The organism is Sphaerisporangium sp. NPDC049457, from assembly GCF_055586705.1.
In genome coordinates this window covers 82,992-198,334 of the sequence record NZ_JBVJHR010000005.1, presented here as the reverse complement: position 1 = coordinate 198,334, position 115,343 = coordinate 82,992, and the positions used below count along the sequence as shown (strand labels likewise).

95 protein-coding genes, 1 pseudogene and 1 riboswitch (1 of these 97 only partly in view) are annotated in these 115,343 nt (G+C 71.8%); of the genes and pseudogenes, 60 read left to right on the top strand and 36 right to left on the bottom strand.

Translation table 11 applies throughout. The annotated features are described in order from the left end of the window. Positions 1–506, top strand: the end of a protein-coding gene (locus ACZ6QO_RS10170) for a Kelch repeat-containing protein (RefSeq protein WP_465849443.1). Its footprint begins 628 nt before the window's first position; only the last 506 of its 1,134 coding nucleotides appear in the window; its start codon lies beyond the left edge, outside the window; its stop codon occupies positions 504–506. Between the two features lie 240 nt (positions 507–746). On the opposite strand, the gene ACZ6QO_RS10165 is transcribed toward ACZ6QO_RS10170, so the two are convergent. Together ACZ6QO_RS10165 and ACZ6QO_RS10160 are read right to left on the bottom strand one after the other, a co-directional pair. Then, the gene (locus ACZ6QO_RS10165; RefSeq protein WP_465849441.1) at positions 747–1,226 is read right to left on the bottom strand and encodes an AAA family ATPase; all 480 of its coding nucleotides are present in this window, start codon (positions 1,224–1,226) and stop codon (positions 747–749) included. Beyond that, a complete protein-coding gene (locus tag ACZ6QO_RS10160) occupies positions 1,223–1,528 on the bottom strand; it encodes a hypothetical protein (protein WP_465849440.1) in 306 nt (101 codons plus the stop codon). The genes ACZ6QO_RS10165 and ACZ6QO_RS10160 overlap by 4 nt, the downstream gene beginning before the upstream one ends. A 21-nt stretch (positions 1,529–1,549) precedes the next feature. On the opposite strand from ACZ6QO_RS10160, the gene ACZ6QO_RS10155 reads away from it, so the two are divergent. The 13 genes and pseudogenes from ACZ6QO_RS10155 (at position 1,550) to ACZ6QO_RS10095 (ending at position 16,947) form a co-directional block, all read left to right on the top strand. After that, the gene (locus ACZ6QO_RS10155) at positions 1,550–1,903 is read left to right on the top strand and encodes a hypothetical protein (RefSeq protein ID WP_465849438.1); all 354 of its coding nucleotides are present in this window, start codon (positions 1,550–1,552) and stop codon (positions 1,901–1,903) included. A gap of 365 nt (positions 1,904–2,268) precedes the next feature. Next, positions 2,269–2,625: a PadR family transcriptional regulator gene (locus tag ACZ6QO_RS10150; RefSeq protein WP_465849436.1), complete on the top strand. Its 357-nt coding sequence runs from the start codon at positions 2,269–2,271 to the stop codon at positions 2,623–2,625. Further along, positions 2,622–3,794 carry a hypothetical protein gene (locus ACZ6QO_RS10145; protein WP_465849435.1) on the top strand — a complete coding sequence of 391 codons (1,173 nt, stop codon included), beginning with the start codon at positions 2,622–2,624 and terminating at the stop codon, positions 3,792–3,794. Before ACZ6QO_RS10150 ends, ACZ6QO_RS10145 begins: the two co-directional genes overlap by 4 nt. A gap of 272 nt (positions 3,795–4,066) precedes the next feature. Further along, positions 4,067–5,839, top strand: a complete 1,773-nt coding sequence (locus ACZ6QO_RS10140; protein ID WP_465849433.1) for a carbamoyltransferase family protein — start codon at positions 4,067–4,069, stop codon at positions 5,837–5,839. Continuing rightward, entirely contained in the window at positions 5,836–6,819 is a 984-nt protein-coding gene (locus ACZ6QO_RS10135) for a glycosyltransferase family 2 protein (RefSeq protein ID WP_465849432.1), read from the top strand. Before ACZ6QO_RS10140 ends, ACZ6QO_RS10135 begins: the two co-directional genes overlap by 4 nt. 101 nt (positions 6,820–6,920) lie before the next feature. Further along, a pseudogene (locus ACZ6QO_RS10130) lies at positions 6,921–7,994 on the top strand (glycosyltransferase family 9 protein); the annotation flags it as partial. Positions 7,995–8,176: 182 nt separating this feature from the next. Next, entirely contained in the window at positions 8,177–9,397 is a 1,221-nt protein-coding gene (locus ACZ6QO_RS10125) for a glycosyltransferase (protein WP_465849430.1), read from the top strand. Positions 9,398–9,402: 5 nt separating this feature from the next. Further along, positions 9,403–10,176: a D-sedoheptulose-7-phosphate isomerase gene (locus ACZ6QO_RS10120; protein ID WP_465849428.1), complete on the top strand. Its 774-nt coding sequence runs from the start codon at positions 9,403–9,405 to the stop codon at positions 10,174–10,176. Continuing rightward, positions 10,173–11,546, top strand: coding sequence for a D-glycero-beta-D-manno-heptose 1-phosphate adenylyltransferase (gene rfaE2, locus ACZ6QO_RS10115; RefSeq protein ID WP_465849427.1), 1,374 nt, complete (start codon positions 10,173–10,175; stop codon positions 11,544–11,546). Before ACZ6QO_RS10120 ends, rfaE2 begins: the two co-directional genes overlap by 4 nt. Positions 11,547–11,641: 95 nt before the next feature. After that, positions 11,642–12,322 carry an SDR family oxidoreductase gene (locus tag ACZ6QO_RS10110; protein ID WP_465849425.1) on the top strand — a complete coding sequence of 227 codons (681 nt, stop codon included), beginning with the start codon at positions 11,642–11,644 and terminating at the stop codon, positions 12,320–12,322. Then, positions 12,313–13,359 (top strand): glycosyltransferase family 9 protein, encoded by a 1,047-nt coding sequence (locus tag ACZ6QO_RS10105; RefSeq protein WP_465849423.1) that lies wholly within the window; start codon positions 12,313–12,315, stop codon positions 13,357–13,359. The genes ACZ6QO_RS10110 and ACZ6QO_RS10105 overlap by 10 nt, the downstream gene beginning before the upstream one ends. Then, positions 13,356–14,321, top strand: a complete 966-nt coding sequence (locus ACZ6QO_RS10100; protein ID WP_465849421.1) for a UDP-glucuronic acid decarboxylase family protein — start codon at positions 13,356–13,358, stop codon at positions 14,319–14,321. Before ACZ6QO_RS10105 ends, ACZ6QO_RS10100 begins: the two co-directional genes overlap by 4 nt. A gap of 310 nt (positions 14,322–14,631) precedes the next feature. Next, on the top strand, positions 14,632–16,947 hold the full coding sequence (locus ACZ6QO_RS10095; RefSeq protein ID WP_465849419.1) for a rhamnogalacturonan lyase family protein: 2,316 nt from the start codon (positions 14,632–14,634) through the stop codon (positions 16,945–16,947). Positions 16,948–17,049: 102 nt separating this feature from the next. On the opposite strand, the gene ACZ6QO_RS10090 is transcribed toward ACZ6QO_RS10095, so the two are convergent. After that, positions 17,050–17,538, bottom strand: coding sequence for an NUDIX domain-containing protein (locus tag ACZ6QO_RS10090; RefSeq protein ID WP_465849418.1), 489 nt, complete (start codon positions 17,536–17,538; stop codon positions 17,050–17,052). Positions 17,539–17,722: 184 nt separating this feature from the next. Between ACZ6QO_RS10090 and ACZ6QO_RS10085 the strand changes: the two genes are divergently transcribed. Beyond that, the gene (locus tag ACZ6QO_RS10085) at positions 17,723–20,002 is read left to right on the top strand and encodes an MMPL family transporter (protein ID WP_465849416.1); all 2,280 of its coding nucleotides are present in this window, start codon (positions 17,723–17,725) and stop codon (positions 20,000–20,002) included. Positions 20,003–20,018: 16 nt separating this feature from the next. Here the strand turns inward: ACZ6QO_RS10085 and ACZ6QO_RS10080 are convergent, their stop codons facing one another. Continuing rightward, positions 20,019–20,837, bottom strand: a complete 819-nt coding sequence (locus ACZ6QO_RS10080) for an MBL fold metallo-hydrolase (protein ID WP_465849414.1) — start codon at positions 20,835–20,837, stop codon at positions 20,019–20,021. Between the two features lie 545 nt (positions 20,838–21,382). Between ACZ6QO_RS10080 and rho the strand changes: the two genes are divergently transcribed. Beyond that, positions 21,383–22,609 (top strand): transcription termination factor Rho, encoded by a 1,227-nt coding sequence (rho, locus tag ACZ6QO_RS10075; protein WP_465849412.1) that lies wholly within the window; start codon positions 21,383–21,385, stop codon positions 22,607–22,609. A gap of 10 nt (positions 22,610–22,619) precedes the next feature. On the opposite strand, the gene ACZ6QO_RS10070 is transcribed toward rho, so the two are convergent. Further along, positions 22,620–23,255, bottom strand: a complete 636-nt coding sequence (locus tag ACZ6QO_RS10070; protein WP_465849411.1) for an NAD(P)-dependent oxidoreductase — start codon at positions 23,253–23,255, stop codon at positions 22,620–22,622. 105 nt (positions 23,256–23,360) lie between these two features. Between ACZ6QO_RS10070 and ACZ6QO_RS10065 the strand changes: the two genes are divergently transcribed. The 3 genes from ACZ6QO_RS10065 to ACZ6QO_RS10055 all read left to right on the top strand — a co-directional run bounded on the left by ACZ6QO_RS10065 (position 23,361) and on the right by ACZ6QO_RS10055 (position 27,445). Further along, positions 23,361–23,975, top strand: coding sequence for a TetR/AcrR family transcriptional regulator (locus ACZ6QO_RS10065; RefSeq protein WP_465849409.1), 615 nt, complete (start codon positions 23,361–23,363; stop codon positions 23,973–23,975). A 180-nt stretch (positions 23,976–24,155) separates the two neighbouring features. Further along, complete coding sequence (locus ACZ6QO_RS10060) at positions 24,156–25,355, top strand: thiolase family protein (protein WP_465849407.1); 1,200 nt, start codon at positions 24,156–24,158, stop codon at positions 25,353–25,355. Further along, on the top strand, positions 25,352–27,445 hold the full coding sequence (locus ACZ6QO_RS10055; RefSeq protein WP_465849405.1) for a 3-hydroxyacyl-CoA dehydrogenase NAD-binding domain-containing protein: 2,094 nt from the start codon (positions 25,352–25,354) through the stop codon (positions 27,443–27,445). Before ACZ6QO_RS10060 ends, ACZ6QO_RS10055 begins: the two co-directional genes overlap by 4 nt. Positions 27,446–27,467: 22 nt before the next feature. On the opposite strand, the gene ACZ6QO_RS10050 is transcribed toward ACZ6QO_RS10055, so the two are convergent. Next, positions 27,468–28,664 carry an FAD-dependent monooxygenase gene (locus ACZ6QO_RS10050; RefSeq protein WP_465849403.1) on the bottom strand — a complete coding sequence of 399 codons (1,197 nt, stop codon included), beginning with the start codon at positions 28,662–28,664 and terminating at the stop codon, positions 27,468–27,470. 289 nt (positions 28,665–28,953) lie between these two features. On the opposite strand from ACZ6QO_RS10050, the gene ACZ6QO_RS10045 reads away from it, so the two are divergent. From ACZ6QO_RS10045 to ACZ6QO_RS10035, 3 genes are all read left to right on the top strand, one after another. Then, positions 28,954–29,910, top strand: a complete 957-nt coding sequence (locus ACZ6QO_RS10045) for a TetR/AcrR family transcriptional regulator C-terminal domain-containing protein (protein ID WP_465849401.1) — start codon at positions 28,954–28,956, stop codon at positions 29,908–29,910. A 72-nt stretch (positions 29,911–29,982) separates the two neighbouring features. Next, positions 29,983–30,912, top strand: a complete 930-nt coding sequence (locus ACZ6QO_RS10040; RefSeq protein ID WP_465849400.1) for a putative RNA methyltransferase — start codon at positions 29,983–29,985, stop codon at positions 30,910–30,912. A gap of 116 nt (positions 30,913–31,028) precedes the next feature. Next, positions 31,029–32,816 (top strand): S9 family peptidase, encoded by a 1,788-nt coding sequence (locus tag ACZ6QO_RS10035; RefSeq protein ID WP_465849399.1) that lies wholly within the window; start codon positions 31,029–31,031, stop codon positions 32,814–32,816. Positions 32,817–32,905: 89 nt separating this feature from the next. Here ACZ6QO_RS10035 and ACZ6QO_RS10030 read toward each other — a convergent pair whose 3' ends face one another. Beyond that, entirely contained in the window at positions 32,906–34,468 is a 1,563-nt protein-coding gene (locus ACZ6QO_RS10030; RefSeq protein WP_465849397.1) for a PP2C family protein-serine/threonine phosphatase, read from the bottom strand. A 121-nt stretch (positions 34,469–34,589) separates the two neighbouring features. Between ACZ6QO_RS10030 and ACZ6QO_RS10025 the strand changes: the two genes are divergently transcribed. Together ACZ6QO_RS10025 and ACZ6QO_RS10020 are read left to right on the top strand one after the other, a co-directional pair. After that, complete coding sequence (locus ACZ6QO_RS10025) at positions 34,590–38,774, top strand: HAMP domain-containing protein (protein WP_465849396.1); 4,185 nt, start codon at positions 34,590–34,592, stop codon at positions 38,772–38,774. Beyond that, positions 38,774–39,400 (top strand): response regulator, encoded by a 627-nt coding sequence (locus ACZ6QO_RS10020; protein WP_465849394.1) that lies wholly within the window; start codon positions 38,774–38,776, stop codon positions 39,398–39,400. The genes ACZ6QO_RS10025 and ACZ6QO_RS10020 overlap by 1 nt, the downstream gene beginning before the upstream one ends. 50 nt (positions 39,401–39,450) lie before the next feature. Here ACZ6QO_RS10020 and ACZ6QO_RS10015 read toward each other — a convergent pair whose 3' ends face one another. Further along, positions 39,451–42,153, bottom strand: a complete 2,703-nt coding sequence (locus ACZ6QO_RS10015) for an NYN domain-containing protein (RefSeq protein ID WP_465849393.1) — start codon at positions 42,151–42,153, stop codon at positions 39,451–39,453. Positions 42,154–42,387: 234 nt separating this feature from the next. On the opposite strand from ACZ6QO_RS10015, the gene pyrE reads away from it, so the two are divergent. Beyond that, positions 42,388–42,924, top strand: coding sequence for an orotate phosphoribosyltransferase (pyrE, locus tag ACZ6QO_RS10010; RefSeq protein WP_465849391.1), 537 nt, complete (start codon positions 42,388–42,390; stop codon positions 42,922–42,924). A 42-nt stretch (positions 42,925–42,966) separates the two neighbouring features. Here pyrE and ACZ6QO_RS10005 read toward each other — a convergent pair whose 3' ends face one another. Further along, the gene (locus ACZ6QO_RS10005; protein ID WP_465849389.1) at positions 42,967–43,452 is read right to left on the bottom strand and encodes a hypothetical protein; all 486 of its coding nucleotides are present in this window, start codon (positions 43,450–43,452) and stop codon (positions 42,967–42,969) included. Positions 43,453–43,626: 174 nt separating this feature from the next. Then, positions 43,627–44,340 carry a DedA family protein gene (locus ACZ6QO_RS10000; protein WP_465849387.1) on the bottom strand — a complete coding sequence of 238 codons (714 nt, stop codon included), beginning with the start codon at positions 44,338–44,340 and terminating at the stop codon, positions 43,627–43,629. Positions 44,341–44,605: 265 nt separating this feature from the next. Between ACZ6QO_RS10000 and fbaA the strand changes: the two genes are divergently transcribed. The 11 genes from fbaA (at position 44,606) to ACZ6QO_RS09945 (ending at position 59,866) form a co-directional block, all read left to right on the top strand. Beyond that, a complete protein-coding gene (fbaA, locus tag ACZ6QO_RS09995) occupies positions 44,606–45,628 on the top strand; it encodes a class II fructose-bisphosphate aldolase (RefSeq protein WP_465849386.1) in 1,023 nt (340 codons plus the stop codon). A gap of 218 nt (positions 45,629–45,846) precedes the next feature. Further along, complete coding sequence (locus tag ACZ6QO_RS09990) at positions 45,847–47,421, top strand: asparagine synthase-related protein (RefSeq protein ID WP_465849384.1); 1,575 nt, start codon at positions 45,847–45,849, stop codon at positions 47,419–47,421. 50 nt (positions 47,422–47,471) lie between these two features. Beyond that, positions 47,472–48,773: a class I SAM-dependent methyltransferase gene (locus ACZ6QO_RS09985; RefSeq protein ID WP_465849382.1), complete on the top strand. Its 1,302-nt coding sequence runs from the start codon at positions 47,472–47,474 to the stop codon at positions 48,771–48,773. Positions 48,774–48,816: 43 nt separating this feature from the next. Next, complete coding sequence (locus ACZ6QO_RS09980; protein WP_465849381.1) at positions 48,817–50,745, top strand: glycosyltransferase; 1,929 nt, start codon at positions 48,817–48,819, stop codon at positions 50,743–50,745. After that, entirely contained in the window at positions 50,742–52,439 is a 1,698-nt protein-coding gene (locus tag ACZ6QO_RS09975) for a glycosyltransferase family 2 protein (protein WP_465849379.1), read from the top strand. Before ACZ6QO_RS09980 ends, ACZ6QO_RS09975 begins: the two co-directional genes overlap by 4 nt. A 188-nt stretch (positions 52,440–52,627) precedes the next feature. After that, a complete protein-coding gene (locus tag ACZ6QO_RS09970; protein WP_465849378.1) occupies positions 52,628–53,047 on the top strand; it encodes a DUF3151 domain-containing protein in 420 nt (139 codons plus the stop codon). A 113-nt stretch (positions 53,048–53,160) separates the two neighbouring features. After that, positions 53,161–54,444, top strand: a complete 1,284-nt coding sequence (locus ACZ6QO_RS09965; RefSeq protein WP_465849377.1) for an adenylosuccinate synthase — start codon at positions 53,161–53,163, stop codon at positions 54,442–54,444. 125 nt (positions 54,445–54,569) lie between these two features. Beyond that, entirely contained in the window at positions 54,570–55,490 is a 921-nt protein-coding gene (locus ACZ6QO_RS09960; RefSeq protein ID WP_465849375.1) for a glycerophosphodiester phosphodiesterase family protein, read from the top strand. A 142-nt stretch (positions 55,491–55,632) separates the two neighbouring features. After that, positions 55,633–56,463 carry a hypothetical protein gene (locus ACZ6QO_RS09955; RefSeq protein ID WP_465849374.1) on the top strand — a complete coding sequence of 277 codons (831 nt, stop codon included), beginning with the start codon at positions 55,633–55,635 and terminating at the stop codon, positions 56,461–56,463. Positions 56,464–56,646: 183 nt separating this feature from the next. Further along, positions 56,647–57,801 carry a helix-turn-helix domain-containing protein gene (locus ACZ6QO_RS09950; RefSeq protein WP_465849372.1) on the top strand — a complete coding sequence of 385 codons (1,155 nt, stop codon included), beginning with the start codon at positions 56,647–56,649 and terminating at the stop codon, positions 57,799–57,801. Between the two features lie 106 nt (positions 57,802–57,907). Further along, positions 57,908–59,866, top strand: coding sequence for an ATP-binding protein (locus ACZ6QO_RS09945; RefSeq protein WP_465849371.1), 1,959 nt, complete (start codon positions 57,908–57,910; stop codon positions 59,864–59,866). Between the two features lie 46 nt (positions 59,867–59,912). Here the strand turns inward: ACZ6QO_RS09945 and ACZ6QO_RS09940 are convergent, their stop codons facing one another. Next, positions 59,913–60,167 (bottom strand): hypothetical protein, encoded by a 255-nt coding sequence (locus ACZ6QO_RS09940; RefSeq protein ID WP_465849369.1) that lies wholly within the window; start codon positions 60,165–60,167, stop codon positions 59,913–59,915. A gap of 231 nt (positions 60,168–60,398) precedes the next feature. Then, positions 60,399–60,510, top strand: a riboswitch (TPP riboswitch). Here ACZ6QO_RS09940 and tenA point away from each other — a divergent pair. Further along, positions 60,502–61,197, top strand: coding sequence for a thiaminase II (tenA, locus tag ACZ6QO_RS09935; RefSeq protein WP_465849368.1), 696 nt, complete (start codon positions 60,502–60,504; stop codon positions 61,195–61,197). Its footprint overlaps the riboswitch before it by 9 nt. A 46-nt stretch (positions 61,198–61,243) precedes the next feature. Here tenA and corA read toward each other — a convergent pair whose 3' ends face one another. Then, positions 61,244–62,377, bottom strand: a complete 1,134-nt coding sequence (gene corA / locus ACZ6QO_RS09930; protein ID WP_465849367.1) for a magnesium/cobalt transporter CorA — start codon at positions 62,375–62,377, stop codon at positions 61,244–61,246. Positions 62,378–62,794: 417 nt separating this feature from the next. Between corA and purD the strand changes: the two genes are divergently transcribed. The 5 genes from purD to ACZ6QO_RS09905 all read left to right on the top strand — a co-directional run bounded on the left by purD (position 62,795) and on the right by ACZ6QO_RS09905 (position 69,748). After that, entirely contained in the window at positions 62,795–64,027 is a 1,233-nt protein-coding gene (gene purD / locus ACZ6QO_RS09925) for a phosphoribosylamine--glycine ligase (RefSeq protein WP_465849366.1), read from the top strand. 102 nt (positions 64,028–64,129) lie between these two features. After that, complete coding sequence (locus ACZ6QO_RS09920) at positions 64,130–65,389, top strand: hypothetical protein (RefSeq protein ID WP_465849364.1); 1,260 nt, start codon at positions 64,130–64,132, stop codon at positions 65,387–65,389. A 140-nt stretch (positions 65,390–65,529) separates the two neighbouring features. Continuing rightward, a complete protein-coding gene (gene murA / locus ACZ6QO_RS09915) occupies positions 65,530–66,801 on the top strand; it encodes a UDP-N-acetylglucosamine 1-carboxyvinyltransferase (RefSeq protein WP_465849362.1) in 1,272 nt (423 codons plus the stop codon). Positions 66,802–67,225: 424 nt separating this feature from the next. Then, positions 67,226–68,473 (top strand): transcriptional regulator, encoded by a 1,248-nt coding sequence (locus ACZ6QO_RS09910; RefSeq protein ID WP_465849690.1) that lies wholly within the window; start codon positions 67,226–67,228, stop codon positions 68,471–68,473. 336 nt (positions 68,474–68,809) lie between these two features. Next, on the top strand, positions 68,810–69,748 hold the full coding sequence (locus ACZ6QO_RS09905; protein ID WP_465849361.1) for an EamA family transporter: 939 nt from the start codon (positions 68,810–68,812) through the stop codon (positions 69,746–69,748). A gap of 19 nt (positions 69,749–69,767) precedes the next feature. Here the strand turns inward: ACZ6QO_RS09905 and hisC are convergent, their stop codons facing one another. Further along, complete coding sequence (hisC, locus tag ACZ6QO_RS09900) at positions 69,768–70,829, bottom strand: histidinol-phosphate transaminase (RefSeq protein ID WP_465849360.1); 1,062 nt, start codon at positions 70,827–70,829, stop codon at positions 69,768–69,770. Positions 70,830–70,892: 63 nt separating this feature from the next. Then, positions 70,893–71,552: an NUDIX hydrolase gene (locus tag ACZ6QO_RS09895; RefSeq protein ID WP_465849358.1), complete on the bottom strand. Its 660-nt coding sequence runs from the start codon at positions 71,550–71,552 to the stop codon at positions 70,893–70,895. A 61-nt stretch (positions 71,553–71,613) separates the two neighbouring features. Here ACZ6QO_RS09895 and ACZ6QO_RS09890 point away from each other — a divergent pair, with 61 nt between their 5' ends. Further along, the gene (locus ACZ6QO_RS09890; protein WP_465849357.1) at positions 71,614–71,742 is read left to right on the top strand and encodes a hypothetical protein; all 129 of its coding nucleotides are present in this window, start codon (positions 71,614–71,616) and stop codon (positions 71,740–71,742) included. Here ACZ6QO_RS09890 and ACZ6QO_RS09885 read toward each other — a convergent pair. The 4 genes from ACZ6QO_RS09885 to ACZ6QO_RS09870 form a co-directional block, all read right to left on the bottom strand. Next, positions 71,721–73,529, bottom strand: coding sequence for a DUF4434 domain-containing protein (locus ACZ6QO_RS09885; protein ID WP_465849355.1), 1,809 nt, complete (start codon positions 73,527–73,529; stop codon positions 71,721–71,723). The two genes, ACZ6QO_RS09890 and ACZ6QO_RS09885, sit on opposite strands and share 22 nt — an antisense overlap. 117 nt (positions 73,530–73,646) lie before the next feature. Beyond that, positions 73,647–74,735, bottom strand: coding sequence for a glycosyltransferase (locus tag ACZ6QO_RS09880; RefSeq protein WP_465849353.1), 1,089 nt, complete (start codon positions 74,733–74,735; stop codon positions 73,647–73,649). A gap of 18 nt (positions 74,736–74,753) precedes the next feature. Further along, complete coding sequence (locus ACZ6QO_RS09875) at positions 74,754–76,019, bottom strand: nucleotide sugar dehydrogenase (protein ID WP_465849351.1); 1,266 nt, start codon at positions 76,017–76,019, stop codon at positions 74,754–74,756. 129 nt (positions 76,020–76,148) lie between these two features. Then, positions 76,149–77,810, bottom strand: coding sequence for a glycosyltransferase family 4 protein (locus tag ACZ6QO_RS09870; protein ID WP_465849349.1), 1,662 nt, complete (start codon positions 77,808–77,810; stop codon positions 76,149–76,151). Between the two features lie 76 nt (positions 77,811–77,886). Here ACZ6QO_RS09870 and wecB point away from each other — a divergent pair, with 76 nt between their 5' ends. Together wecB and ACZ6QO_RS09860 are read left to right on the top strand one after the other, a co-directional pair. Next, on the top strand, positions 77,887–79,020 hold the full coding sequence (gene wecB, locus ACZ6QO_RS09865; RefSeq protein ID WP_465849347.1) for a non-hydrolyzing UDP-N-acetylglucosamine 2-epimerase: 1,134 nt from the start codon (positions 77,887–77,889) through the stop codon (positions 79,018–79,020). Positions 79,021–79,143: 123 nt separating this feature from the next. After that, the gene (locus tag ACZ6QO_RS09860; RefSeq protein WP_465849345.1) at positions 79,144–81,219 is read left to right on the top strand and encodes a glycosyltransferase family protein; all 2,076 of its coding nucleotides are present in this window, start codon (positions 79,144–79,146) and stop codon (positions 81,217–81,219) included. A gap of 49 nt (positions 81,220–81,268) precedes the next feature. Here the strand turns inward: ACZ6QO_RS09860 and ACZ6QO_RS09855 are convergent, their stop codons facing one another. After that, complete coding sequence (locus tag ACZ6QO_RS09855) at positions 81,269–81,865, bottom strand: TetR/AcrR family transcriptional regulator (RefSeq protein WP_465849343.1); 597 nt, start codon at positions 81,863–81,865, stop codon at positions 81,269–81,271. 99 nt (positions 81,866–81,964) lie between these two features. On the opposite strand from ACZ6QO_RS09855, the gene ACZ6QO_RS09850 reads away from it, so the two are divergent. The 5 genes from ACZ6QO_RS09850 (at position 81,965) to ACZ6QO_RS09830 (ending at position 86,033) form a co-directional block, all read left to right on the top strand. Continuing rightward, entirely contained in the window at positions 81,965–82,375 is a 411-nt protein-coding gene (locus ACZ6QO_RS09850; protein WP_465849341.1) for a nuclear transport factor 2 family protein, read from the top strand. A 355-nt stretch (positions 82,376–82,730) separates the two neighbouring features. Next, on the top strand, positions 82,731–83,411 hold the full coding sequence (locus tag ACZ6QO_RS09845) for a sulfotransferase family protein (protein WP_465849339.1): 681 nt from the start codon (positions 82,731–82,733) through the stop codon (positions 83,409–83,411). Between the two features lie 212 nt (positions 83,412–83,623). After that, entirely contained in the window at positions 83,624–85,147 is a 1,524-nt protein-coding gene (locus ACZ6QO_RS09840; RefSeq protein WP_465849337.1) for an MDR family MFS transporter, read from the top strand. 83 nt (positions 85,148–85,230) lie between these two features. Next, positions 85,231–85,674, top strand: coding sequence for a hypothetical protein (locus ACZ6QO_RS09835; protein ID WP_465849335.1), 444 nt, complete (start codon positions 85,231–85,233; stop codon positions 85,672–85,674). Beyond that, complete coding sequence (locus ACZ6QO_RS09830; protein ID WP_465849333.1) at positions 85,671–86,033, top strand: DUF5615 family PIN-like protein; 363 nt, start codon at positions 85,671–85,673, stop codon at positions 86,031–86,033. Before ACZ6QO_RS09835 ends, ACZ6QO_RS09830 begins: the two co-directional genes overlap by 4 nt. A 33-nt stretch (positions 86,034–86,066) precedes the next feature. Here ACZ6QO_RS09830 and ACZ6QO_RS09825 read toward each other — a convergent pair whose 3' ends face one another. Next, a complete protein-coding gene (locus tag ACZ6QO_RS09825) occupies positions 86,067–87,191 on the bottom strand; it encodes a hypothetical protein (RefSeq protein WP_465849331.1) in 1,125 nt (374 codons plus the stop codon). A 207-nt stretch (positions 87,192–87,398) separates the two neighbouring features. Between ACZ6QO_RS09825 and ACZ6QO_RS09820 the strand changes: the two genes are divergently transcribed. Together ACZ6QO_RS09820 and ACZ6QO_RS09815 are read left to right on the top strand one after the other, a co-directional pair. Beyond that, on the top strand, positions 87,399–87,797 hold the full coding sequence (locus ACZ6QO_RS09820) for a VOC family protein (protein ID WP_465849330.1): 399 nt from the start codon (positions 87,399–87,401) through the stop codon (positions 87,795–87,797). A 236-nt stretch (positions 87,798–88,033) separates the two neighbouring features. Further along, a complete protein-coding gene (locus ACZ6QO_RS09815; protein WP_465849328.1) occupies positions 88,034–88,156 on the top strand; it encodes a hypothetical protein in 123 nt (40 codons plus the stop codon). A gap of 145 nt (positions 88,157–88,301) precedes the next feature. On the opposite strand, the gene ACZ6QO_RS09810 is transcribed toward ACZ6QO_RS09815, so the two are convergent. Beyond that, positions 88,302–88,769: an ATP-binding protein gene (locus ACZ6QO_RS09810; RefSeq protein WP_465849326.1), complete on the bottom strand. Its 468-nt coding sequence runs from the start codon at positions 88,767–88,769 to the stop codon at positions 88,302–88,304. 422 nt (positions 88,770–89,191) lie between these two features. Between ACZ6QO_RS09810 and ACZ6QO_RS09805 the strand changes: the two genes are divergently transcribed. Beyond that, positions 89,192–90,004, top strand: coding sequence for a helix-turn-helix domain-containing protein (locus ACZ6QO_RS09805; protein ID WP_465849324.1), 813 nt, complete (start codon positions 89,192–89,194; stop codon positions 90,002–90,004). A 19-nt stretch (positions 90,005–90,023) separates the two neighbouring features. Continuing rightward, complete coding sequence (locus tag ACZ6QO_RS09800) at positions 90,024–90,221, top strand: DUF397 domain-containing protein (protein WP_465849322.1); 198 nt, start codon at positions 90,024–90,026, stop codon at positions 90,219–90,221. A 28-nt stretch (positions 90,222–90,249) separates the two neighbouring features. Here ACZ6QO_RS09800 and ACZ6QO_RS09795 read toward each other — a convergent pair whose 3' ends face one another. Together ACZ6QO_RS09795 and ACZ6QO_RS09790 are read right to left on the bottom strand one after the other, a co-directional pair. Then, positions 90,250–90,618: a group I truncated hemoglobin gene (locus ACZ6QO_RS09795; protein WP_465849321.1), complete on the bottom strand. Its 369-nt coding sequence runs from the start codon at positions 90,616–90,618 to the stop codon at positions 90,250–90,252. Between the two features lie 229 nt (positions 90,619–90,847). Beyond that, positions 90,848–91,663, bottom strand: a complete 816-nt coding sequence (locus ACZ6QO_RS09790) for an SAM-dependent methyltransferase (protein ID WP_465849320.1) — start codon at positions 91,661–91,663, stop codon at positions 90,848–90,850. A gap of 141 nt (positions 91,664–91,804) precedes the next feature. Between ACZ6QO_RS09790 and ACZ6QO_RS09785 the strand changes: the two genes are divergently transcribed. Together ACZ6QO_RS09785 and ACZ6QO_RS09780 are read left to right on the top strand one after the other, a co-directional pair. Then, the gene (locus ACZ6QO_RS09785) at positions 91,805–92,746 is read left to right on the top strand and encodes a DUF5996 family protein (RefSeq protein WP_465849318.1); all 942 of its coding nucleotides are present in this window, start codon (positions 91,805–91,807) and stop codon (positions 92,744–92,746) included. A 569-nt stretch (positions 92,747–93,315) separates the two neighbouring features. Continuing rightward, entirely contained in the window at positions 93,316–94,914 is a 1,599-nt protein-coding gene (locus ACZ6QO_RS09780; RefSeq protein WP_465849316.1) for an ImmA/IrrE family metallo-endopeptidase, read from the top strand. A 175-nt stretch (positions 94,915–95,089) separates the two neighbouring features. On the opposite strand, the gene ACZ6QO_RS09775 is transcribed toward ACZ6QO_RS09780, so the two are convergent. Both ACZ6QO_RS09775 and ACZ6QO_RS09770 read right to left on the bottom strand, forming a co-directional pair. Further along, on the bottom strand, positions 95,090–95,536 hold the full coding sequence (locus tag ACZ6QO_RS09775; protein WP_465849314.1) for a phospholipase: 447 nt from the start codon (positions 95,534–95,536) through the stop codon (positions 95,090–95,092). Positions 95,537–95,955: 419 nt separating this feature from the next. Next, on the bottom strand, positions 95,956–96,339 hold the full coding sequence (locus ACZ6QO_RS09770; protein WP_465849313.1) for a MerR family transcriptional regulator: 384 nt from the start codon (positions 96,337–96,339) through the stop codon (positions 95,956–95,958). A 592-nt stretch (positions 96,340–96,931) separates the two neighbouring features. On the opposite strand from ACZ6QO_RS09770, the gene ACZ6QO_RS09765 reads away from it, so the two are divergent. Continuing rightward, on the top strand, positions 96,932–98,083 hold the full coding sequence (locus ACZ6QO_RS09765; RefSeq protein WP_465849311.1) for an NAD(P)/FAD-dependent oxidoreductase: 1,152 nt from the start codon (positions 96,932–96,934) through the stop codon (positions 98,081–98,083). Between the two features lie 97 nt (positions 98,084–98,180). Here the strand turns inward: ACZ6QO_RS09765 and ACZ6QO_RS09760 are convergent, their stop codons facing one another. Further along, on the bottom strand, positions 98,181–98,888 hold the full coding sequence (locus ACZ6QO_RS09760; RefSeq protein WP_465849309.1) for a helix-turn-helix domain-containing protein: 708 nt from the start codon (positions 98,886–98,888) through the stop codon (positions 98,181–98,183). 259 nt (positions 98,889–99,147) lie between these two features. On the opposite strand from ACZ6QO_RS09760, the gene ACZ6QO_RS09755 reads away from it, so the two are divergent. Next, a complete protein-coding gene (locus ACZ6QO_RS09755; protein WP_465849307.1) occupies positions 99,148–100,524 on the top strand; it encodes an MFS transporter in 1,377 nt (458 codons plus the stop codon). Here ACZ6QO_RS09755 and nrfD read toward each other — a convergent pair. The 5 genes from nrfD to ACZ6QO_RS09730 all read right to left on the bottom strand — a co-directional run bounded on the left by nrfD (position 100,521) and on the right by ACZ6QO_RS09730 (position 107,132). Next, positions 100,521–101,594, bottom strand: a complete 1,074-nt coding sequence (gene nrfD, locus ACZ6QO_RS09750) for an NrfD/PsrC family molybdoenzyme membrane anchor subunit (protein WP_465849306.1) — start codon at positions 101,592–101,594, stop codon at positions 100,521–100,523. The genes ACZ6QO_RS09755 and nrfD overlap by 4 nt on opposite strands. A 35-nt stretch (positions 101,595–101,629) precedes the next feature. Next, on the bottom strand, positions 101,630–102,448 hold the full coding sequence (locus ACZ6QO_RS09745) for a 4Fe-4S dicluster domain-containing protein (protein WP_465849688.1): 819 nt from the start codon (positions 102,446–102,448) through the stop codon (positions 101,630–101,632). A 77-nt stretch (positions 102,449–102,525) separates the two neighbouring features. Next, on the bottom strand, positions 102,526–105,753 hold the full coding sequence (gene fdh, locus ACZ6QO_RS09740; RefSeq protein WP_465849304.1) for a formate dehydrogenase: 3,228 nt from the start codon (positions 105,751–105,753) through the stop codon (positions 102,526–102,528). Positions 105,754–105,861: 108 nt separating this feature from the next. Further along, positions 105,862–106,629: an isocitrate lyase/PEP mutase family protein gene (locus ACZ6QO_RS09735; RefSeq protein ID WP_465849302.1), complete on the bottom strand. Its 768-nt coding sequence runs from the start codon at positions 106,627–106,629 to the stop codon at positions 105,862–105,864. Positions 106,630–106,634: 5 nt separating this feature from the next. Further along, positions 106,635–107,132 carry a carboxymuconolactone decarboxylase family protein gene (locus tag ACZ6QO_RS09730; protein ID WP_465849300.1) on the bottom strand — a complete coding sequence of 166 codons (498 nt, stop codon included), beginning with the start codon at positions 107,130–107,132 and terminating at the stop codon, positions 106,635–106,637. Between the two features lie 47 nt (positions 107,133–107,179). On the opposite strand from ACZ6QO_RS09730, the gene pdxR reads away from it, so the two are divergent. Next, positions 107,180–108,670, top strand: a complete 1,491-nt coding sequence (pdxR, locus tag ACZ6QO_RS09725; protein WP_465849298.1) for a MocR-like pyridoxine biosynthesis transcription factor PdxR — start codon at positions 107,180–107,182, stop codon at positions 108,668–108,670. Here the strand turns inward: pdxR and ACZ6QO_RS09720 are convergent. The 3 genes from ACZ6QO_RS09720 to ACZ6QO_RS09710 form a co-directional block, all read right to left on the bottom strand. Beyond that, positions 108,616–108,936 carry a DUF952 domain-containing protein gene (locus tag ACZ6QO_RS09720; RefSeq protein ID WP_465849296.1) on the bottom strand — a complete coding sequence of 107 codons (321 nt, stop codon included), beginning with the start codon at positions 108,934–108,936 and terminating at the stop codon, positions 108,616–108,618. The two genes, pdxR and ACZ6QO_RS09720, sit on opposite strands and share 55 nt — an antisense overlap. A gap of 180 nt (positions 108,937–109,116) precedes the next feature. After that, the gene (locus tag ACZ6QO_RS09715; protein WP_465849295.1) at positions 109,117–110,631 is read right to left on the bottom strand and encodes an SPFH domain-containing protein; all 1,515 of its coding nucleotides are present in this window, start codon (positions 110,629–110,631) and stop codon (positions 109,117–109,119) included. A gap of 32 nt (positions 110,632–110,663) precedes the next feature. Beyond that, positions 110,664–110,873, bottom strand: a complete 210-nt coding sequence (locus ACZ6QO_RS09710) for a hypothetical protein (protein ID WP_465849293.1) — start codon at positions 110,871–110,873, stop codon at positions 110,664–110,666. Between the two features lie 292 nt (positions 110,874–111,165). Here ACZ6QO_RS09710 and ACZ6QO_RS09705 point away from each other — a divergent pair, with 292 nt between their 5' ends. Continuing rightward, the gene (locus tag ACZ6QO_RS09705) at positions 111,166–113,202 is read left to right on the top strand and encodes an NAD(P)-binding protein (RefSeq protein WP_465849291.1); all 2,037 of its coding nucleotides are present in this window, start codon (positions 111,166–111,168) and stop codon (positions 113,200–113,202) included. Here ACZ6QO_RS09705 and ACZ6QO_RS09700 read toward each other — a convergent pair. Together ACZ6QO_RS09700 and ACZ6QO_RS09695 are read right to left on the bottom strand one after the other, a co-directional pair. Beyond that, on the bottom strand, positions 113,194–114,321 hold the full coding sequence (locus ACZ6QO_RS09700; RefSeq protein WP_465849290.1) for an acyltransferase family protein: 1,128 nt from the start codon (positions 114,319–114,321) through the stop codon (positions 113,194–113,196). The two genes, ACZ6QO_RS09705 and ACZ6QO_RS09700, sit on opposite strands and share 9 nt — an antisense overlap. Positions 114,322–114,494: 173 nt before the next feature. After that, complete coding sequence (locus ACZ6QO_RS09695; RefSeq protein WP_465849288.1) at positions 114,495–115,319, bottom strand: SDR family NAD(P)-dependent oxidoreductase; 825 nt, start codon at positions 115,317–115,319, stop codon at positions 114,495–114,497. Positions 115,320–115,343: the final 24 nt, after the last annotated feature.

Here is a 115,343-nt window from a genome sequence, read left to right as displayed (position 1 = left end):
ACAGCGCAGGAGTCATTGCGCTCACCTTCGACCCGTCCAGCAATGTACTGACGACGCAACGACTGGACCGCGGCCTGGCTCGCCTCGAACGGGCAACGAAGCTGCCACTGGACTCAAGCGTGGATTCTGCGGGACTGCTGTGGGGTGAGACTGGATTGGTAGGAGTCTTCAGCGAAGGCAGCCAAAGCCGAATAGTCGAGCTGGGAGACGGCACTCGATGGCGCGAGGTGGGCCGTTTTTCTTCCCGCGTCTTCCGGTCGAAAGCCGAGTTGCATGGGGATCGGCCACCAAACCGTATATGGATGGCGAGTGGCCGCATCTGGTCGGCATCGTCGGCCGGTGTCGCAGTCTACGACCCTCGTGTAGCCCGATTGCGATCTGCGTCAAGGGCGGTCGCGTTCGCAGGCGGCTGCCCTGCCGAGATGACGCCGGTGATCGCCGGAAACCAGTTGCTCATGTGGGGGGACGCGGCTGCGACGGATTCGTTGGCAACGATGACGCGATAGGTGCGGCTGTGCAACTGCCGACACTCTGACCACCAGACCGAAGAACGACCGAACCCGGCTCCACCCCCATTCGAGGTCTCCTCACCCGCCGTGCCTGACGGGACTCCAGACCTGCCGCCACAACGATGACCGGTCCGGCAGTCGTCATCAGTTGGACGCGGACCCGTATCGCACGCTCTCGACCAGTCGCCAGACGCTCGTCGAAGGATTCTTCAGCGGATCATCGTCATCGGGTGAAGCTTACGCGCCCGGAGCCGCGGCAAAGAGATCGTCATTGACGATCGGGACAGCACCATAACGCCCGGCGAGGTATCTCCGCGCCCGGTTCTCGTCCGGGCGGGGCTTGAACTCCGACAAGGAGGACAATTCGGTCTCGCCGTATTCATTCTTTTCCGTGAACCAGATCTGGTCCCGGCGGAGTACCTCTTCACCCTGGATACGGCCGAGCAGCGTCGCGTCATGGCTGGTGAAGATCAGTTGAGCATCGCGAGGATTGGTGGACGGGTCACTGAACAAATGGATGAGCTGCGCCGACAGATAAGGGTGCAGACTCGAGTCCAGCTCGTCCACGATGAGGGGAAGTCCCCGGTCCAATGCCCGGAAGACGGGTATGCCGATCTCGTAGAGAGCGCGCGTCCCGAGAGACTGGTCCTCAAGCGTCAGGGTGAACGCGCCCGTCTCACCTCTGTGCCTGAAGACCAGATACTTGCGAGGTTTCACGAGGTACCGGCCGTCCACGCCAAGTCTGCGACCCGTTTCGCCACCTCCGCGTCCGACTCCGTGATCACCTCGGCCGTCTCGATGCCCGTGTCCGCGGCCCGCAGGAGTGCCGTAAGTCGTTCGATATAGCCCCGACGATCAAGGGCCGCCACGGTCAGCCCGGCGCCATGCGAGGAGCGTCCCGTCGCGGGCCCTCTGTCCAGTACGCCGGCGAACCAGTCATAGACCGGCCGAACCAGTCTTTGCTTCGACCGGGCCGCCACGGACAGGAACAGAACGTTCGACTCCGTGATCTCCTCCACCTGTCGCATGGAATCCGGAGAATGATCGCCGTAGGAGTACACGTCCTCAGTGCGGTGAAAGATCGTATGTTTCGCTTTTGCGGAAAGCTGTACATCCACTCTTCGACCACCTGCTCGTCGTCCACAGAGAAGCCGTACGTGTGCCTGACTCCTCAGATCGGCGGCCAGGCGTTCATCCCCGAACAGCAGGTCACCGATGCCTGGCTGTGCCGCCGTGTCGATGTGACCCCACAGGGCTGGGCGACCGGCCACAACGGTTCCTGGCAGCGGCGGTCGGCCGATGAGGCGTGCCACCACTCGGTGGCGGTTGTGCGCGGTTTCTCCGAAGAACGGCAGGGCAGGCAGGCTGCGCCCATAAATGACAATTCGTGTTGAATTTCTTGACTCACGATGTCATGCGACACATCATCCATGTGTCCTGTCCCCGAACAGGAGGGAACCGCATGAGCGAGCCAGAGGACGAGGCCGTGCAGGTCGTCGAGATCAGAATCCGGCTTCTGGATCGGCTTGAGACCGCCGCGGTCGGCGGGTCCACCGGCGACTGAGGCCACGGGACCGGCGGGTCCGCGCCGACCCGCCGGCTCGACGATCAGGTGAGGGCCATGAGGATCGATCGAGGAGAGGCATGAGAAGCGTGGACGGTCTCCGCCGTACCGGGGCTGACGCGTCCGGCCGGGGACGGGGTGGCCGGATCCGGACGGCCTCTTGCCGGATAAATCTATATAGATAGAGTTACGCGGGTGACCCGAGCCAGGCGTCCTTCCCCCCAGACGATCGCGGTGCTCACCGCGCTCGCCGCCGCGCCGTCCGAGTGGCGTTACGGCTACGAGCTCGGACGGCAGGTCGGCATCAAGGCCGGCTCTCTCTACCCCATCCTCATGCGGCTGTCCGACCGGGGCATGCTGGAGACCGCGTGGGAGCCCGACCCGCCCGCGGGCCGCCCGCCCCGGCACCTCTACCGGCTCACCGGCCCAGGTCTGGAGATGGCCACGGCCGAGGCCGAGAGGGCGGCTCATGCCAAGGCTGCCGCCGAGACGGCGGCCGGGGCCGGGGAGTCCGCGGGCCGCGTCCAGGGCGAGCCGCGGAGCGCGTGGTGAACGGCCGGCCTCCGCGTGACGCGGCGTGGCGGTTCCTCGCCCTTGCGGTGTGGCTGCTGCCCCCGGGCCGGCGCGACTGGGGCGCGGCCATGCGCGCCGAACTCCAGCAGATCGACGGCGGGGCCGCGCGCCTGGGCTTCGCGCTCGGCTGCCTCAGGGCGGCGCTCGTCCAGCCCGCGGCGCTGCGCGCCCTCGCCCACCTGGCCGGCACGGCCGCCGCGGTGGGCGCGGTGCTGGCGTCCGGCATCGTCTACCCCGGCGCCCGCGTCCTGGTCGTCGCGCTGACTCTGGTCCTCGCCGCGCTGGCCTGGGCGGGCGGCAGGCCGGGCGTGTTCGGGCCGGTGGCGGGCTCGCTGACGGCGCGGGTGATACGGACCGCCGGCTACACCGTGGCGGGGGCGTATCTGCTGGTCGCCGTCATGGACTCCCGGGGTCCGCAGTACCTGCGGCCCGACTTCCACGTCCCGCTCGGCATGATGATGCTGGTGCTGTACACCGTCGTGATGCTCGCGGCCACCGCCCGCGGGTCGGCCGCGCGACCGGCGGCGCTGGCGTACGGGACGGCGGCGGGCCTGGTGGCCGGCGCCGCGTGCTTCCTGCTCATCCCCTTCGAACGCGTCCTGCCTCCGCTGGCCGACGTCCTGCCGGGGCGCGGATCGTGGCCGCTGGCGGCGCTCGTGGGCGCGTTCGCGGCGGCGGTGTTCGCGGTCGCCCGGCGCACGCGCGACACCGGTCAGGTGTTCATGACCGTGCTGTGCGCGGGCGCCGTCGGCTGCGCGGTCGTGTCCGTCCTCGGCGACGCGGCGTGGCTGCTGTTCCCCGACCGGATGCCGGGCATCGTCCCGCTCAACGCGGGGCCCGCGCCGATGCGGCAGGCGCTGAGCCGCATGGAGGCCGGGGACGAGTACGTGGCGGCCATCGTGTGGGGCAGCCTGCTCGCCGCCGTGCTCGCGACGATGCTCCGGCCGGTCGTGCGGACGCTGACGGCCGCGCTGCGCACGCTGACGTTCGCCGGCGCCGCGCTCACCAGCTTGGCCGCGACCGCCGGAGAGCAGTCGCTCGCCGTCCTCGCGGCCCTGACGGCCATCGTCCTCGGCGTCGTCACCTTGACGACCGCGCCGCGCGGCGAAGGCGGACGCGAGCCGGCGCCTGTGGACCGGCGCGGATGATCGGCGGGGCCCGCCGGCCGTCGCCGGAGCCTCGTCGAGGGTGATCAGCCGAGTCGTTTAACGTTCTCCCCGAGCCGCCGGAGTGATCAGTGCGACGGCCTCCGGCGGCGGTCGCGATGGCGGTCGTCCGCGGCGACAAAAGCCCGATTTCCGCTACACATAGTGACAAAGTTCAAGATTCACACCTTTCTACCTCGACGTATGCGCAAAGCGGCGTTTGGGAACCGCTTCGCTCGGTAACCAGACCACCGCGGCCCTACGGAGGTATGCCGATGCGGTTTCTGGGGATCAACGCCATATTCCATGATCCGGCGGCGGCCTTGGTCGTGGACGGAGAGGTCGTCGCGGCCGCCGAGGAAGAACGGTTCAGCCGCCGCAAGCATGGCAAGCGCCCGGTGCCCTTCTCGGCCTGGGAGCTCCCCGAGCGGGCCGCCGCGTGGTGCCTGCGGCAGGCCGGGCTCCGGCCCGAGGACCTCGACGGCGTCGCCTACTCCTACGACCCCGAGCTGGTGCGCCTTGACCAGCAGTCGCCCACCGGCTTCGGCATCGGCGTCGCCCGCGCGGCCGACGACGGCTCCGGGCTCGGCGGGGCGGGCGAACTCGGCCCCGGGCTCGCCGGCGGCGCGGCCGAGCTCCGCGACCCGAAGGCGGAGGTGTGCTGGGAAGGGTTGCGCACGACCTACGCGCGCCGCGCGCCCGCGTTCCTGGCCACCGCGCTGCCCGGGCTGGACACCGCGCAGGTGCGGTTCGTCCCGCATCATGTCGCGCACGCCGCCTCGGCCGGTCTGGCGGCCCCGTTCCGCGACTCGGCGGTGCTGGTGTGCGACGGCCGCGGCGAGGCCGTGTCGCACCTGGCCGGCCACTACCGGGACGGCGACCTGACCGTGCTGGCCGCCCAGCAGCTCCCCCACTCGCTCGGGCTGATGTACGAGGAGGTCACCGAGCACCTCGGCTTCCTGCGCTCCTGCGACGAGTACAAGGTCATGGCCATGGCCTCCTACGGCGAGCCCCGCCACCTCGGCGAGCTGCGCGAACGCATCTACGCCACCGGCGACGGCGGCTTCCGCGTCGAGCCGATCGACTGGAACCAGTACGCCAAGGCGCTCACCCGTCGCGACCTCGCGGCTGGCGCGGGCTGGACGGCCGACCACGCCGACCTGGCGGCCAGCGTCCAGGCCCGCCTGGAGGAGGTGCTGCTGGACCTCGCCGGATGGCTGCACGGGCGCACCGGCGAGCGGCGGCTGACCATGGCCGGCGGCGTGGCGCTCAACTGCGTCGCCAACACCCGCCTGCTGGCCGAAGGCCCCTTCGACGACATCTGGGTGCAGCCCGCCGCCGGAGACGCCGGCACCGCGCTCGGCGGCGCGCTGTACCTGGCGCACCTGCACGGCGAGCCCGCCGCGCCGATGCCCGGCGCCGACCTCGGCCGCGGATGGACCGACGAGGAGCTGGCCGCCTGGCTGACCTCGGCGGGCGTGCCGTACCGGCGGCCAGCCGACCTGGCGGACGCGGTCGCCGCCGAGCTGGCCGCCGACCGCGTCGTGGCCTGGTTCCAGGGCCGGTCGGAGTACGGCCCCCGCGCCCTCGGCCGCCGATCACTGTTCGCCCACCCCGGACGACCCGCCAACACCGAACGCCTCAACGCCGTCAAAGGCCGCGAGCAGTTCCGCCCCATCGCCCCCATGGTCCTCGCCGACCGCGCCTGCGAGATCTTCACCCGCGGCCCCATGACCAGCCCTTACATGCTCTTCGTCCACGACGTACGCCCCGAATGGCGCGACCGCATCCCCGCCGTCGTCCACGTCGACGGCACCGCGCGCGTCCAGACCGTGGACCGCGGCGCCGAACCGCTGCTCGCGGGCCTGCTGGAGGCGTTCGATGCCCGCACGGGGCTGCCGGTCGTCGTCAACACCAGCCTGAACACCGCCGGGCGTCCCATGGTGGACGACCCGCGCGACGCCCTGGAGTGCTTCGGCTCGGCCCCGGTCGACCTGCTGGCCATCGGGCCCTACCTGGTGCGCCGCGGGGAGGTGTTCAGCTCATGATCACAGTCGTCATCCCGACCATCGGCCGGCGCAGCCTGCGGCAGGTGCTCGACGCGCTCGACGCCGACCTGCCCACCATCGTGGTGGACGACCGGCCGCGGTTCTGCCCGGCGCTCAAGGTGCCCGGCCACGTCGAGGTGCTGCGGACCGGAGGACGGGGCCCCGCCGCCGCCAGGAACGCCGGTTGGCGGGCCGCCCGCACCCCGTGGATCGCCTTCCTGGACGACGACGTGGTGCCGCGGCCCGGCTGGCGCGAAGCGCTCGTCGCCGACCTGGCCGACCTCCCCGAGGACGTCGCGGGCTCGCAGGGACGCCTGCGCGTGGACCTGCCGGCCGGGCGGCGGCCCACCGACGCCGAGCGGAACACCGCCGCCCTCGCCGGCGCCGACTGGACGACGGCCGACATGGCGTACCGCAGGTTTGCGCTCGAGCGCGTCGGCGGCTTCGACGAGCGCTTCCCGCACGCCTACCGCGAGGACGCCGACATCGCGCTGCGGCTGCTCAAGGCCGGATACGGGCTGGCCAAGGGACGGCGCGTCACCCTGCACCCCGTGCGGGACGACGGGTTCTGGACCAGCGTCCGCGCCCAGCGGGGCAACGCCGACGACGCGCTGATGCGGCGGCTGCACGGGCCGGGGTGGCGCGCCGTCGTCGACGACGTCCCCGGCCGGCTGCCCCTGCACGCGCTCACCACCGCCCTCGGCCTGTTGTCGTGCGCCCTGCTGGCCACCGTGGGCGGGTCGCCGGGCCGGGCGCGCGGGCACGGGGCGCGCCCCGGTTCCAGGGTGCGCCGCCTGCCCGCGCTCGGCACCGCCGCCGGGCTGGCGTGGTTCGCGCTGACCGCCGAGTTCGCCTGGGCCAGGCTCGCCCCGGGCCCGCGTACCCCCGAGGAGGTGCTCCGCATGGCCGTGACCAGTGTGATCATCCCGCCGGCCGCCTGCGCGCACCGTCTGCGGGGAGAACTGCGGGTGCGCCGGTGACCGGCCCCGGAGCCGCCGCGCGGCGTCCCGATGGCCGGAGGCGTGCCACCGACGCAGAGGCCGCGGCGGAACGATACGCCGCGAACAGCATGACGGCGGCGATGAGGCACGCCGCGAACGGTGAGGAGGCGGAGCGTCGCGTCGCGGGCGGTACGGCGGAGGCGCGGCCCGGCACCGTCCTGGCCGTCCGGCTGGACAACGCCGGTGACGTCCTGCTGGCCGGCCCCGCGATCCGCGCGATCGCCGCGTCCGCCCGTGAGGTCGTGCTGCTCACCGGGCCGAACGGCGGCGCCGCGGCCCAGTTGCTGCCCGGGGTGCACCGGGTGCTGGAATGGCGGGCCCCGTGGATCGACCCCGACCCGCTGCCGGTGAGCCGCACGCACGTGGAACGGCTCACCTCGCTGGTGGAGAAGACCGCCCCGGAGCTGGCCGTCGTGTTCACCTCCTTCCACCAGTCGTCGCTGCCGCTGGCGCTGCTCCTGCGCCTGGCGGGCGTCCCGCGCATCGCCGCGATCAGCGAGGACTACCCCGGGTCCCTGCTGGACGTCCGGCACATCGTGGACGAGACCGTGGACGTGCCCGAGGCCGAGCGCATGCTCGGCCTGGCCCGCGCCGCCGGGTTCGAGCCGCCTCCCGGCGACGACGGCGCGCTGGCGGTGCGCCGCCCGCTGCCGTCGGTGGACCAGTTCACCGGCCCGCCGGGCTATGTGGTCGTCCATCCCGGGACGTCGGCGCCCGCGCGGGCGTGGCCCGCGGAGCACCACGCGAGGACCGTGCGCGACCTGGTCCTGTCCGGTGTGCGGGTGGTGGTGACCGGCGACCCGGACGAGCAGGCGCTCACCGCCCAGGTCGCCGGCGCGTACGGCTGCGACCTCGGCGGCGTGACCACCTTCCCCGAGCTGGCCGCCGTGCTCGCGGGGGCGTCGGTGGCCGTCGTGGCCAACACCGGTCCCGCGCACCTGGCGGCGGCCGTCGGCACCCCGGTGGTGAGCCTGTTCGCTCCTGTCGTGCCCGCCGCGCGCTGGGCGCCGTACCGCGTGCCGGTCGTCCTGCTCGGCGACCAGCAGGCGCCGTGCCGGGGCAGCCGGGCGCGCGTGTGCCCGGTGGCCGGGCATCCGTGCCTGTCGTCGGTGACCAGCGAGGAGGTCGTCAGCACGGTGCTCGCCCTGGTCGCCGCCCAGGGGGACGGCGCCGGACGAACCGGCATGGGACGGGACGGCGCGGGCGTGGCGGATCCCCGCGTGGAGGGTCCCGGCGCGGAGGGTCCCGGCGTGGACGGTTCGGGCGTGGACGGTTCGGGCGTGGACGGTCCGGGCGTGGACGGTTCGGGCGCGAGCGGCGTCCGGGAGGGGGCGCGATGAGGATCGCCCTGGTGTCCGAGCACGCCAACCCGCTCGCCGCCGTGGGCGGGGTCGACGCGGGCGGGCAGAACGTCCACGTCGCCGGGCTGGCCGCCGCCCTGGCGGCCCTCGGGCACGACGTCACCGTCTACACGCGGCGCGCGGCCGTCGACGAGCCGCCCGTGGTCGCGATGGCGCCCGGCGTGACGGTCGAGCACGTGCCCGCCGGGCCGCCCGAGCCGCTGCCCAAGGACGAACTGCTGCCGCACATGCCCGCCTTCGCCGCCCACCTCGCGCGGCGCTGGCGGGCCGCGCGGCCCGACGTCGCGCACGCGCACTTCTGGATGAGCGGCCTGGCGACGCTGACGGCGGCCGAGGAGCTGCGCGTACCGGTCGTCCAGACCTTCCACGCGCTCGGCACGGTGAAGCAGCGCTGGCAGGGCGCGGCCGACACCAGCCCGCCCGACCGCCTCGCCGCCGAGCGCGACATCGGCCGGCGCGCCGCCGCCGTCATCGCCACCTGCACCGACGAGGTCAAGGAGCTCGCGGCGATGGACGTGCCCGTCGAGCGGGTCACGGTGGTCCCCTGCGGCGTCGACCTGGACCTGTTCCACCCCGGCGTCCCCGTACCCACCCACGCGGCGGACGGCGGCCGTCCGCTGCCGGACGGGGCCGCGCGGATCCTCAGCATCGGCAGGCTCGTCCCCCGCAAGGGCGTCGAGACGGTCATCGAGGCGCTGGCGCACGTGCCCGGCGCGCACCTGACGATCGCGGGCGGCGACCCGGGCGACGAGGAGTTCACGCGGCTGAGCAGGCTCGCCGCGGCGTCCGGGCTGGCGGACCGGGTCAGGCTGGTCGGCAGCGTCGCGCGCGCGGACGTCCCCGCCCTGATGAGGTCGGCGCAGGCGGTCGTCACCGTGCCCTGGTACGAGCCGTTCGGCATGGTGCCGGTGGAGGCCATGGCCTGCGGCGTCCCCGTGGTCGCCTCCGCCGTCGGCGGCCACCTGGACACGGTCTCCGGATGCGGCCCGCTCGTGCCGCCGCGCCGGCCCCGGACGCTGGCGAGAGTGCTCCGCGACCTGCTGGCCAGGCCGGACCTGCGGGCCTCGCTGGCCGCCGCGGGCCTGCGCCGCGCCCGGTCCAGGTACGGCTGGCCGAGGGTGGCGGCCGGCACCGAGTCGGTGTACCGCAGCCTGACCGGCGACCGCACGGGCCGGCTCACCGCGACGGGAGGTTGACGGTCATGCACCCGCACTTCGCACGGCTGAGCGCCGCACTGTACGCGGTGGACGCCGACACCCCGAGGATCCACGCGTGGGGCCGCGCGCTGGCCGCGGTACTCGGGGGCGGCGGCAGGCTGCTGGCCTGCGGCAACGGCGGATCCGCGGCCGAGGCGCAACATCTGACGGCCGAGCTGGTCGGCCGTTTCCGCACCGACCGGCGCCCGTACGCGGCGATCCCGCTGCACGCCGACACCTCCTCCACCACGGCGATCGCCAACGACTTCGGCGCCGCGGAGATGTACGCACGCCAGGTGCGCGCGCACGGGCGGCGGGGGGACGTCCTGCTCTGCCTGTCGACCAGCGGGAACAGCGAGAACGTCCTGGCCGCGGCCGAGGCGGCGCGCGCGGGCGGGCTCGTCACCTGGGCGCTGACCGGGCGCGCCCCGAACCCGCTGGCCGCGCGCTGCGACGAGGCGGTGGCGGTGCCCTCGCAGGACTGCGCGACCGTCCAGGAGGTCCATCTGGCGGTGATCCACCTGCTCTGCGACGCCTTCGACGGATCCCTGCGGGACGCCCACCGCGACGCCTTCGGCGGATCCCTCCTGGACGCCTACGACGCCGCGGCGCGCGACAGAGCATTTCGCCCGGGTCACGACGGACATGACAGATATGACGGTCGGGCCACGCAGGCCGGCCGGGCGGAACTCGACCGTGTGGACGGGCACGACGGGGGCAACGGACGCCACCGGCGAGGCCAGGACGTCCGCGGACCGCGTGAGGGGGGACCGGGATGAGGGGAGGGCCTGTCGTCGTCGTCGGCGACTCGCTGCTCGACGTGGACATCGAGGGCGACGCGGACCGGCTCTGCCCGGACGCGCCGGTCCCGGTGGTCCGCGGGCGCACCGAGCACCGCCGTCCCGGAGGGGCGGGCCTCGCCGCGCTGCTGGCCGCCCGCGAGGGCGCCGAGGTGGTGCTGATCACGGCGCTCGGCGAGGACCTCTCCGGCGAGCGGCTGCGCGCCCTGCTGTCGGGGTTCGCCGAGGTCGTGCGGCTGCCGCTGCGCGGCACGACCTCGCGCAAGACGCGCGTCCGGGCCCGCGGCCAGACGTTGCTGCGCGTCGACACCGGGGACGGACGCGCCTGGCGCGGCCCCGACGGCGACCGCGCGGCCCGCGCGCTGCGCGCCGCGGGGGCGGTGCTGGTGTCCGACTACGGGCGCGGCGCCGCCGACACCGTGCGCGACCTGCTCAACCGGCGCACCGCTCCGCTGGTCTGGGACCCGCATCCGGCCGGCTTCCCGCCGGTGCCGGGGTGCGCGCTGGTCACGCCGAGCGAGGCCGAGGCCGCCGCCCTGTACGGGCGGCCGTGCACGGGCGTCGAGCAGGCCGCCCGCCACCTGGTGCGTGAGCTGCACGCCGAGGCGGTCGCCGTCACCCGGGGCGTCGACGGCGCCGTGCTGTGCACCCGCGCCGGCCGGACGCTCCGGCTGCCGCCCCCCATGCCGGTCAACGGCTGCGACACGTGCGGGGCCGGCGACCGGTTCGCCGCCGCGGCGGCGCTGGCGCTGCGGGACGGGGCCTCGGTGCAGGACGCGGTGGCGGTGGCGGTCACGGAGGCGACGCGCTTCGTCGCCGCGGGCGGCGCCGCCACCATCCGCCTGCACGAGCCGCCGCGCACCGGCGGCCCGCGCACCGCGCTGGACGACCGGCCCCGCACCGCGGTGGAGCTGGCGGACACGGTGCGCACGACGGGCGGGCGGCTGATCGCCACCGGCGGCTGCTTCGACCTGCTGCACGCGGGCCACGTGAGCCTGCTGCGGCAGGCCAGGGCGCTCGGCGACGCGCTGATCGTCTGCGTCAACTCCGACGAGTCCGTCCGCCGCCTCAAAGGGCCCGGCCGCCCGGTCGTCGCCGAGCGCGACCGGGTGGAGATCCTGCGGGCCCTCGGCTGCGTCGACGCCGTCGTGGTGTTCGAGCAGGACACCCCGTGCCTGCTCATCGACCGGCTGCGGCCGGACGTGTGGGTGAAGGGCGGCGACTACACCGGCCAGGAGCTCCCCGAGGCCGAGGCGGTGCGGCGGGCCGGCGGCGAGGTCGTCGTCCTGCCCACGGTCCCCGGCCATTCCACCACCGGGCTCATCGCCGCCGCCCAGGAGGTGGTGTAGAGCCCTCCCCCCATGCCCCCCTTGCAGGGAAAGCGCCCCCCTTCACGGCAACTCACGGCAACTCACGGCAACTCACGGAACGAGGAGCATCGAGCATGGTGGGGAACATCCTGATCACCGGCGGGGCGTCGGGTCTGGGGAAGGCCACGGCCGGCGCGGTCGCCAAGGCGGGCGGGCGGCCGCTGGTGATCGACGTCGACGTGCCCGAGGACGGCGTGGACCATGTCCTGGCCGACGTCGCCGACCGCGAACAGGTGGCGGCGGCCGTCGAGGAGCTGGCCGGACGGGCCGGCGGCCTCGACGGAGTGGTGACGGCCGCCGGCGTCGACCGGTGCGGTCCGCTGGCGGAGGTGCCCGCCGCCGAGTGGGAGCGGGTCGTCGGCGTCAACCTGCTCGGCACCGCCTCGGTGGTGCGCGCCGCCCTGCCGCACCTGGTGCGCTCGGCCGGCCGCGTCGTCACCTGCGCCTCGACGCTGGGCCTGCGGGCGGTGGGCGACGCGACGGCGTACTGCGCGGCCAAGGCCGGCGTCGTCGGCTTCACCCGGGCGCTGGCCGCCGAACTCGCCGGCCAGGTGGGCGTCACGCTGCTGGTGCCGGGCGGCATGCGCACGCGCTTCTTCGACGGCAGGCAGGAGCGGTACCGGCCGGGCCCGGACGCCCGGCTGAACCAGCCCGAGGACGTGGCGGCGGCCATCGTGTTCGCCCTCGGCCAGCCGCCCGGATGCGAGATCCGCGAGCTCGTCGTCTGCCCGTCCACGGAGCCGTCATGGCCATGAACCCCACGGCGCGGCCGGCGGCGCCCCGCGGGGAGCCGATGGTGCGCCGGCGTCCGCTGCTCCGCGGCAGGCCGGCGCCGCGTGGCAGGACCGTGCTGCGCGGGCAGCCCGTGCTGCTGGTGCTGCGGGCGCTGGGGCTCGGCGACCTGCTGACCGCCGTTCCCGCCCTGCGGGGGCTGCGCCGGGCCTACCCCGGCCACCGCCTCGTGCTGGCGGCGCCCGCCGCCCTGGACGGCCTGGTCCCGCTCATCGGCGCCGTCGACGAGACGCTCGACGTGACCGGGCCCGGCCCGGTGCCGGTCGACCGTCCGGACGTCGCGGTGAACCTGCACGGGCGCGGGCCGCAGAGCACCGCCGCGCTGTCTCGCACCGGCCCCGGGCTGCTGCTCACGCACGCGCACCTGGAATTCCCCTGTCTTACCGGCCCGCCTTGGCGGCAGAGCATGCACGAGGTGGACAGATGGTGCGAGTTCCTGCGGTGGTACGGCATGCCCGCCGACCCGGCCGACCTCCGGCTGGACCCGGCCGCCCTCCGGCCCGGCCCGGCCGGCCGCCGACTCGTGGTGGTGCATCCGGGGGCGGCGTCGCCGGCGCGCCGCTGGCCGGCGGAGCGGTTCGCCGAGGTGGCCGCGGCGCTCGAACGCGCCGGCCATCGCGTGGTCGTCACCGGGAGCGCCGCCGAGCGTTCCCTCGCCGTCCGCGTCGGCACGCTGGCCGGTCTGCCGGCCGAGCGCGTCGTCGCGGGCCGCACGGACCTGCGCGGCCTGGCGCGGCTGGTCGCCGGGGCGCGCCTGGTGGTCTGCGGGGACACCGGCGCCGCGCATCTGGCCACGGCCTTCGCGACGCCGTCGGTGGTGCTGTTCGGCCCGGTGGCTCCCGCGCAGTGGGGACCGCCGCCGACCGGCCGCCATGTCGCCCTGTGGGCCGGACGGCACGGCGACCCGCACGGAAGCCGGACCGATCCCGGCCTGATGGAGATCGGCGTCGAGGCCGTGCTCGACGCCGCCGTGGACCTTCTGGGAGTGAGCGCGCGATGAGAGCACACCGGGTCGTCGTGACCGGGGGCGCGGGGTTCCTCGGCTCCCACCTGTGCGAGCGGCTGCTGGCCGAGGGCGCCACCGTGATCTGCATGGACAACTTCCTCACCGGCTCGCCCGCCAACGTGGAGCACCTGATCGGCCGGTCGAGGTTCCGGCTGGTCGAGTGCGACCTGACGGGGTTCGTCCACGTGCCGGGCGATGTGGACCTGGTGCTGCACTTCGCCTCGGCGGCCTCCCCGACCGACTACCTGCGCCATCCGATCGCCACGCTCAAGGTCGGCAGCCTCGGCACCCTGCACGCGCTCGGACTGGCCCGCGAGAAGGGCGCCCGGTTCGTGCTGGCGTCCACCAGCGAGGTGTACGGCGACCCGCTGGAGCACCCGCAGCGCGAGACGTACTGGGGCAACGTCAACCCGGTCGGCCCGCGCAGCGTGTACGACGAGGCCAAGCGGTTCGCCGAGTCGCTGACCACGGCCTACCGGCAGTCCCACGGCGTCGACACCGCCATCGTGCGCATCTTCAACACCTACGGCCCGCGCATGCGCCCCTACGACGGGCGCGCCATCCCGACGTTCGTCCGCCAGGCCCTGTGCGGCGAGCCGATCACCGTGGCCGGGGACGGCGGCCAGACGCGGTCGATCTGCTACGTGGACGACACCGTGGAGGGCGTCCTCGCGCTGGCGGACGGCGACTTCGCCGGACCGGTCAACATCGGCAACCCCTCAGAGCTGTCCATGCTGGAGCTGGCCACGACGATCAGGCACCTGGCGGGCTCCTCCTCGCCGATCACGTTCGTCGACCGGCCGGTGGACGACCCCGCCGTGCGACGGCCGGACACCTCCCTCGCCGAGGCGAGGCTCGGCTGGCGTCCGCGGATAGACGCCATCACCGGTCTGCGCCGCACCATCGCCTGGTTCGAGCGCGAACTGCTGGAGGCCACCAGCCGCCCGGCGTCCTGAACGCCGGATCCGGCCCCGTCCGGGCGCGCCGGGTGAGGCGTCCCGTCGTGTGGAAGTTTCAACTCGCCCGGCCCGCGGACCGGTGCCGCCGGAGCGGAAAGACGCAGGTGGGCACGGCCGCCCGCGCCGGGCTTTTGAGTGCCGCGCCGGCGCCCGGTGAGCGGCCGTGGCGCGGCCCGTCCGGCTCGGCCTAGGTTGCGAAGAATCAGTCGCGACGGAAGGTCAGGCCTCGCGGGTATGTCGCGCGCCGCCCATCGAATCGTTTTAACCCCCGGTTCGGTGCCCGGCGCTCCGCACGAAGAGGAGAGTCATGCGCTACATCGCGAGATCGCCGGTCCGCCGGCTGGTGATCCTGGCGGCGGCGGCCGCCGCCACGGTGGCGACGACCGGGACGGCGACGACCGTCGCGGCCCACGCCGCCGCCGGCTGCCGGGTGGACTACGCGGTCAGCACCCAGTGGTCGGGAGGTTTCTCCGCGAACGTGACCGTGACCAATCTCGGTGACGCGATCAACGGCTGGCGGCTGGCGTGGAGCTTCACCGCGGGCCAGCAGATCGTCCAGGCGTGGAACACCACGGCGACCCAGAGCGGCGCCCAGGTGAGCGCCGCCGACGCCGGCTACAACGCCGCGCTGGCCACGGGCGCGAGCACCTCCTTCGGCTTCAACGGCTCGTGGAACAACTCCAGCAACCCGGTCCCGGAGTCGTTCACCCTCAACGGCGTGACCTGCACGGGAACGACCGATCCGACGCCGACGCCGACCCCCACGCCCACGCCCACCCCAAGCGTGACGCCCACTCCCACGCCCACCCCGACGCCCACTCCCACCCCGACACCCACGCCTACCCCGACGCCCACGCCGACGCCGACGCCCGCGAACGCGCGCCAGGCGGAGCGGCTGAACCGGGGCCTGGTGAGCGCGCGGTCCGGCAGCGGCAACCTGGTGTCCTGGCGGATGTTCGGCAACGACCCCTCCGACATCGCCTTCAACCTCTACCGGGGCTCCACCAAGCTGAACTCCTCGCCGATCACCGGGTCCACCAACTACCTGGACAGCGGCGCCGCGGCCGACGCGAGCTACACCGTGCGGCCGGTCATCGGCGGCGCCGAGCAGGCCGCCTCGGAGAGCTCGCTGCGCTTCACCGGCGGCGCCTACCTCGACGTGCCGATCCAGCCGCCGTCCGGCGGCACCACCCCCGACGGGGTCTCCTACAGCTACACCGCCAACGACGCCAGCGTCGGCGACCTCGACGGCGACGGCCAGTACGAGTTCGTCCTGAAGTGGGACCCGACCAACGCCAAGGACAATTCCCAGTCCGGCTACACCGGCAACGTCTTCGTGGAGGCCTACCGGCTGAACGGCACCCGGCTGTGGCGCATCGACCTCGGCCGCAACATCCGGGCCGGGGCGCACTACACGCAGTTCCAGGTGTACGACTACGACGGCGACGGCAAGGCCGAGGTGGCCATGAAGACCGCCGACGCGACCCGGGACGGCGCCGGTGTCGTCATCGGCAACTCCGGCGCCGACTACCGCAACTCCTCGGGGTACGTGCTGTCGGGGCCCGAGTACCTGACGATGTTCAACGGGCAGACCGGCAGGGCCATGTCGACGGTGAACTACGACCCGCCGCGCGGCACGGTGTCCAACTGGGGTGACTCCTACGGCAACCGGGTGGACCGGTTCCTGGCCGGGACCGCGTATCTGGACGGCACCCGGCCGAGCCTGATCATGTCGCGCGGCTACTACACGCGTACGGTGATCGCGGCGTGGGACTTCCGCAACGGCTCGCTGACCAAGCGGTGGACCTTCGATTCCAACTCCTCGGGGTCGCAGTACACCGGCCAGGGCAACCACAACCTGTCCATCGCCGACGCGGACGGCGACGGCAGGGACGAGATCATCTTCGGCGCGATGGCGATCAACGACAACGGCTCCCCGATGTGGAACACCGGCAACGGCCACGGCGACGCCCTGCACGTCGGCGACCTCGACCCGTCCCGCGCCGGCCTGGAGGTCTTCAAGGTCGACGAGGATTCCAGCAAGCCCAGCTCGTGGATGGCGGACGCGCGCACCGGCCAGGTGCTGTGGACGACGCCGGCGAACGGCGACAACGGGCGCGGCGTGTCCGGCGACATCTGGTCCGGCAGCCCCGGCGCCGAGTCGTGGTCGTCCAGGGCCGACGGGCTGCGCAACACCAGGGGCGCCAACGTGGGCGCCAAGCCCTCCTCGATGAACTTCCTCGCCTGGTGGGACGCCGACCCGGTGCGCGAACTGCTCGACCAGACGCAGGTCGACAAGTACGGCCCCAATGGCTCGACGCGGCTGCTCACCGCCTCGGGCGTGCACTCCAACAACGGCACCAAGGCGACGCCCTCGCTGTCGGCGGACCTGTTCGGCGACTGGCGCGAGGAGATCGTCTGGCCGACCAGCGACGACCGCGCCCTGCGCGTCTACGCGACGACCACGGTGACCGACCGGCGCATCTTCACCCTGATGCACGACATCCAGTACCGCGAGGCCATCGCCTGGCAGAACACCGCCTACAACCAGCCCCCGCACCCGAGCTTCTTCATCGGGAACGGCATGTCGACCCCGTCCGCCCCCGTCATCTACACCCGGTGACCCGGATCCGCACCCGGTGACCCGGCCGGCCGCGTGGCTTGCCGTCCACGCGGCCGCTCACCGGGCGGCGCCGCCCGAGCCGGCCCGGGACCTCGTCGCGGGTCAGCGGGCGAACTCGGGGGAGCCTCCAGTGAGGTAGAACGACGTGCCGCGCCGCCTGGCCTCCATGGCGGCGCGCATGCGGCGGACGAGGTAGGCGGGCATCAACGCCTTCGCCTCGTCCTCGTCGAAGAAGCCGCACGCGTCCAGCTCCTCCTCCTGCAGGACGAGGCGGTCGGCGCCCGGAAGCCCGCCGCAGTCGAACAGGAAGTGCACCAGGGGCAGCGGCCGGTCGCCGAACGGCGGCACCCAGTGCACGCCGAGCAGCCCGCCGACCGGCACCGACAGCCCGAGCTCCTCGGCCAGTTCGCGGGCGCACGCCTGGTCGGGGGTCTCGCCTTCGTCCACGTGGCCGCCCGGCCAGAGCCAGTGGTCGCGGTAGTTGGGCTTGACGAGCAGCACCCTGCCCGCCGGGTCGGTGATGAAGGCGCCGGCGCCCAGGAGCGTCTTGTTGAGCCCGGCGTAGAACTCGTCCGGCGGAAGCACGACCATGGCTTCGACCGTATCGCCGTGCCCGTTCCGCCGTCCCCTAGGGGGCTCCCCGTAGACCTGGAGAGGGACGGGCGCCGCCCGGCCTACCCCCTGCGGGGTACCTCTCATATGCGTTGCACGGCCGATGTGACCGCCTTTCCCGGCTTCTACCTTCAAGGGAAAACAAAGCTGGGGGAGACATCGCATGAGACGCCGGAGGAATCTGGCCGCCTCGGTGGGCGGCTGGAGCGCGCGTCACCGCTGGGCGGCGATCCTGATCTGGGTCGCCTTCGTGGCGGTCGCGACCGTGGCCGGGAACGCGGTCGGCACGGAGAAGATGAAGGACTACGAAAGCGCGAACGGCGATTCCCGGGAGGCCGGCCGGATTCTCGACGGCGCCGCTTTCAAGGACGTCGCGGGCGAGGTCGTCCTGATCCAGTCCAAGGACGGCGCGCTCACCGTGGACGACCCGAGGTTCCGCGCCGCGGTCACCGGAGTCAAGGACGCGGTGACCGCGACCGGCCGGGTCGAGAACGTCCGCACCCCGTACGACGCGCACCCGTCCCCGGTCACCCAGGACCGGCGCACCACGCTCGTGCAGTTCGACATGAAGGGCGACGGCGCGACCGCGGACGAGCGCGTGCAGCCGGTGCTGGACGCCGTCGCGGGCGTGCAGGCGCGGTTCTCCGAACTGCGCGTGGAGGAGGCCGGCGGGGCGAGCGCGGGCAAGCTGATCGGCGAGGCGATCGACCAGGACTTCGTGCGGGCCGAGCAGCTGTCGCTGCCGATCACCCTCGGCATCCTGCTGGCGGCGTTCGGCGCGCTGCTCGCCGCGTTGATCCCGCTGGCGCTGGCGATGACCGCGATCGTGGCGGCGACCGGCCTGCTGGGCTTCACCAGCCAGTTGCTGCACGTGGACGAGGCCACCCCGAACCTCATGCTGCTCATCGGCCTCGCGGTCGGCGTCGACTACTCGCTGTTCTACATCCGCAGGGAGCGGGAGGAGCGGGCGAAGGGCCGCGGCGAGCGGCGCGCCATCGAGATCGCGGCGGCCACGTCGGGACGCGCGGTACTCATCTCCGGCATCACGGTCATCGTCGCCATGGCGGGCATGTTCCTGACCGGCAACGGGGTGTTCATGGGCTTCGCCGAGGGCACGATCCTGGTCGTCCTCACCGCGATGATCGGCTCGCTGACGGTGCTTCCCGCGCTGCTGTCGCTGATCGGCGACAAGATCGACGCGCGGGTGATCCACGGCACCGCGCGCGTGCTGTCGCGAGGACGGCTCACCTGGAAGCGCAGACTCGGCGGTCGCGAGGGGCACGGCCGATTCTGGAACGCGGTCCTCACCCCCGTCCTGCGCCACCCGCTGGTCTCGGTCGTCGTCGCGGGCGGCCTGCTGCTGGCGCTGGCCACGCCGGCGTTCACGCTGCGCACCGGCTCGCAGACCATCGACGACCTGCAGGGCGACTACGCGATCGCCGAGACGTTCAAGCGGATCGACAAGGCCTTCCCCGGCGGCAACGACCCGGCCGTCGTCGTCCTCAACGCGGCGGACGTCACCACGCCGGCCGTCACCGCGGCGATCGACGACTTCAAGCGGCGCGCGTTCGCCACCGGCCAGGCCAACGAGCCGTTCGGCGTCGACGTCAACCCGGACAAGACGGTGGCCCGGATCTCCATCGGCCTGAAGGGCGAGGGCGCGGCGGCGGAACGCGCCGTGCGCACACTGCGGCAGGACGTCGTGCCGGCGACGCTCGCGAGGGTCGGCGAGGCACACGTCACCGGCAGCGCCGCCGGCTCGATGGACTTCAACGAGCAGCTCTCCCGCACCATCCCGCTGGTGTTCGGGTTCGTGCTGCTGCTGGCGTTCCTGCTGCTGCTCACCTCGTTCCGCTCACTGGTGGTCGCGGTCAAGGCGATCGTGCTCAACCTGCTGTCGGTGGCGGCGGCCTACGGCGTGCTCGTCCTTGTGTTCCAGCGGGGGTACGGCGAGGGCCTGCTGGGCTTCACCTCGACCGGGTACATCACCGACTGGCTGCCGCTGTTCCTGTTCGTGATCCTGTTCGGCCTGTCGATGGACTACCACGTGTTCATCCTGAGCAGGATCCGCGAGGCGTTCGACCGGGGCATGCGCACCGAGGACGCCGTCGCGTTCGGCATCCGGTCCACGGCGGGCGTGGTGACCAGCGCGGCGCTCATCATGGTGGCCGTCTTCGCGACGTTCGCGACCCTGTCGCTGCTGACGTTCATGCAGATGGGCGTCGGGCTGGCGGCGGCGATCCTGATCGACGCGACCATCGTCAGGGCGGTGCTGCTGCCCGCGACGATGAAGCTGCTCGGCGACTGGAACTGGTACCTGCCGCGCTGGCTCGGCTGGCTGCCGCAGCTCTCGCACGGCGACGACGACGATGACGACGATGACGACGATGACGACGACATCGACGCGGCGCGGCGGCGGCCGGTCCCCGTACCGGTCGGCTGACCGGCGGGGGCCACCGTCACGCGGTGGCCCCCGCCCCCTGCCGAGGCGGGTCACCCTCGCCGGGCGGGAGCCGGGTGAAGGGCTCGGGGAAGTGCGCGGTGCCGATGAGGCCGCCGCCGGCCCGGCATCCGCGCAGCACCCGCTCTCTGGTCGCGATCGCCCGCACCGGGTCGTCGTCGTGGACGTAGCCGATGGACGGGTCGGCCAGCTGCGCCGGGTGCAGGATCACGTCGCCGGTCAGCGTCAGCGGCCCGATCTCGACCACCTGGTGGCCGGGCGTGTGGCCGGGAGCCGGAAGCACCCGTACGCCCGAGGCCACCTCGGCCTCCCCGTCCACGGCGTCCACCAGCCCCGTCAGCGGGCGCAGCACCCGCTCGAGTATGGCGCTCGGGCCGGCGCCCTCGATCCAGTCGACCTCGGCGCGCTGGACGACGTGCCGGGCGTCGGGGAAGGTGGCCACCCCGTCGGTGACCGCGCCGGACGCGTGGTCGCTGTGCAGGTGCGTGAGCACGACGGTGCCGACGTCCGCCGGCGCCACGCCCACGGCGGCGAGCTCGTCCACCAGCCGGCCCGGCACCGGCGCCCAGCTCGCCGCGGGCGAGTCGCGTCCGCCCAGCCCCGCGTCCACCAGGATCACCCGGCCGGCGCGCGGGCGGAGCAGGTAGCAGCGGAAGTGCAGGACCCACTCGTCGCCGTCCAGCGCCGCGCGGTGCTCGGGCGACCCGCCGGTGAAGAACTCGCCCGGCCGATGCCGCAGGTCACCGCCCATCGGGCCCACCGCGTCGAGGAGCGGGACGACCTCCACCCCGGCGAACATCATCGGCTCGTACGCCATCGCGCTCCCCTGCACTGGACACCTGCCCCTAGCTTGGCACGCCCGCCGGCGTGAGACCCGTCCGTCGTCCTGCCCGTCGCCCGCCGGGCGGACGCGGCGGCAGGGATGAGGCGGGGGCTTGCGCCCGAGCCGGACGCCGATGCTATGGTGAAAGTGGCTCTATAGGTGGGATGTCACCATTCCCCGCCGTTGTAAGCCGTTCATCTCTTTGTCGCCGCCCTGTTCAGGGCAGGCAGCTCGCGCCGATCGCCTGACGCGGCCTCACCCGTCGCCGTCCGCCAACGCCGACGACGATGCCACGGCCTCCACCGAACGCGGGCGAACCCTCAGCACGGCACATCGCCGTACGCGGTGCTCGCACATCGCCGTGCGGGCGGTGCCCGGCGCACCGCCGTTCGCGGCGCTCGGCGCATCGCCGTACGCGCCGTGCGGCGCTGCGGGCCAGAGCACGTCGGGGTTTCCGCCCCGCCTCTTGCCGCGATCTCTCCGGCGCCCTCTCCCACTCACCGCCCACCTGACACGCATCTCATCAGCGAGGAATCACCATGACAGCGACCATCGAAGCCCCGGCGCCCGTGGCGGCGCCCACGAGAAGAACCCGCCGGCGTCAGACCGGCACCCCGGACGCCGCCGGCACCACCAGCAGTGCCAGCGCCACCGGACAGGCCGGCCGGTCCGGCGGCGGCGCCGTCGGGACCGTCACCGAGATCAGGGGGTTGCTCGACGTCCGGGACAAGGCGGCCTTCATCCGGACCGGCGGCCACCTCCCGGGCGACGACGACGTCCGCCTCCCTCTGGCGCAGGTCGGGGAGCTCGGCCTGCGCCCCGGCGACCTGCTGGTGGCGCGGACGCGCGGGCCGCGGGACCGGAACGTCGAGATCGTCTCCGTCGACGGCGAGCGGCCAGGACTCCCCCGGCCGCGCTTCGCCGCCATGACGCCGGTCCACCCGCATGAGCGCCTCGTCCTTGCGACCGGCTCGCCGGCCACCCGGCTGGTGGACCTGTTGGCCCCCGTCGGCAAGGGACAGCGCGGCCTGATCGTCGCGCCGCCGAAGGCCGGCAAGACCATGGTGCTCAAGGCCGTCGCCGACGCGGTCGCCCGTGAGCACCCCGGCGTCCACCTGATGGTGGTCCTCGTCGGCGAGCGTCCCGAGGAGGTCACCGACTTCCGCGAGTCCGTGCGCGCCGAGGTGATCGCCTCGACGTTCGACCGGCCGGAACGCGACCACGCGTCGCTCGCCGAGCTGGCGATCGAGCGCGCCAAGCGGCTCGTCGAACGCGGGACCGACGTGGTGGTCCTGCTCGACTCGCTCACCCGGCTCGGCAGGGCCTACAACGTCATCGCGCCGAACGGCGGCAAGACGCTCACCGGCGGGGTGGACGCGCAGGCCGTCCACCTGCCCAAGCGCCTGTTCGGCGCCGCCCGTGCCACCCGTGAGGGCCCGTCGCTGACGATCCTCGCGACCGCGCTGGCCGAGACCGGCTCACGGATGGACGACTTCTTCTACGAGGAGTTCAAGGGAACGGGGAACATGGAACTGCGGCTGAGCCGGACGCTCGCCGAGCAGCGCATGTTCCCGGCCGTCGACGTGGCCGCCTCCGGCACCCGGCGCGAGGAGCTGCTACTGGCGTCCGACGAGCGCGAGGCCGTGTGGAAGCTGCGGCGCGTGCTTTCGAGCCTCGACCGCGAGCAGGCACTCGCCGTGCTGCTCGACCGCCTCCGCGACACGCCCTCGAACGCCGCCTTCCTGCGCCAGGTGGCGGTCTCCTGAACCGGTGAGGTCAGTACGCGACTCCGACCGGCTGCTTGACGGAGGCGGGGTCGTCCAGGCACGCGAGCATCGCGTGGGCGAGGTCGGCCCTTCCGATGGAGCGGCCGCGCGGGACGTTGCCGCCCACGGCCCGCCGGTATTCGGCGGTCAGCGGCCTGCCGGTCAGCCGGGGCGGCCGCACGATCGTCCATTCCAGGGGGCTGTGCCGTACTTCGTCCTCCATCGCCCGCAGGTCGGCGTACGCGTCCCTGAGGACGCGCTTGAGCAGCGGCAGCAGCACCGTGCGGTACAGGAAAGGCTCGCCGTCGGGGGTCGGGCCGACCGGGACGGCGCTCACGACCACGAGGCGGCGCACGTCGTTGGCCTCCATCGCGCGGACGACCGAGCTCAGCGCCGCGGACGCGATGCCCACGTCCTTCCTGCCGTTCGGGCCGAGGGCCGAGATCGCGGCGTCGCGCCCGGCGAGCGCCGGGCGCAACGCCTGCGGCGAGGTCACCTCCGCGGTGATCACCTCGAGCGCGGAGTGGCCGATGGGAAGGCGGGCGGGATCGCGTACCACGGCGGTGACCTGGTGCCCGGCGTCCAGCGCCTGCCTGACGACTTCCCGCCCCGTGCGTCCGGTGGCCCCGAAAACGGTGAGCTTCATGAGACGTCCCCCCATAGGTTGGTGAGTACTCACTCACATCATAGAATGAGTACCCCTTGCCCCGGCGGTCGAAAGCCGCACCGGCCGAGAGGATCGACCGCCCACATGCCCCTGCCGCGCACGGCCGCCGGCGCCCGCACCCGCCGGCGCATCCTCGACTCCGCCGAGCACCTCATGCGCACGGTGGGCCTGGCCCACGTCACCACCAAGGAGATCGCCCGCGCGGCCGGCTGCTCGGAGGCGGCCCTCTACCGCCACTTCACCGGCAAGGAGGAGATGTTCGTCGCCGTCCTTCAAGAGCGGCTGCCCGCGCTCGGGTCGGTGATCGCGCGGCTGTCCGCCGACCCGGGCGACCGCTCGACCGAGGACTGCCTCGTCGAGATCGCCCGCGCGGCGACGCTGTTCTACGAGGCGAGCATGCCGATCGGGTCGTCGCTGTTCGCCGAGCCGGCGCTGCTCCAGCGTCACCGCGAAGAGCTCCGCAAGCTGAACGCCGGTCCGCACAAGCCGTTGGAAGCGCTCGCCGCGTACCTGGGCACCCTGCGCGACCAGGGGCGCATCAGCGCGGACACCGACGCCGGCTCGGCGGCGGCGCTGCTGCTCGGCGCCTGCTACCAGCGGGCCTTCCTGCGGGTGTTCCTCGGCGAGGAGGACTCGCCGATGGAGGCGGACGACTTCGCCACCGGCGTCGTACGCACCCTGCTCACCGGCATCGCCTAGGCGCGCCGTCCGCACCCGGCACACCGCACGGGGTGAACGGCCGCGCCTGGGGGAAGGCACGTGGTCGGAGGCCGGAGGCGGCGTGGCGGGGTGCGCGGCGCCGCGAGGGCCGGCGCCGTGGCATCATGTTACCGGCGAGTAGCATCTAGGCCGAAGCCATCGAGCAGCGAGGAGCCAGCCGTGCCAACGTCTCGTGACGTCGTGTTCGTCGACGGCGTGCGCACACCTTTCGGCCGGTCGGGCCCCAAGGGCCTGTACGCCGAGACCCGCGCCGACGATCTGGTCGTCCGCGTCATCCGTGAACTGATGCGGCGCAACCCGCAACTGCCGCCCGAGCGCGTCGACGAGGTGGCCATCGCGGCCACCACCCAGATCGGCGACCAGGGCCTGACCATCGGCCGCTCGGCCGCCGTGCTGGCCGGACTGCCCAAGTCCGTCCCCGGTTACGCCATCGACCGCATGTGCGCCGGCGCGATGACCGCCGTCACCTCCGTGGCGGGCGGCATCGCCTTCGGCGCCTACGACGTCGCCATCGCGGGCGGCGTCGAGCACATGGGCCGCCACCCGATGGGCGAGGGCGTCGACCCCAACCCCCGTTTCCTGTCCGAGAAGCTCGTCGACGGCTCCGCGCTGATCATGGGCATGACCGCGGAGAACCTGCACGACCGCTACCCCGAGATCTCCAAGGAGCGCGCCGACGCCTACGCGGTCGCCTCGCAGGAGAAGGTCGCCAAGGCGTACGCGAACGGAAAGATCCAGCCGGACCTGGTGCCGATGGCGACCCGCAAGGCCGCCGAGGGCTGGGGCCTCGCCACCGAGGACGAGCCGCCGCGGCCGGGCACCACCATGGAGGGCCTGGCGTCGCTGAAGACGCCGTTCCGCGCGCACGGCCACGTCACCGCCGGCAACTCGGCGGGCCTGAACGACGGGGCCACCGGCAGCATCCTCGCCGCCGCCGGCACCGCCGCCGAGCTGGGCCTCACGCCCAAGATGCGGCTGGTCTCCTACGCGTTCGCCGGAGTGGACCCCGAGGTGATGGGCGTCGGCCCGATCCCCTCCACCGAGCGCGCGCTGCGCCTGGCCGGGCTGTCCATCGGCGACATCGGGCTCATCGAGATCAACGAGGCCTTCGCCGTGCAGGTGCTGGCCTTCCTTTCGCACTTCGGCATCGCCGACGACGACCCGCGCGTCAACCCCTACGGCGGCGCGATCGCGTTCGGTCACCCGCTCGCGTCCTCCGGGGTGCGGCTCATGACCCAGCTCGCCCGCGAGTTCGGCGAGAACCCCGGCGTGCGCCATGGCATCACGACCATGTGCGTCGGCATGGGCATGGGCGGGACGGTCGTATGGGAGAACCTCGCCTGGGAGGGCGCGAAGTGAGCGACATCACCGACATCTTCGAAGACGAAGTCGTCACCCACGCCCTGGTGCGCGACGTCCGGCTGCCGGGCGACGCGGGCACGATGGCCCTGATCACGCTGGACAACGGCTTCGACCACACCAAGCCGAACACCTTCGGCCCCCGCGGCCTGGCCGAGCTGGACAAGGCCCTCGACGCCATCTGCGACCGCTCCGACATCGCCGCGGTCGGCGTCACCGGCAAGCCGTTCGTCTTCGCCGTCGGCGCCGACCTCAAGGGCGCGGCGCTGGTCCGCTCGCGCGAGCAGGCCGAGGCCCTCGGCCGGCTCGGCCACGAGGTGTTCCGCCGGCTCGGCGAGCTGGAGGTGCCGTCGTTCGCGTTCCTGAACGGCGCGGCGATGGGCGGCGGCCTGGAGGTCGCGCTGCACTGCACCTACCGGACCATCTCCTCCGGCGTCCCGGCGGTCGCGCTGCCCGAGTGCTTCCTCGGCCTGGTTCCGGGCTGGGGCGGCACGCAGCTGCTCCCCCGCCTCATCGGCCCGGCCAACGCGCTGAAGCTGATCGTCGAGAACCCGCTGTCGCAGAACCGGATGATCAAGGGTACCGAGGCGTTCAAGCTCGGCGTCGCCGACGCGGTCTTCGAGCCGGCCGACTTCCTGGAGGAGTCGCTGCGCTGGGCGGCCCGCGTGCTGACCGGCGAGACCGTGGTCTCCCGGCACCCGTTCACCGAGGACGCCGAGGGCTGGAAGGCCGCGGTGGCGGGCGCCAGGACGCTCGTCGACCTCAAGCTGCGCGGCGCCTCCCCGGCGCCGTACCGGGCGCTCGAGCTGGTGGAGCTGGCCGGCTCGGCGAGCCGCGACGCGGGGTTCGAGGCCGAGACCCAGGCGCTGGCCGACCTGCTGATGGGCGACGAGCTGCGCGCCGGCCTGTACGCCTTCGACCTGGTGCAGCGGCGGGCCAAGCGTCCCGCGGGAGCCCCGGACAAGGCGCTCGCCCGCAAGGTCACCAAGGTCGGCGTGGTCGGCGCGGGCCTGATGGCCTCGCAGCTCGCCCTGCTGTTCGCCCGCCGCCTGGAGGTGCCGGTGGTCCTCACCGACCTCGACCAGGCCCGCCTGGACAAGGGCGTCGGCCACGTCCACGCCGAGGTGGACAAGCTGCTCGGCAAGGGACGCGTCACCGGCGACCAGGCCAACCGGCTGAAAGGGCTGGTCACCGGCTCGCTGACCAAGGACGCCTTCTCCGACGCCGACTTCGTCATCGAGGCCGTCTTCGAGGACCTCGCCGTGAAGAAGCAGGTCTTCGCCGAGGTGGAGGCCGTCGTCGGGCCCGAGTGCGTGCTGGCCACCAACACCTCCTCGCTGCCGATCTCGGCGATGGCGGCCGGCCTGCGCCATCCCGAGCGGGTGGTGGGCTTCCACTTCTTCAACCCCGTCGCGGTGCTCCCCCTGCTGGAGATCGTCCGGGCCGAGAAGACCGACGACGCCACGCTGGCCACGGCCTTCGCGGTCGGCAAGGCGCTGCGGAAGTCGAGCGTGCTGGTCAAGGACGCCCCGGCGTTCGTGGTGAACCGGCTGCTCACCCGGTTCATGGGCGAGGTCATCGGCGCCGTGGACGAGGGCACCCCGATCGAGGTCGCCGACCACGCGCTGGACGGGCTCGGGCTGCCGATGACCCCGTTCGCGCTCCTGCAGCTCGTCGGGCCCGCCGTGGCGCTGCACGTCGCCGAGACGCTGCACGAGGCGTTCCCCGGCCGCTACGGGGTCTCGTCGAACCTGGCGACGCTCGTGAAGGCCGGGAAGCCCGGCGTCTACGCCCCGGACTTCTCCATCGACCCGGAGGCGCGGCAGATCTTCGAGGCGTCCGGGACGACCGGGCCGGACGCTGAGCAGGTGCGCGACCGGGCGCTGCGCGCGCTGGCCGAGGAGATCCGCCTGATGCTGGACGAAGGGGTCGTCGCGGCGCCCGAGGACATCGACCTGTGCATGATCCTCGGCGCCGGCTGGCCGTTCCACACCGGCGGCATCACCCCCTACCTCGACAGGACCGGCGTCTCCGCCGAGGTCGGCGGCCGCGCGTTCCTCGCCCCCGGCGTGGCCTCCGTGCCCGCCTGAGCTCCCGCCACGGCCGGCGCCGTCAGCTCTGGTAGTCCTTGAGCGTGATGGCGTCGGCCTGCTGGAGCCGCCTGACGATCAGGCCCCGCCACGGCACGTAGGGCAGCGTCCTGATCATCATGTCCCGCGTCCAGACCTGCGCCGTCGACTTGGGGAACAGGAAGCCCGTCTCACCGCCGTTGGCCCGCGCCTGGGACGCCGCGACGTACCCGCGCATCTCACGCTCGTATCCCGCGAACCCGGCGCGGTGGTCGCCGCCCGCGGCGGCCAGCTCGCCCGCGAGCACGTACGCCCCCACCAGGGCCAGGCTCGTCCCGAGGCCGCTGAGGGCCGAGGGGCAGTACGCCGCGTCGCCCAGCAGGACCGTCCGGCCGCTGGACCAGCGATCCATGTGGATCTGGCCGATGGCGTCGAAGTAGAAGTCCTGGGACTCCCACATGGCCGCCAGCAGCCGGGGGACCTCCCAGCCGACGTCCGCGAACCGGTCGGCGACGATCTTCTTCTGCCGGTCGGCGTCGTGCCGGTCGTAGGACAGCGGCGGCGAGGTGAAGCCGAACAGCGCCTTGGCCTCGTCCGGCCGGGGAGTGGGCCGGACGGCCACCGCCCGCCCGCCGAGCGGGGTGTGGTAGCGGTCCCACCGGTCGTGGGCCACCGGGTAGGGGATGGTGAAGTACGAGGTGTAGGAGCCGAGGTGGCGGGCGAACCGGGACTCCTCCCCGAAGACGAGCGCGCGGGTGGCCGAGTGGATGCCGTCCGCCCCGACCACCAGGCCGAACCGGCGCCTGCCGCCGGCCGCGAATCGCGCCTCGACTCCGTCTCCGTCGTCGGCGAGCGCGGTGACGTGGTCGCCGAAGACGTATTCGACGTCGTCGCGGGTGGCGTCGTAGAGCACCTTCGACAGGTCGCCGCGCAGGATCTCGATCTCGCCGACCGCGCCCTCGCCGCCGAGGAGCTCCACGGGCATGCTCGCCCGGGGCCTGCCGGCGGCGTCGACGAACGACATGCCGCGCGTGCCGATGCTCGCCCGCCGGACCTCGGCCGACAGGCCCATCCGCCTGACCACCTCGTGGGCGACCCCGCGCAGGTCGATCGCGTGGCCGCCGTCCCTGAGCGCCGGGGCCCGCTCCACGACGACGGGGTCGAACCCGTGGCGGCGCAGCCAGAAGGCCAGCGCGGGCCCGGCGACGCTCGCGCCGTTGATCAGGACACTTCGGTTCATCACAGCCTCCTCGGCCAGGTCGGGGGATGACGGCCCATGCTGTATGTACGCTGTACGGGCCGACGCGTACACGCTAGTTTGTACGGTGTACTGACGCAATGAACTGCGAGAATGTCGCAATCAGCACTAGTGCGCTCCCGAAGGGAGCACTACGGGGCGCCGGGCGGGCACGGCGCGATGCGCCTCGTCATCCGCCGATCCGGCCGCCGGCCGGTGACGGCGGGCGCCCCTGGTGCACTAGTACGCTCGGCGACGCACCCGTGCGCCGCGCCGGCGGAAGGAGCCCCAGGTGGACCAAGGGACACGACCCGAGCCGCCCTACGCCCGCATCGTCCGCGAGATCCGGCGCCGCATCACCTCCGGCGAGCTGCGCGCCGGAGAACGGGTGCCCTCGACGCGGCAGATCACCAAAGAGTGGGGCGTGGCCATGGCGACCGCCACCAAGGTCCTCGCGACGCTCCGCCAGGAGGGTCTCGTGCTGCCGCGACCGGGGGCCGGCACCGTGGTGCGCGTCCCCGAACCGGCGCCCGCGCGGCACCGCGGCCCCGCGACGGCGGACGGCGGGCACGAGCCGGCCCGCGCGCGGCTGGTCCGCACCGCGATCGAGATCGCCGACGCCGAGGGGATCGCCGCCCTGTCGATGCGCAGGGCCGCCGCCGCGCTGGGTGTGCCCACCATGTCGCTGTACCGGCACGTCCAGGGCAAGGACGAGCTCGTGCTGCTGATGGCCGACGCCGTGTTCGGCGCGGAGTTCGCGCCCGTTCCCTCCGCCCGCACCTGGCGCGAGCGGCTGGAGCTGGTCGCCCGGCAGCACTGGGCGATGTACCGCCGTCATCCCTGGCTCGCCCCTGTGCAGTCGTTCACCCGCCCGCTGATGTCGCCCAACGCGCTCGCGGGCACCGAGTGGGTGATGCAGGGCCTCACCGGCCTTGGACTGCGGCCGAACGAGGTCCTGCACGTGGTGATCACCGTGTACAGCTACGTGCACGGGGTGGCCGTCAACCTCGAAGAGGAGGCGCGGGCGCGGCAGGAGAGCGGGGTCACCGACGACGAGTGGATGGCGGCGCAGGCCCCGGCCTTCGACGGGCTCCTGTCCTCCGGGCGTTTCCCCGCCTTCTCGCGGATCATGCGGTCGCCGGAGGCCGAGCTGGATCTGGACAGCCTCTTCGAGTTCGGGCTGCGCACCATGCTCGACGGCGTCGCGGTCCGCGTCCAGGCGGCCCGCGGGCGCCCGGACCGGCGGTGAGGGACCCGGACGCGGTGAGGGACGGCGAGCCGGGCGGACGGGCGGGTTCCGGCGTTCGGGGATGATGGAGGAATGCTCGCCGACGTCATCCCGTACCTGGTGTGCCCGGTCTGCCGGCGCGGCCTCGCCCTCGCCGGCGGCGTGGTGCGGTGCGAGGAGGGGCACGCCTACGACGTCGCCAGACAGGGGTATGTGAGCCTGCTGACCGGCTCGGCGATCCCGGGTACGGCCGACACGCCCGCCATGGTCACGGCGCGGGCGGCGTTCCTCGGCGCGGGCCACTTCGCCCCGCTGGCCCACCGCCTGCGAGAGCTTCAGCGCCCCGCCTCGGCCCTCGCCTCCGGCGGCGGGTCACCGGGCGACCCCGGGCGGCACGGCACGGCGGCCGCGCCCGGAACCGACGGCCCGGCGCGGACGGCCGGCGGGCGCGGGCCCGCGGTCGTCCTGGACGCCGGAGCGGGCACCGGCCACTATCTGGCCGGGGTGCTCGGCCCGCACGACGTCGGCATCGCCCTGGACGTCTCCAAGCACGCCCTCAGGCGCGCGGCACGGGCCCATCCGCGCATCGGCGCGGTGGTCGCCGACGTGTGGCGGCCTCTGCCGGTCAAGGACGCGTGCGCGGACGTGCTGCTGAACGTCTTCGCCCCGCGCAACGGCCCGGAGTTCGCCCGCGTGCTGCGCCCGGAAGGGACGCTGATCGTGGTCACGCCGACGCCCCGGCACCTTTCACCGCTGGTCGGCGAGCTCGGCCTGCTCTCGGTGGACGAGGACAAGGCGCGGCGCGTCGAAGAGGCGCTCGCGGGGCACTTCGCCCAGGTCGGCGAGATCGTCGAGGAGGCGCCGATGCGGCTCGGGCATCAGGCCGTCGAGACCGTGGTGGAGATGGGGCCGAGCGCCTGGCACACCGACCCTGTGGCGCTCAGGCGAGAAATCCTTCGCCTGCCGGACCCGGTCACCGTTCAGATGTCGTGCCGGATCTCTCTGTTCCGTAAGATCCCCTAGACGCACTGGAATTAGGAATTTCCCTGACTTTGTAGGCCATCTTCCGTACAGAAGCGACATACTTAACGGCAACCCGCCGATCCCGGTCAGGGAGAGCGTGAGGGAGGGGCACGCCCATGAAGGCCGAGGAACGCTGGCAGGCCAGGTTCCGCGCGGCACGTATGACACTGCCCGTCTGGGCACGGCTGGCCCCGGCCCGGTCCGTGTATCGCTGCAACATCTCCGGCGTCTGGGAGATCCACGCCTGGGACCGTTCGAGCGGCGCCACACGACAGGTCACCAGTCGTCCTCGCGGCACCTCGCACGCGGCGATCGACCCCACCGGCCAGTGGATCTGGTGGTTCTCCGACACCTACGGCGACGAGTTCGGCATCTGGATGCGCCAGCCGTTCAACGGCGGGCCCGAGATGGCCGCCCACCCCGACCTCGCTCCTGGCCACCCGACGGGCCTGGCGCTGTCGGCCGTCGGCACGGCCGCCGTCGGCCGCAGCAGCCGCCACGGCTTCCAGGTGCTGCACGTCCAGGTCGGCAGCGACGACAAACCCGCCGTGATCTACGAGTCGCGCGAGTTCGCGCAGGTCGCGGGCATGTCGCTCGACGGCTCGCTGATCGCGGTGAGCCACAGCGAGCACGGCGACTCCCGCCACCCCGCCCTGCGCGTGATCAGGCCGAACGGGCAGGCCGTCGGAAATCTGAACGACGGGCCCGGCAAGGGTTTCTCCGGAGTGCGGTTCGCGCCGACCACGACCGACCGGCGCATCCTCGCCCTGCACGAGCGGCGGGGCCGCCGCGAGCCGCTGGTCTGGGACCCGGTGACCGGCGAGCAGCGCGAGATCTGGCTGCGCGTCCCCGGCGAGATCACCGCCGACTGGTACCACGACGGCCGTGCGCTGCTGATCGGCCACAACGACCGCGCCCGCACCGAGCTGTACCGGTACGACCTCGGCGGCGGCCACCTGTCGGAGATCAAGACGCCGCACGGCGTGATCCACGACGCGATGCCCCGGCCCGACGGGACGGTCGAGTACTCCTGGTCCAGCGCGGCGCGGCCCCCGGTCATCAGGGCCAGCGACGGCCACGTCGTCATGAACCAGTCGGGCCCGTCGGCCCCGCCGTCCGTGCCGCTGGAGGACGTGCACGTCGACGGCCCCGGCGGGCGCATCCATGCCCTGGTGTCCCGCCCGAGCATGGGCAGCTCGCCCTATCCGACGGTGTTCCTGCTGCACGGCGGCCCGGCCGCGCAGGACGACGACTCGTTCATGCCGAACGTCGCGGCGTGGGTGGACGTCGGCTTCGCCGTCGTGCGGGTCAACTACCGGGGCTCGACCGGGTACGGCTCGGCGTGGCGGGACGCGCTGCGCGGCGACGTGGGCCACATCGAACTGGCCGACGTGGCGGCGGTACGCGAGTGGGCGGTGGGCCAGGGCGTGGCCGATCCGGAGCGCATGGTGCTCGCGGGCGCCTCGTGGGGCGGGTACCTGACGCTGCTCGGCCTGGCGACCCAGCCCAAGTGGTGGGCCGCGGGCATCGCGGCCGTGCCGATCACCGACCACGCCGCGGCCTACAGCGACGAGACCGAGGGCCTGCGCGCCTACCACCGGGCGCTGTTCGGCGGCTCGCCGCAGGAGGTGCCCGAACTGTACGCCGCGTCGTCCCCGATCACCTATCTGGACGCGCTGCAGGCGCCGCTGCTGGTGCTGGCGGGCGAGAACGACCCGCGCTCACCGATCGGGCAGATCGAGAAATATCTGCGGAAGCTGGAGGAGCGAGGGCACGAGCACGAGGTGTACCGCTACCCCGCCGGCCACGCCAGCCTGGTGATCGAGGAGCGGATCCGCCAGATGGCCGCCCAGATCGACTTCGCCCGCAAACACGTGGGCGTGCCGCCCCCTCCCGCCACCTGACACTGACCACCGGGCCTACGCCGTGGCCGGTGCCGGCCCACCGCCTGAGCCGCCGCCCGGAGCCGCCGAGCGCGGCCGGGCCGGGCGGGTTAGACCGGTTCGGCCCGCAGGACCAGGATGGCGAGGTCGTCGGCGCTCGGTTCGATCGCGAAGTCCTGCACGGCGCGGCGGATGCGCTCGGCCACGGCGCGGGCCGACAGGTCGACGCACTCGGCGAGCAGCTTGGCCAGGCCGCCGTCGTCGTCCAGCAGCCGCCCGCCCGTCCGGCGTTCGGTCACCCCGTCGGTCACGCCGAGCAGGACGTCCCCCGGCTCCAGGCGGACGTGGTCGGCGGCGAACCGGGCCTCGGGGAAGACGCCGAGCAGCGACTGGGAGCTCACCACGGTCTCCACCACGCCGCTCGGCCGCAGCCGCAGCGCCTCGGGGTGCCCGGCGGAGATCAGTGAGAGATCGAGCCCGTCGCCGGTGCGGCGGATCTCGCCGTGCAGCAGGGTCAGGAACCTCGCCCGCTCGCCCTCCTCCAGGATGGCCTGGTTGAGGCGGGAGACGACCGCGGGCACGTCGTAGCCCTCGCGGGCCAGCAGGCGCAGCGTGTGGCGGGCCAGGCCGGTGACGGCCGCGGCCTGCGGGCCGGTGCCGCAGACGTCGCCGATGGCGAACCGCCAGACGCCCTCGCCGGCCGGGAACAGGTCGTAGAAGTCGCCGCCGACCTCGTTGTTCTCGCCCGCCGGCTCGTACACCACGGAGTAGTCGAGGCCGGGGGTCTCTGCGGGCGTGCCGGGCGGCAGGAGGCTGCGTTGCAGGGCGCGGTTGGCGTCGGCCTGCTGGGCGTACAGGCGGGCGTTGTCCATCGCGAGCGCGGCGCGCCGGCCGAGGTCCTCGGCGAGCTGGGCGGCGTCGTCGGGGAAGCGGCCGGCGCGGCCCAGGCACATCATGCCGAGGCTGCGCCCGCGCGCGACCAGCGGGAAGGCGAGGGACTGCCACTCGTCGAGCTGGATCGGCACGGGGGTGAGGTTGTCCACCGAGGGGATGGTCACCTGCTGGATCTGGGCGCGAAGGTCGTCGATCTGCGCCTCGTCGGCGTGCCACAGGTAGGCGAGGTCGAGCGGCGCCCCGTCGGAGCTCACCGTGTAGACGGCGCACCAGGTGGCCAGCCGCGGCACCACGATCTGGGCGATGAGGGCGGGCACCATGTCGGGGTCGAGGGTGCCGGCGAGCAGGTCGCTGGCGTCGGCGAGGAAGCCGAGCCAGCCGGGCCCCTGGCTGGTGCGCTGCCCCGTCCAGTCGTCGACCACGCGGACGCCGCCGGCGCCGCCGGGCAGGCGCAGCCGCGCCCAGCGGGTGCGGAGATCGCCGGAGAAGCTGACGCCCCAGACGGAGACGGAGCTGGACGGAGGGGCGACGGGGACGCCGCCGGTCTCCTTCTCTCGTACCTCTATCTGCAGCGAATCTCCCTGATGGACCCATACAATCTCAAAAGGGACATCGCCCACATCGGAGACCAGCTCTCCGGTCAGCCGCTCGGCGTCCGAGCTCATGGACGCGGCCGCCCACGCGGTCATGACCTCGCGGGTGAACCGCGTGGCGGCGGGTAGGGCCGTCCTGCCAGGCGCGAAAGACGCGGCCAGCACACCCCGGGAAGAACTTGTCATTACACCGTGCTTACCACAGTCGGCTGTCACACGCGGTCGATCGACAGGGCGACCGCACAGCGTCCTTCATGCCAGACTGGCACTACTCCGTATCCCGCCCGAACAGCGTGAAGGAGGCTTCATGAAGGGTACCCCGACCGTGGGGGCCGGTTCGGAGCGGTCCTATACCGAGTCCGACCTCCGGCCGTTCCTGGACACGCTCATGGCATGGCGTGATGGAGACTTCAGGAAACGCGTGCCCTTCGCGGCCCCTGGCATCCTCAGCGAGGTCAGGCTGCTGCTCAACGAGGTCGCCGACCGCCGCGAACACCTCGCCAACGAGCTCATCCGCGTCAGCCGTGAGGTCGTCAAGGAAGGCCGCTCCGGCGTCCGCCTGATCGCCGGTCCCGGCGTCGGGCTGTGGGCCGAGAGCGTCGACTCGGTCAACGACCTGATCGACGCGCTCGTCGGCCCGGTGAGCAGCGCCGCCGACGTGCTCGACGCGGTCGCCCAGGGCGACCTGTCCCAGCGCCTTGAGATCGGGCGCACGGCCAAGGGCGAGGTGCGCCGGCTCGGCAAGGCGATCAACGGCATGGTCGACCAGCTCTCCCTGTTCAGCTCCGAGGTCACCCGGGTCGCCCGCGAGGTCGGCTCCGAGGGCCAGCTCGGCGGGCGCGCCAACCTCCGCGGCATGTCCGGCAGCTGGCGCGACCTCACCGAGGCCGTGAACACCATGTCCAGTCGCGTCTCCGCCCAGGTCCGCGACATCGCCGTCGTCACCACGGCCGTGGCCCGCGGCGACCTGAGCCGCAAGGTCACCGTCGACGCCGTCGGCGAGATGCTGGAGCTCAAGAACACCGTCAACACCATGGTCGACCAGCTCTCGGCCTTCGCCGAGGAGGTCACCCGGGTCGCCCGCGAGGTCGGCACCGAGGGCGAGCTGGGCGGCCAGGCGCGGGTGCGGGGCGTGTCGGGCGTCTGGAAGGACCTCACCGACAACGTCAACGTCATGGCCAGCAACCTGACCAGCCAGGTGCGCGGCATCGCCACCGTCGCGACGGCGGTCGCCCAGGGCGACCTGTCCAAGAAGATCACCGCTGACGCGCGCGGTGAGATCCTCCAGCTCAAGACGACCCTCAACACGATGGTCGACCAGCTGTCGCTGTTCGCCGACGAGGTCACCCGGGTCGCCCGCGAGGTCGGCACCGAGGGCCAGCTCGGCGGCCGCGCCGAGGTCAAGGGCGTCTCGGGCGTCTGGAAGGACCTCACCGACAACGTCAACTCGATGGCGAACAACCTGACCTACCAGGTGCGCAACATCGCCCAGGTCACCAAGGCCGTGGCCGGCGGCGACCTGTCCAAGAAGATCGACGTCGACGCCCAGGGCGAGATCCTCGAACTCAAGTCGACGATCAACACCATGGTCGACCAGCTCTCCCTGGTCGCCTCCGAGGTGAGCCGCGTGGCCCGCGAGGTGGGCTCTGAGGGCCAGCTCGGCGGCCAGGCCCAGGTGCACGGCGTGTCCGGGGTCTGGAAGGACCTCACCGACAACGTCAACTTCATGGCCAACAACCTGACCTCGCAGGTGCGGCAGATCGCCGCCGTCTCCACCGCCGTCGTGCAGGGCAACCTCTCCAAGAAGATCACCGTCGACGCGCAGGGCGAGATCCTGCAGCTGAAGGACACCGTCAACACGATGGTCGACCAGCTGTCGCTGTTCGCCGACGAGGTCACCCGCGTGGCCCGCGAGGTCGGCACCATGGGCCAGCTCGGCGGCCAGGCGCGGGTGCGCGGGGTGTCGGGCGTCTGGAAGGACCTCACCGACAACGTCAACTCCATGGCCACCAACCTGACCTACCAGGTGCGCAACATCGGCGAGGTGACCACGGCGGTCGCCAAGGGCGACCTGTCCAGGAAGATCGACGTGGACGCCCAGGGCGAGATCCTCGTGCTGAAGACGACCATCAACCGCATGGTCGACCAGCTGTCGTCGTTCGCCTCCGAGGTCACCCGCGTGGCCCGCGAGGTCGCCTCCGAGGGCCAGCTCGGCGGCCAGGCCCGCGTCGAGGGCGTCGAAGGCACCTGGAAGCAGCTCACCGAGAGCGTGAACGAGCTGGCCAGCAGCCTGAGCACGCAGGTGCGCGCGATCGCCGAGGTGACCAGCGCGGTGGCCCGCGGCGACCTGACCCGCTCGATCACCGTCGACGCGCAGGGCGAGCTCGCCGACCTCAAGGACAACATCAACACGATGGTGTCCAACCTGGTGGACACCACCAAGGCCAACCAGGAACAAGACTGGCTCAAGAGCAACCTCGCCCGCGTCTCGCGCCTGATGCAGGGCCACCGCGACCTGATGGAGGTCGCCAAGCTCATCATGAGCGAGCTCACGCCGCTGGTGTCGGCCCGCTACGGGGCCTTCTACATGGTCGAGAGCCTCGCCGACGACGAGCTCAGGCTGATCGCCGGGTACGGGGTGCGGCCGGGGCGCAGCGCCAGGCAGACCTTCAAGTTCGGTCAGGGCATCGTCGGCCAGGCCGCCGCCGAGGGCCGTCCCATCGTGCTGGACGACGTCCCCGCCGCCTACCTGACCATCGAGTCGGGGCTGAGCCGGTCGAGGCCCGCCCAGATCGTCGTGCTGCCCGTCCTGTTCGAGAAGCAGGTGCTCGGCGTGCTCGAACTGGCCTCCTTCAGCCGGTTCGGCGAGACCCACCTCGCCTTCCTCAACCAGCTCGTCGAGACCATCGGCGTGACGATGAACACCATCATCGCCAACTCGCGCACCGAGGGCCTGCTCACCGAGTCCCAGCGGCTCACCACCGAGCTGCGCGAGCGCTCCGACGAGCTGCAGCGCCAGCAGGAGGAGCTGCGCCGGTCCAACGCCGAGCTAGAGGACAAGGCCGCGCTGCTCGCCAAGCAGAACCGCGCCATCGAGATCCAGAACTTCCAGATCGAGCAGGCCCGCCGCACCCTGGAAGAGCGCGCCGAGCAGCTCGCGGTGTCCTCGCGCTACAAGACCGAGTTCCTCGCGAACATGTCCCACGAGCTGCGCACCCCGCTGAACAGCCTGCTGGTGCTGGCCAAGCTGCTGTCGGAGAACACCGAGGGCAACCTGACCGCCAAGCAGGTGGAGTTCGCCCGCACCATCCACGGCGCCGGCTCCGCGCTGCTCCAGCTGATCAACGACATCCTCGACCTGTCCAAGGTCGAGGCGGGCCGCATGGACATCCACCCGCAGCCGCTGTCGCTGCCCAAGCTGGTGGAGTACGTCGAGGCGACGTTCGCGCCGCTCGCGCAGGACAAGGGGCTGTCGTTCACCGTCGAGGTCGACCCGTCGGTGCCCGAAGAGCTGAACACCGACGAGCAGCGCCTGCAGCAGGTGCTGCGCAACCTGCTGTCCAACGCCGTCAAGTTCACTCCCAAGGGCGAGGTGCGCCTGCACATCAGCCGCGCGGACGACAGCGTGCCCTACATCGACCGCACGCTGCGCGAGAACGACGACATCGTGTCCTTCTCCGTGGTGGACACCGGCATCGGCATCGCCCCCGAGAAGCTAGAGATGATCTTCGAGGCGTTCCGCCAGGCCGACGGCACCACCAGCCGCAAGTACGGCGGCACCGGCCTCGGCCTGTCGATCTGCCGCGAGATCGCCCGCCTGCTCGGCGGCGAGATCCACGCCACCAGCGAGGCGGCGCACGGCAGCACCTTCACGCTGCACCTGCCGGTCAGGTACGCCGGGCCGCTCGACGGCAGCAACGGCGGCGCGGCGATCTCTCCCGGCGATCGCCGGGACGATCCCGACCCCGACATCGGCCTCGCCCCCGACCTGCCGCAGATGCCCGACCTCGGGGACGACATGCGGCTCCCGCAGCTCTCCGAGGGCATCGAGAACCGGTCGTGGCAGGGCGACGACCCGCTGAACGGCGCGAAGATCCTCATCGTGGACGACGACATCAGGAACGTCTTCGCGCTGACGAGCGTGCTCGAACGGCACGGCTCCACCGTGGTCTACGCCGAGAACGGCATCGAGGGCATCGAGCAGCTCGAACGCAACGAGGACGTCGCGCTGGTCCTCATGGACATCATGATGCCCGAGATGGACGGCTGGGCGACCACGTCGGCCATCCGCCGCATGCCGCAGTTCGCCGAGCTGCCGATCATCGCGCTCACCGCCAAGGTGATGCAGGGTGACAGAGAGAAGAGCATCGCCTCGGGCGCGTCCGACTACGTGCCGAAGCCGGTGGACGTCGACCGGCTGCTCGAACGTCTGCGCGGCTGGCTGACGCGCGGCCGCGTGCCGTCGAGCGATGGGAAGGAAGGGCGCGCTTAATGCCGGACCGAGCGAAGATCCTGCTGGTCGACGACCGCGAGGAGAACCTCATCGCGTTGGAGGCCATCCTGAGCTCTCTCGACGTGGTCGCCGTGCGCGCACGTTCCGGCGAGGAGGCTCTGAAGGCCCTGCTGGGCATCGAGTTCGCGCTCATCCTGCTCGACGTGCGCATGCCCGGCATGGACGGCTTCGAGACGGCCGCGCACATCAAGCGGCGCGAGCGCACCCGCAACATCCCGATCATCTTCTTGACCGTGGTCGACAGCGCCCCCGACTACGCCTTCCGCGGGTACGCCGCGGGCGCCGTCGACTACCTCACCAAGCCCTTCGACCCGTGGGTGCTGCGCGCCAAGGTGTCGGTGTTCGTCGAGCTGTACAACATGAACCGCCGGCTCACCGAGCAGGCGGCCCTGCTGCGCGAGCGGCTGACCGTCGAACTGCCGGACGGCGTGGGCGCCGAGGTCCTGCCCGAGCTGTCGCGCCGGCTCACGGCCGTGGAGGAGGAGCTCTCGCGGGTCGAGGAGCTCGTGTCGCAGGCCAACGGCAGCACCTCGCTGGCCGCCCCCATCAAGGACCTCTCAGAGCGCGTCCTGCACCTTCGAGCCGGCTTCGACGCCCTCTCGTAGGCGTGCGGGCCCGCCCCGGCGGGTCTGGCGGGCCGCCTGGTGAGGGCGGGTCAGCGGCGGGCGCGTTCGAGGGCGTCCCAGAAGCCCCGGCGCAGGGCGTGGCGGACCTCGTCGTGGAGCAGGAAGTCGATGGGCAGCGAGGAGCCCTGGAGCAGCCGGGCCTCAAGGTCCGACGGCATGCGCGGCTTGCGGGCCAGCACGGCCTCCAGCCACAGGGCGGGGGCGTCACGGGCGACCGACTCGCCGAAGTCGTGCCCCTCCTTGTGCGCGGCCTTCACCGCGTCGGCCAGCGTGGTGGTGCCCGGCGAGGCCGGAGAGGGCAGCGGAGCGGGCTGGGGCCCGGTGTACGGGCCGAGGTGATGACCGGCGTAGGGCGGGCCGCCGGAGCCGCCCATGCTGTATTGACCCGGCACGGCCGGCGGCTGCGGCGGGACCGGTGCCGCCATCGGGCCGGTCGGCGGCCCGGAGGAGACCTGCGACGAGTGGGACGACTGGCGCGCCTCGGCGGAGTAGCCGGAGTGGCCGGCGGGAAGCGCGGGCTGCGACGAACGCTGCGCCGCCGCGGGCTGCGACGCGCCCGGCCCGTGCGCGCCCGAGCCGTGCGACGACGAGGCGTGGGAGCCGGTGCCGTGGGCCCCGGTCGCGTGCGCGCCGGTCGCGTGGGCGCCGCCGACGCGGGCGCCGGAGCCCGGCGAGCGGACCGGGAGACCGGCCGCGGTGGTGGAGCCCTGACCGCCGGCACCCGAGGAGGCGCTGGAGGGCCCCTGCGGCGCGCCGGACGACGGCAGGCCGGCCCCGGCGGAGGAGCGGGACCCGCCGGAGGACGGATCGCCGGAACGGGTGGATCCGGACGCCAGGCCGCCGGACTCATGGCCGGCGGAGCCGGAGGACGGGCCGCCCGACGCCGGACCGCCGGACCGGGACGAACCGGAGGAGGCGCCGCCGGGCCGGTCGGTGATGGCGGGGAAGCCCATGGTGAGCCCGCCGCCGCCCGCCAGATCATCGCCCATCGGACCGCCGGAGGCCAGGCCGCCGCTCCCGGGACCCCCGGACGACAGACCACCGGACGACAGGCCACCCGACGACAGGCCGCCGGGCGTGCGAGCGCCCTGGCCACGAGTGTCGCCCGCCTGACCTGACCCGCGGGCCTCGTGCCCGAGCGAACCGGACCCGAGCGAACCGGACCCGAGCGAGCCTGACCCGGCGCCCAGAGTGCCCGCCCCGGCGGAGGCGCCCTGCGGCTCGGCGCCGCGGGAACCCTGCTCGCCGCCCGCGTGGTAATCGGAACCGTGCTGCTCCAGCGCGGCAGCGGAGCGCGAATACTCGGCGCCGGACGGGCCCTGTGCGGCCGAGGCGCTCTGGTAGCCGGAGCCGAGCGAGCCCTGCCCGGCCGAACCCGCCTGGTAGTCGCCGCCGGCGGACCCCTGCCCCCCCGAACCGGTCTGGTAGTCGCGACCGGCGGAGCCCTGCCCGGCCGAGGCGCTCTGGTAGTCGCCGCCGGACGGCTCGTGCCCCGTGGAGGTCAGCTGGTAGTCGGCGCCCGTGGAGCCCTGCCCCGCGGGCGTCCTCTGGTAGTCGCCGCCGGACAAGCCCTGCCCGGTCGAAGCGCCCTGGTAGCCGGAGCCGAGCGAGCCCTGCCCGGCCGAACCCGCCTGGTAGTCGCCGCCGGCGGACCCCTGCCCGGCCTGGCCGCCCTGGTAGTCGCGACCGGCGGAGCCCTGCCCGGCCGAGGTGCCCTGGTAGTCGCCGCCGGACGGCTCGTGCCCGGCGGAGGATGCCTGGTAGGCCGCGTCCGGCGCCCCCTGCGCGGACGGGCCCGGATAGTCGGCGCCGGCCGTGCCCTGCCCGGCGGACGAGCCCGGATAGTCGGCGCCGGCCGTGCCCTGCCCGGCGGACGAGCCCGGATAGTCGGCGCCGTGGGAGCCCTGACCGCCGCCGGAGCCGTGCGCTCCGGGCCCGACCAGGGCGCCCAGAGAGCTCTGGGCGTGGCCGGAGGCCCCGGGCCGCCGATCGTAGGCGGCCGGCGCCGAGACGCCGGGAGCGGGAGGGGCGTGGGAGCCGGCGCCGTGCGCGTGCGGGGCCGGGGCCGGATCGGCCCCCGACGACTGGCGGCTCTGGTGCTGCGCGCGCGAGTCGCGGGACCGGCCGTTGCCGATGGGCTGCGGCAGTCGGTGGCCGTTGCCGGAGACCGGGCCGTCGGCGCCGCCCGCGACGTTGCCGGTGACCAGGTTGACGTAGGGCCGAAGGTGCCCGCTGCCGATCTCGATGAGGTCGTCGCACTCTTGCTGGAGCGTGCGGGACACCGCCCAGCCGCCCTCGGCCGCGATGTGGATCACGGTGACGCGGATGCCGAGATCTTGGGCGTCGCTGACCACCTGGGCCAAATCTTCGTCGCCGCTCACCACGACGGCGTCGCAGATGGCGTTGTTGCGGGCCAGGGTCATCAGGTCGCGGTGGACCTGGGCGTCCACGCCCTCTCTGCGGCCGGGCCTGATGCGGGCCAGCCGCAGCTTGAGCCCGGGGAGGTCGGCGAGCGCGTCGTGCTCGGGGGTGCGCCTGCCCTCGACCGTCGCCTCGTACCAGTAGCAGCGCAGCAGGGGCAGGTCTGTGCGCTCGCGCGCGAGCGTTGACAGCAGATCGAGCAGGCCGGGATAGTCCCAGGCGACGGCTTCGCGATGGCGGGTCCCATGCACGGCCATCGCCCCGTCCGCCAGCAGATAGCCAGCGTCCACGAACAGCGCGCAGCGATCCACGCGACACCGCCCTTTCTACATGGCCCAGGTCCGGTGGCAGCCGAAGCCCGGCCCTATCTCAGGGTAATGAAGCCACTGATCGTGCGAGGGTGAATCCCGGCGATTCGGCCCGCGCCTGACCATATCGAGGAACGTTCACGGCAGACCGTATCAGTTTGCCTCCTATTACCGACCTGGGGTGATAAACGAGTGGCCCGCCGGTCGACGCGATTCGGGCCTCTCTAGGCTTGCCCCATGAGCGACCGTGAGAATCTGCTGGACGAGATCAAGAAAAAGGGCGTGGTGCACGGGCGGGTCGTGCTCTCTTCCGGGCGCGAGGCCGACTGGTATGTGGATCTGCGGCGCATCACGCTGGACGGCACCGCCGCCCCGCTGGTCGGCCGGGTGATGCTCGATCTGACCGACGATCTGGGCTACGACGCCGTCGGCGGGCTGACGCTGGGCGCCGACCCGGTGGCCGCGGCCATGCTGCACGCCGCGGCCGCGCGGGGGCGCGCCCTGGACGCCTTCGTCGTCCGCAAGGCGGGCAAGGCGCACGGCCTCCAGCGCCGCATCGAGGGGCCCGACGTCGCGGGCCGCCGCGTGCTCGCCGTGGAGGACACCTCGACCACCGGGGCGTCCGTGCTCACGGCGGTGGAGGCGCTGCGCGAGGCGGGCGCCGAGATCGCCGGCGTCGCGACCATCGTCGACCGGGGCGCCGCGGCGGCGATCGAGGCCGCCGGGCTGACCTACCGCACGGCGTACACGCTGACCGATCTCGGTCTCGAATAGAGCCGTCCGGCGTGCGGCGCGGCTGAAAGTTTCAGCTCAAGGTCACTGCGCCGCGTCCCGCTCGACCTTGAGGGTCTGCCGCTCCCCCGGCTTGCCGGGGGAGCGCGGCTCGCCGTTCACCTCGACGTACACGGCGGAGGCGTCGCCGAGCACCACGTCGAGGGCCGGCTGGAAGTACGCGGCCTGCTGGCCGCGCACCAGGTCGCGGTCTTCGACCACGTCACCGCCGGTGACCCGGACGAACAGCGGGCAGGTGTCGGCCCGGCACTCGACGAAGACGGTGGGCACCTCGGCGCCGGGCGCGGCCTGCGAGGGGGCCGCGATGGGGGACTCGAAGGGGGACGCGGAGGAGACAGGGGGCGTGGCGGTCTGACCGGAGCCGCCGCCGGGCGCGGGCTCGGCGTCGGAGTTCAGCGATCCCACCAGGGACACCGCGCCCAGCACGATCAGCGCGAGCAGCAGCAGGACCGCCAGGCCCACGAGCAGCAGGCGGGCGATGCCCAACGGGTCGGACCGATGGCGTCCCACATATCGGAGAGTAGCGCCTGAGCGGTGCGGGATGGCCGCCAAGCAGGACTTTCTTGACTCACGGACGTCGCGGGACCGCGCCGCCGCGACCTGTGCGGCGGCGCTTCGGCGTGCGGCCGGGCGGTGCCGTCAAGACCGCCACAGCCGCCATGGCCGCCGCAGCCGTCGCAGCCGTTAGAGCGGGGGCGCGGCGTCGCGGTGGTGGCGTCCGCGGGGCTCGGCGACCGCGCCGGCGACGGCCTTGGCCTCTTTGCGGCCCTTGAGGATCTCGCGGATGATCGGGATCACCGACAGGACGATGATCAGCGCGGCGCCCGGCAGGATGTAGCGGTCGATCTCAGGGACGGTGTCGCCGACGAAGACGCCGACGAAATAGCCGATGAGCAGCATCGACTCGGTCCACAGGATGCCGCCCACGACGTTCCACAGGAAGAACTTGCGCACCGGCATGCCGAGCATGCCGGCCACCGGGTTGAGGAACGTGCGGACGATCGGGATGAACCTCGCCAGCACCACGGCCTTGGACGGGCCGAACTTCGCGAAGTAGTGCTCGGCCTTCTCGACGTACTCCTGCTTGAACAGCCGGGAGTCGGGCCGGGAGAACAGCCGTGGGCCGCTCTTGGCGCCGATGTAGTGGCCGAGCTGCGCCCCCGCGATCGCGCACAGCGGCGTGCAGATCAGCAGGACGGCGAGCGGGAACGGCGTGTCGAGGCCGAAGGAGGCGGCGACGGCGGCGGACGCCCCCATGCCCGCCACGACCAGGAGCGAGTCACCGGGCAGGAAGAAGCCGATGAGCAGGCCGGTCTCGGCGAAGATGATCGCCAGGATGCCGATGAGCCCGAAGGTGACGATCCACCACTGGGCGTCCAGAAGATTTGTGAGGTCCATCACCGACGAGGGTACCGCTGGCAGCCGGGTCCGGGGTGCGAGAGGGTAGGACCTTGAGGGTGAGATCGAACGACGGCGGGACAGACCGGCGCCTGGCCGGACAGCCCGGATGGCACGGCCCATTGTTGAAGACGACCGGACCGATGGACGCGAAACAAGGGCCGGGCTCCTCCTTCCTGGAACGCCGCCGCTTCGCAATACTTGCCCCGGAGGCGCATATCGCTCTCCACCAGCCAGTTCGTTCCTTCTAGGGAGATGACTTCCGATGCCTATCGCGACCCCAGAGGTCTACGCCGAGATGCTCGACCGGGCCAAGGCCAATGGTTTCGCATACCCGGCGATCAACGTGACGTCCTCGCAGACGTTGAACGCCGCGCTGCGCGGTTTCGCCGAGGCCGAGAGCGACGGCATCATCCAGGTGTCGACCGGCGGCGCCGAGTACCTCTCCGGTTCGACGGTGAAGGACATGGTGACCGGGTCGGTGGCGCTGGCCGAGTACGCCCGGGTCGTGGCCGCCAAGTACCCGGTGACCGTCGCGCTGCACACCGACCACTGCCAGAAGGAAAAGCTCGACAGCTTCGTGCGCCCGCTCATCGAGATCTCCCTTGAGCGCATCGCGCAGGGCAAGGACCCGCTGTTCCAGTCGCACATGTGGGACGGCTCGGCGTGCCCGCTGGACGAGAACCTCCAGATCGCCCGCGAGCTGCTCGAGAAGGCCAGCGCCGCCAACATCGTCCTTGAGGCCGAGATCGGCGTGGTCGGCGGCGAGGAGGACGGCGTCGTCGGCGAGATGAACGAGAAGCTCTACAGCACCCCCGAGGACGCCCTGGCCACCGCCGAGGCGCTCGGTCTGGGCGACCGCGGCCGTTACATGCTGGCCGCCACCTTCGGCAACGTGCACGGCGTCTACAAGCCGGGCCACGTCAAGCTGCGCCCGAGCGTGCTGAAGGACATCCAGGACGCCGTCGGCGCCAAGTACAGCCAGGACAAGCCGTTCTACCTGGTCTTCCACGGCGGCTCCGGCTCGTCGCTCGAGGAGATCCGCGAGGCGATCTCCTACGGCGTGGTGAAGATGAACATCGACACCGACACCCAGTACGCCTTCACCCGCCCGGTGGCCGACCACATGTTCAGGAAGTACGACGGTGTCCTGAAGGTCGACGGCGACGTGGGCAGCAAGAAGGAGTACGACCCCCGCTCGTGGGGCAAGTCGGCCGAGGCCGGCATGGCGGCGCGAGTGGTCGAGGCCTGCCAGCACCTGCTGTCCGCGGGCACCAAGCTGTCCTGACTCGGCGGCGATCTTCGAGTCGAGGACGCCATGACACGCGCATGGAACGGGCAGGCCATCATGACCTGCCCGTTCCATGTGAATTCCATGAGAGAAAGTGTAAAAAGAGATGACAGGGAGGCTGATGTAACGAATATGTCGTTAGCATGAGCTAAATGTTCATCTCCTACCGAGCGCGACCATATGTGTGCGGTGCCATCGGAAAGTGGGATGCACGCGTGGCGAACCGGCTGCTGTCGGCCTCGCCGCGGGGGCTCGACGAGGTGCACCGTTCCCCCTCTGCTGCCCTGTGGTCCACGGGCGAGCCCGAGAACTGGTCGTCCGGCCCGCGCTCCGGTCACCTGTGGTGGCCGCTGGCCGGCGGGCTGCCCCAGCCGCACTCCTGGCAGGACGCCGCCGAGCGCCGCATGGCCGCCGGGCTGGTCGTCGACCGGGACGGCGCCGTCCTGCACACCGACGCCCTCGGCCTGAACGAGTTGCACGTCCGTCCCCTGGGGGACGCCCTTTACTTCTCCGCCCGCCTGGACCCGCTCGTCCGCCTGGACGACGCCCCGCTGCACATGGACTGGTCGGCCTGGGCGAACCTGCTGGTGATGATGACGCCGCTCGGCGACGAGACGCCGTTCCGCGAGATCAGGCGCCTGGCGCCCGCGACCGCGTGGCGCGTCTCCTCCGGCGGCCCGCCGCGCGTCGAGCGCTTCGAGCCCGCCTGGCTGGCCGCCGAGCCGGACAAGCCGCCCGCGCCCGAGGAGATGGTGGACCTGATCGCGGGGCGCATCCCGCACCGCGAGGGGCCGGTGGCGGTCGGGCTCAGCGGCGGCTGGGACTCCCGGCTGCTCGCCTCGCTCGCCGCCCGGCGGGCCGGCGCCCAGATCGAGGCGTGGACCACCAGCACCGACGACGGCCTGGACCTGGACCTCGCGCACGCCCCCGCCGTGGCCGGCGCGCTCGGCGTGCCGCACCACGTGGTGGCCCCCGGGCCGGAGTCCTGGCTGGAGGACCACCGGCTGGTGTGGCGGCGCACGCAGTACCAGACCCTGCACCACGGCTGGGCGATGCCGTACGCGCGGGCCGTCCACCGCCTGCGCGCGCCGCTGATCGACGGCTGCCTCGGAGACGGCCTGCTGAGAAGGGGCGGCGAGGTGCCGCGGGACGGCGGCCGGGCACAGGTGCGCGCCGCGGTCTGGAGGTCGCTGTCGGGGCACTTCCCCCGGCATCCGGAGATCTGGGCGCCGGGGGTGGGCGACGCGCTCGCCGACCTGAGCCTGGCGGCGTTCCACCGGGTGACGGGGCCGGTGGACGAGCACCATGCCATGCCGGTGCTCGCCCGCCTGCTGACCCGCTACCGGGGGATCTACAGCTCGCCGAACTGGCTGCTCGGACCGGAGGCGGAGGTGTGGCTGCCGTTCGCCGGGCCGGACGTGGTCACCGCCGCCCTCGGCATCCCGCTCGCCGCGCGCGAGGACCACGCGTATTACCGGGCGATGCTCGGGTACGGAGCGCCGGATGTGGCCGCGCTCCCCTCCACCAACGACCCGGGGGAACGACCTGTCCCTGGTCCGAGGCGCTCGACCAGCCCGGCCGCGCTCGCCGAGCTGGCCGGGAGCGTCGCGGCGAGCGACGAGGTGCGCGCGCTGCTCGGCCCGCGATTACTCGCCGCTCTGAGCGACGCGGAACTTCGCGCCCGGCAGGCGCGCTGGTCCGGGCCGCTCTATGTCCTCCAATGGGCGAGCATGCTCGCTCGCTGGCGCGGTGAGTACGGCTCCCGCGTCTCCTGGGAGCCCTTTACCTGACGCTGCATATTCTTGGGATCCCCTGCCTGATACATCCAGAAAGGGAAGTAATGCGGACATTATCCCCACGCCTCCTGCTGGTCATCGGCGCCGCCTTCGCGGGCGTCGTCATGATCACGCTGGTGCTGCTGTCCGCTGCGGGCGCCGTGGAACCGATCGCCGCGGTCCAGCTCGCCGTATCGGCCGTGATCCTGGCCACGGCCGCCGTGGTCGTCGCCGGCGTGCGCAGGACCGACGGCAAGGCGCTGCGCATCGACGCGCGGACCAAGCGCCAGGAGGCCGCGCTCGCCAGGACCGAACAGAGCCTCGCGCGGCTCACCACCGCGTTCGACGGGCTCACCGGCCGGCTGGAGAACGCCGCCCGCGAGCAGTCCCGCGCCGTTCTGGCCGCTTTGGGCGAGGACCGCGTGGAGCTCGCCACGCAGACGCAGCGCCTCGACCGGCTGTCCGGCGCCGTGTCCCGCGTCGAGACCGCCGTCCGGCAGAGCTCCGGCGCCATGGACGAGGTGGCCAAGCTCCGCCATGACCACGAGCAGGTCACCGCGGCCGCCGTCGGGGCGGTGCGCGACCTCGGCGAACGGCTCGACGCGCTGGAGGGCGCTCTGCGCGAGGGGCACGCCGACCTGGCCCGCTCAGCCCGCCATGACTACGCGCAGCTCGAAGCGCTGATCGACGTCCGCTCTCTGCTCGAACCGCGCGCGCCGCTGCCCCGGCTGCGCGGCTGGGCGGCCTCCCCCGACGTCCTGCGCCTGCTCATCGGGCGCGTCGCGGCCGACCACACCAAGATCATCGTGGAGTGCGGGAGCGGGGCGTCCAGCGTCTGGCTCGGGTACGCCGTGCAGCGTTTCGGCGGCGGGCGCGTCGTCGCCCTGGAGCACGACGAACGGTTCGCCGAGGCGTCCAGAGACCTGGTCGCCGCCCACGGCCTGCAGGACGTCGTCGAGGTGCGCCACGCACCGCTCACCACCTGGACGCCCGGCGGCACGGCGGCCGGCGGCATGGCGGCCGGCGACGCGCGGGCCGCCATGACCGCCGCCCACCAGGCCGGCCCCTCCGCGACCGGCGGCGAGAGCTTCCCCTGGTACGACACCAGGGCCGTGGACGACCTGAACGGCATCGGCCTGGTCTTCGTGGACGGGCCGCCCGGCGCGGTCGCCCCGCTCGCCCGCTACCCGGCGCTGCCGGTGCTGCTGCCGCGCTGCGCGGAGGGCGCCTGGTTCGTCATGGACGACACCGACCGCCCCGGCGAGCGGGACGTCGCCGACCGCTGGCTCAGAGAGCACCCGGAGCTGACCGGCGACGCCTACCCGGCCGAGAAGGGCGCCATGATCCTCAGGCGGACCACCCGATGATCCCCCCGCATCGTCCAGGCGCCGGCCGCCGGCGAGGCCCGGCATGACCGCCGCCCTCACGACGGCCGGGATGACCGCCGAGCTGACCCGCGCCGGCGGGAAGGTCGCCGTGGCCTTCGCCGGAGTGGAGACCGCCGACCTCGACGGGCTGCTCCCCGGCGTCGCCTTCGAGGCCGCCGACGTGGACAGCATGAGCCCCGCGCCCTGGACGACTCCCGACCCTTCCGCCGTCCTGGTCGTCGCGCGCACCCCCACCGACCTGCGCCGGGCCGTGACGCTCGGCGGCGAACTGCCCGCGGCCCCCATGGTCGGCGTGATCGTCGTGGAGTCGCCGCCGTGGTGCGACGCCCCCGGCGTGCCGCTGTCGCCGGGCCTCGGCCGCCGCTTCCTGCGGGACGTCGGCGTCTCCCGGTACGGCAGCACCGGCTGGCGGGTCAAGGCACGCTTCTCCGAGCCGCAGCCCGCCGGTGAGGTCGCCGCGGCGGTCGCGAGAAGCTTCGGCGGCCACCACCTGAGCGGGTACCCGCTGCCCATGGCCGGGCTGGCCGGTCCCGGGCTGGCCGACTGGCGGCCCGGCGACCCTAACGTGACCGTGGCCGACCGGCAGGGGCCCGCCCCGGAACGGTCAGGGGTGACCACCGCCGACCTGGCCGTCCGCGCCGCCCCGCCCGCGCAGGAGTGGATCGACGAGCGGGTGCCCGCCGTCGACCGCCCGCCCGCGCCCACCTGGGAGCGCCTCGGCGCTCCCGGCGGCTACCAGGCGCTGGCCGGCGCGCGGTTCACCCCGGAGACCGTGCCGCCCGTGGACGAGCGCTCGGTGAACCCGCAGGGCTTCCTCAAGACCCCCACGCGGCCGATGGCCGACCTCGTCCAGCGCGACGGGCGCTGGGAGGTCCGCCTGGAGGGCCGCACGCTCGTCCGCCTCCCCGCCTCGGGCGGCGTGACCGACGCCGACGTCGGCAGGCTGCGCCGCCTGCGCGGCGTCCGTCTCGCCTGGCGTCCGGCCCACACCGGCCCGATCGCCGCGGTCCGCGCCGTGGCGGGCCTGTCCGCCGCCGGCGTCCCCCTGCTGTCCGGGCCGCCTCCCGAGTGGGCGGCGCGGGCGCTCGGACCGGACCTGACCGCCCGCCTGACCGCCGCGACCGAACAGGACCTGGCCGACGACCTGCGCCGCGAGGAGCACAGCGTCCTGCTGCGCCGCACGGCCCTCACCCGGCACGGGACCATGGCGCGATGGCGCGAGCTCGCCGAGCGGGCCGGCATCGCCGTCCCGGCGCCGCCGACGATCTCGGTCATCATGTGCACCCGGCGCGCGAGCCTGGTGCCCTTCGCCCTCGGCCAGATCATGCGGCAGCGAGGAGTGGACCTTGAGGTCATCCTCACCCTGCACGGGGTGCCGGCCGGCACGCCCGAGGTGGCGCGGGCCGTCGCCGGCTTCGACCGGCCGATCACGGTGGTCGAGGCGGACGCGTCCGTGCCGTTCGGCGTCGTGCTGAACCAGGCGGCCCGCCACGCCACCGGATCGTTCCTGAGCAAATGGGACGACGACGACTGGTACGGCCCCGACCACCTGGCCGACATGATGCTCGCCCAGTCCTACTCGGGGGCCGAGCTCGTGGGCGCCGCCTCGGAGTTCTTCTATCTGCAGCAGATCGACCTCACCATCCGGCGCGGCTGGACCAGCGAGACGATGTCCAACCACGTGGCCGGCGGCACGTTCGTGGTGGCCCGCTCCGCGTTCGAGGCCCTCGGCGGCTTCCGGCCGGTGCCGCGCGCGGTGGACGTGCAGTTCTTCCAGCATTTGCTGCGGTCCGGCGGCGCCATCTACCGGACGCACGGCCTGGGGTTCGTCGCCCGCAGGGCGGCGCGCGGCAGGCACACCTGGCAGGAGCCGATCGGCTACTTCCTGGCCAGGGCCAAGGAGCAGTGGCGGGGATTCCGGCCGAGCCGACTGATGGAGTGGGAGCAGTGACGCACCAGCCGACCTCGCACGCGCGAACGGCCCAGCCGCGGATCCGGCACAACGACTACGGGGTGCTCACCCCGCCGGAGCCGGGCGCCTGGACGCCCCGGCTGTCGGTCAGCGTGGTGATCGCCGCCTACGGCCACCAGGACAAGCTCGACCTCACCCTCGCCGCCCTGGCCGCGCAGAGCTACCCCCGGCACCTGACGGAGGTCGTGGTCGTCGACGACGGCACCACCCCCGCGCTGCGCCTGCCGGAGATCAGGCCGGAGAACACCCGGCTGATCACCACCGAGCCGGGGGCGCGCGGACGCTCCGACGCCCGCAACGCCGGGCTCGCCCTCGCCGAGGGGGACGTCGTCCACTGGCTGGACGCCGACATGGTCACCTTCCACGACGAGGTGGAGGCGCACATGCGCTGGCACCACCTGGCCGACTACCTGGTGGTCATGGGGTACGTGCGGTACGTCGACCACCGTCCGGGCGGGCCCGGCCCCGCCGAGGTCCACGCGGCCGTGAGCGCCGGCGCCGCCGGCGAGCTCTTCGACGAGGCCGCGAGCGAGCCGCACAGCTGGATCGTCGACCTGGCCGAGCGGACCGACGGCCTGCGCACCGCGGGCGACACCGCCTACCGCGTCCACGTGACCAACGCCGCCTCGGTGAACGCCCGCCTGCTTCGCGAGGCCGGCCCGCTGGACACCGGCCTGGTCCTCGGCGAGGACACCGAGCTCGGCTACCGGCTCGCCCAGGCGGGCGCCGCGTTCGTCCTGGCCCCCGAGGCCCGCAGCCGCCACCTCGGCATGTCGATGATGATGCGCGACGGTGAACAGGTCCGGCGGTACAACCAGGTCTTCGTGCCCGACCACATCCCGGTCATGCGGTGGCTGCGCACCCATCCCCGGCGCCAGTGGCTGGTGCCCTACGTCGACGTCGTCGTCGACGCGGAGGGCGCGGCGTACGAGGACCTGCGAGCCACCGTGGACGGCTTCCTCGCCGGCTCGCTGAACGACATCCGGGTCACGCTGGTCGGACCGTGGGAGTCGGCGCGGGAGGACCGGCGCAACCCGCTGGACAGCCCGCTGCTCGATCTGGTCATGGTGCGCGGGCTGTACCGCGGGGATCCGCGCGTGCGGTTCGCCGGGCGGGTGCCCGGCACGGCCGCCCCCGTGCCGTACCGCATGTTCTGCCCCGCCGGGTGGGTGCCCGGCCCCGAGACGCTGCGGCGGCTCGTGGCACAGGCGGCCGAGCAGGGGTACGGGCTGGTCAGCGTGGCCCTCGACGAGGACGACGCGGTGGTCGCCGCGCGGCTTGAGCACACCGGTGCCTTCGCCAGGGCCGCCCTGGTGCGCGCCGAGGGAGAGCCGCTGGACGCGGCGGTGGACGCGGTGTCCGGCACGCGGTGGGTGGACGGCAGGACGCTGGGCTTCCTCCCTGCGGCCGAGGCTCAGCCCCCGAAGCGCGGCAAGATGGACGACCCCGCGCTCACCCGGGAGATCGCCAGGCTGCGCGCCGAGAACGCCCGCCTGGCCGACCGGCTCGCTACCCTGACCGGGCAGGACGAGCCGGGCGGCGGCGGGGCTGGAACGGGCACGGGCACAGGCTCAGGGGAGGGCTCAGGCGCGGGCGCAGGCCGGGCGAAGGCCTCCCGTCCGCCGATCTCTCCGCGGCGCGGGGCCAAGGCCCTGCTCAGACGCCTGCGCTGACCGCGTGGGAAGCCCGCCGCGGCGGCGTCCTCGGGCGACGCCGGCGCGGCGGCCGTCCCACCGTGGCCGGCGACCGGCGGCCCGCCGGCCTCGGACATCGGCGGTTCGCGGCCGGCGAGATCGGCGGCTTTCCCGGTATCCGGCCCGGGGCAGCACCGCGGGGCCGCGACACAGGTAAGACTGTGCTCATGGAAACGCACGAGAACCTCATCGCCGGGCCGCCGCCGACCCACCTCCCGGACACCCCGGAGGCCAGGCAGGCGCTGGAATCCGGCGCCCAGGCCAGTGACATCGCCGCGCGGTTCCCCGCCTACTCGGCGGCATGGGCGGCGCTCGCCGACGAGTACTTCGCCGCCGGGCACGCCGTGACGTCCTACGCCTTCGCCCGCACCGGCTACCACCGGGGCCTCGACCAGCTCCGCAGGGCGGGCTGGAAGGGCCACGGCCCCATCCCCTGGGACCACGAACCCAACCGCGGGTTCCTGCGCTGCCTCAACGCGCTCGCCCGCGCCGCCCAGGCGATCGGCGAGAAGGACGAGGCCGAGCGGTGCGCCCAATTTCTCCGCGAGAGCAGTCCAGCAGCGGTAAAGGCGCTGAACTCCCAGTAAGTCACCAGTAAGTCGCGCTTGGGCGGCATCAGCATGCTCGGGTAGTCTCTCAACGCAAGAGCCCCTGTCGCGCTTGCGCCAGGGGTTTCGTTTTTGGTGCGCGGGAGTTAACCATGCCGGCTGTCGTTCTCGTGGGCGCCCAATGGGGCGATGAGGGCAAGGGTAAGGCCACCGACCTGTTGGGCGGGGAGGTCGACTACGTCGTCCGTTACCAGGGCGGGAACAACGCCGGCCACACCGTGGTCATCGGCGACCAGAAGTACGCGCTGCACCTGCTGCCCACCGGAGTGCTCTCTCCGGAGGTCGTCCCGGTGATCGGCAACGGCGTCGTCATCGACCCCGGGGTGCTGCTGTCGGAGATCGACGGCCTTCGTGAGCGCGGCATCTCGTGCGACCGGTTGCTGATCTCGGCCAGCGCGCATCTGATCATGCCCCACCACAAGGCGCTGGACAAGGTCACCGAGCGCTACCTGGGCAAGGCCCGCATCGGCACCACCGGCCGCGGCATCGGCCCCGCCTACGGCGACAAGATCGCGCGCATGGGCGTGCGCGTCCAGGACCTGCTCGACCCCGGCATCCTGGGCAAGAAGATCGAGGTCGCCCTGAACGAGAAGAACCAGGTGCTGACCAAGGTCTACAACCGCAGGGGCATCGAGCCCGCGCGGGTCCTTGAGGAGTACCTCGGCTACGCCGAGCGGCTCAAGCCGCACATCGCCGACACCTCGCTGATCCTCAACAAGGCGCTGGACGAGGGCAAGGTCGTCCTGCTCGAAGGCGGCCAGGGCAACCTGCTCGACATCGACCACGGCACCTACCCGTTCGTCACCTCCTCCTCGCCGACCTCCGGCGGCGCGTGCGTCGGCTCGGGCATCCCGCCGACCCGGCTGACCCGCGTCATCGGCATCCTGAAGGCCTACACCACGCGCGTCGGCTCGGGCCCGTTCCCGACCGAGCTCACCGACGAGATGGGCGACTGGCTGCGCACGACCGGCGGCGAGTACGGCGTCACCACCGGCCGCGACCGCCGCTGCGGGTGGTTCGACGCGATCATCGCCCGCTACGCCACGCGCATCAACGGCGTGACCGACTTCTTCCTCACCAAGCTCGACGTGCTGTCGGGCCTTGAGCGCATCCCGGTGTGCGTCGCCTACGAGGTCGACGGCGTGCGCCACGACGAGATCCCGATGACCCAGACCGACTTCCACCACGCCAAGCCCATCTACGAGGAGCTGCCGGGCTGGCAGGAGGACATCACCGAGGCCAAGTCGTTCGAGGACCTGCCGAAGAACGCGCAGGACTACGTCCGGGCGCTGGAGGAGCTGAGCGGCGCCCCGATCTCCGCCATCGGCGTCGGCCCCGGCCGCACCCAGACCCTGTCCCTGCGCCCGCTGATCTGAAGGTCCCCGCCGGGCGGGCCCACCCCGCCCGGCGCACCGCCGGAGACTCGGCGCCGGCCCCGTCCGTCCGTTCCACGGCCCCGCCTGAAGAGGGCCGGGGGACGCGGACGATAGGGTGCGCCATTGTGCAGGTTGAGATACACGGCCATCGGGGGGCACGGGGCCTGCGCCCGGAGAACACCCTCCCGGGCATGGCCTACACGCTGGAGCTGGGCGTCCACGCCATCGAGTTCGACGTCGCGCTGAGCGCCGACCGCCGGCTCGTGCTCACTCATGATCTGACCGTGTCGCCGGTGACCAGCACCGACACCGGCCCGGCGATCCCCGGGGACCCCGAGTTCCCCTACGTCGGCAAGCCGATCCGCTCGCTCTCCCTGCAACGGCTGCGCACGCTGGACGTGGGGGTGCGGCACCCGAAGTCCCGCTCCGACCCCTTCGCGCGCACGCAGGTTTCCGTCCCCGGCACCCGCATGCCGACGCTCGGCGCCGTCCTGGCCCTGGTGGACGCCTACGGCGGCGACGACGTGCGGCTGAACGTCGAGCTGAAGTCCGACCCGACCAGGCCCGACCTGTCGGGCGACCCGCGCGAGCTGACCGAACTGGTGATCGCCGAGCTCGACCGGCACGGCAGGCTGGGCGGCGCGGCGATCCTCAGCTTCGACTGGCGGGTGCTGCGCGCCGCGGAGGACCTCATCGCCGCCCGCTACGCCCTGGTGGAGGAGGCGACGCTCACGCCCGCGTGGCTGGGGCTGGACCATGTCGCCGACTTCGGCGGCGACATCGCGGCGGCGGCCGCGTCGATCGGCGCCACCACCCTGTCCCCCGACCGGGTCCTGGTCGACGAGCGGCTCATGGCGCGGGCCGCGGCGGCCGGGCTGCCGGTCGCCGTCTGGACGGTCAACGACACCGAGGAGGCCGGGCGCCTGCTCGACCTCGGCGCGGCGGCGCTGGTCACCGACTACCCCGACCGCATGCGCGAGCTGTGGGACCGGCGCGGCCTCCCGCTGCCCGAGCCCGCCGCCGCGCTGCGCCCCGCGCCCGCCTGATCCCGGTTTCCCGCGCGTCCCAACATCAACTGCAGTGCCGGCGGGGGTATGGTGCCAGGAACTGAAGTGACATAGGGGCGCCGCGCGCCGCCGGGCCGGTACGCCCGCGGCCGGTGCGGCCCGGTCTCACGGGAGGTCAGCGATGCAGGCGGAGATGTCGGCGTGGGCCGTCGAGCGTTTCGGCGAGCGCGCCGCGGCGGTGCGCGGCCGGCTCGCCGCGTCCCTTGTCGAGGCGGCGACCAACGCGCAGGACGCCCAGAAGTCCTCAAGGAGCGACAAACGGTACGCCTACGGGTCCACGCTGATGGCCCGGCGCTACGAGGCCCTCGTCGACGGGTTCAGGCACGAGCCGGGGTTCCAGGTGGTCCGGCCGTACGGCTCGCCGCACCACCTCGTCGTACTCGACGGCAACCTGTTGCTGCCGTTCCGCTACGCCGAAGACGACACCACGCCGATCAGCGAGGCCCGCGTCGGCGACGGCCGCGTGTCGGCGCTGGTCCGTGAGCTGTTCACCCGGTTCGGCCCCAAGACGCGCTACCACCAGGAGGTTCTCGACTTCGGCGCGGACGAGGAGGGCGAGGCGGCCGGGCTGCGAGAGCTCGCCGAGGCGCGCCCCCTGCTCGCGCAGCTTCCCGCCGACACCCGGCTCATCCCCGTCGCGTACGCGGCCAACGCCCAGGCCAGCCTGCTGAGGCTCTACTGGGGCGAGGCCGAGCTGATCGACGACATGGGCCGCGTCCACTGGGTCCACTGCGAGCAGATCCCGCTGCTCACCGCCCTGCCGTGGGTCGCGCAGACCGTTCCGGCCGCCGAGCCGGACGCCGCCTCGCGGTTCGACCAAGGCGCCGAGCCCGGCCTCACCATCAGCAGCCGTCCCGCGGCCGAACGCGCCAACGGCACGCTGTACCCGGTCAACAGCGAGCCCGCCGGCGACCCCCCGCCGTCCAGCACCGGCACCGGCGACCGCCACTGACCCACGCCCCCGCCCGCGCCGACCAGACCGACCAGGCGACCGGACCGACTGGACGACCGGGCCGACCAGCCGCCAGGCAACCGGGCCGACCAAGCCGACAGACACAGACAGACAGACGAACCGACGACCGACGACGTGGGAACGACGACCGACGACCGTGAAGACGACCAAGGCCGGCCACCGATGAGACACCACGGCGCCCGCGGCGGCGGGCCGAGCCCGCAGGCGGTGGCCGACGCCTTCGACCAGGCACGCCTGACCCAGGCGCGCCGGCTCGCCGGGATGACGAAGAAGGACCTCGCCGAGCGCGTGGGCGTCACCCCGGCGGCGATCGGCCAGTACGAGACGGGCATGACGCACCCGCGGCCCGATCTGATCCCGCGCCTGGCGGGCGCCCTCGGCGTGCCGGCGGCGTTCTTCCTGTCGGGGCGGCCGCACGGCAAGCTCGACGGGTCCATGGCGCACTTCCGCAGCCTGCGCTCCACCCGGGTGCACCAGCGGGCCAAGGCGGTCGCGTTCGTCGAACAGGTGTGGGAGCTCACCCACGCGCTGGAGAAGCGCGTCCAGCTACCGCCCGTGGACCTGCCCGGCTTCTCCGGCGGCGAGGTGCACTCGGGGGTCGACCTGCCCCGCGACCCGGCCGCGGCCGCCCGTACGCTGCGCGAGCGCTGGGCGCTCGGCGCCGGGCCGATCGCCCATCTCGTCCGCCACATGGAGGCGCACGGCATCGTCGTCGTCCTCCCTCCGCCCGACGAGGACGCCACGACGGTGGACGCGTTCTCCACCTCGCACCTGCCGCGGCCGATCGTCGTCCTGACCGCCAACCGCTTCGACGACATCCACCGCTATCGCTTCACCGCCGCCCACGAACTCGGGCACCTGGTGCTGCACGGCGACACAGCGGCGGGCGACGTCCAGCAGGAACGCGAGGCCGACACCTTCGCCGCCGAGTTCCTCACCCCGCGCGACAGCATCCTGCCCGAGCTTCCCCGCCGCCTCGACCTGCGCAAACTGGCCGAGCTGAAGAACACCTGGGGCGTCTCGGTCGACTCCCTGCTCTACCGCTGCCGCGAGGTGGGCCTGCTGTCGGACTCCTCGGCCGGGCGCGCCTACCAGCGCCTCGCCGTGCTGCGCGACCAGCCCGGCTTCGCCAACGAGCCCATCACCGGCTACCCGGGGGAGCATCCCGTGCTGCTTCGCCAGGCGTTCGACCTGGCCGCCGCCGAGACCGGCCTCACCATGCCCGCCCTCGCCGCACAGCTGGCCTGGCACCTCCCCCGCGTCCGCGAACTCCTAGGCATCCACGACCACCGCCCCCGCCTCCACATCATCCCCTGAGGCCGTCATCGTCCACCCGCTCCCTCGACGAGGCCGTCAGGTCGCCCGTGCTACGTCCTCCCAGATCTGCGCGCTGTTTCCGCACGTCATCTGAGATAGTGACCGGGTGCGCACCGTTCACATCGAGGCCAAACCTGACCACCTCCTGCGCCTCGCACGCCAGAAAGACCCCGTAGGCGCGGTCGCAGAGATGATCTGGAACGCTCTCGATGCCGAGGCGAGCCATGTCTACGTCGACCTTGAGGTCAACGAACTCGCCGGTGTGGAGTCGGTCAGCGTGACGGACGACGGCCACGGTATGCCGAACGCCTCGTGTGCCGGGTACTTCGGCGGCCTGGGCGGCTCGTGGAAGACGACCGCGAAGGTCTCACCGCACCTGAAGCGGGGTTTGCACGGGCGCAGTGGACAAGGCCGTCTTCGTGTCTTCGCGTTGGGCGAGCAGGTCCGATGGATCACGATCGCGGAGGCCACCGACGGCCGCAGAGAACGCACGGTGATCAGTGGTGTCGTCGATCGTCCCGCCGACTTCGAGATATCCGAGCCCGAGACGGTGGAGACGCCGTGTGGCACACGGGTCGAAGCCTCGGTACCCGCGGACTTCGTCGGCTGGCTCTCGCAGGAGGACACCGCCCAGCAACTCGCCTCCGTCTTCGCACCGTTCCTGGCGGCCAATCCCGATGTGCTCATCACCTACCAGGGCACTCCGCTGGACCCGGCGATGGTGTGGACGGACATGGCCGAGTACCCGGTTCCTCGCCGCGACACGGCCGCATCGGGTGAGCCTCGGCTCCGTATCATCGAATGGCCCAAGAACGTGGGACGGGTTCTGGCCCTGTGCGACTCCAGCGGAGTGGTCCTGGACGAGGCCTCACCCGGCATCCAGGCCCCCGGCTATCACTTCACCGCCTACCTGTTGTGGGACGGTTTCGTCGAGCGGCGAGGTTATCTGCCGCTGGCCGACATGGACGAGGTGGCCGAACTCCTGGAGTCGGCGCGTGAGACCCTGCGCGGGCACTTCAGAAAGCGTGATCACGAGCGGCGCACTCGCCTCATCCAGGAGTGGAAGGCCGACGGAATCTACCCCTACACCGGGGAGCCGGCCATGCCCGCGCAGGCGGTCGAACGTCAGATGTTCGACGAAGTGGCGACCACGATCGCACGCCGTCTTCCGGGCACCGCCCAAAGCCGCAAGACCACCTTGCGACTGCTCAGAGAGATCATCTCGCACGACCCCAGCGGCCTCTATCCCGTGCTCGACGAGCTGTTCCGCCTGCCACAGTCGGAACAGGAGGAACTCAAGCGCATCCTCCAGCGGACCAGCCTCTCCCAGGTCATCAAGGCGACGGGGCAGGTCGGCGACCGGCTGGACTTCCTCGCCGCCCTCAAGCAGCTCGTCTTCGACCCGCATGTCAGCAGGACGGTCAGGGAACGCAGGGAACTTCACAAGATCCTCGAGCGTGAGACGTGGATCTTCGGGGACACGTACGCGCTGATGGTCAGCGACCAGAGCCTGGACGCGGTACTCGCACGTCACCTGAAGGAGATGGGCCGTCGGCCGGAGGACGGACGGGCCGAGCCGGTCCGGCGGGAGGACGGCAGCAGAGGGATCGTGGATCTCATGCTGGGCAGGGCCCACAGAGGCAGTTCAGGGCGGGAGCACCTCGTCGTCGAGCTCAAGGCTCCGAAAGTCAAGATCGGCCAGTTGGAGGTGGCGCAGATCAAAAGCTACGCCCAGGCCGTGGCCGGCGACCCGCAGTTCCGCGACGCCCGCGTCTCCTGGGACTTCTGGGTGGTTTCCGCAGAGATGGACGACGTCGTACGACGTGACGCCAAAGCGCCCAACCGTCCACCCGGTTGCATCGCTGAATGGGAGGGCGGCGTCCGCATATGGGCCCGCACCTGGAGCGAGATCATCGACGACTGCGAGGAGCGGCTCCACTTCTACCGCGAACGGCTGAACCACGACCCGGCCACCGAGCACGCCGTGGAGTATCTCCAGCGCGTCCATGGCGACGTCGCCCCCGAATCGGCCATCGCCGATTCGGGGGCGACCATCGCCGTCTGACGCGGACGCGGTGCGGCTTCCCTGATCGGACCGATCGCTCACGCGCTTAGCGGGGTTCGCCGGTGGTGGTGTGGTCGTCGGCCCAGAATGCGATCAGTTCGTCGGTGGTGAGCTGGTGCGGGGGGCGCGCCGGTGGGGTGCGGCCCGTGCGGATGGCCCAGGTGGTCACCAGAAGCCCGAGGAGCTCTTCGTCGAGCCGGGTCTGCCTGGCCTTCGGCGGGGCCGGACGCGAGGGTTTCACGGCCGCGCGGACAGTGCCTGTGGGGCGGGCGGCGCGGGTGATGGTGGCGAAAGACAGCATCGTCTTCTTTCTCGGTGTGAGGGTGTGCCGAATCCACTGCTGTGAAGGGGTGCCGAATGCACGATGGAGGACGCCTCGCGGGGCCGTGACCGACCCGAACATCTCCGGACGACTCCCGAGCTTATGGGCCGGGACCGACGTTTCCGGGGCGTCCGTCCGGCCGCCGCCGTGCGGGCCGGCAAGGGCGCGGGCGTTCCCGGTCTCCGTCGCGCACGGTCTAAGCTCGACCGGACGACAGAACGCGGGAGCCCGGCGCACCGGGCTGAGAGTGCGGCTGAGGCGGCCGCAGACCGCTCGAACCTGACCGGGTCATGCCGGCGTAGGGAGTTGTTCCATGGGGATGTCCGGATCCGTCGTTCCACAGGCGCGGCCGTACAGCGAGGAGCTGTGGGAGGCCATCACGCCCACCTACAAGGCGATCCTCGGCCACCCGTTCATCACGGGGCTGGTGGACGGGTCGCTGCCGCGCGCGGCGTTCCGCCACTTCGTCGTGCAGGACTCGCACTACTTGCGCGACTACGCCCGCGCCCTCGCCCTGTGCGCGGCCAAGGCGCCCCGCGAGGAGGACGTGCGGGCGTTCGCGAGCGACGCGGTGGGCGCCATCGCCGCCGAGCAGGAGATGCACGCGGCGTTCATGGCCGACCTCGGCGGGCCGGCCGAGCCGGCCGCCGGGCAGCCGGTCGGGCCGACCACGCGCGCCTACACCAGCTACCTGCTGGCGACCGTCTACGGCGGGTCGTTCCTGGACGGTCTCGCGGCGGTGCTGCCCTGTTACTGGATCTACGCCCGGGTGGGCGAGGCGCTGCTGGAGGAGTCCTCACCCGACCCGCTGTACCACCGGTGGATCGCCGCCTACGGGGACGAGACCTTCCAGAGCGTGGTGCGCAGGGTGGTGTCCCTCGCCGACCACGCGGGCGCCGAGGCGACCGACGGCCAGCGCGCCCGCGCGCTGGAGCACTTCGTCACCACCTCGCGCTACGAGTGGATGTTCTGGGACGCCGCCTGGCGCGAGGAGACCTGGCCCGTCTGACAGGGCGCGGCGCGTCCGCGGCCAGGAAGCGGAGCGGGCGCGCCGGTCAGAGCCAGCTGTTGCGGCGGAAGCCCCGGTAGAGCACGGAGCAGATGACCAGCATGACGCCGATGACGAGGGGATAGCCCCAGACGGCGTTCAGCTCGGGCATGTGGGTGAAGTTCATGCCGTAGATGCCGGCGATCATCGTCGGCACGGAGATGATGGCCACCCAGGCGGAGATCTTGCGCATGTCCTCGTTCGCGAGGGCGTTGGACCTGGCCAGAGCCGCCTGCAGGATGGAGTTGCACAGCTCGTTCGACGACTCGACCTGCTCGCAGACCCGCGAGAGGTGGTCGACGACGTCGCGGAAGTACTCGCGCATCTCTGAGGGGATCATGCGGCGCTGCGGCAGCGCGCCGAGCGGCGTCTGCAGCGGCGTCACCGCGCGCTTCATCTCGATCATCTCGCGCTTGAGCTGGTAGATGCGGCCGATGTCACGGGAGCTGACGTCGGCGAAGACGGCCGCCTCGACCTCCTCCAACTCGGCCTGCATCTGGTCGGCGACCGAGAGGTAGCGGTCGACGACGTGGTCGGCGATGGCGTGCAGCACGCCGGAGGGACCGCGGGCGAGCAGCTTGGGCTTGTCCTCCAGGCGGCCGCGCACGTCCGCGAGCGGGCAGTGCTCGCCGTGGCGCACGGTGACCACGAAGTCGGGGCCGACGAACACCATGATCTCGCCGCTCGCGATGATCTCGCTGGAGGCGGTCAGCTCGTCGTGCTCCAGGTAGGCGATGGTCTTCAGCACGACGAACAGCGAGTCGCCGTAACGCTCGACCTTGGGCCGCTGGTGCGCCTTGATGGCGTCCTCCACGGCCAGCGGGTGCAGGCCGAAGACCTCGGCCAGCCACTCGACCTCGGGAGCCTCGGGCTCGTGCAGGCCGACCCAGACGTAGGCGCCGCCGTTCTCTGAGGCGGCGTTGTGCTCGCGCACCAGGCTGACGGCCTCCGGGATGCCGGACACGTGGACGCGCTTGCCGGCGATGTACGCGCCGTACTGCACAAGGGAGTCACGCGGCGGAACGCAACGACCGTTCACCGGCTCGTGGCGCACCCCGCCGACCGGCACGGAGGCGCCGAGCCGCACGTGGGTGGTGCGCGGGTGCAGGTTGATCCGCTGGAAAAGAGTGGACGAGCGCATGGCGGTCCCTTCCCGCCCGACATCGGGAACCCACGCGCGAAAAGAGAGTTAGAGCGACGAACGTCGCAAAGAAGAACAGGCGTGTGGCTCTCAGTCGGACACCGAATTGGAGTGGTCGGGTGTGCGCACGACGTACGTGCGCGAGCACGTACTGCTGGGATCACCAGATGTCATCCCGATTCCACCTCCAATCTCCCGAGAGACGGCCCAAAGCCGCCCTAACTTACCACAGGCAGGCTTCAGCCCTCAGCTTACAGCCCCCCGCGATCGCTCGATCATGCAGAAGTCGACAAAAGGTGGCCGCGCGGCCTGTGAACACCGGCCATTCATCGCTCCCTGGACGGGTGCCATCCCGCGCGACCTGCGGCGACGACCGCGGCGTCCGGTGACCCCAGACCTGGCCCGTAGACTCCCCACGTGCGCGTTCTTGTGATTGGCAGCGGCGGCCGCGAGCACGCCCTGTGCCGTGCCCTGGGCCTCGACCCCGCGGTGTCCGACCTCCATTGTGCTCCCGGCAACGCGGGCATCGCCGCGGTGGCGACGCTCCACCCGGTCGTGCCCACCGATCCCGGGCAGGTCGTGGAGCTGGCCCGGCGCCTGGGCGCCGAGCTCGTCGTCGTCGGCCCCGAGGCTCCGCTGGTGGCCGGCGTGGCCGACGCCGTCCGCGCGGCGGGCATCCCGTGCTTCGGCCCGTCGAAGGAGGCGGCCCTCATCGAAGGCTCCAAGGCCTTCGCCAAGGACGTCATGGTGGCCGCCGGCGTGCCGACGGCCGGGGCCCGCGTGTGCACGACCCCTGAGGAGGCCGAGGCCGCGCTGGAGGCGTTCGGCGCGCCGTACGTCGTCAAGGACGACGGCCTGGCGGCCGGCAAGGGGGTCGTGGTGACCTCCGACCGCGCCGAGGCGCTCGCCCACGCGGCGGCCTGCGGGCGCGTCGTCGTGGAGGAGTACCTCGACGGGCCCGAGGTGTCGCTGTTCGCGCTGTGCGACGGCACGACCGCCGTCGCGCTGCAGCCCGCCCAGGACTTCAAGCGCGCCTACGACGGCGACCAGGGTCCGAACACCGGCGGCATGGGGGCCTACACGCCGCTGCCGTGGGCGCCCGCCGGCCTCACCGAGCAGGTCATGGACGACATCGTCCTGCCGTCCATCGGCGAGCTCGCGCGGCGCGGCACGCCGTACACCGGTGTGCTGTACGCCGGGCTGGCCCTCACCAAGGCAGGGCCCAAGGTCATCGAGTTCAACGCCCGCTTCGGCGACCCCGAGACCCAGGTGGTGCTCGACCGTCTTGAGACGCCGCTCGCCGAGCTGCTGCTCGCCTGCGCGACCGGTTCCCTCGCCGGACGGCCCGCGCCGCGCTTCCGCGACGGCGCGGCCGTCACCGTGGTCGTCGCCGCCGAGGGCTACCCGGCCGACCCGGTCAAGGGCGACCTCGTCGAAGGGCTCGACCCTGCCGCGAAGAACGCCTACGTCCTGCACGCCGGCACCGCGCTGGACGCCGAGGGGCGGGTCGTGTCGGCCGGCGGGCGGGTGCTGAACGTCGTCGGCACCGGCGCGGACATCGCCGCTGCGCGCGCCGCCGCGTACGCGCAGGTCGAGCTGGTGAAGCTGCGCGGCTCGCACCACCGGTCCGACATCGCCGCCCGCGCCTGAGCCGGCGGTGATCGCAAAAGGCCACCGATGATCGCAAAGAGGTAGCGCGGGGGCCGCGGGTCGCGATAAGCCCAGGGAGACGGGCGAACCCTGGAGGAGCGTATGGCAGCCGACCCGGCCGTGCGATCGGACGACGCGTCCGGCGACGGACGAGGCGCCTCTGGCGTCCGAGCGCCGGACCAGGGCGACCGCCCCGGCGAGGGCGCCCGTCCAGGCGAAGGCGATCGTCCCGGCGACGCCGATGGACGCGAGAACGCCCGCGACGCGCGCGAGGCCGAGGACGAAGGCGGACACGAAAACGCCCGCGACGCCGCCCGCGAGGCCGAGGACGGCGGCGGGCTCGGTGACTACATCGGGCTCAGCGAGAAGGAGATGCTGCGCTGGCCCGGCGTGTGGCGGGTGCACATCGCCTCGCGCGGCCAGGAGATCCAGGCCGACGCCGGGCGGTGCCTGGCCGCCCGGCCGGACGAGCCGGGGCTGCGGTCGCTGCACACGGCCATCGAACGCCACCTGCGGGCCGCCGCGAGGTACACGCGGGAGCGGCAGGGCTGGCGGCGCTGGCTGACCGGGCAGGCCATCGAGGCGGCCTGGTCCAACATCTACGGCGCCACCATCCTGCTGTACGGGCTGCTCCCGGCCGGCGAGCTCAACGCGCGCGCCCCCGAGGTGCTCGCCACCGGCCGCGCCTACCTGCCCGCCGACGACGCGCGGCTCGTGGTGCTCACCGCGCGCGTCGCCGCGGGCGACATCGACGAGCACGACCGGTCGCTGCTGCAGGCGGTGCTCAGGGCGGCCTACGGCATGGCGTCGATCGAGAGCGGCCGGGTGCGCAGTTTCCGCAACCTGCTCCTCGGCGGGGTGGCCACCCTCACGCTGATCGTCGCCGGGCTGGTGACCGTCGGGGCGATCTGGCCCAACGCGATCCCCATGTGCGGCAACGGGACGCTGCTGGCGATGCTGGGGCCGCGCGACATGGGCGACCGGGCGTGCCCGACCGGCGCGGGCATGCCCACCCACGGGGACGTGCCGCTCGTCGCGCTCATCGGGATGCTCGGCGCGGCGCTCGCCACGGCCACCAGCCTGTCGACCCGCTCTGAGCTGTCCACCCGCTACTCCCTGGCGGTCGCCCAGAACCTGCTCAAGGCGCCCGCGGGCGTGGCCACGGCGATCGTCGGGCTGCTCATCCTCAACTCGGGCTTCGTCCCCGGGTTCGGCGGCCTCAGCTCGCAGACCTCGATCCTGGTGTGGGCCATGGTGTTCGGATACGCCCAGCAGGTGGTGACGCGGTTCGTCGACCAGCGCGCCAACACCCTGCTGCACGCCGCGTCGCCGGACTCCTCGACGACCCCTTCGACACGTTGATTGATCAGCGCTGCGCGGGGTAGCGGAGTGGCGCCGAATTGGCCGGACGGGCATCCCGTAACGGCTACTGTGGGCGGATAACTTTGCCGCCGTCCGCTTGACAGACGCGTCATAAACCAGATTCCGAGGAGCCTCTTCATATGGTCCGATACCGCGTGCGCGGTGGCAACGCCCTGCGTGGAACCGCCTTCATCCAGGGAGCCAAGAACGCCGTGCTCCCGATGATCGGCGCGGCGCTGCTGGCCGCAGACGGCCGCACGGTTCTGCGCAACGTGCCGATCATCGAGGACGTCCGGCGGGCGGTGGAGCTCGCCGAGTCCGTCGGCGCCAAGGTCGAGCTGCACGAGGCCGAGCGGACGCTGGTCATCGACGCCTCGCGCCTCACCAGCCCGGTGCTGCCCGCCGAGATCGCGCGCCGGTTCCGCGGGTCGGTGCTGTTCGTCCCGGCGCTGCTGCACCGCCTTGGCGAGGCCGTCATCGAGGGCGTCGGCGGGTGCAACCTCGGCAGCCGCAACCTCGACTTCCACTACCTGGGGTACAAGCGGCTCGGCGCGGTCGTGGACGAGGGCGAGAGCGTCATCCACGTCAAGGCCGCCGGCCTCACCGGCGCCCCGCTGTACCTCGACACCCCCTCGCACACGGGCACCGAGAACCTCATCATGGCGGCGGCGCTCGCCAAGGGCACCACCATCATCGAGAACGCGGCCCTGGAGCCCGAGGTCCTCGACGTCATCGACATGCTCACCAAGATGGGCGCCCGCATCAGCGGCGGCGGCACCGGCTTCATCACCGTCGAGGGCGTCGACGAGCTCACCGCCGTGGAGCACCGCGTCATGCCCGACCGGCTCGACGCCGGCGTGTTCGCGATGGCCGCCGCCATCACCGGCGGCGAGGTCAACCTGGTCGGCGCGTCCCTGGCGCACCTCGGCGTCGTGCGCTGGAAGCTTGAGCAGATGGGCGTCGAGTTCGCCACCGACGGCGCGGTGCTGCACGTGCGGCGCGACCGGCCGCTGCGCCCGATCAACGTCATCACCGACACCTACCCCGGGTTCGCCACCGACCTGCAGTCACCGATCATGACGGTGGCGTGCCTGGCCGACGGGGCGAGCTACATCCACGAGCGCATCTTCGACGGGCGGTTCGCGCTCGCGGGCGAGCTGAACAAGATGGGCGCCAACATCGAGGTCGAGGGCAGCCGCGCGGTCGTCCACGGCGCCACCTCGATGACCGGAACCGAAGTGACGGCGCACGATCTGCGTTCGGGCATCGCGCTCGTGCTCGCGGGCCTGGCGGCCGACGGAGAGACCGTCGTCTCGCCCGGCTACCTGATCGACCGCGGCCACCACGACCTCGCGGCGCGCATGAAGGCCCTGGGTGGAGATGTGGTAAGAGAGATTTCCCCTACGACCTGACTGAGCCCGTAAACCGCCTCTGACCTGTTCTTATGACCATCTTCGCCATGCCTGCTCGGCATGGGAGAGCCGCTTTCCGGCAAATCCGGGCGTGACATTAGTGCCTTGGCGAGCGATCGTTCCAAAGAGGACTAGACCGGATGGGAGACGAACCCGAGCCGGGAACGCCGCATGCCGCCTTCCGGCGGCCTGATCGGCGCCCCCCGCGAGGCGGACTCGACCAGTGGATTTCGCGAGGAGGCCACGCCGGGCGTTCATCGGGCCGGACACTTTGTCCGCCGGTGCCGCGCGGCGCGGTCGCCTCCATCGAAGGTATGGCGGGATGGGACGAACATTGGTCGAAAGGGCCGAAGAAACTCCGCGAGGATCACGTGTGGGCGCATCGGGCCCGGACCTCACCATCGGGGTGGTGGGGCCTCACGACCTGGTCGAACGGGTGATGCTCATGGGCCATGCGGCGGCTCCGGTTCCGTGCCGGCTGGTCGCCGCGGCCTACCGGGACGAACAGGAGGCGGCCGACAAGGTGGTACGGCTCGGTCCGGGGGTGGACGCCTGCCTGTTCGCGAGCCCGGTGCCGTACGAACTGGCCCGGCGGTCGGGGGTGCTGACGATCCCGGCGACGTACGTCCAGCTGGGCGGCCCGGCGCTCACCGCGGCGCTGGCCAGGGCGGCACTGGACGAGCGCATCGACCCGCGCAGGGTCAGCGTCGACCTGCTGAGCCGCTCCGACGTCGAGGAGGCCTACGCCGACCTCGGCATGCCCACGGGAGGGGTGCAGACCCGGGAGGAGCCGGGAGCGACCGGCACCGTCGCGGCCTACCACGAGCGGCTCGTCAGGCAGGGCACCACCACGGGCGCGCTGACGTGCCTGCCCGCGGTGGCCGACCGGCTGTCCGCGGCCGGGGTGCCGACCGTGCGGGTGCGCCCGACCTCGGCTGCGGTGCGCAGCGCGCTGCACACCGCGGCGCTGCTCGGCGCCCACCACAGGCTGGAGGAGTCGCAGCTGACGGTGGTGCTCATCGAGGTGCCGACGTTACGCGAGCCCGTACGGCGGGCGGCTCCGAGGTACTGGCGTGACGAGCTGCGGCTGTCCCTGCACCGGTTGCTGGTGCAGGAGGCCAATCGGATGAACGCCGCCGTATGGGCGATCGACGACCACAGTTACCTGGTGACGGCGACGCGCGGCTCCATGGCCGCGGCGACCGACGGCTTCCGGGTCCTGCCCTTCGCGGCGCGGATCCGCGACGAGCTCGGGCTCGCGGTGGAGGTCGGCGTCGGCATGGGACGCACGACCCATGACGCCGAGACGCACGCGAGGGCGGCGCTGGCCCGTTCGCAGGCCGGCAAGCAGCCGCAGGGGTTCGCGGTCGACCGGGAGGGGCGCACGCTCGTCCCCGCTCCGCGGATGCCTCCGCAGGCGCCGGGGCAGGGCAGGCCGAAGGGCGTGGAGGTGCTGGCGAGGCTGGCCGCCAAGCTGGAAGGCGGAGACACGATAGTGGACGCGGAGAGCGCCGGGCGGATGCTCGGAGTGACTCCCCGCACGGCCCGGCGGCTGTTGCGCACGTTGGTCGACGAGGGACTCGCGTGGCCGCTCCCGCCGAATCGCACCCCGCAGCCTGGCCGTCCGCGCCAGCTCTACCGTCTGATCGTGGAGAAGCTCGGCCCACGCTGACTCCTGCGGCGGGCCGCCCGTGTGGGGCGGGCGGTCCGCGGCCTGGAACGACGGGGTGACGGCCGTCATTTCGCGGCGCCAGCGGCGCCGCGTCGTCCACAGCCTGTGGATAACTGACGCTGCAAAGCCTACGGATTATTACATTTCCGCATCTGAACCAGGAGAACAGTACGTTCCCCCTGGACCGCCGGTTTTCCACAGCCTGTGGAGAAAACGCCTTTGAATCATCGGCGCAAACCGGTGGCGCAGGTGACGGCCGGCGGCCGCGCCGGGGCGCATCTCAAGGTCTGATATCCGCGTGTGCCGGCCCCCGGGTGATGGATATTGTCATGAGCTATGGTCCAGAACACTCGTGACATCAAGGTGTGGGCGGCGCTCGCGGCGGTGTACGTCGTGTGGGGGTCGACCTACCTCGCCATCAGGATCACGATCGAGACCATTCCCCCGCTGATGAGCGCCGGGCTGCGCTTCGTCTCGGCGGCCGTGATCCTCGGCGGCTTCCTGGCACTGCGCAAGGGGCCGGGAGTCCTGCGCATGAACGCCCGGCAGGTGTGCGGGGCCGGGCTCGTCGGCCTGCTGCTGCTCGGCGGCGGCAACGGCATGGTGGCGGTCGCCGAACAGCACATCTCGTCGGGCCTGGCCGCCCTCCTGGTCGCCTCGGTGCCCTTCTGGCTCATCGTCTTCCGCGTGATCGCGCGCGACCGGCCTCACCTGCTGTCGTTCGCCGGAGTGCTCATCGGCTTCTGCGGCGTGGCGAGCCTCTCGCTCAGCGGGGGCGGATCCAACAGCACGATGGGCATCGTGATCGTCCTCGCCGGGTCGCTGTCGTGGACGACCGGGTCGTTCCTGTCGGGCAAGATCCCCATGCCGAAGGACCCGTTCGTCGCCAGCACCGTCGAGATGACCATCGGCGGCGCGGGACTGCTCGTGGCCGGCACGGCCTTCGGCGAACGCCTGCACCTGGACCAGGTCAGCGCCGGCTCGTGGCTGGCGCTCGCCTATCTGGTGCTGGCCGGCTCGCTCATCGGCTTCACGTCCTACATCTGGCTGCTCGGCAACGCCCCCATCTCGCTCGTGTCGACCTACGCCTACGTCAACCCGGTGGTGGCGGTGCTCCTCGGCTTCGTGATCCTGCACGAGCAGGTCACCTGGCAGATGATCGCCGGAGGCGTGGTGATCGTCATCGGCGTCGCCCTGGTGGTCTCCACCGAACGCCACGCCCACTCACCGCAGACCTCGGACCACCCCCGCAGACCCCAGCTCACCCGCTCCTGACCCCTGCCCCCGGGGGCGGTCAGGAGGCGAGGAAGGACTCGGCGGCGGCGAGGAAGGTGTCGTTGGCCTCGGGGGAGCCGATGGAGATGCGGACGCCCTCGCCCGCGAAGGGGCGGACGGCGACGCCGTCGACGGCGCAGCGGCCGGCGAACTCGAGGGTGCGCTCGCCGAGGCGTAGCCAGACGAAGTTGGCCTCGGTGGGGGGCACCTGCCAGCCCTGGCCGAGCAGCGCCTCACGGACGCGCGTGCGCTCTTTGACGACCGTCTCGACGCGGTCGAGCAGCTCGGCCTCCGCGGCCAGGGAGGCCACCGCCGCGGCCTGGGCGAGGCTGTTGACGGCGAAGGGGACCGTGGTCTTGCGCACGGCCGCGGCCACGGGCTCGTGGGCGATGAGATAGCCCACGCGCAGGCCGGCCAGGCCGTACGCCTTGGAGAAGGTGCGCAGGACGGCGACGTTCGGCCGGTCGGCGTACAGACTCACACCGTCGGGGACGTCGTCGTCGCGGACGTACTCGCGGTAGGCCTCGTCGAGCACGACCAGCACGTCGCCGGGGACCCGGTCGAGGAACGCGGTGAGCTCGGCGGCGCGGTTGACCGTGCCGGTCGGGTTGTTGGGGTTGCACACGAAGATCATGCGCGTCTCGGGGGTGATGGCCGCCGCCATCGCCGCGAGGTCGTGGGTCTCGCCGGCCAGGGGCACCCGCACCGAGACGGCCCCGGCGAGGTCGGCGAGCAGCGGATACGCCTCGAAGGAGCGCCAGGCGTAGATCACCTCGGCGCCGGGGTCGCTCACGGTCGCGAAGAGCTGCTGGGCGACGGTCACCGAGCCCGCGCCCAGCGCGATGTGCTCGGGCGGCACCCCGAAACGCTCGGCCAGGGCCTCGGTGAGCCGCACGCACGCGGGATCGGGATAGCGGTGGACCTCGGCCGCGGCGGCGGCCATCGCCTCCACCACCGAGGGCAGCGGCTCGTAGGGGGTCTCGTTGGACGACAGCTTGAAGGAGCGGCCGTCGGCGGAGACCACGGCCTTGCCGGGCCGGTAGGCGGGGAGCTCGTCGAGGATCGGGCGGAAACGCGGCATGGCCATACCTTATGACGCGGCGAAGGCCGTGAGGCCTCCGGCCATGCCTCCTGTGGAAAACGGTCAGCCGAGGCGGAGCATCGGGGGGTGGAGGAGCTCGGCGGGGCCGCGGCGGTAGAGCATGGCGGGACGGCCGCCGTCGCGCGTGGTGGTGCGGCCCGTAGGCACCAGGAAGCCGCCGGCCTTGGTGACCTTGCGGTGGAAGTTGCGCGGATCGAGCGGACGACCCCACACGATCTCGTACACCCGCCGTAGATCGGCCACCGTGAACTCTTCGGGGCAGAACGCCGCGCCCAGCGAGGTGTACTCCAGTTTGGCCCCCGCGCGCTCGATGCCGTCGAGCATGATGCGCCGGTGGTCGAAGGCCATGAGCTCCAGCGAGGACACCGGCTGCCAGCTCATGTGGGCTTCGGTGGAGGCCGGCAGGTCGGGCGCGAGCCCGAGGTAGGCCACGCTGACCACGCGTTGACGCGGGTCACGGTCGGGGTAGCCGTAGGTGCGCAGCTGCTCAAGATGCACCGCGGCGCCCGGCAGACCGGCGCGCTCGGCGAGGACGCGGGAGGCGGCGGCCGGCAGATCTTCCTCGAGCTGGATGAAGCCGCCGGAGAGCGCCCAGCGCCCTTCGTACGGCGGGCGGTCGCGCCGCCAGACGAGAGCGCTGAGCTGCTGGAAGCGCACGGTCAGCACGACGAGATCCACGCTGACGGGTATGCGCGGGACCATGGCACGCACGTTACACCGGTAGCGGAGGGCCGAAGACCGCGTGCGGGCGGCCGAAGCCGTCGTGATCGATGTGATCGGCGTATTCGGCGTGATCGGCGTGGACGGCGTGATCGGCGTATTCGGCGTGATCGGCGTGGACGGCGTGACGGTCTTCGCCGCCGGGCCGGGTCATGTGCCCCGATTGAGGTAGACCGGGGCGTTGCTCCGCCGCCCGTCCGGCGAGGTCACGTCCACGCGCACCCAGGCGTCCTTGGGGATCGTCGCCCAGTCGACCGGCACCCAGACCTTCCGCACGGCGTCCGGCAGGCCGGGGATCGGCGAGGGGTCGGACCACCCGGCGGTGGCCGCGTTCGTCTCGCGCGGCTCGGGGCCCCCGTACCAGCTCAGCGTGATCTTGGCGCCCGCCACGTTGTAGCCGCGGATCTCCACCCCCTCCTGGATGCCGCGTTCGGCGGAGATGGCCTGGATGGGAATGGGCCGGTTCCAGTCGGCTGCGACCTGCTCAGCGAGCGTCGGGTCGCCGCAGGTGAAGAAGCTGCTCCACTTGTAGGAGATGATCTTCGAGACGTACGGCCCCACGAAGGTGATCGCCGTGTCCAGGCGCTTCTTGTCGGTCGTCCCCCGCTTGCCGCCCGCCTCGCAGGCGCCGTCGCCCGAGGGCTCGAACGCCTCGACGTTGGCCCACAGTTCGACGTCGTCGCCCTCGGCGCGCAGCTCGGCGAGGGCCTCGGCCATGGCGCGGTAGTAGTCCCGCGTGGCCCCGTAGTACGCCTTGCCATAGGTGGTGTCGCCCACCACGGGCTTGAGCCGCTCGTCGACCTTCTGGCCCTTCAGGTTCGGCCAGAACAGGCCCACCTTGCCCGTGCCGCGGCTGTCCTGCGGGGCGACGATGCCGACGCCGGTGCGCGCGAGCGCCTTGAACCCGGCCTTCACCTGCGCCGGCGTCGAGGTGAACTGCTTGGCCCTGCGCCCGTCCAGGTACGGGCTGACCATGATGGGCTTGCCGGGAAGCTCCTGCTGCACGATGACGTGCTGCTCGGCGTAGACCTGCAGCGTCGGCACCACCGACGGGTCGGGCCAGTCTCTGATCTGCAGCTCGAACGGCTGGTAGACCCCGCCGAGCGAGGCGCGGTCCTTGAAGCGGTCTCCGTAGTCCTGCAGGACGCGCCGGGTCAGCGTGGTGAGGGTGCCGATGTGCCGGGGGTCCGCCCTGGTCGGCTCGACGCGGTCGCGCGGCGCCACGGGCAGCGCGGGGAAGACCTTCATGGCGAAGCGGTCGGCCAGGTCGAGGATCTCGGTGAGGCTGTCATTGGGCGCCCCGTCGACCAGGATCAGGTGGTAGCCGAGCCCCTTCGAGGTGAAGTCGCAGGTGGGGTTGTCCGAGCCGTCGTCGGGCGTGAGCACCCGGTAGTACACCTCGTCCCCGATGGTGATGGTGTGCTCCATCTGCGGGCAGCGGAACAGGTCGGGGCCGAAGGCCTCGTCGGTCCGGTAGACGTAGGTCCAGGTGATGCGGTTGCCGGGGTTGGCCGCCTTCAGGGCAGACTCCGCGGCCTGCACGCAGGTCAGGCCGTTCTCCTGGCACTTGTCGAAGCGCGGGTCGGGGTGCTCGCCCGCGGCGTCCAGGACGCGCCCGTCGCCGTCCACGGCGCGCGGCTGCAGGCCGAACCCGAGACGGACGACGGTGTCGCCGCCGACCCGGTGGATGGCCTGGAGCTGCCTGCGCCAGGTGCAGTGGTCGGAGGTCGGGACGAGCCAGTAACCGGTGACGGCGTACGGCGTCGGGGTGGTGGTGTCGAACGTTCCGCAGGGATCGCTGAACACGCTCGTGGAGGGCGTGGGACTCGCCGTCTTCGTCTTCGGCGCCGGGGTCGACGCCGCGGTCCCCGAGCCGCCGGAGGAGTCCGGCAGGATCATGACGATCGCCGCGACAGCGGCCAGGAGGGCCGCACCCAGCAACAGTGTGAGGCCGCGCACCTTCAGGAGATTACCGTCCTTAAGTTGTGGCGCTGATAAAGATCCATCGGCGCCGCATCGCCGTCCCGGCGCGTCCGCGTACGGGCCTGTCCCGCCCGGCGGGCGGCGTCCGGGGGCCTATTTCTTCACACCGGCCCAGGCCTCGAGCTGCGTGACGAATCTGCGCGCCGAGTTCGGCCAGTGGTGGTTCGCCCGCGCGGCGGCGTACCCGCGCGCGCCGGCCGCCTTGCGCGCCTCGGGATCGTTCCGCAGGCGCAGGACCGCCCGTGCCACGGCCTGTGGATCGCGCCAGGGCACCACCACGCCGCTCTGGTAACGCTCCACCAGCTCGACCGCCCTCGGCGACGGAGTGGTGATGACCGGGATGCCGTGCGCCATGTACTCGACGATCTTGGTGGGCATGGAGTGGCGGTAGTTGGGCTCGTCGTGCAGCAGCGACAGCCCGGCCAGCGCCCCGTCGAGCCGCTTGAGCGCCTCGTCGTTGGGCATGAAGTCGCGCCATTCCAGCACCCCGTCGGCGACGGCCTGGTTGAGCATCGGCCTGCTCTGCGGGTCGGCGTAGCCGATGAGCTCCACCGCGACGCGGTGCGGCTGCAGCAGCCGGCCCACCTCCACGGCCTCGCGCACGCCGCGGGCCTCCGACAGCCACCCCAGGTACACCACCCGGTCGTCGGACGGCTCGCTGACGTGGTCGGGCACCCAGGTCTCGTTCGGCACGACCAGATGCGCCTGCCGGAACCGGCCCGCGTAGGCGGTCTCGGCGAGCAGCAGGTGCAGGTGACGCTCGGCGGTGCCCTCCAGCATGCGCGCGAGGAACCGCGTCGGTGGCCGCAGGAAGGACGGCAGCCAGGGCTTCAGCGACAGGGTCGCCGGGGTGTCCTCGTGGACGTCCCACACCACCGGCGGGCGCCGCCGCACGCCCGCGACCGCCAGCAGCAGCTCGGGGTCGTGGATGAGCGCCAGGTCGACCTGGCCGCGCAGGCTCTTGAACAGCCGGCGCGCCGCCCGCACGGCCGCCAGGCGCTTGCGCTCGGCGGCCCTCGGCAGATCGACCCCGGTGACCCACGACCGCGGCACGACACCGCGTGCGGTGTAGGGCGCGGCATACGTGACCACATGACCGGCGTCCACGAGCGCGCGGATCTGCCGGTGCAGGATCCGGGCGTCCTCAGGGTGGTGGACCACCGTCATGACAAGCACGTGCACGCGCCGACCCTCCGCCCGTCAGAGCCGCTCGACGCGATCGCCCTCGGTGAGGACGCCCCGGGTGTCGAGAAGTAGATGCGCTCGTTTCTGCACCATGTCCAGATCGAACTCGGAGTGCTGCTGGAGGAGCACGGTCACGTCCGCCCTCTCCAGCGCCGCCGCCAGATCGTCCTCGCGCGGCACCTCGACCCCGTCGACCGCCCATCGCTTGACGTGCGGGTCGGCGAAGACCAGTTCGGCGCCGAGGTCGCGGAACGCGCGGGCGACCGGCACCGCGGGCGTCTCGCGCTCGTCGGCGATGTCCGGCTTGTAGGTGACGCCCATCAGCAGCACGCGCGAGCCGTTCACCGGCTTCTTGGCCCGGTTCAGCAGGCGCTGCACGCGGGCCACGACGTACGCCGGCATCCGCTCGTTGATCTCCTGCGCCAGCTCCACGAAGCGGAACGGGTAGCCGAGCTTGCGCACGGCGTGGGAGAGGTAGGAGGGGTCCACCGGGATGCAGTGCCCGCCGACGCCGGGGCCGGGCAGGAACTTCTGGAAGCCGAACGGCTTGGTGGCGGCCGCCTCGATGGACTCCCACAGGTTCACGCCGAGCTCGTCGCAGAAGATGGCCATCTCGTTGACCAGCGCGATGTTGACGTGCCTGTAGGTGTTCTCCAGCAGCTTGGCCATCTCGGCCTCGCGGGTGCCGCCGACCGTCACCACCTGCTCGACCAGCCGGCCGTAGAACGCCGCCGCGCGGTCGCGGCAGGCCTCGGTGTAGCCGCCGACGACCTTGGGCGTGTTGCGCAGGCCGAACTTGGGGTTGCCCGGGTCGATGCGCTCGGGCGAGAAGGCGAGGTGGAAGTCGACGCCCGCGGTGAGGCCGGAGGCCTCCTCAAGGATGGGGCGCACGACGTCGTCGGTGGTGCCGGGGTAGGTCGTCGACTCCAGGACGACGAGCGCGCCGCGCTGGAGGTAACGACCCACCGACTCGACCGCGCCGCGCACGGCCGACAGGTCGGGACGGTGGTCCTCGTCGAGCGGGGTCGGCACGCAGATGACGATGGTGTCACTGCCGGCCAGGACCGACTGGTCCAGCGTGGCGGTGAACCCGCTCGTCAGCATCGCGTCCAGGTCGGCGTCGCTCAGGTCATCGATGTACGAGTGGCCGGAGGTCAGCGCGTCGACCTTGCGCTGGTCGATGTCCAGGCCCACGACACGCATGCCGACGCCTGCGGCCTCCTTGGCGAGGGGCATGCCCACGTACCCGAGGCCGATGACCGCGAGATCGTATCCGCTCACGTGGCGACCTGAGGGAGTCCGAAACAACACTGCATGGTGGGAAAGGCTATCTCAAGTCCGCACAGATCACGTCTAATGCGTTTGAACGAGTGACCAAGCGATGGTTCAACGGCGGTCATCACGAGTCCATCACCCGGCCAAGGACTGGTAGAGCGTCTTGTAGTTCTCGGCGATGCGGCTCCAGGTGCGCTTCGCCGCGACCTCGGCGCGACCGGCCTCGCCCATCTCGGCGCGGCGCTCGGGGTCCTCGCGCAGCCCGGCGAGCGCCTTGGCCAGCGCCGCGGGGTCGCCCGGCGGCACCAGCAGCCCGGCGCCGTCCGACCCGACCAGCTCCGACAGGGCGGGAAGGTCGCTCAGCACCACCGGCTTGCCCAGCGCCATCGCCTCCACCGGCTTCAGCGGGGTCACCAGGCGGCACACCCGCAGGTCCTCGCGCGGGCAGACGAAGATGTCGATGGCCGACTGGGCCTGGAGCGCCTCCTCAGGGCCCACCCGGCCGGGCAGGATCGCGAGGTCGCCGAGCCCGAGCTTCTCTGCCTGGGCGAGCAGCGCGGGCCGCTCGGCGCCGTCGCCCACGATCAGCACCCGGACGGGGGTCTTGGCGTCGCGCAGCTGCGCGACGGCCGACAGCAGCGTGGCGAAGCCCTCGTAGCCGACGATGCTCGACACCGAGCCGACCACGATCTCGGCCGGCGAGATGCCGTACGCCGCCCGGAACGCCGCGCCGTCGTAGTCGGCGGTCAGCAGCGTGTCGTCCACGGCGTTGGGCGCCAGGAAGATCTTCTCGCGGGGGACGCCGCGCTCGACGATCTCGGCGGCCATGGTCTCGGCCAGCGTCACCACCGCGTTCGCCGAGCGCATGATGTGCGCCTCCCGCTCGCGCTGGAGCAGGTGGCGTTCGCTGCCGACCCGCGCCGGGTCGCGCGAGGCCCAGGTCTCCTCCAGGAAGCCCCGCACCTCGTACACCAGCGGCGTGCCGGTGCGCTCGCGCACGGCCAGCGCCACCGAGCCGTTGCGGTGGTCGGTCGCGGCGTGCAGCACCTGCGGGCGCAGCGTCCTGACCAGCTCGGTCACCTCGCCCGCGCCGCGGATCATGCGGCCGCGGCTCTCGAACGGCACCTCGCCGCTCGGCAGCAGGCGGTGGTAGGGGATCTCGTCGATCTCCTCGTACGGCTCGGCGTCGGCGTGCCCCTGGAGCATCGGCCAGCCCCAGCTCGTCACCACGTGCGGGTCGAGCCCGGCGGCGCGCTGGGCGGTCACGATGCGGTGGGTGCGGACGGTGTACCCGGCCTGCGTGTACGGCAGGGCGTTGGTCACGCAGTGCAGCACGCGGCCCGCGACCCGCTCGCCGACGATCACCTTGGACTTCGGCGGGATCGGAGCGGCGCCGATGGCGGCCTTCTCGCCCTCGTAGTACGCGATGCGCCGGCGGATGAACGGCCAGCGCGCGTGCGGCCGGAGGACCTCGACGGCCTTGGTCATGCGGCCGCGCTCGAACTCGGCCTTGGCCTCTTCGAGCGGGCCGTCGGCCATGCGTCTGGCGATCTTGCGCGCGGTCACCCGCACGACGCGGGCCACCGGCCAAGCGACCTTGCCGACGGCCGGGCGCAGGCGTGACGGCATGGCCTCCGCCGCGGCCTGCGCCACCCGCATCGGGTCGGACTTGACCCTGGTGACGAAGACTCTTGAGACGATGACCGGATGCTGGACGAAGCCCTTGAGGAAGCCGCGCAGGCCGGCGCGAGCCGACTTGGGGGAGACCTTCTCGGGCCGGCTGGCCTCGGAAACCACGCGGTGACCGTACCATAGGCAACGCTTGGCCCATCTGGGCAACAGTTGACCCACTCCCGGGTGAAAGGCGAGGTCAATGAGGGACAATCCCCTCGTCCTGCACGTGCTGGGCGCCCGCCCCAACTTCGTCAAGGCCGCGCCGGTCGTGCGCGCGCTGGACGAGCTGGGAGTCCGGCAGGGCATCGTCCACACCGGGCAGCACTATGACGCGCTCATGTCCGACGTCTTCTTCGCCGACCTCGGCCTGCCCGAGCCGATCGCCAACCTCGGGGTGGGGTCCGGCAGCCACGCGCGCCAGACGGCCGCGCTGCTGACCGGCCTGGAGGAGGTCGTCCTCGCCCACCGGCCCGACCTGGTGGTGGTGTACGGCGACGTCAACTCCACGCTCGCGGCGATCCTGGTGTGCGCCAAGCTGCACATCCCCACCGCGCACGTCGAGGCCGGCCTGCGGTCGTTCGACCGCGAGATGCCGGAGGAGGTCAACCGCGTCGTCACCGACGCGCTCGCCGACATCCTCCTGGTCACCAGCCCCGACGGCCTGTCCCATCTGGCGAACGAGGGCGTCTCCCCCGCCAAGGTGCACCTGGTCGGCAACCCGATGATCGACAGCCTGTTCTCGGCGCTGCCCAAGCTCGACCCGGCGCCGCTGAAGGCCCGGCTCGGCCTGCCCGAGCGGTACGCCGTGGCCACCCTGCACCGCCCGGCGAACGTCGACGACCCCGAGTCGGCCCGCGAGCTCGTCGAGGCCGTGCTGGCGGTGGGCGAGCAGGTGCCGATCGTGGTGCCGCTGCACCCGCGCGGGCGCGAGCGGCTGGCGCAGGCGGGCCTGGTCACCGGCGACGGGCTCGCCATCATCGACCCGCTCGGGTACGTCGAGTTCCTGTCGCTGGTGCGGGGCGCGGCGCTCGTCGTCACCGACTCCGGCGGCGTGCAGGAGGAGACCACCATGCTCGGTGTGCCCTGCCTGACCGTCCGGCCGAACACCGAGCGGCCGATCACGATCACCCACGGCACCAACCGCCTGGTCACCCCGGCGACGCTGCCCGCCGCCGCGTCCAAGGCGCTGGCGGACGGCGCGGCGACCCCGAGCGGCGAGCTGCCGCCGCTGTGGGACGGCAAGGCCGGGCCGCGCGTCGCCCGCGTCATCGAGGCGTGGCTGCGCGGCGACAACCTCTCGCCCGCGTCGCAGGGGACGGTTCCGCGTAGCTGACCTGGACATTTGGGTGAATTACCGGACTTCGCAGGCCAGGACGCCGTACGATCGGACATTCCCGGGCCATGCGGGGTGACGCGCGTGGGGGAAGTCCCGGACAACGAGGGAGCAAGTCCGACCATGGCCGATGACCACAACAATCCGGACGAGCCGCGTTTCCAGCGTCTCGGCGCGGCCAACTGGCTGCCTGAGGAGCGCAAGGTCGTCGAGCGCTACGAAGACCGCATCCGCGAACTGGAGCGGCGCCTGGCCACGGCCGAGGCCAAGGCCGAGTACGCCCAGTGGCAGCTGTCGGCCACCAAGGCGCAGCGCCCCTACCGCGTGAGCACCGCGCTCGCCGGCGCCAAGCGCCCCGCCAGGCTCGTACGGCTCCCCCGCGACCTGTCCCAGGCCATGAAGCCGAAGAAGGCGCCCAAGCCGCCCGCGACGGTCACCGCGAGCGCGGCGGCCATCGACGCCGTGCTCGCGCACGCGCCCGAGGTCAAGATCCCCAACCTCGCCTGGCCGGACGGGCCGGTCAACCGCCCCGACCTCAAGGTCGCGGTCATCCTGGACGACTTCTCCCGCATGGCGTTCAAGTACGAGTGGGACCAGATCGAGTTCGGGCTGAAGGACTGGCAGGAGGTCTTCGCCGACAAGCGTCCCGACGTGCTGTTCTGCGAGTCGGCCTGGCACGGCAACCAGGGACGCTGGCGCTACCAGATGACCGGCACCAACGCGCCCAAGCAGGAGCTGCGCGAGCTGGTCGCCTGGTGCCGCGAGCAGGGCATTCCCACGGTCTTCTGGAACAAGGAGGACCCGCCGAACTTCGAGTTCTTCATCGACACCGCCAAGCTGTTCGACTTCGTGTACACGTGCGACGGCGACATGGTGCCGAAATATCGCGAGATATTGGGTCATGACCGGGTGGACGTGCTGCAGTTCGCCGCGCAGCCCCGCGTGCACAACCCCGTCCAGACCAAGCAGGGCCGGCCGTACGACGTCGTCTTCGCCGGCATGTACTTCCGCGACAAGCACCCCGAACGGCGCGAGCAGATGGAGACCGTGATCGCTCCTACCAGGGAGCTCGGCCTGCACATCTTCGCCCGCAACGACAAGGCGGGCGACAAGTACGCCTGGCCCGAGGAGTACCGCCCGCACATCGTCGGCGAGCTGCCCTATGAGCAGATGCTGGCCGCCTACAAGATGTACAAGGTCTTCCTCAACGTGAACTCGGTGATCGACTCGCCGACCATGTGCGCCCGCCGGGTGTTCGAGCTGTCGGCGTGCTCCACCACCGTGCTGTCAGGCTGGTCGCGCGCCATCGAAGAGACCTTCGGGCCGCTGATCCCGATCGCGCACACCCAGGAGGAGGCCTACAACCAGGCCCTCTACCTGATCAACAGCCCCGAGCTGCGGGCCCGCCAGGCCCACCTGGCCATGCGCGAGGTGTTCGACAAGCACCTGTTCACCCACCGCGTCGACCAGATCCTCACCGCGCTCGGCCGCCCGGTCGTCTCCCGCGCCAAGCAGGTCTCGATCGTCCTGCCCACCAACCGCGCGGGCCAGCTCGAACACGCCATCGCGCAGGTCGCAAGGCAGCGTCACCGCGACCTGGAGCTGATCCTCGTCCTGCACGGCCTGGACATCGACCCCGGCGTGGTGCGCGACAAGGCCCTCGCCGCCGGCGTCCCCGCCGTCAAGGTGCTCACCGCCGCCCCCTCCCTCACGCTCGGCGAGGTGCTCAACCTCGGCATCGCCCAGGCCGACGGCGACTACATCGCCAAGATGGACGACGACAACCTCTACGGCGCCCACTACCTGTCGGACCTGCTGCGCGCGTTCGACTACGCCGACGCCGAGATGGTCGGCAAGGGCGCGCACTACACCTACTTCCCCGCGACCAACACCACGGTCATGCGCCTGCCCGGCCTGGAGCACCGGTACGCCCACCTGGTGCAGGGCGCCACGATCCTCGCCAAGGCCGACCTGCTGCGCACCTTCGCCTTCGAGGCCGTCAACGCCGGCGAGGACACCCGGCTGGTCCGCCGGTGCAAGGAGGAGGGCGTCCGCATCTACTCGGCGGACCGCTTCAACTTCGTCTACATGCGCGGCGCCGACGCCTCCGCCCACACCTGGAAGGCCCAGGACTACAAGCTCACCCGCAACGCCCAGTTCTGCTTCGTCGGTCACCCCGAAGCCCACGTCATGATCTGAGCGAAGCGGGACACGCCGTACCGCGAACGGTGGCGGCTGCTCCTCCTCTTCAATCGGCCGTCTTGTACAGGCGCCGGACGCTCTCCCGCAGTGCCTCGCCGGCCTGCGCGGAGGTCATCCGGCCGGCGGCCACCTCGTCCCCGGCCGCATGCCCCAGCGCCATCGTGGCCGCCAGCAGCCAGGTTGGCGAGAGAGCGGGGTCGAACTCCCCGGTGTCCTGGCCGCGTCGGATCAGCCTCTGCAGCCGGTCGGCGATCGGAGCGTGCCTCTCGTGGGACTTCTGCGGGTCGATCGTCGCCACTGACGGGTGCAGCAGCAACGGATATCGCTCCAAGAGGTGCCAACTGGTGTCCAGCCATCGCAAGAGAGCTGCGCCCGCCGGGCCGGCGTCGATGTCGGCGGCGTCGATCGCGGCGATGACGTCATTCGTGATCTGGTCGATCACCGCGCTCAGCAGCGATTGCCGCGAGGGGTAGTGGGCGTAGACCGTTTGGCGGGCCACCCCCGCCGCGGCCGCGATCTCTTCAACGCTCGCGTCGGGCCGCTGGCCCAGCACCCTTACCGCTGCCTCGAGCACGGCGGTGGCGCTGCGGTCGGCGTCGGAACGGCGACGACGCCTGGGCCTGTCGCTGATTATCTCAGACACGGTTGTCAAGGGTAACCTATGGCGATATCTTGGACACGGCTGTCAGAGATAAGCGAGGGGCGCGCTCGCGTCGCGCCGACCACACTTCCGGAGGTACGCATGGCCGGCACGCGCATAACGCCCGCGACTGATCTGACCGGGTACTTGACCCGCTACCCCCACGAGGTCACCTTCGGCGACGAGGAGCCGGAAACGGTCATGGATCGGTATCACACCTCCGACTACGAGCTCGTCAACGATGGGATTCTCCTTGACCGGAAGCGGCTGCTCGACCACATCCGCCCCGCCCGCAAACGGGCGACTGCCGTTCAGGTTGAGGTGGACGAGGCAATCGTCGATGGCGACCGGGTCGCTGCGCGCTACCGGCTGATCGCGTCAATGCGCAAGGGGAACGTCATCGCCACCGAGATCTACATGTTCGGCCGACTCGCCGATGACGGCCGGCTATGCCGAGCCACCCAACTGACGCGCACGATCCCGGCCACGGATGATCAGGTCATTCGGCTGTGACTCGCATGAGCGAGTCACAGCCGCGAGGGCGGCCCAGAAGCGCGAGGCCGCAGAACGAGACGCCCGCAGGCAGGACCGGCCCCTGATCGAGCACTCCGCTCGAATGGACCGTCTCCTGCTTGCCTTCCGGGCGATACTTCACATATGTCGACAAAACCCTATATAAGCATCAAACATGACTTTCTACGACCAAAGATCACGATCTAGGGTAAGAGTAGCCGCATGACCCCCCGGCAGAGCGGCCCAGGCGTTCAGCCGGATCTGGATGACCATGACAGGCTTGTCCAAATCCCTCGACCGGTGAAACATTGCACATAGACGTAATCGGCAGTTTCCCATCGGAATGGTGTGGATTATGCGGGTCATCGGGGCGGGGTTCGGGCGTACGGGGACGTTGACGCTGAAGACGGCGCTGGAGCGGCTGGGGTTAGGGCCCTGTCACCACATGACAGAGGTGTTCAACAACCCCGGGCAGGTCAGGCCCTGGCTCGCCGTGGCCCGGGGAGAGAGCGCCGACTGGGACTCCGTCCTCGCGGGCTACCAGTCGTGCGTGGACTGGCCGGCGGCCGCGTACTGGCGCGAGCTGGCCGAGCACTACCCCGAGGCCAAGGTCGTGCTGACCGTGCGCGACCCGGCGCGATGGCTGCAGAGCATGAGGGCGACCATCCTCAAACAGCGCGAGCGCGGCTCCACGCTGTCCGGGAAAATGATCTTAGGGATCTCCTCGCTGCTGGGCACCGACTTCGCGGCCTTCATGGAGATGACGCGGCTGATCGTCACCGACCGTGAACTCGGCGGGCGCCCGGACGACGACGAGCACATGATCAAGAGGTTCCAGGCGCACACCGAGGAGGTCAAGGCGGCGATCCCGCCCGAGCGGCTGCTCGTCTTCGAGGTCCGCCAGGGGTGGGAGCCGCTGTGCGAGTTCCTCGGCGTGCCGGTGCCCGACGAGCCCTTCCCCCGGGTCAACGACACCGCCGACTTCCAGGCGAATACGCGCTCGCGCGTCGGCCCGATGCTGCTGCGCCGCAGCTGACCTGCGCGGACTCCCGCAACCAGGCGAATCGAGCGTCCAGGCAACCTTGACGCTGTCTTTCTTGTGACCGTGTACGGCATTCGCCGTACTTATGCGGTTATGGGGAATCTGAACGGTGATGACAGAGTTGCGTACTTTTAGGACGCTCACGCCGTCGGCGAGGGGCGTCCGCTTCGCCGTTCAGGACCAACGCACAAGGAGAACCTTCCGACGTGACGACGGTAACGACCTCCAAAGGCATCGGTCTCAGGTCGGAGCGCGGTCCGGTACTCGCCGCCATCATGCTCTGCACCGGCCTGGTCGCACTCGACAGCACGATCATCGCGACGGCGGTGCCCTCGGTCGTCAGCGACCTGGGAGGCTTCTCCCAGTTCCCCTGGCTGTTCTCGATCTACCTGCTCACCCAGGCGGTCACCGTGCCGCTGTACGGGAAGTTCGCCGACATCTTCGGGCGCAAGCCCGTCATGTTCTTCGGCATCGCCGTGTTCCTCCTCGGGTCGGTGCTGTGCGGCGTCGCCTGGAGCATGCCGGCGCTCATCTTCTTCCGCGCCCTCCAGGGCATCGGGGCCGGGGCCGTCCAGCCCATGAGCATCACGATGGTCGGCGACCTGTACTCCGTCGAAGAACGCGCCCGCGTGCAGGGGTACGTGGCCAGCGTGTGGGGCGTGTCCGCCGTCATCGGCCCGACGCTCGGCGGCCTGTTCTCCGAGTACGTCTCCTGGCGCTGGATCTTCTTCATCAACCTGCCGCTCGGCGCGATCGCCGCCTGGATGCTCGCCCGCCGCTTCAAGGAGCGGGTCACGCGCAGCAGCCACAAGATCGACTATCTCGGCGCGGCGCTGCTCACCGCGGGGTCCTCCCTGATCATTCTCGCGCTGCTCGAAGGCGGCGTCGCCTGGAGCTGGGGGTCGGCGCCCAGCCTGATGATCTTCGGGTCCGGACTGGTGCTGCTCGTCGTGTTCGTGCTGGTGGAACGCCGGGCGGCTGAGCCCATCCTGCCGCTGTGGGTCTTCCAGCGCCGCGTCCTCATCGGCGGCAACCTCGTGGGCCTCAGCGTCGGCGCCCTCATGATCGGCCTCACCTCCTACGTACCGACCTTCGCCGAAGGCGTGCTCGGCACCGGCGCCCTGGTGGCGGGCTTCGCCCTGGCCGCCCTCACCATCGGCTGGCCGCTGGCGGCGACCTTCTCCGGCCGCATCTACATGCGCATCGGCTTTCGCGACACCGCGCTCATCGGCGCCGCCGTGGTCCTCATCGGGGCCGTGATGTGCGCCTTCCTCGGCAGGAACGCACAGGTCTGGCAGGTCGCGGCGGCGTGCTTCGTCGTCGGCGCCGGCCTCGGCCTGTCCTCCAGCCCCACGATGGTCGCCATCCAGTCGGTCGTCGGCTGGGACCGCCGCGGGGTCGTCACGGCCACGAACATGTTCAGCCGCTCGATCGGCAGCGCGGTCGGCGCGGCCGTCCTCGGCGCCATCTCCAACGCCACCCTGTCAGACCGCTTCGCCCACCCGCCCGCCGTCCTGGCCGGCAAGCTGCCGAACAGCCTCGACGCCACCAGCCTGGTGCTTGGAGCCCAGAGCACGGCCACCGCCCAGTCGGCCACGGCCGGCTTCGTCCGCCAGGCCCTCTACGACGCCAGCCACCACGTCTTCCTCACGGTCCTCGCAGTAGCCGTCCTCAGCGTCGGCGCCTTCCTCCTCATGCCCCGCAAGACCGAGGAACTGACCTTCGACTGATCTGGGATCCGAGTTCGGGACGCCGGATATGCTCCGTGTCGATATGAGCACGTTCCGTCCTGACGTCTGACTACGATGTAGTCATGGCACCGACTCCAAGGTCGATCAGGTTCGAAGAAGCCGTACTCGATAAGCTCGCGCGGTTCGTGATGGAGCATCCCGGTCTCTCCGTGTCCGCCGCGGTGAACCTGCTCGTCGCGGAGGCACTGCGGATGGAAGAGCATCCTGGCGTCATCTTCCGATCCGGGCCTTCTGGACGGCGCGCCGTGACGGTGAACGGCCCGGACGTCTGGGAGATCGTCCAAGCGGTCAAGACCACTCGTGCGGCAGACGCGGAGGCGTCCGCCCAGGAGATCGTCCAGATGGTGAGCGAACACTCGGGCGTCACGTCACAACAGGTCACAGTCGCGATTCGCTACTGGTCGGCCTACCCCGAGGAAATAGACGAGCAGATCAAAGCCGCCGAGCATGCCTCCGCGGCCGCGGAGGAGCGGTGGCGCCGTGAGCAGGGCCTGCTGGCCTCGTGAGCGCACCGCTTCTGCTGGACGAGATGTTCGCGCCGTATCTGGCGGCTGAACTCAGGGCCAGGGGTTACGACGTGGTCGCGGTCGCGGAGTGTGAGGCGGGGCCAGGCACTCCGGACGACGGCGTGATCGAGCTGGCGATTGGCCGAAATCGCTGTGTTCTTACCGAGAACGTCCGTGACTTCGAGATCCTACGAGTCCAGAGACTCACGCAGGGACGGCCGTGTGCGGGCCTGCTCTACAGCGCTGCTCACCGCTTCCCCCGCACCAAGCCGGCGATGGGCCGGCTCGTCGACGCGCTGGAGAAGCGGCTCTCATCTGGCCGCCTGCCCGCACCAGGCCAGATCGACCGGCTGCCGTGAGCGGCAGCGCCGATACGTGTGCCACCGGGTCGGCTACGTCCAGTCGGCGGCGCTGCCGGGCAGTTTCAGGGTCCGTGCGCTCACGGCCGAGTAGTCGAACCAACGGCGGGCCTGCCCGGTTCTGATGTCGACCGCGTAGGTGTATCGGTGCGCCAAGGCCGTGTCACGGACGAAGACCGTGACCTCGGATCCGCTCAGCCAGACGATGGGGCCGCCGATCATGCCGTCCTTCGGCAGGCCATGGATGGGCACCTTCCGCAGGATCCGTCCGGTCTTGACGTCCAGCAGGGTGAGCAGGCTTCTGGGCCACTCCGAGTTTTCGACGGCGACCACCGTACGGTCGTCCGGCGAAAGTTCGCTGAACATGACGAAAACCCCACCGAAGCGCACCGGCGCGCCTCCGCCCTTGACCGGCATCATCCACAGGTCGGTCTTCTTGTACCGGACCAGCTCGACGACGCCATCCTTGATGCTGATGGGGTCGTACTGGGCGGGTATCGACACCGTGTCACCGGTCAGCATGTCGATCAGCAGGCCCGGATCCTCGCTTCCCACGCGCGGGTCGAACGCCACGTACCGGCCGTCGTCGGAGACCACAAGCGTGGAGTCCATACCGATCCGGCTCTCCTCCACCTGCACAGGGGAGGTCACCTCGGCGCCGGTCATCAGGTCACGGACCACATGCGCCTGGGCGCCGAGGTCGTAGTAGGCGAGCATGCGCCCGTCCCGGCTGATCGCGACGGGCGCCTTCCCCTTGGAGGACGAGACCAGCGCCCGCGGCACTCTGTAGGTCTTGCCGCTCTGGGTGACCACCCGCCACTCCACGCCATCGCAGTCGAGCTCGAACGTCTTCTCGTCGCGCTCGCAGGACGGCTGGTAGGCGTACTCGATCGCCCCGACCCGGCCGCCGGGCAGGTCGGACACCGTGTCGGCGCGCCGCGGCGTGATCGTGTGATCGCGTCCCGGCCAGACCGTCAGCGTGCCCGCCGTCGCCGTCGCCGTCACCAGCGCCGCGACCGTGGCGACGCCGGCCACCGCCAGCCTGATCCGCCGCCTGCGCCGGTGGATCGCGATGGCCGCGTCGGCCAGGTCGACTGATCCAATGTGCTCTCTCCTCTCGCACGTACCCAACGGGACCCGCGCGGCGAAAGGTTGCACCGTGTCTCCGCTGTCTCCGCCTTCCGCTCCGCGAGCCCGGCCGGACCTGGAAACGGGCCTTCGGCCGAGGCGCGGCACGTGGCATGACCCGCGCGCGGACGGGAACGGTTCCGATGACGGGCGGCCGCCGCGTCATTCGCCGTCCGCTCTCTCGGCGACGGCCGATCATCCTGGAGACCCTCGCCGACCGCCCCCGCAGGAGAGGACATGACCATGGCGATCTCTCTCAACCACACGATCGTCCCGGCACGCGACAAAGGGGCCTCGGCCCGCTTTCTGGCGGACATCCTCGGACTGCCTGTGGGGGCGCCGATGGGTCCGTTCGTGCCGGTGCGCGTCGGCGAGCTGACCACTCTCGACTTCGCCGACGCGAACTTCGCCGACAGAGGCGTCGAGGAGATCTCACCGCACCACTACGCCTTCGCCGTCAGCGAGGCCGAGTTCGACCAGATCTTCGACCGGATCGAGCGGGCGGGCCTGGACTACTACGCCGAGCCCCACGAGCCCAAGCGCCACGGGGAGGTCAACACCTGGCGCGGCGGGCGCGCGGTCTACTTCGACGACCCCGACGGCCACATCATGGAGGTCCTTACCGTCGCCTCCTGACCGTCGCCTCCTCCTCCTTCCGGCCCCATCGGCGGCCGGCGGGTACGGGACCGCCGAGACCCGGCCTCGCGGCTGATGGACTGTACCGGGCGCTTCGCCCCATAATCCGCCCACCCACCTGCGCTTCCAGCTCATGTCCCGGGACGGGGCCGAGGACGCCGCCCTGCTTCTCGGCGAGGCCGAGACGGCCGCCATCGACGCCGAACTGCCCGGATCTCGAACCCAGGCCGCCCGCCGTGCTCACCGCCGACCACCTGCCATCCGGCTCCGCCACCGGCCATCAGGGCGCGATGGCGAGCCACGACTCGTCCGCCCGCGACTACGACCAGGTCGCCTTCACCGGCACGGCGATGTACTGAACCCCTCCTGAAGGGCCGCCGAGCCACGTCCGTCAGTGAACCCGATGCCCGGTCCATCAACGGGTGCGCGCCCCATCGGCATGCCGAATCCTGTGCCTGTCCGACTCGCCGGCCAGGCACAGAATCCTTCGTGCGGCCCCTGATCTCATCGTTCGGTCGTGTCCGCCCGGTCGGTCTCCTGGGCATGCCGTGCGCCGGGGTCTTGGCGCGTCCGGCGCCAGGCGGCCCAGACGGTCTTGCCGGTGCCGGTCTCGTCGGCTGTGTGGACGACGCCCCACCGATCCGCCAGCGCCTCCACGATCACCAGCCCCCGGCCGTGTATGGCCTCAGGGCTGAGGTGGAGGCGGCGCGGGTCGTCGGGGCCGTGGTCGGTGACCCGGACACAGAGGTCGTCCTCGGTCGCCCAGACGGAAAGCCGGACCGGCGGCCTTCCGTGCACGACGGCGTTGCCCAGCAGCTCGCCGACCACGAGCACGATGTCGTCGGTGACCGCCTCCGGCACGGCCCACCCGCGGCACGTGCCCCGCACCATGCTCCGCGCCCTGCCGATGACGGCCGCGTCACACGGCAGATCCCAGCAAACGGTACGCAGCCCGTCCGATTCGGCGATCACGGAAACTCCTTGCCGGAGATGAAAGGATGGGACAGGACGGACATCACTACCGGCCTTCCTCCGATGCCGCCCGCTCATGCCTGCTCCGAAGGATGACTCTCGTCCAGTCGCGGATGCACGAAGCGGCACACCCGGTGGGCACGAGCAGCCCTTGTAAGCTCCCCCATGGGATCGGACCTCCACTGTCCGTTTCAAGAAGTCCGCCGGGTGTTCGCAGCATCCGGCGGACTTCGTCCTCCTGTAGTCGGCGATCTTTGGCATTCGAGCCCCAGGACCGGCCACTCCATGGCAACCTTGCGTCATCATGCACTAACAGAATGTCACATGCAATAGTGCGTACGAAAAAAGGCGAGTGGAGGTAGGGCATGGACAGACCTGGAAGAAGCGTCCAAGGTTCCAGTCCGACCCTGCGGGCGCGACGCTTGGCACTCGAACTGACCAAGCATCGTGAGGCCGCCGGGCTGAGCCGGGAGGAGGCCGCCCGCCGGCTCGAATGGTCGCCGTCGACCGTCTTCCGGATCGAGACCGGACGCTCCAAGCCCCAGCCTCGGAGCGTCCGTGAGCTGCTCACGCTTTACGGCGTGACAGGTCACGAGCGCGACGGCCTCGTCCAACTCGCCCGCGAAGCGCGTGAACGAGGCTGGTGGCATTCGTTCAGAGATGTCGTTCCCAATCCGTACGAGGTCTACATTGGGCTCGAAGCAGGCGCTATCTCCCTGCACAATTTCGAGCCCGTGACCATTCCAGGCCTGCTCCAGACAGCCGACTACGCCAGGGCTGTCACCAAAGGCGGGGCCCGGGAACTCGGGAAGGACGAGATAGAGCGACTCGTCGAAGTCCGGCTCACTCGTCAGAACATCCTCACCAGGGAAGAGCGCCCTCGTCTGTGGGTTGTGATCGACGAGGCGGCCGTTCGCCGAATGGTGGGTGGGCCTCACATCATGCGCGCACAGTTGCGGCATCTGGTCACGGCCGCGGACGAAGGCAAGACCACCTTGCAGGTCGTTCCATTCACCGCCGGCGCCCACGCGGGCACGTCAGGCTCGTTCGTCATCCTGGATCTGCCCGGTAACGCTCTGACGGTCTATGTGGAAACGCTGACCGGTGACTTCTACCTGGAAGAACGAGATGACATTTCGGCCTATACAATCGCTTTCGAAAGGCTTCGGGCGATCGCTCTTTCGCCGGACGATTCGATCAGCCTGGTGAAACGGGCGGCCGACGGCCTGACCTAGACACATAAGGAGTCAAGGGATGGATTCCCCCCGCCTGACCTGGCGCAAGAGCGCTCACAGCGGGCAGACCGGAAACTGTGTCGAGGTGGCGGGGCTACCTACCGGTGGGTGGGCCGTTCGGGACAGCAAAAATCCCGAGGGGACGGTGATTTTCTGTGCTGCTGGGGAGTGGCAAGCTTTCGTTCAAGGGTTGAAGGGAGACGGGATCTCCCTTTGAGCCCGCTTCGGTGGCGAGTGGCGGGCGGTCAGGCGGCGGCCTGACCTTGGACGATCTGTGCTTTCAAGGGAGCGAGGGCGGAGGCGATGGTGCCGATGGTCTCGGCCGAGACCCCGCAGGCGCTCAGGGCCGCGGCCAGGTGGCCGACCACCGAGTCGAAGTCCTGCGCGGTGATGCCGAGGCCCGCGTGCGCCTGGTCCATCGATCTGCCGCGGTACTGCTGAGGACCGCCGAGCGCGGCGGCGACGAAGCTCCGCTGGTGCGCCTTGAGGCGGGCCATGTCGGTGCCGTCGAAGTGACCCGCGAGCGACGGGTCGGCGATGACACGGGTGTAGAACTCCTCGACGACCGCCGCGACCGCGTTCGCTCCCCCGACCTGATCGTAGATCGACGCCATGATGTCTCCTCCTCAACGGTTGAACCACCGCCATTGATGTGAGGATGACCATTCACCGTTCCACGCCGGAAACGGGGAGACCGGTGTTGTGTGGCCGGCGCATCACCGAGCAGACATGCCCGTAACAAGCTCCGATCGCTTCGCGGACATTCGCCCATTCATCTGGCGGCGACTTCGGCAACGCCGTGATTCACGTGGGAAGAACACGATCCGGCGGCGAAGACGGCGGTCAGCCGGGGAGGCGGGCGACGCCGCCGAGGACGGTGGGCTTGGTCAGGTCGATCTCGGCGTCCGGCTCGAACTCCGGCCGCCAGGCGGACACCGGCACCAAGCCGGGTTCGAGGAGCTCCATGCCCTCGAAGTAGTGGGCGATCTCGGCGTGGTCGCGTGACTTGATCGAGCCCGTCGCGGTCCTGTTGTACAGAGCGCGGACCTGCTCGTTGGTGCGGCCGCGGACCTCGCCGGTGTAGCCGTGCGAGATCACCAGATGGCTGCCGGGCACCATGCGCTCGCGGAACCTGCCGACTATCGCCCTCGCCTTCCCGTCGTCCGGCACGAAGTGCAGTATCGCGAGCATCAGCACGGCCACGGGCTGGGAGAAGTCGAGGTGCCGCAGGACGTCCGGGTCATCGAGGATCCGCTGGGGTGTGTTGACGTCGCCCTGGACCACGACCGTGTTGGGATTGTCGGCGAGCAGCGCGCGAGCGTGAGCCAGCACGATGCGATCGTTGTCGACGTAGACGACCTTGGCGTCCTCGGCCGCCTCCCGCGCGACCTGGTGGACGTTGCGCTGCGTGGGCAGCCCGGCGCCGATGTCGAGGAACTGCCGGATGCCCGACTCCGCCAGCAGTCGCACGGCCCGGCCGAGGAACTCGCGATTGTGCCGGGCGACCTGGCGGATGTTGGGCACGAGTTCGATCATCTTCTCGGCCGCCTGCCGGTCGGACGCGAAGTTGTCCTTACCGCCCAGGTAATAGTCGTACATTCGCGCCACACTCGGAATCGACGGGTCGATTCCCGGAACTAGCGGGTCATTGACCGACATCTCCACACCTCCCGTCTGTTGGCGATCTTACGGTGGCGCCGGCCCGCCGGCCCTTGACTTCACGAAAAGCCGTCAGCGTCTTGACGGGATGGACGGGGAGTCGCGCGACGGCACGCGGCACGGGTAGGGCAGGCTGGTGTCATGGAGCTGTTCACGCAGGTCCCGCTGGCGGAGTGGCAGGACACCAAGGCGACGCTGCACCGCTTCGCCCAGATCGTGGGCAAGATCAGGCTCGCCGCCGGCGTGCGGCGCAACCACTGGTGGAACGCGCCGTTCCACCTCACCGGACGCGGGCTCACCACCCGGCCGATGGGGCAGGCCGACGGCAACCCCGTCTTCACCATCGACTTCGACTTCGTCGGCCACCAGTTGGAGATCACGCGGCTCGACGGCCAGGCGGTCTCCTTCCCCCTGTACGGGCGATCGGTGGCGACCTTCTACGGGGACACCATGCACGCGCTGGCCGACCTGGGGATCGACGTGCGCATCGAGAATCCCCGTCCGTTCGACCTGCCCGACGCGGACCGGCCGTTCGCCGAGGACACCGAGCACGCGACCTACGAGCACGACATGGTGACCGGCTACTGGCGGGTTCTCAGCCAGGTGAACCTTCTGCTGGAGGAGTTCGCCGCGAGCTTCTCCGGGAAGATCAGCCCGGTCCACCACTTCTGGCACACCTTCGACATCGCCTGCAGCCGGTTCTCCGACCGCCGGGTCGACCCGTCTCCCGACGCCGACCCGGTGACCCGTGAGGCGTACTCGCGCGAAGTGATCAGCTCGGGGTTCTGGTTCGGCGACGACACCTTTCCCGAACCGGCCTTCTACTCCTACACCGCCCCGGAGCCCGAAGGGCTCGCGAACGAGCCGCTGCTGCCGCCGGCGGCCCGGTGGACGGAGCGCGGCGGCAGCCACCTCGCGGTGCTGCGCCATGCCGACGCCCGCGCCGACAGCGATCCGCACGCCGCCGTGCTCGCCTTCTACGAGAGCGCCTACCGTGCGGGAGCCCGCCGTGCCGGCTGGGACATCTCTCACCTGGCCTGCCCTGGCGGCGTCACCGACCCGCTGCTGTGCCCGGCGCCGTAATCCACCACTCCGCCGGTACAAGGCTCTCCCGGAAACATCGGGAATTAGTAGGCGCTCCAGTTCGTGTACGCGGAGCGATCCGCCCACCGTCGACGTCACGGATGCGAAAATGTCCACGGCCGCGCGCCTGACGCTCCGGCCCAGTACGAGCTGCGCCGACGAGGGCTTCGGCAGAGGCATGGGGATGTCGCTCTTGACACGTTCGATGAGGGAGGACCGTGCGTGACGGACAGCGATGTGGGGCATTCTAAGGATGAGGTCGAGACGTACGCCCTTACCTATGAACCCAACCCTAAGCACAAGCCCATCCCCAGCCCCGGTCGGCACGGTTCCATTTGTCCGCGCGACGCGGATGGTCCCGGCCTGTTAGCTCAGAGTGACCTCGAAGGCAAGAAGCGTTATGCGACCGATGGGACCCTCGCCTACTGCGCGCAGGAACATGCTGAAGGCAGGTGGCATGGCTACCCCGTCGACTGGCATGAGGTACCACCACGTTTGATCTCCCAGTGGATAGCGGTAGAGATAATCGACCGAAGAACGGTTCAGCGAGCGAGAAGGCGTCGTAACCGATGACCATCACATGGGAGAGATTCGCGGGCAGCACCGACGGTTTCGCTGTCCGTCTTGCGTTCATGCCCGACCCTGATGACGGTTCAGCGGCGACAGCGGAAGAGTCCACCTCCTGGGGCGCCCTGCAGATCTGGGCAGACGGACAGAACCTGTGTGCGCATGTGAGCCAAGGAGAGCCACTCCAGAGTACGCATTGGTATCTGCTCACCGTCCTTGAATGGATAGCCGACCACTGGAACCCGCTGCTCCATGAAGAGAAGCTACCGAACCGGAACGTGGAGGGGCCTGCGGCGACAGCGTTGATCGTCACTCGCAACGCTCCCCCCCTCGCCGAAGAGGCGGACATTCTCGCTTGGGAAGAAGAGTGGTACCAATGGCATGAACGACATGCTCTGCGAGCGGCGCGCGCCGGCGGCTTGTTCCCTAACGTGGTCATTCGCCGATTTCGAGATGCCATTGAGGTCAGCTGGGACGATGAGCCACTGGCGGGTTCACCGCAGGGATTTCACCATAGTGCGAGTCACGGCGTCGCCTACCTTGATCCGGAGCAGGTGGCACGGTCACTGTACGAGGTCTTGCGAGCCGCCACGGATCATCTACTCGAAATGCACCCCGAAAGCCTCAGACTCATAGAACTCCGTGAACGAATCAACAGCTTGCGGCTACCGGCCCAGCACGATGCCAGGCTCGACTGGCTCGCCGGCCTTCGGACACTTCCCACCCTGGGAACTCGCCTAGCTAGCGGCACTCCGGCCGACGACGTGCGCGGGCGATGGGATGAGATCGTCGCCACGCTCGAAGCGACCGGGGACACCGAAGGAGTGGCCGAGGCCCTCGCCGTTGAAGAGTCGCCGCTCGTGGTCAGGGGTTCCTGTCACGCGGCTCTTCTGTTCAGTTCTGTCGCGCCCACGATCACACACGAGGACGTCCGGACGTTGGCGTCGATATTGGTGACGCAACATTCCAGGACTGTCGATGCCACTGATTTGGAGAGCCTGAGCCGCAACACCGGGCCTGACCCTGCCATCCCGGACTGGGAACAGGGATACGACCTCGCGGAGCGGGTCCACGAAGAACTCGATCTCGATATCTCTGGCGGCTGGGTCGACGTAGAAGGGCTGCTCAAACAGCTCGATGTGACAGTCATATCTCGAAAGCTGCAAGACCATGACATACGAGCCTGCTCCATTGTCGGCCCTCAGCACCGGCCGACGGTAGTGCACAACGAGTCGTCCCTGTCATTCCGCAACCATCGTGCCAAACGATTCAGCATGGCACATGAACTGTGCCATCTGCTGTTCGACAGAGCGCGAGGGCGGAAACTGGCCATAGCGAGCGGCCCATGGGCGCCCAGAAGTATCGAGCGTCGCGCGAACGCTTTCGCCGCCATGTTCCTGATGCCCACCGTACTGGTGCAGCGGGCCATCGCGGATCAGCCGGACCCCATCGACGAACCGGAAGTCATCAAGGCGATCGCTTCCAGGTTGCAGGTCAGTCGCCATGCCACGATTGAGCATCTGTACAACCTCACCCTCATGAGCGAGGCGACCCGCGACGAACTCCTAGCGCAGGCCATGACCGTGGACTCTACCTCTTGATCTAGGCCGGACAGTCACGGCGATCATTGGCGGAGCGTCAGATGGCCGCCCCCGGGGCTGTGCTTCCCCTGCGCCTGTTCGTGACGAGTACGACGCAGGCGCAGGGGTGGTGCCGTGGCGGCGGAAACCGGGACGGTTCGCAGATCGGTTCTTCAGGCCGCACTCTCGGGCTCGGTCACGCGTCGGTGGGCTGGGCGTTTCGCTCGGCGGTCTGGCGGATGCGCTCGATCTGTGCGTCGGTGACGTTGAGGCTGCCGAATTCCTTGACCGCCTGGTAGTAGGTCCAGGCGAGGCTGTTGCAGGTGGCCCTGGGAACGGTGGAGTAGCCCGCGCACACCTGCTTCATGTCGAAGTAGAAGGCGTCGTCGATGTGCGACTTGTTCGCCGGGAACAGGTTCACCGCCTTGTAGTTGCGATACCCGAAGTCGTGCCGCCTGCACGGCATTCTGAAGTCGAACCCGAGGGGCTGGTCGGGGCTGGTCGAGCAGAGGTCGGTCGACCAGTCGAAGGCGTAGTCCGCCCAGTTCCCCTGGTTCTGCCAGGCGGAACGCCAGCTGGCGGAGCTCGCGGACGTCGGCTGGGTGAAACTCGAAAGTGCGGCGACCTTTTGCTCCAGTGTCACCGCCTGTGCGGGTAGTGTTAATCCGAGTAATGCGGCGAGGGAGAGGGCGACGGTTACGAGGGCTCGCTTGACCATGGGGGGGCTCTACCTTTGTCCGGGGGGATGGCTCTCAGGGCAGCGGTCTGCCACTGCATAACAATGCGGCGAGATATCCCCAAATGCCGGAACAGATAGTGATCAGGTTGGACGCCGATATTTGCGAACAATCGCTCTTTACAACCTGACTGCGTCCGGTAAACTCGATCATCAGCTTGCGCGCCGTCGTGGAGCGGTCCCGTTTTCGCGCTCTCATCCAGGAGCCTCAGCGGTGGCCGTGGCCGGCCTCGCTCTCCGGCGTCCGTGAGGCCCGGGGTCCTGGGTACGGGCTTGTTTCCGTAACCCCCGGCATGGCAGGCATCGCCGGGGTTCGGACGCAGCGGTCAGTCGCGTTGGCGTAGTTCTTCGTTGATGCGCAGGGCCTCGGCGAGCTGGTCTTCCAAGACGACGATGCGGCAGGCCGCCTCCAGCGCGGTGCCCGCATCGACGAGTTCGCGGGCGCGGGCGGCCAGACGCAGCTGGTAGCGGGAGAAGCGTCGGTGACCACCCTGCGAACGCAGCGGCACGATCAGCTTGGCGGCGCCGAGACTGCGCAGGAACGCCGGGGTGACGCCGAGGATCTCAGCGGCCCGGCCCATGCTGTAGGCGGGGTAATCGTCGTCGTCAAGCCGCTGCTCGGGACTTCCGGCGGAAGCGGCGGCGGGTTGTTCACGGGCGTGACGGGGTTCGCCCGTCGGAGAGACCGGTACCCGTTGCGTTCGATCCATTCAACCGTCCCACATGCGAACAGGGGCCCCGGCGCGATGATGCGCCGGGGCCCAGAGGTTTAACACCATCCACCGGCCTGTCGGCCGGTTCACTTGTTCCGCGCCGGCCGCCCGATGCGGCCAGGGTGCGGGGATCGCGTAAGCGTGACCGTAGACCACCGTCCTGTCCGGGGAGCTGCGGCACCCGTGCGTCGGCGTGCGGCCGGCGACGGGCGATCCTGATGGCGTTCAACACTCCTTTCCGGTTTTCCTTATCTGGACGCACGTGTGACCACCACGTGCGCCGACTTCGTCCTACGGCAGCGCGTCCACCGTCCCGGCCCTGTTCGACCATGCCGGCCGCGACGGTCCGACCTTCTGCCTTACCCCTTCGGTACTGCTGTTTCTACACAAACCGTCCAACTGCCATCCACGTTCGTCCGGGCAGTTCGTCGTGCTGCTCGTCCTGCGCTGCCCTCGTGGATTCATCCCTTGCGATGTCAGAAAGATTATCCTCCTGCCACCCGAATGTCTACCGTGGCGATGACAGATTTTCTCTCTCGCGAAGGGTGCCGGCGGCCCTTGGCGCGGCAGGGCGTGAGAGGGTCGACGGGTGATCGAACCGTGGGATGTGGTCGTGGTGGGGGGCGGACCCGCCGGCTCGGCGGCGGCCATCAGGGTCAAGCAGCTGCGTCCGGACGCCCGGGTGCTGCTCGCCGACAAGGCCGACTTCCCCCGCGACAAGGCATGCGGGGACGGCATCGCCGCGCACGGCCGCGACGAGCTCGCCCTGCTGGGCGTCCCTGACCTGATCGACGACTACCGGCCCGCGCGCGGCCTGTCCGTAGTGTCGCCCGGCGGCGCGCGGGTGACGGCCGCCGTCGCCCGGCCCAATCACGTCGTCCCCCGGACGGTGTTCGACGCCCGCCTGGTGGAGGCCGCCCGCGCCCGCGGCGTCGAGGTGCGCCGCCACCGCGTCCGCGGGCTCGTCCTCCATGACGATCACGTCGTCCTCGACGACGCCCTCGCCGCGCGCACCGTCGTCGCGGCCGACGGGGCGAACTCGGCGGTACGCCGCCTCATCGGCGTGCCGCCGTCGCCGGACAGGCACACGGCGATCGCCGTGCGCGGCTACGCCGACGTGCCCGCCGACGACGACGTGCAGTTCATCGCCATGCAGAAGGACGGCTGGCCCGCGTACGCCTGGTCCTTCCCGATCGGGGACGGCACCGCGAACGTCGGCTTCGGGATGACGCTGCCCCGGCTGCACGCCACCGGCCGGCCGGGCCGCGAGGTGCTGCACGGCCGGCTCGCCGAACTGCTGCCCGACCTGCCCGCCCGTGACCTGCGCGCCCACCACCTGCCGCTGTCCCCCGGCCGCCCCAGGCCGGGCGCCGGGCGGGTGCTGCTGGCCGGAGACGCGGCGAGCCTGATCAACCCGCTCACCGGCGAGGGCATCTACTACGCGCTGCTGTCCGGCCGGCTGGCCGGAGAGGCCGCCGCCGAGGCGGCCGCCGACCCGCTGGCCGCCTACCGCCGCAAGCTGGGAGGTGCTCTCGGACGGCACCTGCGCACCACGGACGTGCTGTGCCGCGCCGCCCAGTCGCCCGGGTTCATCGACGCCGCGATCGCCATCGCCGCCCGCCGCAGGGAGGTCTTCGACCTGCTCGTGGACGTCGGTCTCGGCGCGGGCACGGTGCCGCCGCCGCTCGCCCTCGCCGTCGCCCGCCGCTGGCTGTGGAACGGCCTGCGGCGAGCGGCCTAGCCGCGCTGACGCGCCGCGCGGGTGAGCGTGGACTCCGCTTCCGCCCGCGGACCGCTCCCTTCCCCGAATCTCGCACGGCCCGATGCCGGTGGACGGTTCAGGGGGAGAACAGTCGGCGGAGGTGGCCGGGTGGGTGGCCGAGTACGGCGCGGACCGTCCGGGTCAGATGGGCCTGGTCGGCGAAGCCCAGGGCGACCGCCAGCCCCGCCAGGTCCGTCTCGCCCTCCTCGATGCGGGCGAGCGCCCGGCTGACCCGCACCCGGTTGCGGTAGCGGCTGACCGTCATGCCGACGTGCTCGTGGAACGTCCGGCTCAGGTGCGAGGGCGACACGCCGAGGGCCCGCGCCAGCCGCACCAGGTCGGCCGCCTCCGGGGCGCCGTCCACGATGGCCTCCCGCGCCCGCCTCGCGAGATCGCCCCGGCCGCGGGCCGGTCGGCGCCGGGGCACGCGCACGGCGGCGGCGATCGCGCCCACCAGCCGCTCCACCGGGTCGGCGGCGTCGGCCGCGGCGCGCAGCAGCAGCCGGTGGGCCAGCTCGACCGCGCCGTCGACCGCGACCGGCGTCCGCGGCGGCTCGTCCCCGACGACGGCGTGCCACAGCGGGTCGCGCACGTGGATGAACGTGCACACGTCGCCGCCCGCCGGATGCGCGAAGGCGTACTCGCGCCCGGGGATCGTCAGGTAGCCCATGGTGGAGTCGGCGGTCACCTCGTCGCCGTCACTGCGCACGCGGAACCTGCCCTGCCGCACGAGCACCAGGCCGTTGCCCTTCCTCCGGCGCCGACCATCGGTCGTGCCGTTCACCGCATGACACCACATGGACGGAGAAGTCCGGCCCGTCCATCACCCGCTGGGACGTACGCACTCGTCCACCTTAGGCACGCCCGCACCACGATTTCGCGATGCCCGACGAGCCCGAGGCGGCCGCGGGGCCACGCGTGCGGTGCGCACGACCGCGCGCAGCTCGCACGACCGCGCGTGCGGTGCGCGCGGCCACCGGTGCGCGTCCGGGGGAGCATATTCGTGCAAGACCCGGGACCCGGAGTGGGACGAGCCTGGCGGAATGGTATCTACGCTCACCCGGCGGCCGGCGACCGTGCTCCCGGTCCTGCTCGCCGGTCAGACGATGGCGTCGATGGACGGCTCGATCATCACGGTGGCGCTGCCGTCCGTCCAGCGCGAACTCGGCGGCGACGGAGCGACGGTGCAGCTCGTCGCCTCCGCCTACCTGCTCACCCTCGGGCTGCTGATCGTCACCGGCGCGCGGCTGGGCGACGTGCTCGGCCACCGGCGGGCGTTCCTCGGCGGGCTGGCCGGCTTCACCCTGGCGTCGCTGCTGTGCGGGCTCGCGCCGACCGCTCCCGTGCTGGTCGCGGCGCGCATCGTCCAGGCCGCGGCCGCGGCGCTGATGACGCCCCAGGTGTTCTCCCTCATCCAGTTGCGCTTCGACGGCGCGACCCGCAAGCGCGCGATCGGCCTGTACTCGATGGTGCTCGCCCTCGGGGTGGCGCTCGGCCAGCTCGCCGGGGGGCTGGTCGTCGGCGCCGACCTGTTCGGCCTCGGCTGGCGCCCGGCGTTCCTCATCAACGTGCCGGTCGGCGCCGTCCTGCTGGTCGCGGGCCTGCGCGCGCTGCCGAGAGGGGGCACGGGCGCCGTGCGGCTGGACCTCGCGGGGGTCGGCCTGCTCACCGTGGCGATGACGGCCCTGATCACACCGCTGATCTTCGGCAGGGAGCACGGGTGGCGGCCCTGGACGTGGGCGTCACTGGCCGCGGGCGTACTGCTGCTGGCGGGGTTCGCCCGGTTCGAGCGCCGGGTGGCCCTGCGCGGCGGGCAGCCGCTGCTCGACCTGACGGTGCTGCGGCCCGCCGGGGTGCGGCCCGCGCTGGTGGCCTGTTTCACGGTGATGGGCTGCTACGCCGCGTTCCTGTTCGCGCTGACCCTCCACCTGCAGGGGCCGCTGCGGTTCGGCCCGTTCGGCGCGGGGCTGGCCTTCGCCCCGTACGCGGCCGGGTTCGCCGCGCTGAGCCTGACCTGGACGCGGTTGCCCGAACGGGCGCAGGCGGTCCTCCCGGTCGCCGGGCCGGCGGTCTTCGCCGGGGTCGCGAGCGCGGTGGCGGTGATGGTGACGCTGGACGGCGGCGGGTGGCCGGTGGCGCTGGTGACGCCGCTGCTGCTGGCGGCGGGCGCGGGCCACGCCGCCGGGTACAGCCCGCTGATCGCCCGGGTGTCGGCGGTGGCCGGTCCCGGCCGGGCCTCCGCGCTGTCCGCGCTCAACTCGACCGGTCCGGTGCTCACCTCCGTCGGCGCCATCGCCGTCCTCGGCGGCCTGTATCTGAGCGCCGGTCTCGGCTGGACCGCGGCGGCCATCGCCGTCCTGCTCCTCGCCGGATCCTGGTGCGCCGCGACCGCCCGCGCGGCCTGGTCCGAGCCGTCCTAGGACGACGCGGGGGCGGACAGGCGGGCGCGTTGCGGGATGACCGTGTAGCGGGGGTCCTCGCTGGAGGCCACGCCCGCCGAGAAGACGCCGAATCGGAGGCAGGCCGACGCGGCCAGCAGCGCCGCGCCCGAGACGACCGCGAGAGCGCGTCCACCGCCCGCGCCGCCACGACCGCCGCCACGGCCCGCGCCACCGCGCGCGACGCCGCCGAGACCCGCGCCATGGTGACCGTTGCCGGCGAGGACGGCGCCCCCGCCGCGAGCGGTGCCGGCGCGGCCGGCGGCCAGGGCACCGAGGGCGCCCACCACGCTCAGCACCTCGGCCGCGCGGCACAGCGTGCCCGGACGCCCGCGCTCGTACGCCTCGGCGATCATGCCGAGGCGGCGGCGCATCAGCCGTCCGGCGGCCAGTTCCAGCCCGACGCCGAGCACGGCGGCGCGGCGCGCCGGGGCGTTCTCCGCCGCCGGCGTGGCGACCAGCGCGGCGCCCGCCGCCGCGGCCATGGCCGAGCCGGCGAACAGGAACGGCATCTCGCGGTACCCCTCGTGCCAGGCCGGCACGGCGGTGTCGCTGATCAGCGCGGCGGTGTAGGTGCCGACCGCCGGGCCGAGGACCGCCGCGCCGTAGCCCGCGGCGCGCCCGAGCGTGGAGAACCTGCCGGTGAGGTCGGTCAGCGCGCTGGCCCCCGCCAGCGGCGCGTACGCGGCCAGCAGCCAGGACCCCATGTTCATCGGCGAGGTCGGCTTGAACGTGCGCAGCATGTTGACGAACCGCGCCGGTCGCCCGAGGTCGGCGACCAGCGCGACCATCGACAGCGTGATGCCGGTCAGCGCGGCGAGCCTCGTCGCGCGGGCCAGGGCCGGGCGTCCGCTCAGCTCGCCGCCGGCCGCGAGCGCCGAGGACGCGCCCGCGAGCCCGCCGAGGTACAGGTATCCGCCGATGTGCAGCTCCTTCCAGACCGGCGGCTTGAGGATGGGCCGGTCGTAGTAGGAGGTGGACTCCTCCGCCATGAGGATCGCCTCTCCGCCGGCGCGGCCGGGCGTCGTCATCTCGCTTCTCGCTCCGATCACGCTGGTGTCCGCCTTCGGACGGTCGCCGTCGCCTCTCATCGGCGTGCCGTCAGGAAGGCCGCGGCGACGCCGCAGACGAGGGCCGCCGCGGCGGCGGCCGCGTGCCGCCACATCGAGGGCAGGTCGCGGGTGGTGTCCATGGGGGCCGGCGGCAGGCCGTACACCTCCGGCTCGTCCAGCAGCAGGAAGAACGCGCCGTTGCCGCGCACGCCGTCGGCGGGGTCGTTTCCGTAGAGGCGGGCGTCCAGGACGCCGTCGTGCCGCAGGGTCCGCAGCCGCGCCTCCGCCCGTTCGAGCAGTTCGTCCAGCGGCCCGTACTGGATGGACTGGGTGGGGCACGCCTTGGCGCAGGCCGGGGTCAGCCCGTCGCCGATGCGGTCGTAGCACAGGGTGCACTTGAAGACCCGGCCGTCGTCCTCGCGCTTGTCGATGACGCCGTACGGGCAGGCCGACACGCAGTAGCCGCAGCCGTTGCACACGTCCTGCTGCACCACCACCGTGCCGAACTCCGTGCGGAACAGCGAGCCGGTGGGGCACACGTTCAGGCAGGCCGCGTCGGTGCAGTGCTTGCACACGTCGGAGGCCATCAGCCAGCGCAGGTCGCCTGCCCCCTGGCCGTCGGGCGGCCGGCCGCCCGCGGCCGGGTCGCCGGCGGGCGCGGGCGCGCGGACGGGTTTGCGCTGCTCGATGAAGGCGACGTGCCGCCAGGTGGACGCCGACAGCTGCTCGGTGTTGTCGAAGGACATGGCGGTGAGCTCGAATGGCTTGTCCGCCGGCAGCCGGTTCCACTCTTTGCAGGCCACCTCGCACGCCTTGCACCCGATGCACACGGAGGTGTCGGTGAAGAACCCCATCCGCGGCGGGTGCTCGGCGTAGCCGCTCTCCCGCTGGACGTCCGGCAGGCCGGCGTCCGCGGCCACGGGTCGGGTCGTCATCTCGCGCCCTCCTGGTGTGCGGGCAGGTCGATGCCGGCGCGGCGGCGGTAGGTCTCCACCAGGCGCGGCAGCCCCTGACCGCGGGGCCGCCGCCCCGGCTGGATGTCGGCGGTGAGCGCCTTGGTCTCCTGGATGTCGGCGTTCGGGTCGAGCACGATGGAGGTCAGCTCGTTCGCCGGGTCGCCGGTGGCCAGGCCGTTCGGTCCCCAGTGGTACGGCAGGCCGATCTGGTGGACGACCCGGCCGTTCAGGTGGAGCGCGGGCATCCGGTCGGTGACCATGACCCGGGCCTCGATGGCGCCGCGGGCGCTGATGACGGTGGCCCAGCCGCCGTGCTCCAGCAGGCGCTCCTCGGCAAGCTCGGGCGACACCTCGCAGAACATCTGCGGCTGGAGCTCCGACAGGTACGGAACCCAGCGGCTCATGCCGCCCGCGGTGAAGTGCTCGGTCAGCCGGTAGGTGGTGACGACGTACGGATAGACGTCGCCGCCGGGCGGGTGGTAGCGGTTGCCCGGCCGGTCGTAGGTCAGCCGCGCCGGGTTGCAGCGCTGCGACGGGTACAGGGCGTTCTCGGCCGGGGTGTCCTGCGGCTCGTAGTGCGTCGGCAGCGGGCCGTCCATCAGCCCCGCCGGGGCGAACAGCCAGCCCTTGCCGTCGCCCTGCATGATGAACGGGTCGATGCCCGACAGCGCGTCGGTGCCCCGCGCGTCCTCGGCCGGCCGGTGATCCGGCGGCCGGTCCTCGATGAAGTCGGGCACGTCGTGCCCGGTCCACCGGCCGAGCGAGGCGTCCCACCACACGTACGCCTTGCGCGGGCTCCATGGGTCGCCGTTCGGGTCGGCCGACGCGCGGTTGTACAGGGTGCGCCGGTTGAGCGGCCAGGCCCAGCCCCACTCGCGGGACGTCCAGCTCTGCTCGGTGTGCGGCTTGCGGCGCGCCGCCTGGTTGACGCCGTCGGCGTACACCCCGCAGTAGATCCAGCAGCCGCACCGCGTCGAGCCGTCGCTCCGCAGATCGGTGTAGGTGGAAAGGAGCCGCCCGTCGGGGCCGTACCCGTTGATCTCCTTCAGCACGGCCTCGGCGCTGGGCTCGGCGAGCGGGCCCTCCACCGGGTAGTCCCAGGCCAGGTCGAGTATGGCGCGGTCGCGGGGCTCGCGGGAGCCGGCCAGCCGCTCCCTGATCATGCGGCCGAGGTGGTACATGAACCACAGGTCGCTGCGGCGGTCGCCGGCGGGCTCGACGGCGGCGTCGTGCCACTGGAGCAGGCGGTTGGTGTTGGTGAAGGTGCCGCTCTTCTCGGTGTGCGCGGCGGCGGGGAAGAAGAACACCTCGGTGGCGATCCGCTCGGTGCGCAGTTCGCCGCTCTGCACCTCGCGGCCGTCCTTCCACCAGGTCGCCGACTCGATGAGCGAGAAGTCGCGGACCACGAGCCAGTCGAGGTTGGCCATGCCGAGCCGCTGCAGGCGGGCGTTGGCCGAGCCGACCGCGGGGTTCTGCCCGAGCAGGATGTAGCCCTTGCAGACCCCGTCGAGCTGGGCCATCGTCGTGTCGTAGGCGCTGTGCGAGCCGGTCAGCCGGGGCAGGTGCCCGAAGCAGAAGTCGTTGTCCGGCGTCGCCGCGTCCCCGTAGTAGGCCTTGAGCAGGCTGACGACGTAGTTGCGGGCGTCGGCCCAGAACCCCTTCCCCGTGCTGATCACCTCGACGAAGGTGTCCAGGTTCTCGTCGCAGTGCGCGTACGGCATGGGGATGTAGCCGGGCAGCAGGTTGTACAGAGTGGGGACGTCGCTGGACCCCTGGATGCTGGCGTGGCCGCGCAGCGCCATGATGCCGCCGCCGGGCCGGCCGATGTTGCCGAGCAGCAGCTGCAGGATGCTCGCCGCCCGGATGTACTGCGTGCCCACGGTGTGCTGGGTCCATCCGACGGCGTAGGCGAACGCGGTGGTGCGGTCGCGCCCGGAGTTGGAGGTCAGCGCGTCGCACACCCGGTGGAACAGCTCGGGCGGGATGCCGCAGGTCTCGTGGACGAACGTAGGGGTGTAGCGGGCGAAGTGGCGCCTGAGTATCTGGTACACGCAGCGCGGGTCGGTGAGCGTCTCGTCGCGCCGCGGCTGCGCGTTCACCGGCGCGCCGCCCGAGCCGTGCGCCTCGCCGCGGCCGGGCAGGTGGTACTCGCTCAGGCGCAGCCGGCGTCCCGACGTCGCCTGCACCGCCGGTCCCTCGTACTGCCAGGTGGACACGTCGTAGGTGCCGGTGCCGGGGTCCCAGCCGGAGAACAGCCCGTCCAGGTCCTCGGTGTCGGCGTAGGCGCCGGTGACGATGGTCGCGGCGTTGGTGTAGTTCAGCACGTACTCGCGGAAGTCCTTGCCCTCCGACAGGACGTGGTTGATGATCCCGCCGAGGAAGGCGATGTCGGTTCCCGGGCGGATCGGCACGTACAGGTCGGCCAGCGCGCTCGTCCGGCTGAAGCGCGGGTCCACGTGGATGATCGTGGCGCCGCGCAGCTTGGCCTCCATCACCCACTGGAAGCCCACCGGGTGCGCCTCGGCGAAGTTGGAGCCCTCGATGATGACGCAGTCGGCGAACTGCAGGTCCTGCAGGAACGTCGTGGACCCGCCTCTGCCGAAGGTGGTGCCGAGGCCGGTGACCGTGGAACTGTGACAGACCCGCGCCTGGTTCTCGACCTGGATGACGCCGAGCCCGGTCATCAGCTTCTTGATCAGGTAGTTCTCCTCGTTGTCCAGGGTGGCGCCGCCCAGCGTGGCGATGCCGAGGGTCCTGGACACGCGCTGACCGCCGATCTCCTCCTGCCAGGTCTCGCGCCGCGTGCGCACCACCCGGTCGGCCACCATGTTCATGGCCGTGTCCAGGTCGAGCTGCTCCCACTCGGTCCCGTAGGGCCTGCGGTACAGCACCGAGTGCTCGCGCCCGGGGCCGGTGGTGAGCTGGAGCGACGCCGAGCCCTTCGGGCAGAGCCTGCCCCTGCTGACCGGCGAGCCGGGGTCTCCCTCGATCTGCACGACCTTGCCGCCGGAGACGTACACCTCCTGGCCGCACCCCACGGCGCAGTAGGGGCAGACCGACTTGACCACGCGGTCGGCGGTGGCCGCGCGGGAGCGCAGGGCGTCGGTGCCGGACGAACGGGCCGCCGCGCCGAGGCCGGCGCGGTCAGGTCCGGTGAGCTGCCGCAGCACCGGCCACCTGCTCCAGAACCCGCTCGTTCTCATACAACCCCCCGCCCGCCGCCGGCCAGGCGACTTCGCGACGCTCGCCGTCGGGGGGGCGCATCACTTCCTGCGGGTATCTGCCCTTTAGGGCGGGCCGTCAACCTCCGGCTAGTCGTCGTATGGGCTTTGACCTGCGGCGATGGCGGACAGCATCGTGGCCAGGTACCGCTGGGTGGCGGCGTGCAGGCCGTGCCCGAAGCTGACCCGGGCGACGCCCAGCGCGGCCAGCTCGGCGAGCGAGGGGACTCCCGGGCGGAACAGCACGTTGACCGGGCCGCCGATCTCGGCGACCAGCGTCCCGATGACCTCCGGCTCGGCGACCATGATCGGGTAGACGCAGTCGGCGCCCGCCCGCAGGTAACGGCGCCCCCGCTCGACCGCGCCGGCGAGCCGCCGGTCCGCATCGCCTTCACCGCTCAGATAGGTGTCGACCCGCGCGTTGATCACCAGGTCGGCGCCCGCCCTGGTCGCGGCGGCCCGCACGTCGGCCAGGAAACCGGCCTGTTCGTCCGGATCGATCATCACGCCGGTGCGCGGGTCGGAGTCCTCCAGGTTGAGCCCGGCCGCCCCCGTGGCGACGAGCCGCTCGACGAGCTCGGCGGCCGGGAGCCCGTACCCCCGTTCGACGTCGGCGGTGACGGGGACCCGCACCGCGCGGACGATGCGCGCCACCGCCTCCAGCATCGCGCCGGCGGGCGCGCTCTCGCCGTCCGCGTAGCCGAGGACGGGCGCGACCGCCGCGCTGCCGGTGGCCACGGCAGGGAAGCCGGCCTCCTCCACGGCGCGTGCGGAGGCGGCGTCCCAGACGTTGGGCAGCACCAGCGGCCGCCCCGGCACGTGCAGCGCGCGCAGCGCCGCCGTCTCGTCGGAGAGCATCGTGGTCAGCTCGCGGCGGGGTGGTAGCGGCCGGGGGCCAGCTGGGTGGTCACGCCGACGCGGTTCCAGGCGTTGATCACCGTGACCGCCCAGATGAGCTTGGCCATCTCATCCTCGCTGAAGTGCTGTGCGGCCCGGTCGTAGGTCTCGCCGGGCACCCCGTTCGCGGGGAGCAGCGTGATCGCCTCGGTCATCTCCAGCGCCGCGCGCTCGCGGCCGGTGAAGAACGGCGTCTCACGCCACGCCGACAGGGCGTAGATGCGCTGCTCGGTCTCGCCCGCCGCGCGCGCGTCGATGGTGTGCATGTCGATGCAGTAGGCGCAGCCGTTGATCTGCGAGGCGCGGATGCGCACCAGTTCGAGCAGCGGGGCCTCCAGGCCGCCGCTCGCGACGATCTCGTCCAGTTCGGCGAGCGCCTTGTAGATCTGCGGTGTCTGCTTCTTCAAGTTGACGCGGCGCCGCCCATGCTCGGTGGCAGCGGCCGCGGCGTTGGTCGTTGTCATGTAACCAATGCTAGAAGGCAGGTGGACCCAGGATAAGGTCCAGTAGTGTGACGAAATCTTGGGCCACTTTCGGGGTCGACCTGCTCGTCGAGCTGGACCGAGGCGCAGGTCGCCGCAGCGGCCTGGAACGCGCGCTGCGCGACGCCATCCGCGAAGGCAGGCTCGCCCCCGGCACCCGGCTCCCGTCCAGCCGCGCGCTGTCGGCCGAGGCGGGCCTGTCGCGCGGCACCGTGAGCGCCGCCTACGACCAGCTCATCGCCGAGGGCTACCTGACCTCCCGCCAGGGCTCCGGCACGTCGGTGGCCGAGATCTCGCCGCACCGCGCGGCCGGGTCCGCCGTCCCCGGCGACGAAGACGCGCCCCGGTACGACCTGCGGCCCGGCAGACCGGACGTGACGACGTTCCCGGCGGCGGCGTGGCTGCGGTCCACCCGCCGGGTGCTCACCACCGCCCCCGCCGCCGTGCACGGGTACGGGCTGCCGGGCGGCACCACCCAGCTGCGGACGGCGCTGGCCGAGTACCTCGGGCGCACCCGCGGCGTGCTCGCCGACCCCGCCCAGATCGTCGTCACCACCGGGTACGTCCAGGCTCTGGCCCTGCTGGCCGGCATCGTGGCCGCCGGCCCCCGACCGCTGATCGCGATGGAGGATCCGGGGCTCGGCTTCCACCGGGACATCGTGCGCCGCGCCGGGGCCGGCGTCCTGCCGCTGCCGGTCGACGAGCGCGGCGCGCGCACCGGCCTGCTGACCACGACGGCCTACGAGGGCGCGGGCGCGGTCGTCGTTACGCCCGCCCACCAGTTCCCCACCGGCGCCACCCTGCGTCCCGAACGCCGCCACGTCCTCGCCGACTGGGCGCGAAGCACCGGCGGGCTGATCGTCGAGGACGACTACGACGGCGAGTTCCGGTACGACCGCCAGCCGGTCGGCGCCCTCCAGGGCATGGCCGCCGACCACGTGGCCTACCTCGGCACGGCCTCCAAGACGCTCGGGCCGGGGCTTCGCCTCGCCTGGATGGTGCTCCCCCCGCACCTGGTCGGGCCGGTCACCGAGGCCAAGCTGCACACCGACCACCACACCGAGACCCTGGGGCAGCTCGTCCTCGCCGACCTGATCACCTCCCACGCCTACGACCGGCACGTGCGCGCCTGCAGGCTGCGCTACCGCCGCCGCCGCGACCTGCTCGTCGCACGCCTCGGCGCCCCGGCCCGCCGCCGGCCCGGCATCCGGGCGGGAGGCGTCGCCGCCGGCCTGCACGCGATGATCGACCTGCCGTCCGGCGGCCCGGACGAGCGCGAGGTGCTGGAGCGCGCGCGGGCGCGCGGCCTGGCCGTGGACTCGCTGGGCGACTTCTGGCACCAGCAGGGCGAAGACCGCCCGCAGGCCGTCATCGTCGGCTACGGCACGCCCCCGGAGCACCTCTACCCCGCCGCCCTGGACGCCCTCGCCGCCGTCCTCGGCACACGGCGAAGGGGCGGGCCGGGTCAGCGGGAGAAGGAGACGACGGAGGTGACGGCGCCGACGGGCACCGGGCCGTAGATGTGCGGGAAGGCCTCGGCGGCGCCGGGCGGCACCTCCAGGCGCACGTCACAGCCCAGCAGGGCCTCGTCGATGGCCAGGACGACCAGAGGGTCCGCGACGCCGGCGTAGTAGCGCTCGGCGACCCCGCGCAGCTGGGCCATGTCGGCACACGCGTGGATGAAGCCCTCCTCCTCCAAGGTGCGGCCCAAGGTGGAGACGCGGTACTCGCCGGCCCGCGCGGCGGCGTCCCAGTCGGCGGTCAGCGCGAGATGAAGGATCGTCACCGCCCGAGCCTAGATCACCTCCGGTGCCGCCGCCCGCCGGGCGGGAGACGCACACGACAGGGCCGGACACGACGGGCCGGACACGACGGGTTGGACACGACGGGTTGGACACGGCCGGGCCGCATGCGGCGGGGCCGGACGCGCTCGTGGCGCGCCCGGCCCCGCTCAGGTGCCGGCCGGTCAGCCGTCGAGCTTCTTCTCCAGGGGAACGGTGCCGTTCACGACGGCCTCGGGGGCGGCGCCGCCGTTCAGGTTGGCGGGGGTGGAGCCGGCCAGCAGCGAGCGGGCGAGGCCCAGACCGGTGCCGCCGAGGGTCAGCGCCTTGGCCAGGAGTTCCTCGACCCCCTGCGCGCCGTTCAGGACGACCATGTGGTCGACGTTGCCGAATGCCTTGGCGCCCGCGTCGACGATCGCCGGCCAGTTCTCCGCGAGCTGCTGGGCGATGACGGCCTCCTGGTTCTCGGCGAGGGCCTGCGAGCGGGCCCTGATGGCCTCGGCCTCGGCCAGGCCCTTCGCGCGGGCCGACTCCGCCTCGGCGAGACCGCGGGCCTTCGCCGCCTCGGCCTCGGCCAGGCCGCGCGCCTGGGCGGCGGCCGCCTCGCCCTCACCGGTGGCGCGGGAGGCGGCGCCGGCCGCCTCGGCGCGCAGCCGCACCGACTCGGCCTCGGCCGCGGCGGCCTGCTTCACCTGGGACGCCTGCGCGACGGCGCGCAGCTCGGTCTCCCTCGCCTCGGCCTCGGCCTGGGCGATGCGGGCGTCGCGCTCGGCCTGCGACAGAGTGACCGTCTCGTACGCCTTGGCGTCGGCGGGCTTGCGGACCTGCGACTGGAGCCGCTGCTCGGCGAGGTTGGCCTCAAGCTCGGCGGCGCGGGTCTCCTGGACGACGACCTCCTGCCGGGCCGTGGCCTCCGACAGCGGCCCGGCCTGGCGCGCCTTGGCCGACGCCTGGTCGACCTCGGCCTGGTAGCCGGCCTGCTGGATCTGCGACTCGCGGATGGCCGCGGCCTTCTTGGCGGCGGAGATCTGCTCGGCCTCGGTGGCCTCCTGGTCGCGCTGGGCCTCGGCGATGCGCGCCGAGGCGGCGACGCGGGCGGCGTGCGGCTTGCCGAGGTTCAGGATGTATCCGGTCTCGTCGTCGATCTCCTGGATCTGCAGCGAGTCGACGACCAGGCCGAGCTTGCTCATCTCGTCGGCGGCGCTGCTGCGGGTCTCACCGGTCAGCCGCTCGCGGTTGAGGATGAGGTCCTCGACGGTGAGGTTGCCGATGATCGAGCGCAGGTGGCCGGTGAACAGCTCGTGGATCGCGCCGCTCATGCTGTCCTGCTGGTCCAGGAAGCGGCGGGCGGCGTTGGCGATCGAGACGAAGTCGTCGCCGACCTTGTAGATGATGACGCCGCGCACGGTGACCGGGATGCCCTGCTGGGTCACACAGTTGACCTGGAGGTTGGTCGCGCGGCTGTCGAGCCGGAGCCGGCGCGCGGTCTGGAACCCCGGCAGCACGGCGGTGCCCTTGCCTGTGATGATCTTGAAGCCCAGGCTGTCGGCCAGCTCGTTCCTCGTGTGGGCGCCCAGGCCCGAGATGATGAGCGCCTCGTTCGGCTCGGCGACCCGCCAGACGGCCTTGAAGAGCAGGATGAGGACGACAAGCAGGACGACGATGCCGCCGGCCCAGAAGGCCAGCTCCGTTCCGGTCATGGGAGACCTCCGAAGTGAGGGGGGTGGGAGAGTCAGACGATCGCGCGTGCCACGTAGACCGTTCGCGGCGGCGAGTATTCGACGACGACGATGATCGTTCCCACCGGGATCTCCTCGTCGGGCACGCTTGGATGGGCGTAGAAGGCCTCCACGCCCCCGCGTATCGGCACCATCACCTCGCCCACAAGGCCCGGCCCGATCTTGCCGGTGACCCTGCCCTGCCTGCCCACCACGTGCAGCACACCCCGTCGTCATAAATAGACCGCGAACGCGAACGTTACCCCGTTTGCCCCGTGTCTTCATCGGCTCGCGAGAAGGCTCCCCTTGCCTTTCGCGACGACTCCGACCGTTCGCGCGGACCGTCTTCACCCTGGCCAACGAACCAGGTGATCGCCGCGTTCCCCGCAAGCGGCACGATCGCCCGCAAAGCGGGATGCCGCGCCCGTAGGGCCGGCGCAATGAAGCAGAAAAGACTCGGCTCACGCCCCGCGACGTGCGCCCTTCTCGGTCACCCCCGGGGTGAGGATCGGCGGAATGACCGCTCATTTCCCACCCGGCGGACGATCTGGTGAGGCGCGGGCACGCGAACCGGGCCGTGAGATCAGCCGCCGGGAGTTCCTGGACGGCGTGACGACGGTGGCGGCGTGCGCCGCCTTCCCCTCCCCCGAAGGCGAGCGGCCGGCCGGCGGGCCCGGCGCCGACCGGCCGTCCGAGGAGCGCTGGGCGCACGAGAGACGTGACGGGCACGCGCGCGCGAGGCGGCATCCCGCGTCGGCGCAAGGGCTGCGCGGGGACACCCCGGACGCGCTGAGCGTGGCGCACGCCCTGCGCGACGGCAGGTTCTGGGAGCGCGCCGGCGCGCCACGTCCGGCTCGGGAGGTCTACGACCTGGTCGTCGTCGGCGCCGGCATCAGCGGCGTCACCGCCGCCTACACCTGGGTGCGGCGCCATCCCGGCGCGCGGGTGCTCATCCTGGACGACCACGACGACATCGGCGGGCACGCCCGCCGCAACGAGTTCCACCCGGCGGGACGTGCGGGCCCGCTGGTCGGGCACGGCGGCGCGCACTCGCTGCACGCCCCGTCCGCCTGGTCGCCGGACGGCAGGGACCTGCTGGCCGACCTCGGCGCCGACGCCGGGAGTTTACGCGCGTGCGCCGACCCGGACCTGTACCCCGGCCTCGGCATGCACGAGGGCGTCTTCTGCGACCGGGAGACCTACGGCCCCGGCGCCGACCGGCTGGTGGCGCTGCACCCGGCCAGGACGACCGCCGAGTGGGTCGCCGAGCTGCCGATCGCGGCCCAGGCCAGGAAGGACCTGGTGATGCTGTACGACGACCCGCCCGACTGGTTCCCCGGCCTGGCGGACGAGGACAAGAAGCGCCGGCTCGCCGAGCTGACCTACACCGGCTTCCTGCGGGAGGTCTGCCGCGTCCACCCCGACGCCGTCGCGTTCTGCCGCACGATGCCGAGCGCGTCCCGGGCCTACGGCGCGGACGCGCTGGGAGCCATCGACGCCTGGGCGGAGGCGGGCCGTTTCCGCTATCCCGGTTTCGCCGGGATGGCGCTGGACGCCGCCAAGCCGTCCCCGTACAACTCGGCGCGGGCGGCCAGGAAGTGGGCGGCCGGCGACGGCGACGTGTACTGCCTGCCAGAAGGGCCGCAGTCCCTGGTCCGCGTGATGGTGGCCCGCATGGTGCCGGGGTTCGCCGGGGCGACCGCGCTGGAAGGCGTCACCACGACCTGGTTCGACTACGGCGCGCTGGACAGGCCGTCCAACCGGGTGCGGGTGCGGCTGTCCAGCCCTGTGGTGCTGGTGCGCAACGACGGGGACCCCGGCGCCGCGGCCTCGGCCACCGTCGGGTACTTCGACGGCCACGAGGTCGTCACCGTGCGCGCCGGAGCGGTGGTCATGGCGTGCTGGTCGGCGGCGGTCCCGTACCTGGTCCAGGGGCTTCCCGCCGCGCAGCGGGAGGCGATGCGGCAGGCGGTGCGGATGCCGGTGGTGTGCGCGACGGCGCAGCTGCGGGCCTGGCGCGCCTTCCGCGAGGCGGGGATCCACCGTGCCCGCTTCACCGGGGCGTTCTGGGTCTCCGCCGAGCTGGCGCCGCCGGTCGGCGCGGGCTCCTACCGGTGCCCGCGCGACCCGGACGAGCCGATCAACGTCCATCTCGTGCACGCGCCCGCCCCGCCCGGCATGGCCCCGGCGGAAGCCGCGGCGGCGGGGCGGCGCGCGCTCGCGGCCACGCCGTACGCGGCGCTGGAGTTCGGCGTCAGGGAACAGCTCGCCCGGCTGCTCGGCCCGTTCGGGTTCGACGCGGCCCGTGACATCGAGGGGCTCACGGTGAACCGGTGGGGGCACGGGTACGCGCGCGAGTACGCGCGGCCGTGGGACGCGTTCCATCCCGACGGGCCGCTCCCCTCGGAGGAGGCCCGGCGGCGGTTCGGGCGCGTCGCCCTGGCGGGGGCGGACACGGTGCCGGGAGGCGACGCCGACGCGGCCGTCAGCGCCGCCTGCCGCGCCGTACGCGACCTCACGGACGCGGAACCGGCGCGGCCTCCGTCACCGTGACGGACGGGGACGCCGGATGGCGGTGAAGGCCCACGAGACGTCCGGCTCCACCGCCCACCGGAACAGGCGGCGCACCGGCGGCGTGCACAGCGCGGTGGCCAGCGCCACGCCGAACGCGGACACCAGGACGACGCCCCAGGGGGTGCGCAGGCCGGCGTCGTACCTCTCCAGGACCTTCACCGCGAAACCGTGCAGCAGGTAGGCGTACATCGTGGCCGCGCCGAGGCCGGAGAACCAGGTGCGGCGCGAGGGCGTCACGGCGAGGAACGCGGCCACCAGCACCGCGCCCGCCGAGAGCATCGCGAACCTGATCAGGCTTCCGGTGAGGTCGTCCACGCCGATCTCGGCGTTGCCGTGCCGCCAGCGGATCCACTCGGTCGCCACGTCGGCGTGCACGGCGAACGCGATGACCAGCCCGGCCGCCAGGATCACCGCGCCGGCCGCGCGCACCCACGGGCGCTTCAGGAGGTCCAGGTGCTCCGGGCGGAGCATCAGGCCGAGGACGTAGAACGGCAACAGGCCGAGCGTGCGGTTCATCGACAGCTCGTCGGGCAGGTCGCTCATGCCCGCGAGCAGAGAGAGGAGCACCGCGACGGCGAGCGGCCACCGAAGCTGCTGCCACACCGGGGTCGACAGCCGCCACAGGAACAGCGACATCAGGAACCAGGTGAGGTAGTACGGGTCCAGCAGGCTGATGTCGAGCTTGCCGTACATGACCAGGCGCGGCAGCGAGTACGCCACCTCGAAGATGACGTACGGCAGGGCCAGCCCGCTGATCAGCTTGCGCGCCTTGCCCGCCGAGAAGGTGAAGTCGCGCGACAGGTAGCCGCTCAGCGCGATGAACAGCGGCATGTGGAAGGTGTAGCCGAAGAAGTAGAGCGCGTGCGCGGCCGGCACGTCCCGCAGGTCCTCGATGAGGTGCCCCGTCACCACCAGCAGGATCGCCAGGTACTTGGCGTTGTCCAGGAACGGGTCCCGCGCGGCCTTGCCCCCGCGCGTGCCGGCGGGGGCCGCGCTCGTGGCGGGGCCGTCCGGGGTCGCCGCGTCCGGGCTCGTGGGGGTGGCGGCGACGTCCGGGGGCGTGGGTGCGGCCGGGACGGCGGGCGTGGCGGGGGTCACAGCCCCGGGACCCTAACGACGCGGCCTGGGAACCGGGCGAACGACACGTGACCGTTGGGCGAACAGCGTCCGACTCGGGCCGTCACCCCCGGCGCCGCCCTCTCCGGGCCGCGACCGCCGTCGAGATCTCGCCGTTCAGAAGTCGTCGTCCGGGTCTCGTCGTCCGGGTCTCGTCAGAGCTTGTCGTTCGCGGACAGGCCGGTGGCGGCGAGGCTGGACTCCCAGAGGGCCGCGGCGAGCGTGGGGTCGGTCATCGTCCTGCTCGCCGAGGCGGGCGCGCTCTTGGCGAAGAACCGGCCGGAGTGCTGCACGCCGTCGGGCGTGGTGGCCAGGTGGACGAGCGTGCCGGCGGCCCGCTCGGGCGTGCTCGCGACGCCGGGCAGCATCAGCAACGCCTTCATGTAGAGGCTGTCGGGCGCGAAGCCCGTCCTGACGATGCCGGGGTGGAAGCAGGTGGCGTTCACACCCCGCCGGGCCAGTTCGACGGTGAACAGCGCGTTGGCCTGCTTGGTGTCGCCGTACTGCAGCCACGCGATCCACCGCCGGTGCGCGCGGTCGATGTCGGCAGGGTCCAGGCGTCCGGACCGCGCGGCCATGGAGGAGGTGGTGACGACCCTGCCGCCGGAGGCGGCGACCCGGTCGAGCAGCAGGTTCGTCAGCAGGAACGGTGAAAGGTGGTTCACCTGGGCCATCAGCTCGTGGCCGTCGCCGGTCAGCCGCCGCGTCGTGGACATGACGCCCGCGTTGTTGGCGAGCACGTCGATGCGCTCGTAACGGTCCAGCAGGTCGGCGGCGAGCCGGGTGACCTCCTCGAAGGAGGCGAAGTCGGCCACCGCGACGTCGGGACGGCGGCCGGAGACGCCGGCCACGCGATCGGCGACGGCCGCCAGTTTCGCGCGGGAACGGCCGACGATGACAACGTCGTGACCGGCCCTGGCCAGCGCTTCGGCGGCGGCCGCACCGATGCCCGCACTTGCCCCAGTAATCACACTTATCATCTGATCCTCCAGTACACGGAAACA

Bases quoted from the DNA above. Each gene is read 5' to 3' on its own strand.
- ACZ6QO_RS09905 (WP_465849361.1), top strand. From the start codon at position 68,810: ATGGTCCAGAACACTCGTGACATCAAGGTGTGGGCGGCGCTCGCGGCG.
- ACZ6QO_RS10100 (WP_465849421.1), top strand. From the start codon at position 13,356: ATGAGAGCACACCGGGTCGTCGTGACCGGGGGCGCGGGGTTCCTCGGC.
- ACZ6QO_RS09950 (WP_465849372.1), top strand. From the start codon at position 56,647: ATGAGACACCACGGCGCCCGCGGCGGCGGGCCGAGCCCGCAGGCGGTG.
- ACZ6QO_RS09785 (WP_465849318.1), top strand. From the start codon at position 91,805: ATGGAGCTGTTCACGCAGGTCCCGCTGGCGGAGTGGCAGGACACCAAG.
- ACZ6QO_RS09770 (WP_465849313.1), bottom strand. From the start codon at position 96,339: ATGGATCGAACGCAACGGGTACCGGTCTCTCCGACGGGCGAACCCCGT.
- ACZ6QO_RS10050 (WP_465849403.1), bottom strand. From the start codon at position 28,664: ATGAACCGAAGTGTCCTGATCAACGGCGCGAGCGTCGCCGGGCCCGCG.
- ACZ6QO_RS09955 (WP_465849374.1), top strand. From the start codon at position 55,633: ATGCAGGCGGAGATGTCGGCGTGGGCCGTCGAGCGTTTCGGCGAGCGC.
- ACZ6QO_RS09705 (WP_465849291.1), top strand. From the start codon at position 111,166: ATGACCGCTCATTTCCCACCCGGCGGACGATCTGGTGAGGCGCGGGCA.
- ACZ6QO_RS10030 (WP_465849397.1), bottom strand. From the start codon at position 34,468: ATGACAAGTTCTTCCCGGGGTGTGCTGGCCGCGTCTTTCGCGCCTGGC.
- ACZ6QO_RS10125 (WP_465849430.1), top strand. From the start codon at position 8,177: ATGAGGATCGCCCTGGTGTCCGAGCACGCCAACCCGCTCGCCGCCGTG.
- ACZ6QO_RS09730 (WP_465849300.1), bottom strand. From the start codon at position 107,132: ATGACAACGACCAACGCCGCGGCCGCTGCCACCGAGCATGGGCGGCGC.
- ACZ6QO_RS09745 (WP_465849688.1), bottom strand. From the start codon at position 102,448: ATGGGGTTCTTCACCGACACCTCCGTGTGCATCGGGTGCAAGGCGTGC.
- ACZ6QO_RS09755 (WP_465849307.1), top strand. From the start codon at position 99,148: ATGGTATCTACGCTCACCCGGCGGCCGGCGACCGTGCTCCCGGTCCTG.
- ACZ6QO_RS09850 (WP_465849341.1), top strand. From the start codon at position 81,965: ATGGCCGGCACGCGCATAACGCCCGCGACTGATCTGACCGGGTACTTG.
- ACZ6QO_RS09780 (WP_465849316.1), top strand. From the start codon at position 93,316: ATGACCATCACATGGGAGAGATTCGCGGGCAGCACCGACGGTTTCGCT.
- ACZ6QO_RS10135 (WP_465849432.1), top strand. From the start codon at position 5,836: ATGATCACAGTCGTCATCCCGACCATCGGCCGGCGCAGCCTGCGGCAG.
- ACZ6QO_RS09820 (WP_465849330.1), top strand. From the start codon at position 87,399: ATGACCATGGCGATCTCTCTCAACCACACGATCGTCCCGGCACGCGAC.
- ACZ6QO_RS09920 (WP_465849364.1), top strand. From the start codon at position 64,130: ATGGCAGCCGACCCGGCCGTGCGATCGGACGACGCGTCCGGCGACGGA.
- wecB (WP_465849347.1), top strand. From the start codon at position 77,887: ATGAGGGACAATCCCCTCGTCCTGCACGTGCTGGGCGCCCGCCCCAAC.
- ACZ6QO_RS10085 (WP_465849416.1), top strand. From the start codon at position 17,723: ATGAGACGCCGGAGGAATCTGGCCGCCTCGGTGGGCGGCTGGAGCGCG.
- ACZ6QO_RS10095 (WP_465849419.1), top strand. From the start codon at position 14,632: ATGCGCTACATCGCGAGATCGCCGGTCCGCCGGCTGGTGATCCTGGCG.
- ACZ6QO_RS10025 (WP_465849396.1), top strand. From the start codon at position 34,590: ATGAAGGGTACCCCGACCGTGGGGGCCGGTTCGGAGCGGTCCTATACC.
- ACZ6QO_RS10080 (WP_465849414.1), bottom strand. From the start codon at position 20,837: ATGGCGTACGAGCCGATGATGTTCGCCGGGGTGGAGGTCGTCCCGCTC.
- tenA (WP_465849368.1), top strand. From the start codon at position 60,502: ATGGGGATGTCCGGATCCGTCGTTCCACAGGCGCGGCCGTACAGCGAG.
- ACZ6QO_RS10140 (WP_465849433.1), top strand. From the start codon at position 4,067: ATGCGGTTTCTGGGGATCAACGCCATATTCCATGATCCGGCGGCGGCC.
- ACZ6QO_RS10000 (WP_465849387.1), bottom strand. From the start codon at position 44,340: ATGGACCTCACAAATCTTCTGGACGCCCAGTGGTGGATCGTCACCTTC.
- hisC (WP_465849360.1), bottom strand. From the start codon at position 70,829: ATGCCGCGTTTCCGCCCGATCCTCGACGAGCTCCCCGCCTACCGGCCC.
- ACZ6QO_RS09735 (WP_465849302.1), bottom strand. From the start codon at position 106,629: ATGCTCTCCGACGAGACGGCGGCGCTGCGCGCGCTGCACGTGCCGGGG.
- ACZ6QO_RS09965 (WP_465849377.1), top strand. From the start codon at position 53,161: ATGCCGGCTGTCGTTCTCGTGGGCGCCCAATGGGGCGATGAGGGCAAG.
- ACZ6QO_RS10110 (WP_465849425.1), top strand. From the start codon at position 11,642: ATGGTGGGGAACATCCTGATCACCGGCGGGGCGTCGGGTCTGGGGAAG.
- ACZ6QO_RS09985 (WP_465849382.1), top strand. From the start codon at position 47,472: ATGCGGACATTATCCCCACGCCTCCTGCTGGTCATCGGCGCCGCCTTC.
- ACZ6QO_RS09795 (WP_465849321.1), bottom strand. From the start codon at position 90,618: ATGGCGTCGATCTACGATCAGGTCGGGGGAGCGAACGCGGTCGCGGCG.
- ACZ6QO_RS09895 (WP_465849358.1), bottom strand. From the start codon at position 71,552: ATGGTCCCGCGCATACCCGTCAGCGTGGATCTCGTCGTGCTGACCGTG.
- ACZ6QO_RS09790 (WP_465849320.1), bottom strand. From the start codon at position 91,663: ATGTCGGTCAATGACCCGCTAGTTCCGGGAATCGACCCGTCGATTCCG.
- rfaE2 (WP_465849427.1), top strand. From the start codon at position 10,173: ATGAGGGGAGGGCCTGTCGTCGTCGTCGGCGACTCGCTGCTCGACGTG.
- ACZ6QO_RS09860 (WP_465849345.1), top strand. From the start codon at position 79,144: ATGGCCGATGACCACAACAATCCGGACGAGCCGCGTTTCCAGCGTCTC.
- corA (WP_465849367.1), bottom strand. From the start codon at position 62,377: ATGCGCTCGTCCACTCTTTTCCAGCGGATCAACCTGCACCCGCGCACC.
- ACZ6QO_RS10020 (WP_465849394.1), top strand. From the start codon at position 38,774: ATGCCGGACCGAGCGAAGATCCTGCTGGTCGACGACCGCGAGGAGAAC.
- ACZ6QO_RS09980 (WP_465849381.1), top strand. From the start codon at position 48,817: ATGACCGCCGCCCTCACGACGGCCGGGATGACCGCCGAGCTGACCCGC.
- ACZ6QO_RS09800 (WP_465849322.1), top strand. From the start codon at position 90,024: ATGGATTCCCCCCGCCTGACCTGGCGCAAGAGCGCTCACAGCGGGCAG.
- ACZ6QO_RS09695 (WP_465849288.1), bottom strand. From the start codon at position 115,319: ATGATAAGTGTGATTACTGGGGCAAGTGCGGGCATCGGTGCGGCCGCC.
- ACZ6QO_RS10035 (WP_465849399.1), top strand. From the start codon at position 31,029: ATGAAGGCCGAGGAACGCTGGCAGGCCAGGTTCCGCGCGGCACGTATG.
- ACZ6QO_RS09970 (WP_465849378.1), top strand. From the start codon at position 52,628: ATGGAAACGCACGAGAACCTCATCGCCGGGCCGCCGCCGACCCACCTC.
- ACZ6QO_RS10120 (WP_465849428.1), top strand. From the start codon at position 9,403: ATGCACCCGCACTTCGCACGGCTGAGCGCCGCACTGTACGCGGTGGAC.
- ACZ6QO_RS09940 (WP_465849369.1), bottom strand. From the start codon at position 60,167: ATGCTGTCTTTCGCCACCATCACCCGCGCCGCCCGCCCCACAGGCACT.
- fbaA (WP_465849386.1), top strand. From the start codon at position 44,606: ATGCCTATCGCGACCCCAGAGGTCTACGCCGAGATGCTCGACCGGGCC.
- ACZ6QO_RS09845 (WP_465849339.1), top strand. From the start codon at position 82,731: ATGCGGGTCATCGGGGCGGGGTTCGGGCGTACGGGGACGTTGACGCTG.
- ACZ6QO_RS10105 (WP_465849423.1), top strand. From the start codon at position 12,313: ATGGCCATGAACCCCACGGCGCGGCCGGCGGCGCCCCGCGGGGAGCCG.
- ACZ6QO_RS10155 (WP_465849438.1), top strand. From the start codon at position 1,550: ATGATCGCCGTAGGAGTACACGTCCTCAGTGCGGTGAAAGATCGTATG.
- ACZ6QO_RS10065 (WP_465849409.1), top strand. From the start codon at position 23,361: ATGCCCCTGCCGCGCACGGCCGCCGGCGCCCGCACCCGCCGGCGCATC.
- murA (WP_465849362.1), top strand. From the start codon at position 65,530: ATGGTCCGATACCGCGTGCGCGGTGGCAACGCCCTGCGTGGAACCGCC.
- ACZ6QO_RS10090 (WP_465849418.1), bottom strand. From the start codon at position 17,538: ATGGTCGTGCTTCCGCCGGACGAGTTCTACGCCGGGCTCAACAAGACG.
- ACZ6QO_RS09715 (WP_465849295.1), bottom strand. From the start codon at position 110,631: ATGACCGGAACGGAGCTGGCCTTCTGGGCCGGCGGCATCGTCGTCCTG.
- pyrE (WP_465849391.1), top strand. From the start codon at position 42,388: ATGAGCGACCGTGAGAATCTGCTGGACGAGATCAAGAAAAAGGGCGTG.
- rho (WP_465849412.1), top strand. From the start codon at position 21,383: ATGACAGCGACCATCGAAGCCCCGGCGCCCGTGGCGGCGCCCACGAGA.
- ACZ6QO_RS10070 (WP_465849411.1), bottom strand. From the start codon at position 23,255: ATGAAGCTCACCGTTTTCGGGGCCACCGGACGCACGGGGCGGGAAGTC.
- fdh (WP_465849304.1), bottom strand. From the start codon at position 105,753: ATGAGAACGAGCGGGTTCTGGAGCAGGTGGCCGGTGCTGCGGCAGCTC.
- ACZ6QO_RS10040 (WP_465849400.1), top strand. From the start codon at position 29,983: ATGCTCGCCGACGTCATCCCGTACCTGGTGTGCCCGGTCTGCCGGCGC.
- ACZ6QO_RS09835 (WP_465849335.1), top strand. From the start codon at position 85,231: ATGGCACCGACTCCAAGGTCGATCAGGTTCGAAGAAGCCGTACTCGAT.